Annotated in this window: 103 protein-coding genes and 4 pseudogenes; 28 read left to right on the forward strand and 79 right to left on the reverse strand. The window is 43.5% G+C overall.

The window, feature by feature from the left end:
* Nucleotides 1–237: 237 nt before the first annotated feature.
* Nucleotides 238–1,320: a hypothetical protein gene (locus DSM107010_RS02610; RefSeq protein WP_127022278.1), complete on the forward strand. Its 1,083-nt coding sequence runs from the start codon at nt 238–240 to the stop codon at nt 1,318–1,320.
* A 111-nt stretch (nt 1,321–1,431) separates the two neighbouring features.
* On the opposite strand, the gene DSM107010_RS02615 is transcribed toward DSM107010_RS02610, so the two are convergent.
* Nucleotides 1,432–1,731 (reverse strand): HNH endonuclease, encoded by a 300-nt coding sequence (locus DSM107010_RS02615; protein WP_106166269.1) that lies wholly within the window; start codon nt 1,729–1,731, stop codon nt 1,432–1,434.
* 61 nt (nt 1,732–1,792) lie between these two features.
* A complete protein-coding gene (locus DSM107010_RS02620) occupies nt 1,793–3,370 on the reverse strand; it encodes a vWA domain-containing protein (protein ID WP_106166268.1) in 1,578 nt (525 codons plus the stop codon).
* A gap of 133 nt (nt 3,371–3,503) precedes the next feature.
* Here DSM107010_RS02620 and DSM107010_RS02625 point away from each other — a divergent pair, with 133 nt between their 5' ends.
* The 3 genes from DSM107010_RS02625 to DSM107010_RS02635 are packed head-to-tail and all read left to right on the forward strand — an operon-like array spanning nt 3,504 to nt 4,394.
* Complete coding sequence (locus DSM107010_RS02625; RefSeq protein ID WP_106166267.1) at nt 3,504–3,800, forward strand: type II toxin-antitoxin system RelE/ParE family toxin; 297 nt, start codon at nt 3,504–3,506, stop codon at nt 3,798–3,800.
* Between the two features lie 24 nt (nt 3,801–3,824).
* A complete protein-coding gene (locus tag DSM107010_RS02630) occupies nt 3,825–4,145 on the forward strand; it encodes a HigA family addiction module antitoxin (RefSeq protein WP_106166266.1) in 321 nt (106 codons plus the stop codon).
* 39 nt (nt 4,146–4,184) lie between these two features.
* Nucleotides 4,185–4,394, forward strand: a complete 210-nt coding sequence (locus DSM107010_RS02635; protein ID WP_106166265.1) for a hypothetical protein — start codon at nt 4,185–4,187, stop codon at nt 4,392–4,394.
* A gap of 23 nt (nt 4,395–4,417) precedes the next feature.
* Here DSM107010_RS02635 and DSM107010_RS02640 read toward each other — a convergent pair whose 3' ends face one another.
* Entirely contained in the window at nt 4,418–5,653 is a 1,236-nt protein-coding gene (locus tag DSM107010_RS02640) for an AAA family ATPase (RefSeq protein WP_106166264.1), read from the reverse strand.
* Between the two features lie 295 nt (nt 5,654–5,948).
* On the opposite strand from DSM107010_RS02640, the gene DSM107010_RS02645 reads away from it, so the two are divergent.
* From DSM107010_RS02645 to DSM107010_RS02660, 4 genes are all read left to right on the forward strand, one after another.
* Entirely contained in the window at nt 5,949–7,055 is a 1,107-nt protein-coding gene (locus tag DSM107010_RS02645; RefSeq protein ID WP_106166263.1) for a tyrosine-type recombinase/integrase, read from the forward strand.
* Nucleotides 7,045–8,568, forward strand: coding sequence for a tyrosine-type recombinase/integrase (locus tag DSM107010_RS02650; protein WP_106166262.1), 1,524 nt, complete (start codon nt 7,045–7,047; stop codon nt 8,566–8,568). Before DSM107010_RS02645 ends, DSM107010_RS02650 begins: the two co-directional genes overlap by 11 nt.
* Entirely contained in the window at nt 8,546–9,463 is a 918-nt protein-coding gene (locus DSM107010_RS02655; RefSeq protein WP_106166261.1) for a DUF6262 family protein, read from the forward strand. Before DSM107010_RS02650 ends, DSM107010_RS02655 begins: the two co-directional genes overlap by 23 nt.
* 382 nt (nt 9,464–9,845) lie before the next feature.
* The gene (locus DSM107010_RS02660) at nt 9,846–10,691 is read left to right on the forward strand and encodes a tyrosine-type recombinase/integrase (protein WP_106166260.1); all 846 of its coding nucleotides are present in this window, start codon (nt 9,846–9,848) and stop codon (nt 10,689–10,691) included.
* A gap of 1 nt (nt 10,692) precedes the next feature.
* On the opposite strand, the gene DSM107010_RS02665 is transcribed toward DSM107010_RS02660, so the two are convergent.
* On the reverse strand, nt 10,693–11,238 hold the full coding sequence (locus DSM107010_RS02665) for a tyrosine-type recombinase/integrase (RefSeq protein ID WP_106166259.1): 546 nt from the start codon (nt 11,236–11,238) through the stop codon (nt 10,693–10,695).
* 403 nt (nt 11,239–11,641) lie between these two features.
* Nucleotides 11,642–12,011: pseudogene (locus DSM107010_RS02670) on the reverse strand (PadR family transcriptional regulator).
* Nucleotides 12,012–12,497: 486 nt separating this feature from the next.
* Here DSM107010_RS02670 and DSM107010_RS42805 point away from each other — a divergent pair.
* From DSM107010_RS42805 to DSM107010_RS02685, 3 genes and pseudogenes are all read left to right on the forward strand, one after another.
* Nucleotides 12,498–12,651 (forward strand): annotated as a pseudogene (locus DSM107010_RS42805) (AAA family ATPase); the annotation flags it as partial.
* 266 nt (nt 12,652–12,917) lie between these two features.
* Nucleotides 12,918–14,429 carry a DUF1998 domain-containing protein gene (locus DSM107010_RS02680; protein ID WP_106166258.1) on the forward strand — a complete coding sequence of 504 codons (1,512 nt, stop codon included), beginning with the start codon at nt 12,918–12,920 and terminating at the stop codon, nt 14,427–14,429.
* 554 nt (nt 14,430–14,983) lie between these two features.
* Nucleotides 14,984–16,339 carry an IS110 family RNA-guided transposase gene (locus tag DSM107010_RS02685; RefSeq protein WP_181246284.1) on the forward strand — a complete coding sequence of 452 codons (1,356 nt, stop codon included), beginning with the start codon at nt 14,984–14,986 and terminating at the stop codon, nt 16,337–16,339.
* Nucleotides 16,340–16,413: 74 nt separating this feature from the next.
* On the opposite strand, the gene DSM107010_RS02690 is transcribed toward DSM107010_RS02685, so the two are convergent.
* On the reverse strand, nt 16,414–17,535 hold the full coding sequence (locus DSM107010_RS02690; protein WP_106166255.1) for a site-2 protease family protein: 1,122 nt from the start codon (nt 17,533–17,535) through the stop codon (nt 16,414–16,416).
* A 465-nt stretch (nt 17,536–18,000) separates the two neighbouring features.
* On the reverse strand, nt 18,001–24,573 hold the full coding sequence (locus tag DSM107010_RS02695; protein ID WP_127022281.1) for a strawberry notch C-terminal domain-containing protein: 6,573 nt from the start codon (nt 24,571–24,573) through the stop codon (nt 18,001–18,003).
* 222 nt (nt 24,574–24,795) lie between these two features.
* On the opposite strand from DSM107010_RS02695, the gene DSM107010_RS02700 reads away from it, so the two are divergent.
* Together DSM107010_RS02700 and DSM107010_RS02705 are read left to right on the forward strand one after the other, a co-directional pair.
* Nucleotides 24,796–26,196, forward strand: a complete 1,401-nt coding sequence (locus DSM107010_RS02700; protein ID WP_106167986.1) for a helix-turn-helix domain-containing protein — start codon at nt 24,796–24,798, stop codon at nt 26,194–26,196.
* Nucleotides 26,197–26,232: 36 nt separating this feature from the next.
* Nucleotides 26,233–26,394, forward strand: a complete 162-nt coding sequence (locus tag DSM107010_RS02705; protein ID WP_106167987.1) for a type II toxin-antitoxin system HigB family toxin — start codon at nt 26,233–26,235, stop codon at nt 26,392–26,394.
* Nucleotides 26,395–26,745: 351 nt separating this feature from the next.
* Here the strand turns inward: DSM107010_RS02705 and DSM107010_RS02710 are convergent, their stop codons facing one another.
* The 21 genes and pseudogenes from DSM107010_RS02710 to DSM107010_RS02810 all read right to left on the reverse strand — a co-directional run bounded on the left by DSM107010_RS02710 (nt 26,746) and on the right by DSM107010_RS02810 (nt 37,294).
* Entirely contained in the window at nt 26,746–27,108 is a 363-nt protein-coding gene (locus tag DSM107010_RS02710; RefSeq protein WP_199755369.1) for a type II toxin-antitoxin system PemK/MazF family toxin, read from the reverse strand.
* Entirely contained in the window at nt 27,098–27,325 is a 228-nt protein-coding gene (locus DSM107010_RS02715; RefSeq protein ID WP_106167989.1) for a hypothetical protein, read from the reverse strand. The genes DSM107010_RS02710 and DSM107010_RS02715 overlap by 11 nt, the downstream gene beginning before the upstream one ends.
* A gap of 116 nt (nt 27,326–27,441) precedes the next feature.
* Nucleotides 27,442–28,300 (reverse strand): annotated as a pseudogene (locus DSM107010_RS02720) (ISAs1 family transposase).
* Nucleotides 28,260–28,529 carry a transposase family protein gene (locus DSM107010_RS02730; protein ID WP_158631724.1) on the reverse strand — a complete coding sequence of 90 codons (270 nt, stop codon included), beginning with the start codon at nt 28,527–28,529 and terminating at the stop codon, nt 28,260–28,262. Before DSM107010_RS02730 ends, DSM107010_RS02720 begins: the two are co-directional and overlap by 41 nt.
* Before the next feature lie 126 nt (nt 28,530–28,655).
* A complete protein-coding gene (locus tag DSM107010_RS02735) occupies nt 28,656–29,366 on the reverse strand; it encodes a calcium-binding protein (protein ID WP_106167993.1) in 711 nt (236 codons plus the stop codon).
* An 83-nt stretch (nt 29,367–29,449) separates the two neighbouring features.
* Complete coding sequence (locus tag DSM107010_RS02740) at nt 29,450–29,662, reverse strand: hypothetical protein (protein ID WP_127022287.1); 213 nt, start codon at nt 29,660–29,662, stop codon at nt 29,450–29,452.
* Between the two features lie 349 nt (nt 29,663–30,011).
* Nucleotides 30,012–30,404 (reverse strand): hypothetical protein, encoded by a 393-nt coding sequence (locus tag DSM107010_RS02745; protein ID WP_106167994.1) that lies wholly within the window; start codon nt 30,402–30,404, stop codon nt 30,012–30,014.
* The gene (locus DSM107010_RS02750) at nt 30,401–30,604 is read right to left on the reverse strand and encodes a hypothetical protein (RefSeq protein WP_106167995.1); all 204 of its coding nucleotides are present in this window, start codon (nt 30,602–30,604) and stop codon (nt 30,401–30,403) included. Before DSM107010_RS02750 ends, DSM107010_RS02745 begins: the two co-directional genes overlap by 4 nt.
* A 98-nt stretch (nt 30,605–30,702) precedes the next feature.
* The gene (locus DSM107010_RS02755) at nt 30,703–31,881 is read right to left on the reverse strand and encodes a hypothetical protein (RefSeq protein WP_106167996.1); all 1,179 of its coding nucleotides are present in this window, start codon (nt 31,879–31,881) and stop codon (nt 30,703–30,705) included.
* Between the two features lie 106 nt (nt 31,882–31,987).
* On the reverse strand, nt 31,988–32,203 hold the full coding sequence (locus DSM107010_RS02760) for a hypothetical protein (RefSeq protein ID WP_106167997.1): 216 nt from the start codon (nt 32,201–32,203) through the stop codon (nt 31,988–31,990).
* Nucleotides 32,204–32,457: 254 nt separating this feature from the next.
* Nucleotides 32,458–32,817 carry a hypothetical protein gene (locus DSM107010_RS02765; RefSeq protein WP_127022293.1) on the reverse strand — a complete coding sequence of 120 codons (360 nt, stop codon included), beginning with the start codon at nt 32,815–32,817 and terminating at the stop codon, nt 32,458–32,460.
* 34 nt (nt 32,818–32,851) lie between these two features.
* Nucleotides 32,852–33,592, reverse strand: coding sequence for a DUF6262 family protein (locus DSM107010_RS02770; protein WP_106167999.1), 741 nt, complete (start codon nt 33,590–33,592; stop codon nt 32,852–32,854).
* A gap of 126 nt (nt 33,593–33,718) precedes the next feature.
* Nucleotides 33,719–34,210, reverse strand: coding sequence for a Rad52/Rad22 family DNA repair protein (locus DSM107010_RS02775; protein ID WP_127022296.1), 492 nt, complete (start codon nt 34,208–34,210; stop codon nt 33,719–33,721).
* Between the two features lie 56 nt (nt 34,211–34,266).
* Entirely contained in the window at nt 34,267–34,770 is a 504-nt protein-coding gene (locus DSM107010_RS02780) for a BLUF domain-containing protein (protein ID WP_106168406.1), read from the reverse strand.
* A gap of 138 nt (nt 34,771–34,908) precedes the next feature.
* Entirely contained in the window at nt 34,909–35,166 is a 258-nt protein-coding gene (locus tag DSM107010_RS02785; RefSeq protein ID WP_106168405.1) for a hypothetical protein, read from the reverse strand.
* 80 nt (nt 35,167–35,246) lie between these two features.
* The gene (locus DSM107010_RS02790; RefSeq protein WP_127022299.1) at nt 35,247–35,552 is read right to left on the reverse strand and encodes a hypothetical protein; all 306 of its coding nucleotides are present in this window, start codon (nt 35,550–35,552) and stop codon (nt 35,247–35,249) included.
* 11 nt (nt 35,553–35,563) lie between these two features.
* Entirely contained in the window at nt 35,564–35,782 is a 219-nt protein-coding gene (locus DSM107010_RS42810; RefSeq protein WP_199755371.1) for a type II toxin-antitoxin system HicA family toxin, read from the reverse strand.
* Nucleotides 35,769–36,281, reverse strand: a complete 513-nt coding sequence (locus DSM107010_RS02800; protein ID WP_106168403.1) for a hypothetical protein — start codon at nt 36,279–36,281, stop codon at nt 35,769–35,771. Before DSM107010_RS02800 ends, DSM107010_RS42810 begins: the two co-directional genes overlap by 14 nt.
* On the reverse strand, nt 36,278–36,493 hold the full coding sequence (locus DSM107010_RS02805) for a hypothetical protein (RefSeq protein WP_106168402.1): 216 nt from the start codon (nt 36,491–36,493) through the stop codon (nt 36,278–36,280). The genes DSM107010_RS02800 and DSM107010_RS02805 overlap by 4 nt, the downstream gene beginning before the upstream one ends.
* A gap of 234 nt (nt 36,494–36,727) precedes the next feature.
* Entirely contained in the window at nt 36,728–36,853 is a 126-nt protein-coding gene (locus tag DSM107010_RS41960; RefSeq protein WP_258183923.1) for a hypothetical protein, read from the reverse strand.
* A gap of 189 nt (nt 36,854–37,042) precedes the next feature.
* A complete protein-coding gene (locus DSM107010_RS02810) occupies nt 37,043–37,294 on the reverse strand; it encodes a hypothetical protein (RefSeq protein WP_106168401.1) in 252 nt (83 codons plus the stop codon).
* 227 nt (nt 37,295–37,521) lie between these two features.
* Here DSM107010_RS02810 and DSM107010_RS02815 point away from each other — a divergent pair, with 227 nt between their 5' ends.
* The 5 genes from DSM107010_RS02815 (at nt 37,522) to DSM107010_RS02830 (ending at nt 39,154) form a co-directional block, all read left to right on the forward strand.
* Nucleotides 37,522–37,797 (forward strand): hypothetical protein, encoded by a 276-nt coding sequence (locus DSM107010_RS02815; RefSeq protein ID WP_106168400.1) that lies wholly within the window; start codon nt 37,522–37,524, stop codon nt 37,795–37,797.
* 41 nt (nt 37,798–37,838) lie between these two features.
* Nucleotides 37,839–38,147: a GIY-YIG nuclease family protein gene (locus tag DSM107010_RS02820; protein ID WP_106168399.1), complete on the forward strand. Its 309-nt coding sequence runs from the start codon at nt 37,839–37,841 to the stop codon at nt 38,145–38,147.
* A gap of 19 nt (nt 38,148–38,166) precedes the next feature.
* On the forward strand, nt 38,167–38,289 hold the full coding sequence (locus DSM107010_RS41965) for a hypothetical protein (RefSeq protein WP_258183922.1): 123 nt from the start codon (nt 38,167–38,169) through the stop codon (nt 38,287–38,289).
* A gap of 50 nt (nt 38,290–38,339) precedes the next feature.
* On the forward strand, nt 38,340–38,564 hold the full coding sequence (locus tag DSM107010_RS02825) for a hypothetical protein (protein ID WP_127022303.1): 225 nt from the start codon (nt 38,340–38,342) through the stop codon (nt 38,562–38,564).
* Between the two features lie 146 nt (nt 38,565–38,710).
* Entirely contained in the window at nt 38,711–39,154 is a 444-nt protein-coding gene (locus tag DSM107010_RS02830; protein ID WP_106168397.1) for a hypothetical protein, read from the forward strand.
* 262 nt (nt 39,155–39,416) lie between these two features.
* Here DSM107010_RS02830 and DSM107010_RS02835 read toward each other — a convergent pair whose 3' ends face one another.
* The 4 genes from DSM107010_RS02835 to DSM107010_RS02850 form a co-directional block, all read right to left on the reverse strand.
* Complete coding sequence (locus DSM107010_RS02835; protein ID WP_106168396.1) at nt 39,417–39,887, reverse strand: hypothetical protein; 471 nt, start codon at nt 39,885–39,887, stop codon at nt 39,417–39,419.
* A 4-nt stretch (nt 39,888–39,891) separates the two neighbouring features.
* Entirely contained in the window at nt 39,892–40,683 is a 792-nt protein-coding gene (locus DSM107010_RS02840; protein ID WP_106168395.1) for a hypothetical protein, read from the reverse strand.
* A 194-nt stretch (nt 40,684–40,877) separates the two neighbouring features.
* Nucleotides 40,878–41,300 (reverse strand): hypothetical protein, encoded by a 423-nt coding sequence (locus DSM107010_RS02845; RefSeq protein ID WP_106168394.1) that lies wholly within the window; start codon nt 41,298–41,300, stop codon nt 40,878–40,880.
* A gap of 12 nt (nt 41,301–41,312) precedes the next feature.
* Complete coding sequence (locus DSM107010_RS02850) at nt 41,313–42,431, reverse strand: ParM/StbA family protein (protein WP_106168393.1); 1,119 nt, start codon at nt 42,429–42,431, stop codon at nt 41,313–41,315.
* A gap of 451 nt (nt 42,432–42,882) precedes the next feature.
* Here DSM107010_RS02850 and DSM107010_RS02855 point away from each other — a divergent pair, with 451 nt between their 5' ends.
* A complete protein-coding gene (locus DSM107010_RS02855) occupies nt 42,883–43,437 on the forward strand; it encodes a hypothetical protein (protein ID WP_106168392.1) in 555 nt (184 codons plus the stop codon).
* A gap of 21 nt (nt 43,438–43,458) precedes the next feature.
* Here DSM107010_RS02855 and DSM107010_RS02860 read toward each other — a convergent pair whose 3' ends face one another.
* Nucleotides 43,459–43,668, reverse strand: coding sequence for a hypothetical protein (locus DSM107010_RS02860; RefSeq protein WP_127022306.1), 210 nt, complete (start codon nt 43,666–43,668; stop codon nt 43,459–43,461).
* Between DSM107010_RS02860 and mobF the strand changes: the two genes are divergently transcribed.
* Both mobF and DSM107010_RS02875 read left to right on the forward strand, forming a co-directional pair.
* Nucleotides 43,658–48,760, forward strand: coding sequence for a MobF family relaxase (gene mobF, locus DSM107010_RS02865; RefSeq protein ID WP_127022309.1), 5,103 nt, complete (start codon nt 43,658–43,660; stop codon nt 48,758–48,760). The genes DSM107010_RS02860 and mobF overlap by 11 nt on opposite strands.
* Nucleotides 48,761–49,514: 754 nt before the next feature.
* On the forward strand, nt 49,515–50,051 hold the full coding sequence (locus DSM107010_RS02875) for a hypothetical protein (RefSeq protein ID WP_127022312.1): 537 nt from the start codon (nt 49,515–49,517) through the stop codon (nt 50,049–50,051).
* A gap of 422 nt (nt 50,052–50,473) precedes the next feature.
* Here the strand turns inward: DSM107010_RS02875 and DSM107010_RS02880 are convergent, their stop codons facing one another.
* From DSM107010_RS02880 to DSM107010_RS02965, 18 genes are all read right to left on the reverse strand, one after another.
* Nucleotides 50,474–52,048, reverse strand: coding sequence for a DEAD/DEAH box helicase (locus tag DSM107010_RS02880; protein ID WP_106165794.1), 1,575 nt, complete (start codon nt 52,046–52,048; stop codon nt 50,474–50,476).
* A gap of 6 nt (nt 52,049–52,054) precedes the next feature.
* Nucleotides 52,055–52,360: a hypothetical protein gene (locus DSM107010_RS02885; protein WP_106165795.1), complete on the reverse strand. Its 306-nt coding sequence runs from the start codon at nt 52,358–52,360 to the stop codon at nt 52,055–52,057.
* Nucleotides 52,361–52,433: 73 nt separating this feature from the next.
* On the reverse strand, nt 52,434–53,078 hold the full coding sequence (locus DSM107010_RS02890) for a pentapeptide repeat-containing protein (protein WP_106165796.1): 645 nt from the start codon (nt 53,076–53,078) through the stop codon (nt 52,434–52,436).
* 102 nt (nt 53,079–53,180) lie between these two features.
* Nucleotides 53,181–54,587, reverse strand: a complete 1,407-nt coding sequence (locus tag DSM107010_RS02895) for a hypothetical protein (protein WP_106165797.1) — start codon at nt 54,585–54,587, stop codon at nt 53,181–53,183.
* A gap of 236 nt (nt 54,588–54,823) precedes the next feature.
* Nucleotides 54,824–55,255 carry a hypothetical protein gene (locus DSM107010_RS02900; RefSeq protein WP_106165798.1) on the reverse strand — a complete coding sequence of 144 codons (432 nt, stop codon included), beginning with the start codon at nt 55,253–55,255 and terminating at the stop codon, nt 54,824–54,826.
* Nucleotides 55,256–55,307: 52 nt separating this feature from the next.
* The gene (locus tag DSM107010_RS02905; protein ID WP_106165799.1) at nt 55,308–55,889 is read right to left on the reverse strand and encodes a hypothetical protein; all 582 of its coding nucleotides are present in this window, start codon (nt 55,887–55,889) and stop codon (nt 55,308–55,310) included.
* Between the two features lie 30 nt (nt 55,890–55,919).
* Complete coding sequence (locus tag DSM107010_RS02910; protein ID WP_106165800.1) at nt 55,920–57,758, reverse strand: type IV secretory system conjugative DNA transfer family protein; 1,839 nt, start codon at nt 57,756–57,758, stop codon at nt 55,920–55,922.
* 20 nt (nt 57,759–57,778) lie between these two features.
* On the reverse strand, nt 57,779–58,318 hold the full coding sequence (locus DSM107010_RS02915) for a hypothetical protein (protein ID WP_106165801.1): 540 nt from the start codon (nt 58,316–58,318) through the stop codon (nt 57,779–57,781).
* Nucleotides 58,319–58,323: 5 nt separating this feature from the next.
* Nucleotides 58,324–60,231 (reverse strand): hypothetical protein, encoded by a 1,908-nt coding sequence (locus DSM107010_RS02920; protein WP_106165802.1) that lies wholly within the window; start codon nt 60,229–60,231, stop codon nt 58,324–58,326.
* 40 nt (nt 60,232–60,271) lie between these two features.
* Nucleotides 60,272–60,790, reverse strand: coding sequence for a hypothetical protein (locus DSM107010_RS02925; RefSeq protein WP_106165803.1), 519 nt, complete (start codon nt 60,788–60,790; stop codon nt 60,272–60,274).
* Nucleotides 60,787–62,244, reverse strand: coding sequence for a TrbI/VirB10 family protein (locus tag DSM107010_RS02930; RefSeq protein ID WP_106165804.1), 1,458 nt, complete (start codon nt 62,242–62,244; stop codon nt 60,787–60,789). Before DSM107010_RS02930 ends, DSM107010_RS02925 begins: the two co-directional genes overlap by 4 nt.
* A 159-nt stretch (nt 62,245–62,403) precedes the next feature.
* Complete coding sequence (locus tag DSM107010_RS02935) at nt 62,404–63,138, reverse strand: hypothetical protein (protein WP_106165805.1); 735 nt, start codon at nt 63,136–63,138, stop codon at nt 62,404–62,406.
* A gap of 7 nt (nt 63,139–63,145) precedes the next feature.
* Nucleotides 63,146–64,351 (reverse strand): hypothetical protein, encoded by a 1,206-nt coding sequence (locus DSM107010_RS02940; protein WP_127022315.1) that lies wholly within the window; start codon nt 64,349–64,351, stop codon nt 63,146–63,148.
* 5 nt (nt 64,352–64,356) lie between these two features.
* Nucleotides 64,357–65,199 carry a hypothetical protein gene (locus DSM107010_RS02945; protein WP_106165807.1) on the reverse strand — a complete coding sequence of 281 codons (843 nt, stop codon included), beginning with the start codon at nt 65,197–65,199 and terminating at the stop codon, nt 64,357–64,359.
* A 9-nt stretch (nt 65,200–65,208) separates the two neighbouring features.
* The gene (locus DSM107010_RS02950; RefSeq protein WP_106165808.1) at nt 65,209–68,328 is read right to left on the reverse strand and encodes a hypothetical protein; all 3,120 of its coding nucleotides are present in this window, start codon (nt 68,326–68,328) and stop codon (nt 65,209–65,211) included.
* Entirely contained in the window at nt 68,328–68,906 is a 579-nt protein-coding gene (locus DSM107010_RS02955) for a hypothetical protein (RefSeq protein WP_106165809.1), read from the reverse strand. The genes DSM107010_RS02950 and DSM107010_RS02955 overlap by 1 nt, the downstream gene beginning before the upstream one ends.
* 107 nt (nt 68,907–69,013) lie before the next feature.
* Nucleotides 69,014–69,382, reverse strand: coding sequence for a helix-turn-helix domain-containing protein (locus tag DSM107010_RS02960; protein ID WP_106165810.1), 369 nt, complete (start codon nt 69,380–69,382; stop codon nt 69,014–69,016).
* 643 nt (nt 69,383–70,025) lie between these two features.
* Entirely contained in the window at nt 70,026–71,015 is a 990-nt protein-coding gene (locus DSM107010_RS02965; protein WP_158631725.1) for a DUF3102 domain-containing protein, read from the reverse strand.
* Between the two features lie 469 nt (nt 71,016–71,484).
* Between DSM107010_RS02965 and DSM107010_RS02970 the strand changes: the two genes are divergently transcribed.
* The 4 genes from DSM107010_RS02970 (at nt 71,485) to DSM107010_RS02985 (ending at nt 76,121) form a co-directional block, all read left to right on the forward strand.
* Entirely contained in the window at nt 71,485–71,679 is a 195-nt protein-coding gene (locus tag DSM107010_RS02970; RefSeq protein ID WP_106165812.1) for a hypothetical protein, read from the forward strand.
* A 214-nt stretch (nt 71,680–71,893) separates the two neighbouring features.
* Nucleotides 71,894–73,333, forward strand: coding sequence for a helix-turn-helix domain-containing protein (locus DSM107010_RS02975; protein ID WP_106165813.1), 1,440 nt, complete (start codon nt 71,894–71,896; stop codon nt 73,331–73,333).
* Nucleotides 73,330–75,075, forward strand: coding sequence for a serine/threonine-protein kinase (locus DSM107010_RS02980; protein WP_106165814.1), 1,746 nt, complete (start codon nt 73,330–73,332; stop codon nt 75,073–75,075). Before DSM107010_RS02975 ends, DSM107010_RS02980 begins: the two co-directional genes overlap by 4 nt.
* 38 nt (nt 75,076–75,113) lie before the next feature.
* Nucleotides 75,114–76,121 carry a tetratricopeptide repeat protein gene (locus DSM107010_RS02985; protein WP_106165815.1) on the forward strand — a complete coding sequence of 336 codons (1,008 nt, stop codon included), beginning with the start codon at nt 75,114–75,116 and terminating at the stop codon, nt 76,119–76,121.
* Here the strand turns inward: DSM107010_RS02985 and DSM107010_RS02990 are convergent.
* The 16 genes and pseudogenes from DSM107010_RS02990 to DSM107010_RS03060 all read right to left on the reverse strand — a co-directional run bounded on the left by DSM107010_RS02990 (nt 76,082) and on the right by DSM107010_RS03060 (nt 98,773).
* Nucleotides 76,082–78,643, reverse strand: coding sequence for a CHAT domain-containing protein (locus DSM107010_RS02990; protein WP_106165816.1), 2,562 nt, complete (start codon nt 78,641–78,643; stop codon nt 76,082–76,084). The two genes, DSM107010_RS02985 and DSM107010_RS02990, sit on opposite strands and share 40 nt — an antisense overlap.
* A complete protein-coding gene (locus DSM107010_RS02995; protein ID WP_199755372.1) occupies nt 78,595–80,274 on the reverse strand; it encodes a ShlB/FhaC/HecB family hemolysin secretion/activation protein in 1,680 nt (559 codons plus the stop codon). Before DSM107010_RS02995 ends, DSM107010_RS02990 begins: the two co-directional genes overlap by 49 nt.
* A gap of 71 nt (nt 80,275–80,345) precedes the next feature.
* A complete protein-coding gene (locus DSM107010_RS03000; RefSeq protein WP_106171101.1) occupies nt 80,346–82,859 on the reverse strand; it encodes a two-partner secretion domain-containing protein in 2,514 nt (837 codons plus the stop codon).
* Between the two features lie 27 nt (nt 82,860–82,886).
* Nucleotides 82,887–84,689 carry a GH3 auxin-responsive promoter family protein gene (locus DSM107010_RS03005; protein WP_127022318.1) on the reverse strand — a complete coding sequence of 601 codons (1,803 nt, stop codon included), beginning with the start codon at nt 84,687–84,689 and terminating at the stop codon, nt 82,887–82,889.
* A 22-nt stretch (nt 84,690–84,711) separates the two neighbouring features.
* Complete coding sequence (locus DSM107010_RS03010; protein WP_106166041.1) at nt 84,712–84,969, reverse strand: two-partner secretion domain-containing protein; 258 nt, start codon at nt 84,967–84,969, stop codon at nt 84,712–84,714.
* Nucleotides 84,970–85,022: 53 nt separating this feature from the next.
* Nucleotides 85,023–85,736 (reverse strand): glutathione S-transferase family protein, encoded by a 714-nt coding sequence (locus DSM107010_RS03015; protein WP_106166040.1) that lies wholly within the window; start codon nt 85,734–85,736, stop codon nt 85,023–85,025.
* A gap of 261 nt (nt 85,737–85,997) precedes the next feature.
* Nucleotides 85,998–86,424: pseudogene (locus tag DSM107010_RS42815) on the reverse strand (hypothetical protein); the annotation flags it as partial.
* 1,115 nt (nt 86,425–87,539) lie between these two features.
* On the reverse strand, nt 87,540–88,508 hold the full coding sequence (locus DSM107010_RS03025; protein WP_106166037.1) for a lysylphosphatidylglycerol synthase transmembrane domain-containing protein: 969 nt from the start codon (nt 88,506–88,508) through the stop codon (nt 87,540–87,542).
* On the reverse strand, nt 88,508–91,759 hold the full coding sequence (locus tag DSM107010_RS03030; protein ID WP_106166036.1) for an ArnT family glycosyltransferase: 3,252 nt from the start codon (nt 91,757–91,759) through the stop codon (nt 88,508–88,510). The genes DSM107010_RS03025 and DSM107010_RS03030 overlap by 1 nt, the downstream gene beginning before the upstream one ends.
* A gap of 53 nt (nt 91,760–91,812) precedes the next feature.
* Nucleotides 91,813–92,334 carry a hypothetical protein gene (locus DSM107010_RS03035; protein WP_106166035.1) on the reverse strand — a complete coding sequence of 174 codons (522 nt, stop codon included), beginning with the start codon at nt 92,332–92,334 and terminating at the stop codon, nt 91,813–91,815.
* A gap of 61 nt (nt 92,335–92,395) precedes the next feature.
* Nucleotides 92,396–93,775, reverse strand: a complete 1,380-nt coding sequence (locus tag DSM107010_RS03040) for a tetratricopeptide repeat protein (RefSeq protein ID WP_106166034.1) — start codon at nt 93,773–93,775, stop codon at nt 92,396–92,398.
* Nucleotides 93,776–94,044: 269 nt separating this feature from the next.
* Nucleotides 94,045–94,545 carry a hypothetical protein gene (locus DSM107010_RS37975; RefSeq protein WP_146138607.1) on the reverse strand — a complete coding sequence of 167 codons (501 nt, stop codon included), beginning with the start codon at nt 94,543–94,545 and terminating at the stop codon, nt 94,045–94,047.
* Nucleotides 94,467–94,895: an STAS domain-containing protein gene (locus DSM107010_RS42820; RefSeq protein ID WP_106166032.1), complete on the reverse strand. Its 429-nt coding sequence runs from the start codon at nt 94,893–94,895 to the stop codon at nt 94,467–94,469. The genes DSM107010_RS37975 and DSM107010_RS42820 overlap by 79 nt, the downstream gene beginning before the upstream one ends.
* A gap of 19 nt (nt 94,896–94,914) precedes the next feature.
* Nucleotides 94,915–96,249 carry an efflux RND transporter periplasmic adaptor subunit gene (locus DSM107010_RS03050; protein ID WP_106166031.1) on the reverse strand — a complete coding sequence of 445 codons (1,335 nt, stop codon included), beginning with the start codon at nt 96,247–96,249 and terminating at the stop codon, nt 94,915–94,917.
* A gap of 300 nt (nt 96,250–96,549) precedes the next feature.
* Nucleotides 96,550–97,224: a nuclear transport factor 2 family protein gene (locus tag DSM107010_RS03055; protein WP_106166044.1), complete on the reverse strand. Its 675-nt coding sequence runs from the start codon at nt 97,222–97,224 to the stop codon at nt 96,550–96,552.
* A 196-nt stretch (nt 97,225–97,420) separates the two neighbouring features.
* Entirely contained in the window at nt 97,421–98,773 is a 1,353-nt protein-coding gene (locus tag DSM107010_RS03060; protein ID WP_106166030.1) for a tetratricopeptide repeat protein, read from the reverse strand.
* A 72-nt stretch (nt 98,774–98,845) separates the two neighbouring features.
* Between DSM107010_RS03060 and DSM107010_RS03065 the strand changes: the two genes are divergently transcribed.
* Nucleotides 98,846–99,610, forward strand: a complete 765-nt coding sequence (locus DSM107010_RS03065) for a hypothetical protein (RefSeq protein WP_106166029.1) — start codon at nt 98,846–98,848, stop codon at nt 99,608–99,610.
* A 26-nt stretch (nt 99,611–99,636) separates the two neighbouring features.
* Here the strand turns inward: DSM107010_RS03065 and DSM107010_RS03070 are convergent, their stop codons facing one another.
* From DSM107010_RS03070 to DSM107010_RS03085, 4 genes are all read right to left on the reverse strand, one after another.
* Nucleotides 99,637–100,464: an MHYT domain-containing protein gene (locus DSM107010_RS03070; protein ID WP_106166028.1), complete on the reverse strand. Its 828-nt coding sequence runs from the start codon at nt 100,462–100,464 to the stop codon at nt 99,637–99,639.
* A gap of 68 nt (nt 100,465–100,532) precedes the next feature.
* The gene (locus DSM107010_RS03075; protein WP_106166027.1) at nt 100,533–101,717 is read right to left on the reverse strand and encodes a glycosyltransferase family 4 protein; all 1,185 of its coding nucleotides are present in this window, start codon (nt 101,715–101,717) and stop codon (nt 100,533–100,535) included.
* 51 nt (nt 101,718–101,768) lie between these two features.
* Nucleotides 101,769–102,611: a glycosyltransferase family 2 protein gene (locus DSM107010_RS03080; protein WP_106166026.1), complete on the reverse strand. Its 843-nt coding sequence runs from the start codon at nt 102,609–102,611 to the stop codon at nt 101,769–101,771.
* Between the two features lie 193 nt (nt 102,612–102,804).
* Nucleotides 102,805–103,062 (reverse strand): hypothetical protein, encoded by a 258-nt coding sequence (locus DSM107010_RS03085; protein ID WP_127022324.1) that lies wholly within the window; start codon nt 103,060–103,062, stop codon nt 102,805–102,807.
* A 266-nt stretch (nt 103,063–103,328) separates the two neighbouring features.
* On the opposite strand from DSM107010_RS03085, the gene DSM107010_RS03090 reads away from it, so the two are divergent.
* Complete coding sequence (locus DSM107010_RS03090) at nt 103,329–104,390, forward strand: IS4 family transposase (RefSeq protein WP_106166024.1); 1,062 nt, start codon at nt 103,329–103,331, stop codon at nt 104,388–104,390.
* Nucleotides 104,391–104,410: 20 nt separating this feature from the next.
* Here the strand turns inward: DSM107010_RS03090 and DSM107010_RS03095 are convergent, their stop codons facing one another.
* The 4 genes from DSM107010_RS03095 to DSM107010_RS03110 form a co-directional block, all read right to left on the reverse strand.
* On the reverse strand, nt 104,411–105,160 hold the full coding sequence (locus DSM107010_RS03095; RefSeq protein ID WP_127022326.1) for an RNA ligase family protein: 750 nt from the start codon (nt 105,158–105,160) through the stop codon (nt 104,411–104,413).
* 125 nt (nt 105,161–105,285) lie between these two features.
* Nucleotides 105,286–106,086: a 2OG-Fe dioxygenase family protein gene (locus tag DSM107010_RS03100; RefSeq protein ID WP_106166022.1), complete on the reverse strand. Its 801-nt coding sequence runs from the start codon at nt 106,084–106,086 to the stop codon at nt 105,286–105,288.
* A 374-nt stretch (nt 106,087–106,460) separates the two neighbouring features.
* A complete protein-coding gene (locus DSM107010_RS03105) occupies nt 106,461–107,159 on the reverse strand; it encodes a hypothetical protein (RefSeq protein ID WP_106166021.1) in 699 nt (232 codons plus the stop codon).
* A gap of 132 nt (nt 107,160–107,291) precedes the next feature.
* On the reverse strand, nt 107,292–107,903 hold the full coding sequence (locus DSM107010_RS03110) for a cysteine dioxygenase (RefSeq protein ID WP_106166020.1): 612 nt from the start codon (nt 107,901–107,903) through the stop codon (nt 107,292–107,294).
* 390 nt (nt 107,904–108,293) lie between these two features.
* On the opposite strand from DSM107010_RS03110, the gene DSM107010_RS03115 reads away from it, so the two are divergent.
* Nucleotides 108,294–109,046 (forward strand): TSUP family transporter, encoded by a 753-nt coding sequence (locus DSM107010_RS03115; protein ID WP_106166043.1) that lies wholly within the window; start codon nt 108,294–108,296, stop codon nt 109,044–109,046.
* Here the strand turns inward: DSM107010_RS03115 and DSM107010_RS03120 are convergent.
* From DSM107010_RS03120 to DSM107010_RS03135, 4 genes are all read right to left on the reverse strand, one after another.
* Entirely contained in the window at nt 109,023–109,925 is a 903-nt protein-coding gene (locus DSM107010_RS03120) for a hypothetical protein (RefSeq protein WP_106166019.1), read from the reverse strand. The genes DSM107010_RS03115 and DSM107010_RS03120 overlap by 24 nt on opposite strands.
* A gap of 81 nt (nt 109,926–110,006) precedes the next feature.
* The gene (locus tag DSM107010_RS03125; protein WP_106166018.1) at nt 110,007–113,483 is read right to left on the reverse strand and encodes a DUF3987 domain-containing protein; all 3,477 of its coding nucleotides are present in this window, start codon (nt 113,481–113,483) and stop codon (nt 110,007–110,009) included.
* A 172-nt stretch (nt 113,484–113,655) separates the two neighbouring features.
* A complete protein-coding gene (locus tag DSM107010_RS03130; RefSeq protein WP_127022330.1) occupies nt 113,656–113,943 on the reverse strand; it encodes a hypothetical protein in 288 nt (95 codons plus the stop codon).
* Between the two features lie 190 nt (nt 113,944–114,133).
* Nucleotides 114,134–115,216: a DUF3102 domain-containing protein gene (locus DSM107010_RS03135; RefSeq protein WP_106166016.1), complete on the reverse strand. Its 1,083-nt coding sequence runs from the start codon at nt 115,214–115,216 to the stop codon at nt 114,134–114,136.
* Nucleotides 115,217–115,343: the final 127 nt, after the last annotated feature.

Genomic DNA, 115,343 nt, shown 5'->3' on the forward strand with positions numbered 1-115,343 from the left:
TGACTGAAAACGAATTACATCTTCTGCGATGGAAAAATTGACTAACTAGCCCGTTGATACATTTGTTTCCTTTGTCGGTCACAGTTGTGACCGATTGCTAAAATCGTACCCTTGTTCCCTCAATGACGAAAATTGATAGCTCGTTCCATTAACTTTTTTTGGACGAAAGTGAAAGTGTGAAATCGGCAGTTATGGTAGATGTTAGAAGCAATTTTCTGGTGTTGAGCCGATTTTTGAATGGACGAGTCACAACAATTAAAGCAGTTAGTCAGCGCAGAATTGCCTAGCTTAAGCAAATATTACCGAGAAATGGCCCAGTCGCAAGGAGCGGGAGTACTGGTAGTCAACTACTACCCAACTGGTGAAGTCGCACAGATGGAGGCAAGATTTCTCAAATCGAGTCAAATTCCTCGACTGTCTAGACAAATGGGACTGCCCAGTCTCCAAACCGAATTTGAGCAGCACGATCGCGAAAAAGAAATGACGCTCGCGATTGTCACAGCCGAGACTAAAGGCGCGTTTGCCCTTGAGTTACAACTCCCCACTCAAGTATCCGAGACAAAAACGCCATCATCAAATAATCGCTCTGCATCGAAGCCAAAGAGTAAATCTTCTGCCACTACAACGCAGAAACGCGCGTCTTCTGCAAAGACAACAACACAGCGCCAAGCCAAGAACAAGCCAAGTGCAGCTGCAACATCAAAACCCAAAGCCGCGCCGAAACAGACTAATCCACCATCTACCGAGCCAAGCACTCAGACTCAACCAACTCCACAGCTAACAGTAGAACCAGAAACTACTACCAACAAATCTGCATCAATTGGTAAGACGACCGCCAAATCTACTGCCAAATTCAACTCAAACGCTAAGACAACCGCCAAATCTTCAAAGCCAGCCACTCGCGGTAAAACTGCGACTAGAGGAAAGACAAAACAGAAGCCGCAGCCTGAAGTATCATCCCAAACAGCCTTTGCGCCGACCGCAGAACCAGAAGCTGCTCCACAGCCGACAGTAGAGACACAAACCACACCCAAATCTACCTCAGCAAAATCCACTTCCAAGACTTCAACCTCAGCCAACCAGCACAAAACTTCTCCCAAATCAACCACAAAACAAAAGTCGCAGCCCAAAGCATCACCCCAAACTCCCTCACCCACACCCGAAGAGCGCTCCGACGAACCAGAGCCAGAAACTACTGCCCAACCACCAGCCAAACGTAAATCTTCTACCACTGCTTCTGCGAGACGCAAATCCTCTTCTGGTGGCGCAACTAGACGCAGTCCGACATCACGGGGAGCCAGAGGGAAAAAGCAGAGTTAACTGTCAGGTTTGGAGCTAGATTAAAAGCTAGAACGAGAGTAAGAGTTTTACGCTCTAGAGAGTATAAGATTTTGAATACTCAGCAATCCGTGTACCAATTGTCTTTGAACATTACCATAGTGACAGTTGCCCAGGTGAAACATTTTTACGTCTGGCTGTTGCATGCAGTGCCAGATGGCACGGAGTACATAGCGGAATCAAGTTTTCCGGTTGGTTATCTTCTGGAGTGAAATTGGCATGGTGGACTGAGAGAGTGATAAGCGTCCACTCAGAACGGGCGAGTGAATCAGGTTTTTCTCCAGGGCGCAAACATATTTGCTGGCAATGCTGACAACGCCAACCAGCTGCTTGTTTGACACTCAGGGCAATTTGGTTCCAGTTTTGGGGGTAGCGTTGTCGATCGAGAGGCATAAGCTGAAGATTGGTTGGACTTGAGTGGGGAACATTACATATAGTACATGTCGAACCTGGACTACAGTAAGAATAACTCCTCGATCGCTACCTCATCGCTGATGAAATCTCTAACAACCCAGATGCGATCGCAAAACTGCTTCATCTGCCGCTCGCCCGCACCACCGATTAAGACTCCATAAATATTAAATTCTCGCTGTTGCTTCCTGATTTTTAACTGCTCTATAAATTCCCGTTTCACCTCACACTTGCCATCTGTAACCATGACAATATCTGCCCGATCGAACTGTTGTTCCTGCTCAATACATTCGGTAGCAGATAATAAAGCTGGTTCCCAGGCAGTACCGCCACCATTGTAAAAAGCCAGCATCGACTCCAGCAGTCGAGAAAAATCATGGTGGTGGGGTGGAAAGTCATCAACTCGACAAACTCTAGTTGCAAAGTGGATGATTCGCAAGTGCCGTCCCTCTCGCTGGGCAATTTGTCCTAACACTGCCGTCACTGCTTTCGCCCAAGTGTCGGGCAATCCATCCATCGAACCAGAAGAATCCAAGCACACCACCAACGGTCCTTTGCACTGCTTCTCCTTCCCCCTGGTCTTGTATTGCAATAGGGAGCGATCGTAATATCCCAATGCAAATAGAGGAAAGAGATCGGGAGTGGAGAGTTTCTGTAGTTCGGTAGGCAACAACCGCGACAAGTTATCTCCTAACTCGACCGTTGTTATCTCCCCAAAGGCATCTAGAGCTTGGCTACGGCGCTTGCGCTCGGCAATCTGTTGCAAACGTCCGGCAACAACAGCGATCTGCTTGAGCTTGGCATGAAGAGCGATCTTCTGAGCTAGCGCCATTTTTTCGGCGCTGGAGACGCTCCGTTCTCCACCCATTTCATTTCCCCAACTCAAGCCCAGTATCTCCAACCACCCAGATGCCTCACTCAATTTTTCATGGGCGGCGTTCAGGGCAACCCTGAGCATTTGCCTAACTTGCGTTTCATCGAGACTTTCGGCATATTGTTGAGCTTGCCATACAGCTTGTTTTCCTTCTTGTTGTAGGAGTTGGATTAATTCAAGAGAGCGATCGCTACTATCTTCTATCAGTTGCCTCAACCACAGAGATCGTTCCCGTTGCTGTCTGGTTGTGGGTAGCGGTAAACCAGTTGGGGAAGTTGTTTGAGGAGAAGTTAATATCTGTTCAAACACTTGAGATGGTGGAACAGATGGCTGATGCTTCAGTTGCCGAATCAGCTGCCGATACTGTTGTGGATTGGCAAATCGAGGCATGGGTGGCGGTAGTCGATCGTACACTAGACAACAATACTCTACCGTTGCCAGTCCCGCTGCCAATTGGTTGCCTTGACACTGCTGCACCAGCTCGTCAAAGCCGATGAGTTGTTGAAACTCCCGATGCAATAAGAGCGCCCAAGCACTTTCAGGTGATAGCGGGTCTAGTTCCTCTGGTTCGCTCTCGTAGTAAAGCCGATGAAAAACTTCCAAGGTAAAACTGGGAAAGGCAAACAGCTTGCTAGTTCCTACTTTCACCATCGTCCGAGCATCTTCAAAATAGTTTATATACTCCTGCCAGAACAGTTTAGAGATGCTCGCAACTCGATACACTAGCGGTTCAAAGTCAAACAGCATGAGATTCGGAATCAATTGATGAGTTCAAGTCAAAATTGCCCAAACTGCCAAAAAGCACTCGCGAGATTGGTAATCTTTAGCTCGAGATAGCATAATATCCGTGTTATTATGTTAGCACTAAGCGCTCGCGCTCATGATTGTTTCATTCAAAGATCGAGGAACGGAAGATATTTTTGATGGTAATGACTCAAAAGCAGCACGAAAAACTTGTCCGATTAACCTGTGGGCTGTAGCACGTAGAAAGTTGGATCAACTCAATGCCGCTGTATCTTTAAACGACTTGAGAGTTCCACCAGGTAACAAGTTAGAAGCCCTGCAAGGCGAGCGAGCAGGTCAACACAGCATTCGCATCAACGACCGATATCGAATTTGTTTTGTCTGGTTGGAACAGGGAGCGGATTCGGTTGAGATTGTCGATTATCATTATTGACGTTTGTACGTGAGGTAACAATAGATGAAAATCCCTAAATATCGCCCTCCCACACACCCAGGAGAAATCTTGCTGCTAGATTTTTTAGAACCACTAGGACTGACTCAGCAGGATTTAGCTAACAACATCCACGTTCCTTACCAGCGAGTCAACGAGTTGGTGAATGGCAAGCGTGGCGTCACACCAAGTACGGCATTGCGGCTGTCAAAATTCTTTGGCAACAGTCCAGAGTTTTGGTTGAATTTGCAACAAAATTGGCAGCTATACCAAACACTGAAAGAAGAAAAAGAGGAGATAAATGCGATCGTCACTTTTGCCCTGCGTGAAGAAGAAAGAAGTGCTTGAAGTATCAGCCTGAAAAAATTTCTAGTAACTCGATTCGGGATGAATAGTACTGAAAAAATTGAAGTCCGCGCTCCAAAGTTCGAGCTATATCAGTCAGTGACTCTCTACTGGAATGGTGAAGAGTGCCTAACTCAGATTGTGCGACGTTGGTTTGATATGGACGATGGAAATTCAGGTTACTGGTGGTACAAAGTGACAAATGACGAGCAACTCTACCCCGAACAAGCAATTGAGCCACATAACGAATAGAAGCTACTAACCAACTATTCCAACTATTGATAAACTTTATTTTTATAGCCACCAACTTCTACTAGCAAATCTTCGCGAATATCGGTCAGTATTCTCTGCGCTCGTCGGGCATTGCGACTCTTGTTCTCTGCTATTAACTTTTCAATCTTGCGAGCAATATTCTCCAAGCGACTTGCAGCATTATCGGCTGCTTCGATCAATTTTTGTTCGGTTGTATTGTTCGGACGCAAATCGTATTCTCTGGCTACCCTGACTACAGTGCCGACCTCTTCCTTTGCCGCATCGTACCAAGATACGGCTTGTTGGTTGAGATCGGGGACGCAAGCATTCAAAATTTGACCGATCTTCTGTCGCTCCTTGGGATCTCTTTGCCACAGGCAATCTGGCAGCAATTCGTGAAAAGATTCTGGGTAGACTTGCTCATCGCCCTGCACCAGTGCGTGAGCTTGCAGCAGTTTGACTAGCTGTTGCAACTTGCGATCGCTAAAGAAAAATCCTTCCTGATCCAACGCCAGTTGACATTTAATTAACTCTTCTGCCAATTCGTCGGAAAAATGTACGATTGCTGCTTGTTGCTGCAAAGCTTTAATTTCCTCCAGCGTTAGGCGCACCACTACCTCTGGTTTGATGTTAGATCTGGCGCGGTGAATTAATTCCCGCTTGGAACTTAGCTTGCGGACGTATTGCAACCAAGGACGGTAGACGAAGCGATCGACAAACGCATCCAAGTCTCCATCAGTGGGAACGTTATTGGCAGCACCACATAAAAATAGTAGCGGTACTGGCTGCGGTTCTGGGTTCTCGAATACCCGTTCGTTCATCAACCGCAACAGAGCATTGAGACTGGTAGAGTTGCCGCGAAACACTTCATCCAAAAAGGCAATGTGTGCTTGGGGCAGTCGCCGCTTAGTATTGCGGATTAACTCGTCTTGCTGCTGTAATGCTCGCAGAGACAGTTGCCCTAGTAACTCGTCAGGAGTAATGGTCGGCTGCAATAGGCGATCGAAGAATACGGCTTCAGAGATCGCTCGGCACAACTGTTGCAACATCCAGCTTTTAGCACAACCAGGCGGACCAAATAAAACTACATTTCCACCACTGAGCAGTACGGCTAGCACTCCATCGATCGCACTAGAACGCTCCAAGAAAATCTGATTCAACTCTCGCCGTAACTGCTGTAACCGCTCTGGAGCAGAGCCAGTTGGGGCATTGTTGGAGACTTGAGCAGCTAACTTTTTGTTGTTTTTAGCGATTGCCATGATTTAATCATGATGATTTAATTTTGTTTTCTAACTATTAACAACATCGCTGATTCAGATCTAAACAAAATAAACAACAACAACAAAACTCTGTACTAGGCTATTTTGTAGAAACTTATTACTTAGCTTTTCTACACAATAAACAACGTCAATAAAATATAAGGTTGACAAGCTTGTGCTAGTTTCCACTCACCGAATATTTGCGTCGGTGAGTGCGATCTAATTGAAAACTGTAGTGTTTTGTAGTATAAATAATACACAAAGCGACAAATACTAATTTTGGGTGTACTTGGCGATGAAGGTTCAGAGGCTTCGCATTCCTAATAGCAACCGCGTGACATGGTTAGTACTGGATGATAATTACCAGCCAGTTGAACCAATCAGTAGATATTTGCGCTATCTAGAGAATCTCGAACGCTCTCCCAATACAATTCATGCCTATGCCAGTCATTTAAAGCTATTTTGGGAATTCCTACAGAATTTTCATTTTGACTGGTTGGAAGTGACACTAGAGAATCTAGCGTCTTTCATTCATTGGCTGCGGGTTCCAGCAGATCCACGAGTTACGCCAAGAAAGCCAGTTGAGGCGAAGCGAACTGAAAAAACAATCAATGCAATTCTAGCAGCGGTAGTAGGCTTCTACGAGTTTCAGTTGCGTCTAGGGACAATTAAGGGAATTGATGTTTACCGCACTTGTTTCCAACACAATAGAAAGTACAAATCATTTCTACATCACCTGAATAGAAGCAATGATGCCAAGACGCGGCTACTCAAACTTAAAGAGCCAAAAACCTTGACTAAAACTTTAAACCAGTCACAAATCGAGCAGTTAATTCATGCTTGTAGACGTATAAGAGACAAGTTTCTGCTCTGCTTACTTTATGAAAGTGGAATGCGAATTGGAGAGGTTTTAGGACTGCGCCATGAAGATATTCATCCTAACGGAAAAAATCAAATCCAAGTTCAAAGGAGAAATGACAATATCAACGATACGAGAGCTAAGTCTCATCGTTCGCGTATCATACATATTTCTAAAGAACTGATGACTCTTTACTCAAACTACTTGATAGAAGAATATCCTCTAGATATCGATTCTGACTATGTCTTTGTAAACATTTGGTCAGGTCAAGTAGGTAGTCCAATGACTTATTCTGCCATCACCAGCTTGTTTAGGCAATTGGAAAAGAAAACCGGAATTGATGTGCGTCCTCATCTATTTCGCCACACTCATGCTACAGATCTAATTCGTGATGGATGGGACGTGGCACACGTTCAAAAGCGCCTGGGTCATGCCAGCGTTCAAACTACCATTAATACCTACACTCATCTGACAGATGAAGACCTAGAAGAAGAGTACCGTTTGTTTTTACAACGCTCTCCAGTGAAATTAAATGCCACCTAAAAAAATCTACTCGCCCCCGAACAACTGGGCGGTTGAATCAGAATTTGAGCAAGATGTTTGGCAGTTAAAATTTTTAGTAACATCAACTCATCTTCATGAGAACCGTCGGTTAAATTTCTTAAAAATCTCCCCAATTTGGCTCAGAACAGCTTTGAAAGCCTGGTTGAGATTTTGCTTAAGTCGAGAAACAGTCAACACTATTCTCGGTAAATTTTATTGTTTAAAAGATTTTTCCCAGTTTATTGAATCTCATGCTCCAGGACTTCTACCTAGAGATATTAATCGCCAGTTAGTTCTCGATTATCTTAGCCATTTAAGTAGACATCATTCTTCGGCAGATGGTAAAGCTCATTACATTGTTCGCTTCAAAGATTTTCTCGAAAATTGTGTGAGGTTTGGTTGGTTAGACATAACTCAAGAACCACTAATCTTTCCCGAAGATTTTCCGAAAGTTCCTAAAAACCTACCTCGATATATACCGGATGACATCTTGTCACAAGTCAATCAAAAACTTGAATTACTACCTGAGCCTATGGCGCGGATGCTCTTAGTAATTCAGGAATGCGGTCTGCGAGTATCTGAACTGATTAATCTCAAGCTTGATTGCTTGCGCCAGAATACTGTAGGAACTTGGTGGCTCAGCTATTATCAGTTCAAAATGAAGAAAGAGCATATCATTCCGATTTCTAATGAATTAGCAACTGTTATCCAAAAGCAGCAGCAATATATCAAAGAAAACTTGTCGCCCGATTTTTCCTATCTTTTTTGTACTTTTTCTAAATACAGTTACTTTGGTCACTGGTCAAAAAAAGGCTCGATTGGAAAATCTATTCAAGAACGATGTCAGAAATTACTATTGTGCCAAAGTTTTACTCCTAGACTACAACCAATGCGAGACCGAGACTTTTCGGGCTATCTTCATGTGTTAGCTATTGTCATGGAAATCAGGGATATTTCTGGCAATATTTTCCCTTTGGGAAAAACTCACGCTTTTCGTCACACAGTTGGAACTTCTATGGCTAACAGAGGCGTTCCCCAGCATATCATTCAGCGCTTTTTAGGACATAGTAGTCCAGAAATGACTTCTGTTTACTGCCACATTCATGATGAAACTCTCCAGCGAGAAATCGAGAGATTTCAAAACAATAGTAAGGTAGTTAATATTGCTGGGCAAGTCGTTGAATCAAATCACCCAGAATTAGATCGTAGCGAACTGCAATGGTTCAAACGCAGCGTGTTAGCACAAGCACTTTCCAATGGGTCTTGCGCCCGTCCAATTCTTCAAGGTCCATGTCCACACGCTAATGCCTGCTTGACTTGTGGAGACTTCCGCACAACTATTGAGTTTATCAACCAGCATCAGCAGCAATTGGCGCAGACCGAGCAGCTAATTGAGAAAGCGAAAGCTTCTAGCTGGATTCGTCAAGTTGAGATGAACGAGCAGGTCAAGACAAACTTGAAAAACATCATCGCCACCTTGGAGTCTGACAATGAATTGGAAGGGCAATCCTGACGGTTTACGAAGTGCTGCCCAGCAGAAGAGAAATGAAGCTCTGCAGCGAACCGAAAAAGCCATTTCTCTAATGGTTAAACAAGGTAAGAAAATTAACTTTCAAACTGTAGCCGAGGCAGCAGGCGTATCTGTCGCCTACCTCTACAAATACGATGCGATTAAACAACGCATTGACCAGCTTCGGAAGCAGCAATCATCTATCAAAGCATTGCCACAAAAGCAGCGAGCATCCGACGATTCCAACAAAGCTATTATGACAGCTTTGAAGAAAAGGATAAGCGATCTGCAAGCTGAGGTCAGGGGATTACGAGACCATATTGAGGTGGTAGAAGGCAGAGCCTTTGAAGTAATAGACCTAAAACAACAGGTGGAAGGACTCAGAACCGAAAACTCAAAGCTGAGGGAACAACTGAGTCATTGTATGACTTCAAAATCAGCTTGCCCAAGCCCAAGAGTGGAGTCAAAGAGCAAGGTCACACCTCTAGGCTTGAAGAAAGCTGTTTGTCCAATCATCAGCAACCAGCTTCAATCTGAGTTAGACAAGCTGGGAATTCGGGTAAATTCCACTTTAGAAAAGTTGATCGAGGCAGAGCCAGAAGAAGTAGTGCTTATGGCTATCAATGCACTTAAAGAAGCAAAAGCTAGTTATGAGGTGCTTAATCCTTCTGGTTTCCTGGTTGAAGCCATTAAAAAAACCTGGATGCCCAATGAAGGATACGAGCGAAAAGTAGAACTAGATTGCTTCAATGAATGGTATGAGCTAGCACGGCAGCGCGGATTAGTTCTTGCTAGTCAGGCAGGGAAAAATGGAATTCTAGTTTATACCAAAGATGAAAAATGGGTGCCATTCCAAAAACTACTAATTCAGTATCCTTTAGCAAGTTTCAACTCCTAATAATTGTGCTATAACTCAAGCTGAAGTCGTGATTGCTAGGTGCAGATGGAGGATTATTAGTTGAGAGATTTTTCTCCAGCTTTTAGAAAAGCATAGGATTAGCAAAGTTAATTTTTAGGAGAGTTCTTCTCATCAATTGTAGAAACTCTAAACAGCAATAAAGTGTTGACTAGGAAGGAGTTATAGCGATTTTGGTACGTATAACATTTAGAATATCAATTTTATTTTCTAATTAGAATCTAAAAAAATTGAAAGATTAAACTCTCAAGGCTTAATCGAGCAAGGCTCAATCGAGTGAGTTGGGGCGATCTTCTTCATGGTTCCAAGTCTTATGGCATAATCGACAGCGGACTTTACCGAAAAATTTAAATCTATCCGTTCCATGCCCAGGACACTGCCGCCGCTCAAAACTGTGTTTCAACAACGCCGCGAGCGGGAATTTCTTTACCTGCACGAAGTCGATGCCGTCATCGCCGCGATGGAAAAAACGCGCTACCCCACAAGGAACAAGGCGATCGCCTTATTGCTGTTCTGCCAATGCTTACAGCCATCCGAACTATGTTGGCTGCGTTGGTCTGACTTAGACTTGACCAGAAAAACGCTCTACATCATCCGCAACCGCGAACTCAAAAGTGGCACTCGCCTGCACAAACAAGTCAATCTTCAACCTCTGTGTGCTCCTGAAATAGAATTGCTACAACACCTAGCACAAGAGCGTCGATGCGATTGGTTATTCGCCACAGAACGGCGATCGCGCCTGAATCAGCGCTCGCTACACTATTTAATTGCCCAAGCAGGCGAGAGTGCCAATCTTCCCTTCCCAATTCATCCCTATATGCTGAGGCGCTCTGGGCTATATTATCGCGCCGCATTGCTACTGCAACCGCTTCATCTATCGCTACAGCAGTGCTGCTTGCTGTGGAATTGGCACGGTACGAAAGTCGAGTTCTCCAGGCAGCAAGAACGAGAGATGATGGCGATAGGAGTGGCAAAGTCTGAAGCATTTTTAGCAGCACTTAAACAACTGCAATCTTTCACCCGTATCCAGAGCTATGACAATCTGATCGATTACCTCCTGGGCGCGTTCTTGCTATTTCCCCACCTAGATAGCCCGATCGACGACTACTGGCTTGCTCCAGTCGATCGGCAGCCCCAACTTTACCGAAAAGATCTAGTCATAACACCCGCCTCGTCTACTTCTGCTTTTGCTTCAAGTGCTGGTGGGTAAACTAAACCAACAAAGAGATCGCCGATTCTACCTGGTCTGGCTTCACCTCTAGATAGCGCTGGAGAGCAGTCAGCGATTTATGCCCCGATATTTCCTGAATCACGCGGATCGGCACGTTGGCATTAGACATATTCGTGAGTGCCGTGCGGCGAAAAGAGTGAGTCGAAGCACCTCTAATCCTTGCTCTTCTACAAGCAGCTCTGAGGATCAGATCGGCAGCTGCTCTAGTCAGTGGTTTGTCTTTGCTCCGTCCTGGAAATAACAGACCAGACGGTGGATCGTAAGCTGCTAAATATGCCTGTAGCTTCGGGTGCTCTGGCAGAGTGCGCGTGGCAATCTTGCCTTTAGTGGTACATTTACGCAGCGTCACTACACTACCCGCTAAATCTTCAGCCGTCAGCGCCAGCACTTCACTAACGCGACAGGCGCAGTAATACGCGATCGCGAATAACAGCTTGTCTCTAGGGGTGAGGAAGCCGCGAGTAAATAAGCGTTCCAGTTCGGCTTGAGTTAGTATCTTAGCGCGTCCGTTGCCTTTGATCTTCACTGCTAAATTTTGAGTTTAGATTTACTTCACAATTACTATCCTACGTCGAGTTGGGACTTGATGTTTTGAGCATTTCGTCAAGTTAGAAAAAATCGCTCAAACTTAAGCCCCCAAGCAGCTTTACTCCTCCTTTCGCATTTCGTTGCAATAAGGCTTTTTGGATTTGTTGAGAGAAGTTCTCAATTGTTTCGGATCGTCTCGAATCACATACAGTTTGGAGATCGCGTCGATCAGTTGCCAACGGGTGACCGGTGACTGAGAGTTGTGCGAGCGGGGATTGGGTGGTGAAATGTCTTTCAAATCAATTGCCTCCTAATAAGTAGTCAGTGGCTGCTTTGGTTTTGGCGTTGGTGCTAAGGTGCGTCTAGTTGAGAAACGATCGCGACTTGGATGCGATTGCGCTTCAAACGGCAACAGATGAAGCTACTTGTGGCTGTTTTGTAACGAATCCTCGCCATAAAGCGGCGAGTTTTTGTGCCACGCCCAAGCCATTGGGGGCTGACCGAATACATCCGCCTGGGACGACCGCGCCCTTCGACTTTCTGAAGGCGAGAAGCGACCGCTTGCTCGGATTCCAAAAATGATAGCGCCGCGTACAACACTGTATCGGAGAGACGGTAGTGAGGGTATTCAAACTCTAGCTTTTCAATCAACCCAGTACCGTAAGATTCGCTCTCAAGCAAAACTGACAGCACGTAGCAAACAGCTTGCTCCTGCGTCAGATAAACTGGTGGTTGGACCACAAAAAACTGATAAATCTCCTCAAGTTTCATAAATTAATTTTTTGAAGGCGAGCGCGTGCTTCATTTCAGTCTCACTTTAATTGTTCCCTCAACTTCCTCAACTTTTTACACTTCACTAATTTTTGATTAGCTCGATTTTTTCCAAATGAGTATCGATTTGGTTAAATACTTGTTTTAGCTCTAGACTTAAATAAAATAAATCGTGTTGCCACAGGATTATTAGTAAGAGACGAACTGCTTGAAGCTCGAATCCGTGCTAGCTTAGTCGAAGCAGTAGAAATCCCTTGCTGTTGCCGGAAGTCGCTCGATTAAGCTTGAATAATTACCTCCGATCTCGTTGACATAAAGTCGATGGCGATAACTGACAAGAGGGTAACTGATACTCAAAGGTTTGAGAGACTCTTTTAGCATTAGTTAATATTTTTTTAGCTAGTAAATTTGGCAAACAAACAAAGATTTTGTCAACAAGCCGCCTAGGGAAGCATAAAAGGGAGAATTTCGGTACGTATCTACACTCACTTCGATACCATCAGTGCCTTCACCTGCGAGCGTGCGCGGCTGGGACTTAGATGCAGCATTATCTTAGCTGGCGCGCATGGTCTACGCTGGGTCAGACCCGCGTTTCATCCTACGGCGATTGTCGATTCTGGCGAGCAAAGATGTAGGGGTAAAGGTAGCGAAGCTGCAACGAAGTGCCACGTAACGGCTAGAAATTGAGTCACGCAGGAGTTTCAGAAGAATTGGCGCGAGCTGGCTACAACATCCTAAGAAGAGCCTTTTCTGGGCAAGTTTTTGAGAAAGAAGGGCATGAAATACTGATTCTGCCGTGACTTTCATGGACAATCCAGCTATCATTTCCGGGCATGCGGTAATTTTGGGGATTTTTTAGCTGAACGCCTTGCTGCTTAGACGCTTTAGCGGTCGGATGGCACTTAGATGCAGCTTCGCTATCTTTGGGCCTTATTAGTCGGATTAACCGAAAGCAAAAGCAATAGCGAGTTTGAATTTTATCCCTACCGCTACTTTGCTGCTGAGGGATTTCTACCAGGATTTAACTTTCCCCGCCTACCAGTTAGAGCATACATTCCCACCAAAGATGGCGGTGAATTCATTTCCCGTCCCCGCACCGTTGCTTTACGAGAATTCGCGCCCAGCAACATTGTTTACTACGAGGGGAGTAAATTTATGGTGGCAAAGACCAAAGTTCCCGTTAGCGGTATTGACAGCCAGTATAAACGGGTAAGCATTTGCTTTAATTGCGGTTATTTCCACGAAGGTGATTTTCGCGACACTTGCGAAAATTGCGGTGCAAGAATTAAAGACGATCGCTACCAGAATATCGCTAAATTGACTCGCGTACTGCCAATGGAGACTGCAATCGCTCGCCGACGAGAACGCATTACCTGCGACGAAGAAGAACGGCTCAAGTACGGTTACAACGTTACCACTCACTTCCGCTACGCTAGCCGAAAACAAGAATCGGCAACCGTCCAAACTGCTGAAGGCACGCCACTGTTACGCTTAACCTGTGGAGCTACAGCGAAAATCTGGCGGATTAATCGCGGACTGAAGAAGAATATCGACGAGCGGGGATTTAAACTCGATACCAAAACAGGGTTCTGGGGCGATCCCAGAAACGAACAGGCGACTGACAGCTTGCATACGGAAGTTAATTTAATGGTAGACGACACTTGCAATATTCTAGTGGTCGAACCTTTAAGCGTTCCGGCTGAGAATAGAGAAGCTTTTATTGCTACGCTGCAATACACTTTAGAAACAGCCATCCAAGCAGTATACAAATTGGAAGCCGACGAACTCGACTCCGAGCGCCTGGGGGAAGATAAGTATTTGCTATTCTGGGAAGCAGCAGAAGGGGGAGCGGGAGTTCTTTCGCAACTGTTGGAAAAACCAGAGGCATTTCAAAAAATCGCCGCTGCTGCTCTAGACATTTGCCATTTCAAGCAACCCAAAGAAAGCTGCGTCCAAGCTTGCTATGAATGCTTGCTTTCCTACCGCAATCAATTCGACCATGCATTGATCGATCGCCATTTAATTAAACCCTTACTCGACCAACTGCCAGTAAGTACTGTTGTTGGTAATTTTGAAGGAAAGTCCTGCGAGGAGCGATATCAGCAACTACTACAACAAACAGACCCTAATTCTAATTTCGAGCGAGTCGTTTTACAAGAGATTTATCAACGGGGGTATAAGCTACCGGACGCGGCACAAGAATTAATTTCCGAAGCCAACTGCAAGCCAGATTTCCTCTATAAAACCGATGCGGCGATCGCTATTTTCTGTGATGGTTCAGTTCATGACAGTCCAGACAAGCGCAGACAAGACCAAATCGAACGGGATAATCTCAGGTACAACGCGGGTTACACTGTTCTAACATTGCGGCATGATGAGGATTGGGGAGCGAAGCTGAGTATTTTAGCCAGTTTGTGAGTGAAGTTGGAGTGCGATCGCATTTCTTCTGACTCTAAAATCCTTTATTTGTTTTGTTTTCCCATTGTGGCAAATATTCCTGATTTTTGGTTAATAATGCTGGTTGATTACTACTGGCTTGAATTTCCTGAATCTAGAACGCTGATGTTGAATGTTTCTCACGATTGTAATCTTGAGTGAGGATCTCACGCCCTTACCTATGAACGAACAGCATCAGCCAGCCTATTTCCAGTTCTTGTATGTGTTTCTTGAGAGCCTCCAACTAGCAGCTTTGCAACCAGCAAAATATGAAAGAAACACAAGTATTCAGAGTTTGTGAGCGATAAATCTTATACTCAATATGTACTCTGACAGTTAAGACCGTCTTAACAGTGGTGCAAATTACGCCCGTTTGAGAGCCTGGTTCTGGGTAATATTGGCAAAAATATTGGTGAAGTAGCATTGTCTACTATCCCGTTTAGGAGATTAGATTGATTCGCCATCCCCAGGCAGGGTACACAAGGCTGGAAATTAACAACCACAAGGGTGATATGAGCCAAGAAAAACCTTCTCCCATGCCAGAAGATAAAAACTTTTCAGCCATCAATTTGAATGCCGCAGGCATTGACATTGGCGCTGACAGGCATTGGGTGAGCGTGCCTGTAGGACGGGATAATGAGAGTGTACGCAGCTTTGGTTGCTTCACAGCTAACCTATACGCGATGGCAGATTGGCTCAAGATTTGTGGAGTTAAAACGGTAGCAATGGAATCAACAGGAGTTTATTGGATACCTGTATTCCAAGTTTTAGAAAGTTGTGGATTGGAAGTGAGGTTGGTGAATGCCCATTACGTTAAAACCGTCCCTGGGCGCAAAACAGATGTATTAGATTGTCAGTGGTTGCAACAATTGCATACCTACGGTTTATTATCAGGGTCATTTCGTCCGCAAGAGCAAATATGTGTTTTACGTAGTTATATCCGCCAACGAGATAACTTAATCAAAAGTGCTTGTGTCCATATACAGAGGATGCAAAAAGTCCTGACTCAGATGAACCTACAGTTGCATCGGGTCATTAGCGACATCACCGGCACTACTGGCATGGCGATTATTCGTGCCATTGTTACAGGTGAGCGTAACCCAGATGTGTTGGCATCACACAAGGATGGACGTGTCAAAGCCAGTTGTGCCGAGATTGCTGCTGCCTTAACTGGGGACTATCGACTAGAAATGGTATTTATCTTGCAACAGGAATTACAACTTTACGATTTTTTTCAAATACAGCTCTCTGCCTGTGATGCCCAAATTGAGCAATGCTTGGCATCTTTTGGATCTAAAGTTGATGTGAATGCTTCACCCTTAGCTAAACCAAAACGTCGTGGAAAAAAGCAACCCGGCAATGCACCCCAGTTTGACTTGCGTTCTGAACTGTATCGCATGAGTGGTGTGGACTTTACTCAAATTGATGGTTTAGGGGCTGTGAGCGTACTTACCCTGATCTCAGAGTTAGGGTTAGACGCAACACGCTTTCCCACTGTCAAGCACTTTACGTCGTGGCTCGGTTTATGCCCTGGTAGTCGCATTACTGGCGGCAAAGTTAAAAGTTCTAAATCTCGTCGAGTTGTCAACCGCGTTGCCGCCACTTTACGCACCGCCGCACAATCTCTTTGTCGCTCTCACTCTGCTTTGGGTGGCTTTTATCGCCGTCTAGCTGCTCGCTTAGGCGCACCTAAAGCGATTACTGCCACTGCACATAAGTTAGCCCGTATTTTCTATCGTCTTTGGACAACAGGTAATCTCTATACTGACCCTGGTCTTGATGCCTATGAGCAACAATACCGAGACCGCACCCTCAAAAACCTGAAGAAAAAAGCTCAAGCTTTTGGCTTAGAACTCATCCCTATTTCTGACCCTACGGAATGTGTTTCTTAGGAGTCTCAACTAAAAAAACTCTCCCAGATACGAGTTTTAAAGTCTGAGGGAGATTTGAGAAATGACAGAATTTGTTAAGCAGGTGCTTGTACTCGTTTCTGCAACAAGCGCAGCACCGCAGCTTTCTCTAAAAGTCCAACTAGTACGCCATTTTCCCCAATCACAGGTAGGGTCGATCGCTGCTGTTGTTCTAGTATTTTTACTGCTTCTAGTAGAGATTGCTCGGATTGAATTATCGCCGATGCTTCGATGGGTTGCATCAATTCTCGAACTTGGGTTTGTGCCCAACGCGAACTAGGAACCATTCTTAAAGCATCTAAAGTAATCGTACCAACTAGTTGCCCTTCAAGATCGGTGACTAAAAACCTCTCCCACTTACCATGACCAAGAATCGATTCATCAGCAAATTCTCGTAAAGAAAGATCGGCTGATACTATTGGGCTGTCAAAATTTACTACGTCTGCTACCTTAATCTTCTTTAGTGTTGACTGCAATGTAGCAGATTGGGCAGTCCTGGTAGCATTTTGAAGTAAAAACCAACCTAATATGAGGTTCCAGAAGTTACCAAAACTACCAAACAATACTAGGGGGATTAAGCCAGATGCGATCGCCAACCAGCCAATGAATTGCCCTGCTCTACTGGCAAAGACAACACCTTTTTCAGAATTACCCGTAATTTTCCAAACTAGTGCTTTGAGGATGTTACCTCCATCCAAAGGTAAGCCAGGAATTAAGTTGAACAGCGCCAACGCCAAATTCACGTAAGCCAACGTTCCTACAACTGCGGCGAAAGGTGCTAGTAACGGCACGCTGGCGTTAATTGCTGTCAATAGCCCGAACAACAATAAACTAATGACAGGACCAGCGATCGCTACCCAAAATGCTTCACTTGGAGTTCTCGATTCTTTCTCCAGGCTAGCAAGACCGCCAAACAGAAATAAAGCGATCGATTTAACTTCAATTCCCTGCCTGATGGCAACGAAACTGTGTCCTAGTTCGTGCGCTAAGACTGAAGCAAATAGCAATAGAGCGGTAGTTAATCCCAACAACAAGGGTAGCAAACTGCCCCAAGCAGGGAATTGCGTTGCTAACCCACTGGTATAACTCCAAGTCACCAAGCCCAAAACCAAAAACCAGGACGGGGCGACATAGAAGGGAATTCCAAATAGATTACCAACGCGAATAGTGCCGTTCATATAAAGCACCTCTAAACTTTAACTTTGAGAATTTGAGCAGTTTGGAATCGGCGCGACACGGCTTGTCGTCAGACCTTTCCTCTCTTTCTCCATCTAGCGTAACGAATTGTAAAGAAGCTTTAAACTATTTAACTATCGTAGTATCCGTCCGCTCAAGTGCGGTTATTAACCTGGCAATAAAAGAGACGGCAAGCCTTCGGGTCAAATCGAAGTGTAGTAATATCTTGTCGCGTAATCTTTAAAAGGCTTGCCGTCTCTTTCCCTGTCGCCTTAACAACAAGCATCGTCAGGAAAACGCTCGCGCCTTCGAGATAGCAGAGGACGAATTGACCCAACATATTCTCATTCTTGTTGTTTGAGGGCGATCGCTGCGGTTGCATCGAGGCTAGAGCGTGTTTGCTAACTTAAGTTATGCTGTGGTTATGAGTTGCAGTCGTTGCAATAGGTGCAACATTTCAGTTTAAGCTATTGCTCAACCCAGTCACAATAAGGAATAAGGCGATCGCGCTCTTTTACTTGAAGCTGTTTTTGTCCGGTTGACTGCGTTCTACTTAAGCTATCAACAATTAATTCAATATATTTTCTTGCTAAACTCTCTTCACGATTATGTAGTTTTTTCACCTCTGGATCGTGTTGTAATATTTCAACAATTGACTCGCAGCTCAAGTGATTTTGTAATGCTTTGAGCGCAACAGTTTTACTCAACTCAATTGGAATACGTGCTTCTACTCCTCGACTGTAATCTTCCCAAAGTTGTTGTGGCGAACGGTTATCTTCTACTTTTTCGCGCTCGTTGGAAACGGGTTGCGTCAATGTCGGAGTGCTAACAGCAGTTTCTCTAGCGGTGGAAGAAGAATTTGTAGAAAGATCGAATAAGCTTAACTGCACTCCTACCGATTCGAGTATTTGTTTAGATCTTCTAGTCCGTGGCGTTCTAGCTGTAGGTTGTATGGTAGTGCGCGTCGGTGGAGGAGAAGTTTGAGAATTTTGTAGTACGGATGGCGATGGAGCTGGCTCGAAGACAACAACTGTATGCCCCATTTCCTCCAAACGAGATTTGTAGCGATCCAGGGCATGGTGGGGGAAACCAGTCATGGGAATGCGACCGAGTTCAGCGGAACCTGAGTTTTTACTAGTTAGCACTAGCTGCAAATCCTTCGCTACGACCGTAGCATCTTGAAAGAAAGCCTCGTAGAAATCACCGACTCGTTGAAGTACTAACGCTTGTGGAGATCGATCCTTTAAAGCTAGATATTCTTGTAGTAGTGGAGATAGCTGGCGACGCTCCTCGATCGTCAGGCTATGAGAATTTGTATCGGGATGATTTACTTCTGTAGTGCGATGCCGAAGGCGGAACTTGGCTTTGTCGCGACCATCGCCCAATGATTGCTCGGTTGGCTTGTCAACCAGTTTAGGCGAGGATTCTTGTGGTACGGCTTGTTGGGCAATCGCGCTCGATCGCGCAGCAGTAGCAAATCCTTGTTCCAGAAGGTTTTCGCTAAAAGTTTTGGCAAAGCCTCGGTCTTGGCGACGCTCCTCGCCACCAGTTAGAGGGTTTTGCACGGCAGTTTGAGTCAAAGCCAGTTGTCCGCCCCAAGAGATTCTAAATACCATTTCGGAGTTGATCGTCAAGTCGCCGCTGCTATCTGCCAAAAAGTGTGTTAGATATAGTTCCCGTCCGTGCCGCTCGATCGACAAACTCATGTACGGTTCGTTCTCTACTTTGAAATGAAAGTCTTCCCCCTGTAAGATCTCTGCTGCCAACCCAGCCTGGTGCAGGAGTTTGGCAACATTTTTTTCTGCCGCTCCAGCTTGGCAGCGAAAGTCAGCAATCTGCAAGGCTACCTCACCAAGCATTATTTGCCGTTCGAGTCGAGCAGTCGGTTTTATCTTCTCGTCTGGGGTAGGGCGACTGTCGTTGCTCAAACCGCCTGGGGTATCGCCGGACGATGGTTCGTCGATCGCATCTGCCTCGACCTGCCGCTCGCCGCTTCCAACGCTTGGTGTATGAGTTTCGGGATCACTCGATATGGGTGTGGGTGCAGCCTTAGCTGGTTGAGGTAAGCGATCCTGACTAACACTAAGATCGCTTACCTCAACCGATTCCGATTGAACTGGCTGGAGTTCGGGCAGGGTAATACCGAGAAAATTGCGAGCAATATCTTGCTTCTCAAAAGCAGCCAACCTCAAACCTTTAGCTTCCATGAATTCCAATACAGACGCAATTCTGTCTGGAGAAACAACTGCCTCCATGCGATCGCCTATAGAATGAAACTCACCTCCAATTATCCCAAGCAAGCTTGGGTCTAAATAATATGCTCCACCGTCATTCCTAGATTTGGCAGTTTGTACGATAAAGCCGTCTCCATAGCGGCTGCGTTGGGGTTTGATCGTTAAAGTTTCGTCGAGTGTTTTGACTTGTCCGGCGCGATCTGTAACTTCCGTGAGAAAGGTAACGATCTGTCGAGCAGTGGGAATAATTACGGGCTGCTTTTCTAAAACCTCCTCGATGTCAAATCCTTGCGGGGCGAGCAAACCTTGGCGCGTTCTGCCGCGATCGTCCGTGTAATTGACGATTTTACCTTGAAACTTTTCGTAAGCCCGCAATAAGTTGCCTGTAAAAATCTGCCTTGATTCGCGGTTTTTGGTCTGTTTGAGATCGAAAGCTTGATAAATTTCCACTCCATCCCAATTGAGAGACTCAGGAGCGAGCGTGACACAATTGGCTGAAAGGGTGTTGACTTGAGAAAAAGGTAAGGTTAAATACCGTGCTGGATCTGCTAGCACGATTTGCATCTTCCACCTGTTAGGCGTGACTGGGCTTTCATTTTCTTCCCGATTGCTGCTCCAAATTTTTCCTACGACACCGTAGAAGATATTGCCAGTCTCAGTCACGACTCTCACGCTTTCGCCAAGGGGGAAAGTTTCTAAAGTATTGCTGACGTGTTGTAGCTGTACGTTGAGGCGATTGTCGATTTTTTCAATGGATGAGGCATATGTTTTGCCCTCAATCGCTGCCGTTCGGTAAGACTGGGTAGCTTGGAGCAACTGCTGCCGCGTAGCTTCGGCTTGCTGTTTGGCGTGGTTGCTAACAGTGTCGAAGTCGTGAGCTTCTACCGCTTCTACGAGTTCCAGTTGGAGATTTTCGCGGACTAAATTAATTGCTTCTAGAGTCGTGACGGGCTTGCGGGGTGTTTTGGCATCTACCACTTCTACATTGACGGGACTGGTAAAGGGAGAATTACTGTCGAGATCGCCAGCGATGACTTCCATCCGCGCCACCGTTTTTGCGTCGAGGTCGAGAAAGCGTGCTTCTAATACCGATTCTCCCATCGTTTCCTGGCGTTCGACGTACTCCGCATACTCTCGTTCGAGCAGGGCGTACACGCGCTCCTGTTCGGCGAGCGGCAGCAGGGGCAAGCGTCCGGTTACTTTATTTATCAAACCCGCATTATCCGCGCTTTGAGCGCTTTCTATCCCGCCGAGCGGATCTGCTAGCTGGCGGTTTAAGCCAGGATCGTTCAGTAATAACTCAGCCGCCACCCGATCGCCGTACTCGTTCATAAAATCGACAACCGACTCCAACGAAATTCCACTCGACCGTGCGGCTGTCGTATTGGCATTAAGGGATGCCATTTTCTTAGCCAGCACCGCCGCAGGTCTTTTCTCGGCTGGAATATCGGCGTTGAGCAGGGTGAAGCTGGGCAGCACGACTTGCCCCGTGCGGTGGATGCGCCCTAACATTTGCATGAACGAATTGATTTCTTTTTCCGGTTGCACGACGATCATGTGGCGAGGTCGGCGGTCGGCAAATTGAGCGGAAGCGTGCAGCGAAATCCCCGTCGAACCGGAGCGGTTGAGAATAATTACATCTAACTGCCCGTTGTTAAAAGCTCTGACGTTGGCGATTGCGGCGGCTTTGCTAGTTTCTTGACTCAGACGTTGCTGGTAAGTGGTAGTCCCATCAGCAGAGTAATCGATAACGTCTTTTCGCCCCGTGACTTCGTTGACGCTGTAACCTGACTGAGACAGCCTCGACTTGATGTAGTCGATCGGAGAAATCGGAATCGCGCTTAGGTCGATCTGCTCGATCCGGTTGAGAATGCGCTCGTAAGCTGCAACTCCTTTCGACCCTAACTCCTCATCGGTGAGACGGTGGCGTTCTTTGTCTCCGTAAGGATTCCCGATGAGTACGTCCCGACTGCGCTCCAAGTAGCGCACGAGCAAGTCGCCAAAATCTAGATTAATTTCGTCTCCTGGCGACAGTTGGTTTAATTTGGCATAGTCGTTGATGAATGACCCCATCGTATTCGATAGAGCAATCAGGGGTTTTTCAGGATGAGGTTGTCGCAGCAGCGTCAAACATTTTTGTACCGTCTGCTCGGCTTTCATCGCCAGCAAGGACTGATCGATCAAATTGTGCATGATCGACGTGAAGTTAGTGCTTTTTGCCCCTGCCATCCCTGTAGAGCTATCCCCCAAAATTGCCTTAGCTTCGGCTTTAGCTGTAGCATCCAGTTCTTTGACCGCCTCCTGCTTGTGACGGTCGAACTCCAAAATGTCAGCTAATATCTCAGAAATTGCTTCTGCCACCGGACGATCGACGGGGACGATCTCTAAGTTAAAATTTACTCCTTCGTAAGAACGTTCGCGGCGGACGTACTGACCTGCTTGTGTCAGTTGGGCGGCGAGGGCTTGTTGCATCGGCACGCCACCCCGCTCGACAATGGAAACCAGCGTATTCATATCATGCACCGCCAGCCGCATATCCGTTTTTGCGTACAAGTCCATGACATCGGGGCGCTTGGCGTAGGTAGCGGAAGAGTAGAATACGCCTGCAGATAGCTCGATCAGTTCGCGGGCGAAGGCAGCGCGGTTTGTTGCAACTCCTGAAGGTTGCCGCTCTGACTTCGTGCCTCCCGCTTCGTGGCTTTCATCTAGAATCAGAATGGCATTGGCAGCAAAAGCCCTGAGAAACTCTCGCCTGAGCGTTTCCTTCCCTTTTACCGATTGCATCTGGCTGTAGGTAGTGAAAATTCCATCGTATCTCCCCAAATTTCCCGTCCTCAGAAAATTCTCCATTTCGGTTTGATGCGATCGCGACGTAGTTTTGAGACTGCGGTAATCGTCCAAGGGAATATTTAAGTCAGAATCGGTGGGGAACGGTCTGAAGTTGGGCATTCCGATATCTTTCAAATCGCGCAGCATATCTGCATAAAGCGATTTATTTTGCGTCACGAAAATAGGAGTCTTACCCGTAATCCGAGCGTAGCGGATGATGGAAGCAACCACGCGCCCCTTGCCCACCCCAGTTTGGTCGCCGATGACGAAACCACTACCCTTTTCTAAGTTGCTCAGTGCCAAAGCGCAAGCATCTACTTGCTCGGCGCTCAAACGTCGATGCAACTCCTCTTGCGTACCGTATCCCAAGCGATCGGCTGCATATTCGTCCAGCGCTCCAACTCTCTGCTCCAGAGCGTCCAACGCCCTAGCGGTACTGGCTTGCATGTTAGCGGGAATCAAAGTACCGACAGGCGTTGCTTCGCTTTTGGGAATGTATGGTAGTTGTTTGGCAGGTTGTTGGGTGGTTCGATCGTCTGCTGGGCTAAGCTCGTCTTGCATCGCTTCTGGACCTCGTGTTTCTCGATTTAATTTGCTGTCAGTTCCTCCAGCCATTCCTCCAGCCTCGTATTCTCTATTCGAGCGAGGGCGGCTTGGATCTGCTGCGGGTTCGTCAGAACTTCGACCGGAAATTCCTCGCTCAGGTACAAACCCATCTTGTCGTACAGAATAGAGTTGTACAGTATGACCGCTTCCGCCCACTGGCGGGGAGAGTCCCGTCTGCTGGGAAGAAATTGATACATTCCCCCCCGCACCATTGCTTGCTCGATCGGTTGGTAAGGTGACTCCAGGTGTGGCGACTCTTCCTGAGTGCGGCAAATCTCCCACTCCAACCGTTGGCATAGCAGTTCTAGAAATTCCTCTCGCGTCGCGATCGCCCGTTGTGGAGATGGAACCAATACTGCCATCCATGCTAGGCGTGGGTCTTGGGGCATCCAGACATTGGAATCGCTCAGATATAGCGACATCGAGTACTTCCTTTAATTCGTCAAACGTCCTGTAGATTTGCGGAACAACGGCAGCAGGTAGAGATAGCGACGACTTGCCCTTGCCTGCAATTGCAATCAGATCGATAGGAAAACCAGCCCCCTGCCTGCGGTAGAGGTCGCCCCAAATCGAAAAGTGATGGATGACATTGTACTCTTGATACAGGGTAAAGTAAAAAGCTCGGCTTTCTCGCGAGTTATAACGGCTGGAACGCTCCGCGTCTCCACCTAATTTTCCCCCCAAAATCAGAACTGCTCGTCCCTTTGGTTTCATAACTTTGAGAGCGTTGAGGGCGATCGCGTGGTCGATTTGAGTCGTGCTGTAGCGCCTCAAGTTAAATAACTTGACTCTGCCGCGCTCGTCCATCACCGAGTTAAAAGGAGGATTAGCGATGACGACATCGTGCTGTTTGACGGGAAGGTAAGTCACGGCATCTTCTTGTGTCACCGTATATCCCTGTCGCCGCAGGTCAGCCGCTCGCGACGGGTTGAGTTCGTTGACTGAAGCACGAGTCGGATTGGCTGTGAGCAAAAGTGCGCCGTTGCCAGCTGTCGGCTCGTAGACAGTCTTTTCTAGAGTCATTTGGGCTAGCATTGCCGCTAAATACGCGATCGGTACGGGAGTGCTGTACGCTTGTTGAGCGATACTGGTACTAGAGCGCGTGCCGAGCGTTGGCTGACGTTGGTATAAGTCTACCAATTGAGTATAAGCGCGGGCGGAATCTAGCTCGGAAGTAGCAATAATTTTGGCAGCGCGGACTAAGCCTTGCTCCACCGACTCATCAACTAACTTGGCGATCGCCGTCCCAGGTAAAACTGGAGTACCTAATATCTTTGATGCTCGTTCGCGGGCTGAGACAATTGTGGCAAAGCTCCCGCCTTGGATGAAGCGATCGGCGAAAGCCGAAACTAGCTCGTATTCTCGATCCATGTGGTTGAAAAATTTGGCTTATACTTAAGCGGAGTCTGAAGTTGGGTATTTGTCTTTCAATCGACAGACAAATTTTTCCTCTTCCCAAGCCTTATCGACAAATACTCAGCAATCAATTTGCCGCTCGGCTGATTTGCTTTTGTACTTTAGTAATTGCAATATACTTTATCATGCAAAGAAGTTGGAATTTCGCTCATCAAATATTAAGTTAAGTGAAGTACGTTGCGAACGATCAACTCTCAAGAAGCCATTAAAGCAATAGACGAGTTAGTGTTTGCCAAAGCAGGCAGACGCTTGAACCAGGATGAAAAGCTAGTGATAGAAGCGGCTTGGGAGGACAAAGAGTATAAGGAAATCGCTGCAACTTTCGCTTACAGCATCGATCGCTTGCAGCGAGATGTCGGGCGGAAACTATGGATTTTGCTGACGGGAGTTTTGGGAAACGGCGAAAAAGTTACTAAGAAACGGCTGCGGAGCATCTTGGAACGAAGGATGGCAACAGGCTCCCTTTTGTCATCGGCTCCCAGTCAGTCCAATCCTGTTAACACCTCCGCCATACCTATTATTGGGGGACAGCCTCCTAACGTGCAAACTTTTTTCGGGCGCGAGGTAGAACTGATTGGGCTTAGGGACGCGATCGCCAATTGCCGCTGCCTAGTTATCTATGGAGCGCCAGGTTTTGGTAAAAGTGCTATGTCCGCAACACTAATAGAAGAAATAAGTACAAAGCGTCAACCAGAGTTCGATTGTTTAATTTGGAAATCGGTTCACTATGGTCCGACACTTAAAGGCTTACTCGCCAATTTGCTTGACGATCTAGCTCTACCAGCAATCCCAGAGCAACAGCTGCCTCAAAGCACGCAAGAGCTAGCTACTCTCCTAATAAAAGCGATCTCTATGCGTCGTTGTCTATTAGTACTAGATAGCGCCGAAGCTTGGTTGCGAAAAGATAGAAATAGTAGCTTCAATTCCTACTCTGAGCAATACTCAGAATATGGCGTTTTCTTCCGTCGAATTATAGAAGCAAAGCATTCTAGCTGCATTATTTTGACGAGTAGAGAACCTTTCAGAGACTTAATGAAATTACAACGTTCGGGACGAGCAATTTTTTCATTTAAACTAGAAGGATTGGATGTGAAAGCAGCTGGGGAGATTTTGCAAACTAGAGGATTAGCTGACGAGCATAAATGGGAACAGTTGCTCGAACCCTACTTAGGCAATCCCGCAGCAATCGAATTAGTTGCCAGTCGTATTGAAAAATTCTTTAGCGGCAGTGTAGCTAAATTCCTTCACTATCAAACTGAATTAACATCTGAAATATTTAGGGAAACTTTAGCCGAGCAATATCAACCTGAAAGATTGAGTGTTTTAGATCGGCAAATTTTAAGCTATTTAGCCCAAAGAGCAGACGACGTAAATGATTTTGTGAGCTTTTTACAGATAATTGAAGAACTACCCGTTCGACTGCCAAGCAGTTTATCTATTTCAGAACTGATGAGGTCTATAGAAAACTTAAACGATCTTTGCTTGATTGTAAAAAGTAAAAATAGAGAGACAAAAGAGCTTTTTTTAAAACTTCCACCTCTATTAAAAAAACATATTCTTCAAGAGAAGCAAGTATAACTATTACATATAGCCCGCGCTTTGTCAGCATCAAATATGCATATTATTGCCCGCAATACCCTACGTCGCTTCTGGGAGGAACATCCAGATGCAGAAGAACTGCTCAAGTCTTGGTATGCGGAAGTTTCTCAAGCAGAATGGTCGAGTCCAGCAGATATCAAAGCACTGTATCGCAGTACGCACCATACGTTCGAGTAGTACTGCACGCGATAGATTTGACTATCATCGTCGCCACTCGTATCAATTAATCGATACCGCAAGTGTATTTGACAATTTGTGCGCCAATGGCGCACAAAAAAGATCGGATACAAATGGCGCATGGATTTTCTCAAGCAGCGATCGCAGATCGCTGACCAGCTTTGTTTGTACAACACTTACGCTATCAATTGCTCTTGCAAGCAAAGTATGCATACAGCAGCGATAGTAACGTTTCGTGCTTCGCAGCTTTTAGTGGTATCCAATTGCTATTGCTGTATGCAAAAGTGTCAAGCGCGATTCTAAACAGGGATGGACTGCTGTAATTGGTGATGATTCAGACTGATTTTAGGGTTACTGATATTCAATTACTGCTGCAATCGCGAGCGTAATTTCTTCCATCGCATTGTGGGATAACTGTCCTAACTGCTGGATAAACCTTTGGGTATCCACTCCCCTTAGTTGCAAAGCATCAACAGCAGAAGTCTTCGTCAAGCCGTTCGTACTGTCGGGGGCTATCCTAACGTGCCAAATGTTGTTAGCAAAATAGGGTTTCCATTCGGTGAGCGGTGCGACCAATTTGAGCGGTAGCCTGCCAACTGCATCGGAACTGACGACGACAGCACGGCGAACTTTTTTGATTTCAGCTCCTATAGTTGGGTCAAAATTCACCAACCAAACTTCACCGCGTTTGGGAGTTGGATGACTAGTAGTCACAGAAATCGCCTGTTTCTAGCTGCCGCCATTGTTCGTCCTGTTGGTAGTGTTGTTGCATTGCTTGGGCTTGTTGCGCCAGAAGTTGACGGCGCTCCTCTAACGACAGTTTCATAAAAGCACGGCGTTGATGAATCGAAAGTGTGGAGTTCGTTGCTTTCATCAACTTTGCTTGCTCTAAGTCGAAATCGGATTGGCTAGCGTGATGTTGGGGGTTCATTTGTCTGAAACTCATCTACTAGAACACTTCAAGTTTAGCCATAGAAAGCACCCTTGGTGTAAACTTAGTTGTTTGCAAGCTTCCCTTTCAGCCCCGCTCATGCACGCAGGGTTGTTTCATTGTAGGAGAGGAAAAATTATGCCCAACTGATTTGCCAACTGGCGCTTTGCCCTAGCAATAGATGTGAAGCCTAAACAACGGGCAATGGTGATAAAGAAATTGCGTACTATCGACCAGTTGGCAGCGGCAAATTTCCCCCTTTGGGGTGCATGGTCTTCATTGAAGGTGACATCTTTGACCCAGTGTAGTTGGTTCTCTATAGTCCAATGCCCGCGAATTATCGCCCCAAACTCGGTTGCTGTCGTTGCCACGCTACTAATGTAGTACTGGCGTTCGGCAAACGCCTGACCGTCTCGCATCCCTTGACGTTCTATGCTAATGCATCGTTGCAGTCCTACCCATTGTTGAGCAAATTCTCCCAAGTCGTCAAACACACAAATGCGACGAGAGACGATTCGTCCATGACTTTGTTCCAGGTCTTGGCAGATACTACACGGCACACTGGTGAGCCACAGTTGTTCAATCCATTCATACAATCGTCTTTGATTGGTTTTGACACACACTAGGTAATCATTGTGCTGCCCGATAATCTGTTCAAGTGTTTTTTTGAGTGTGCAATGCATCTAGTGTTATCCCCACACCTCTAGGTTCCACTGCTGCCAATAACAGACGTACCACTTCTTGTTCGCTTTGGAGTTTGTTCTCCATTGGCATCACTGCTTGTACTACGCCGCGTTGATGAGAAAACAGCGACACCAGACTGACAAAGTTCTGCTCAGCTTGGCTGTAGTCGGTGACACTACTTTTAATACTTTTACCATCCATTGCCAGCCATTCCCCAGGCTCTAACTCACTGTAGGTTTGTGCCCAGTCATTAAAGGCGGTGGCTAAAGCTTGAAAATCTAGTTGCTGCATAACTTCGTCGAAACGTCGAATAGGACGGTAGCTTGGTATCCTGTGGCAGATTTAACTTGCGGCGCAACTGTTCACCATAGGTCTCGACAAATTCGGCTAAGGGTCGATACCCCCAGTAACCCATCATTGCTCCCAGAATAATTAGCAGCAGCACTAGCCACAGTGCATGTCGTTGACCACGGGCTGCACGAAACTCTGGTACTTGTTTCAAGTGTTCAATCAGGTTCATGGCTGATGCTCTGCCAACTCTAGATTTGAGTTTAATTTTTTTACTCTGACAATAAAACAGCCCTGCGCTCATGCACGGGGAGAAGCTGACATAGTTCTCTGTCCATGCGAGATCGCATCTGCCGATCTAAATATATTGGAAATAGCCCGCGTTCAGGCTAAGACTTTCAGGAGTAACGTTGATAACAGCGGCGATCGGTTCTGGCAATCCACCTTTGCTGCTAGCATATATCCCCGTTCCTGCTGGAAAATCTTCGGGCAGCGCACCTAAAGTATATTCTACTTCAGTTGTAGGAGTGATAGGAGAACTGTTAAAGCGGCTCAAAACAATTTTGTCCTCGGTCGGGTTGAAATCGAGAAGAATCGCAATGTTTCGCTCCCCATCACTACTGTAAAAGGGTCCTACACCATCGCGTCCCGACCCGCCGCTCAAGACAAATTTATCTGCTCCGGTTCCTCCATACAAAATATCAATTTCGCCATCACCTCTGCTGACACTACCGAACAGATCGAGTACGCGACCGCCAGCTCCGATCATGGTATCGTCTCCACTACCGCCGCTCAAGAAGTCGTTCCCGTATTCGCCAATCAGGATATCGTTCCCAGCTCCACCAAATAAGCGATCGCGATCCGAGCTATCGTTGATGCTATTGCCGTTCCCCGCCAGCAGATCGTTGCCTTCGCCGCCGCGTAGTTCGTCGGCTCCATCTCCACCGTAGAGCTTATCGTTATCTGCAAGACCGAACAGCAAGTCATCGCCCGATAGCCCGTAAAGACTGTTCTGATTTTCCGTTCCAGTTAAAGTATCGTTTGCATCCGTGCCGTAAAGATTAGTCATAGATCGATTCCTGAGTTGTGATAAGTTGCGCGAGAGTATTGTCTCGAATGGATTTGGCATAACCGCTCGTTACTTTTGTGCCGTCAAATTCCCCATAGTCCTAGCGGTTTTCTTACTGGATGTGCCATTTTCATAGACGAGGGCGATAACTCTACAGTACATACTGGAAAATGTTCGTAATTCCAGCGTCTAGAAACAATATATTTTCCTAGCGTCCAGCCAATAACGGCATTGTCTCTAGTTAGTGGTAGATTATTCTTCATAACTGCATCCGCTCGAAACAAAAACTTTTCCATAGGTGTTTTATTCGGTTCGTGATTCTGTGTCAAATGAATGGTCTGTAGGCTTGAGTTCGGTGCGAGCACGCTATATAATTACACGAGATTCTTTAGTAGTAAGCTCTTAAAACTGGTGCTTTGTATGTTGAAAGGAAGTCTCATGCGTAAGCTTTTTATCATACTAATCGTTATGCTTCTATCTACGTAAGAAACTAACTCAATGTCTTCCCTGTAGCAGCTTCGCTCCACTTTGATTGACTTGTTTGCTCAGTCCGATCGCCTCTTTAGCAGCTCAATCGCAGTAAACAGCGCAGGTGCAGGCAACTCTCGCGCTCTACCGAAGACATTGCACATCTGTGATTTATCATTACCACAGTGATAGTTGCTTGCTTGTAACTTCGCTTTCGTGTTCCCGTATCAGAGCGTCGTATGCAAGAGTAAAGTCAACTATTGCATCATTCCACCAAATCGGAGGAATCGCAATACCATTCATTTTTTCTACATAAGCGTTGATACAGTCACAGCCAGCCAGAAAATTAGTACAACAATCGAAAGCAAGAATATTTAGTTGCTGCTTGACTCGTCTTTTTATACTTGGACGTGCTGTTTTCCAAAAAATACTATTCTTGAGGACGTGATATGATTGTGCTAGATTTAAAGCAAGACTCAAGTATTCTTTACTTTCAGCAATCAAAGAATGATCTATTTCAAGCTTATCATATCCGACTTTTAACGCGCAATAAGTAGCCTGCACGATCATCGCTCGTAGAAAGATTGTATGAATTTGATTTGCTGTTGAGTCCAGCGTCCATCACTTAAATTCATTTCAAACCAATTAATTAAAGTATCTCGAACGTCAGAGTGAGAGCGAATATAACCCATCTCTTCAAGAGTAAAATTTCGCGGATACTGGTCGCAAGCTTGATAAATCTCGTCTTCTATCGCTGATGTATTGCTCATAAATCGATCCCGCTTGAAAAAATTAGTTATTCATTAATAGCTACAGCTGCTTTCTCTCGCTCGCCGTATCTTGAAGCGGTCGAGTTTTTAAACGGCGACTAAACTTGCAAGTTCTTACTATTCTCAAGTAAAGATTTGACCCACGCAAGCGGTTCTTCACCTACAGCGATTATTTCGCTGCAAGCTGAATTCTGCCGATACCACATCTCCATTTCCTCTTGAGCGATTAACTCTAGTATCTGCCAGTCGTAATCGCCGTAAAGTTCTATTCCTGGAAATTCGTAAAAGATCGGCGTGCGGAAGATCGACGGTAAATCTTCCCAACAGGAATATTGAACGCGCTCAATAACTGGTTTGTGAACGTCTAGTATTAGTTTGACTTGGCAGCAAGCACAAGCTCGATAGGAGTATCCATCTTGCTTTACAGACTTGAAACCTGTAACATAACCATCCTCATCTAAACTATCGCGATCGCTCCACAAGTATTCGTAGTCGAATTGAGTCTCGCCGTCTTCACAAACATACGCACCTTTACACCAAGTCCACTTGTACAGAGTGGCGATCGCTCCCTCCTGCCATTGCCATTCTTGAGATTTAGCTTCTCTAAGTTCGGCTGCGATTTGCTGTCTGATTCGAGCGTCTTCCATTTTGATAGCAATTGCTTGCTCCTCCCACTGCTGCTGTAGCTCGGCTTGCTCCCGCTCGTTTTTCAGTCTAAGTACCTCATGTTCTTCTTCCTCTTGCTGCCGTTTTTTAGCTAGTTCCTCTAACCTACGAGATTCTTCTTGACGTTTTTGGGTATTTTCTTTCACCAACTGCTGCCAGCCGTGGAGGAATAGAAGTAGCACTTCGCTTGCAGATTTAGCTTTGACTCGCGAACAATACGCTGAATCTATGTGCAGAAACTCTTGACTTTCTCGGCGTTTGTGGCATTCGCTCCAGACTAGATATGAATAGCGAATTCGCCACCAAGAATTAACTTGATGAATTGCGATCGCATGGATTTCTTCTAGTTCGTCGGTCAGGAGAAATTCTGCGTAAGCCACAACGTTATTTATTTGGAAAATAGTAGTTACGCGCTCGGTTTTCAACTCAATTCCCAATTCAGACTGAATTTCTGCATCAAAATCAGCAGTAAATTTTTCGCTAAATTCTGTCAAAACTTTTTGACTTAGGATTGCTAATTCCTGCTGCTGGCGCAGAGCTTTCTCTTCCATAGCGCGATCGCGCTGTTGTTTGAGCGATTGAATGCGTGTTTGTAACTTTGCGGGAATCATGACATCTCCTAATGCAATTCTGACATTATGTAAGTTTTAATTCCACTACTGCTAAGTGAAAAGCTGTTTGAGCTTGTAAGTCCTGAAAGCGATTTAGTTGCAAGTGTTAAAGGTACTTGAAATTGAATTGTTGAGTGTACCAATTACTATCTCTCTCATCGGATAAATATTTTACTCGTTCTGTTACTGCTCTTAAATCGGTTGTAGAACTGTAAATAGGTAGTTGAGGCGGTAGAATGTCGATAAAAAACTCTAATGCCAAAATTGTAATGTAGGAAAGAGTAATTACATCAATTGCAAAAGATAGTAAATCTTGAATCATAGGAGAATCTCAACTCAAATGGCATAGAACGAGCGCCATAAAATAGTTGAAAAAGCTGTTGCAAGAAGGAGGAAGTCTTTAGCTTCTGTAAACTTACTATTCTTTATTATAGTATAAGACATGGGGGTTGAAAAAACAAGCTAATTCTCTTTTTTTGCTGAGTGTAACTATATTCTCTATTAAACATTTTTCGCTAAAGTGAAATAGAAAACTAAAGATATATTCCAACTAAAAAAAATCACATTAGAAAAAAGCTAGTTGCTAGAGGTAAATGCGATATTGATTAAGTTTATACTCATTTTGTAAGCACAATTGCGGCAAAACATCAGATATCCCTGACTGGAGTTACCAATACAGATAATTGCCTTTCGTCCGCAAAATCCTGTCACATATCCGTGACACAAATCGTCTTCTTCTGGCTGCCACAAACTAGTACTCTGTTCTCGCTCTTTAATTATGAATTGATTCTTGGCAACATAGTCAATAGATATGCCTGCTTTTTCAGCCAATTTTTTTATTTCTTGTAAAGATAGAGATTGACTAAAACTATAAATTTCACCGATACTTGCAGAATTGAAGAAAACGTTCTTATTAGACTGAGTTAGTTTATGCATAAATTGGTTTCCAATATAATTGTTATTCAAAGTTCTAAACCTTTTTAGCATCAGCAATAATTGACAAAACTTGAATTACTGCTTCTCGCAATAAGGGTAGAGATTGACTTATACTCGATCGCCAATTAATAGAAGAGTCTAAAAGTATTTTGCGATGACATATCTTTTGCACGAACATGGAAATATTACTACTACCATCTTTATGTTTGCATCCCATCTGACAAGCAATACTTTCTATCGATTCTTTGTGAGCAATAGTAATTTTATATACAACCCCCTCTTTTCGCCAGCTTTTTACTTCTTTATTCTCCCAGTTGAGTCGAGCTAAAGTATTTTTTAATGTCTGCTCTAAATCCAGTATAGTAGCAAGTAACTCTTGCTGTCGCACTTCTAGTTGTAAAATTGGGAACTCTCGATTAGCAATCTTTTCTAGTAATTTTGGTACGCTCGGTTTGTCTCCCCAACGGCATTCTTTTTCTAAGGCAATCCGTTCTAGCACTTCTTTTTCTTGTTGCGAGAGATAGAGCGATAAAGCAAAAGATTCTGGCGATCGCGTGGTTTTTTGACGCTCTATGTATAATTGCTTAAGTTCTTGAATACGTTGTTTTAATTCCGGCTGCTTGGAAATATAACTAACAGAAACCCCAGCAGCTTTGGCAACGCTGTTAACGTCGATTTTTGCTCCTATCTTTTCTAAACGCCCGATTGCTAGTAATACTCTTTGTCTGGCAGACTGGGAGCGTATTTTTTGAGAACTTGGATTGACATTATTCATAATGTTTCGTACCTCTTGAGCAATTGTTGCTTTGTAGGGGAAAACAAGACAGCAGAAAATACCGCTGCTGTTGAAGCAAACAGTGTGAATTAGTAAGTAAAAACCAGTTAGGTTTATCGAATTGAATCAATCTTTTTGATAGAGATACAAGCCAAGTCCAAACTTACTTGCAGCGCGACGTAGTGCCATTGACTCGGTTTTTGACGCGACATCCCCGTATGCCCACTCGCGAATTTGCTTGCTCTGGGTAGTTTTATCAAAATACTCTTCTTTGAGGGTTTCCGTTCCCGTTGCTTCACGAGCGAAACTGCCTTCTTCTGCATAAATAGTAATCCTGGCAGTTAAGATGAGGCGATCGCAAGTCGTGTGAATTTGAGTAATTTGGTAGTCCCAATGACCGCCAGTACATCTATCGAGCAGAGCCACGCAGCGGAACCAAGGTAAATAAGTCAGTTGCGTTCCTCCCTGTTTCCGCTGCGCTAAATATTTGTTCGGGATTGGCTTGCTGAGGTCGGCGATAATTTCAGCAATCGGGCGGCGGGGCTGCTTGTACCATTCAGGCTGAGTCGGATCGACTTTGCTACCTACAACTTGGAGGTTTGACTGGGAGTTAACCATTGTTCCTGGTTGAAAATTTGAAAAAGTATGTCGCACTCGCCAAATCTAAGAACGTACTACTTTGTCAGCCGTTCGAGTTGATACGTTTTACCGTTGTAACAAAGTTCTTTCGATTGCTGTTTGGCGGAAGTTAAGTGCAAGCAAGGAAGATGATTTTTTATTTGACTAGCTTGAATTGTAGGTAGGGCATTTTCAACCTGAAAATCGTTGAGGTAGCCATTCAGTACTTGTACGAAGCGGTCGTTTTGCGTGACGTAACCGTAGAACAAACAACCCGATACTCCACAACTGGGGTTATTATCTCCTGGCAAGCGAGTGTTGACTAGATATAAGACTTGTGAATTGGATTTACTAATCTTCGACACTTGCATTTGCCCCACATTCATAGGGGTATCTGGCGCAATATCGTGAGTGTAGTCGCGCTCGACTTGCTCTAGTAAAGCTGAATTAGTACTTTGCAACTGTTCCCATTTGGGGGCAACGCTTGCAACTCCCGCAGGAGCGTGGCAGGACATCCAAACCGCACTAGAAGCAATTATTTGGAGAAAGCGAATTTTCATATGACATCCTTCCTTGTATGTTTGTTTTGTTGACAAACTTCGATAAACGATTAGTTTCAGTTTTCACTCTACTTTGAGTAAGTGCGATCGCCTTTCTTTCGATTGTGCCGCGAGTCGCACTTCGCAGATCGGGGCAAACTAAATTGGGGGAATTATATTCTCAATAGATTCTTCAATGATGCAAAATGCTCCCGCTTCGTTCATCTCCTCGTCAGCAATCGGAATCAGTTGAGTCCCATCCTCAAAAACAATCACAGGTGCAGATGTCGTCCATCCTAGTTCGTCTTTTTGTTCGGGATATTGGTATGTAACGTGAGAAATAGTTTTGCCTTGCAAGGCTTGGGTAGCTGTTTTTGCCCAAGTCTGTGAGAGTTTATCGGTTTGTTGGTTTGGCATAGGTGATGTTAGGTAAGTAATTTTATCAAGGGTTTACGGCGCTAGAGTGTTGCGATCTTGCGGTCGCAGCCTTCACTTTCTTACAAAGGAGGTAGCTGCACTGAGGTGGAAGTTTTTTTCGCGATCGTGCAAATAGAGTAATTAACCTTCACGTTAGGATGTGTCAGATAGAGTAATTGCTGCACGAATGAAGCTACGGTTTTAGCTAGTTGACTGCACCGTTCGCAGTTGAGCGAACCAAAAATTTCAAATTCTAAAGCAATCGCGTGTTTTTGCGGCTGGTTAATTGCAGTTTGCTCGAAGTCCATGTATGCTCCTAAATTTGACTTGAATAAATGTACGTTGTCGGGTGAAATGGAAAGTGAGAGCGATTGGGGCGATCGCATTGCTGCGTAACTTAATTAAGCTGCCGCCGCTTACTTTTGCTCGAAGTAAAAAGCCTTGCTTGCTTGCATATTTGGTGTAGAGTTCCTATGGCAACATCGTTGCTATAACCTGGAACCGTTATTTTACCCAGCTTTAGAGAATGCTCGAACTGATGATGGCTTCCTTTAGTTTTCACCAGACACCATCCATCCCTTTTCAGAGATCGAATTAGGTTTTTAGCTTTCATCATCCGTACTCCATCGTAGAGTGAACGTCTCTACTGTTTGCCCATCGACTAGGCGGCGCTGGTAGCTGAGGTAGTTTCCTCGCTTGTGGCGAATTGGTCTTCTTTTGGGATATCCTACCCAAGCATTATTATCTAAATGAGGCATTAGTCGTCCTGTAAGACTTAACAGCAACCAAATAGGTAGATGTATTTGGTTATTGGAGATCGCCGAAGCTAGTAATAGGAACAATAATTTGTATAGCTGTCGAAGCTGAGTATCGATAATTTCCACTCCTTTCACGCTCCTTACTAAGCCTCGAAAGTCAAGATACAGTCGTGAAAATGGATAGCTAATTATCTCATACTCAAAGTGACCACCAGGACTGCTGATGATGTCTCCTGGGCTCAGACAATCCTCTGGGCAGGGTTCTGTGAATCCCCAGTTATCGCTTCGTGTAGTATCAGCGACAGTCGGACAAGAGCAAGCAATCGGGCATGGTATTGTTTGGCGAACGGTTGTCATTTGTCGCTCCTTTGTATAATTAATTTTTTGAAGTCGCGCAACTCCTCACAAGATATGCTGAAAGGATCGATTTCAAAATCCTCTTCTATCAACGGGTGTGCAGGCTCTAACACTCCACCATTGAGTTGAAATTCTACCCATTCAAGTATTTTTTCTTCGCTAACGTTTTTAGTTGATGAAATTTCGATTTCAAACTCTACTTTTAATCTCATGCTGATTCTCCGGTTGAAAAGAGGAAGAGAAGGAACTGAAGGCTTGAATTCTTCAGATACCTTGCATTAGAAGCAGCTACAATCTTCTGGAACCCAGTAGGACGCGATTTGGTACTTCTCCAGGTATCCTTTCATGGACAGCAATAGGGCGATCGCTTCTTCAGTTGGTTGGGCAACGCAGAGATCGACTACTTCAGTATATTTAGGAACGGGAACCTCCTGCGAGTCGAGTTCTTATTCGAGCGACACTAGCTCCACCAGGTAACGGTAGGCAGAAGAGGGATCGGTAAGAGTTTCTGGAGCGGATAAAAGTGTAATCATGATGGGTGTAAATTCTTTAATGGCGCTTGCGGTTCGCATCCGCCTTTTTTTGCAAGCTCGTTTCGTTGCTTTACTCTTGATATCTCTATATTACACATTGCTTTATAGATTGTCAAGTGCTTTTTCTATAAAACAATGTATTTTTTGAAAAGTGCCGTAATACCTGCCACTGCCTAAGCAATAAGAAGCCCTCTCATTTCTGAGAGGGCTGTTGATATCAGACATAAGCTAAGGAGTGATGTCTTTAGAAGATCTAGGAGATAAAATTTCCTGCCCGCGACCAATCTTTTCCAAATATTCAGAAATACTACTGTACCCAGCTGCTTTTATCGCCGCCACTGCACCTTTCCAACCTGTTTCAGTCACCGTCAGCGTTCGCTGCACTTTAGGTTCCCCATAAACTTGTTTGCTGCTCGGTCTACCTTCGTGGATCAGATTCTTAAGTGAGTTAGGGTTTTTTTGCTGTTTTGCTCTAGGCACATTCACTCCCAATTCTTATTTTTTTCTTTCCTTCTACTACTAATATAAGCCTTTTTCTAAAAAACACTGTGTTTTGACAATATCAGTCTTGACAATCTATAAAACAATGTGTAATATAGATATTGTAAATAGGTCGAGCAAGCGAAGAGATTCAGTACTCGTGCAGGTATAAGCGACACGTAGCTCGTCTTTCTTGACTTTGTAATTTCTTATATCTCGTGCAGACTATGAACGTCACTACTATTGCATTCACAAGCTCCACATCCGAAGCGCCACAATACGTTTTTGGCGATCGCGTTGCCGTAAAAGATATGTGCGAACCGCAATATTGGGCAACTGGTCGAGTTGTAGGTTTACGCATTGACGAAGTATATCAACCTGGTTGGTGGTATACAGTTCAATTGGATTTACCGAATGGGTTTGCCGAAGAGTACGTACAAATAGATTTAATACCAGAAGCTCAAATTCCCACCCTGCAAGAGCAATGGCGGCTAAAAGCCTAATTCACAGCTAACGTCACTTGAGTATTTGAGTGAAGAACACTATGGAATACATATATTTGATTTGCTTTAGCGCACCCATTGGGAATTCAGCCTCAACTTTCGGTTCGGCACGTCATTACCTCGGATATACTTCAACCAGCCTCAAGCAACGATTAGAGCAGCATAGAAGCGGTCGTGGCGCTAAAATTTGTCGCGCTGCCGCAATCGAGTATGGTAGGGAACTCAATCTCGTCCGGTATTGGCGCAACGGTACTAGAGCTTTAGAGCGAGAACTCAAACGCCGACACAATCCGAAGTACTACTGCCCTATTTGTAGCCCTCGCTCGACAAGTAGAAAAAGCATTTTATAACTCTCCGTTACTTCAAGCTATGGCAACGCAAACTCTACCGGAATGGCTCGACTGTGCGGGATGGAAATCTCCAAGGTGGAAGCGAGCGATCGCTCAAATACTAAACGAAATACAAGAGATTTTCTTACCTTGTCACTACTAAGCTTTCTGTAGATGAAGGTTATTAACCAAGTTCTTTGGAGACTATTACGTATGTCAAATCAGACTAAAACTAAAATCTACTGTGTTGAAATCGTTGCCACAATTAGTGCTAGTGCTACGTTTGAAGTTAAAGCTTTCTCAGAAATTGAAGCAATCGCGACTGCCGAGCAATTATTTGAAGAATACTTAACTTGTACAAATAAATGGACGGACGGAAACGGTATTGATTGTCATGTTGTTGAGACGGATTCAACTGCTACCCAGGAAGAGGAATAAACACATGGAGAGGCAATATAGTCAATCGCCTTTTGGATAGTTGGGAGTTTTAGAAGAGGCATGAGCTAACTCAATGTAGCATCGTGCTGCAAAAAATAAGATTAGAAAGAGCGATCGCTTTCTATTTAATTTGGGAGTAACATCAGATGGCTGTATTTGACTATCACGGTTTGTTGGCTCACGTCAGTCACTCTTTCGAGTGCATTGTATATGGTGACAATCAAAACGTTGCTCTGGCGTGCAATGATTGTCATGAAGTAATTATTGACTTCGATCGTCCAGATTTTGACAACGCCTCATCAATAGAAGAAATTGCTAAAAGTTTAACTGAAAATGAAAAGGCAATTCTCAGAGGAAGTCGCGATAATGAATTCGCAAATGCCGTCGAAGATTTTAGCTTTCCTTGGGTATTTGCAGTAGTTGAAGCTTCTGGTTTATCACCTCAAGTTGGTAGAGGTACAATCTCTAGTCTCGTTCAAAAAGGAATTGTAGCAATTTCCGACTATGAAGCTAAAGGAAAAGCAGAAGACATGATATTTGCATTGACTGAGCTAGGAAAGGCAGTATACTCAATCGTTTTTTTGAGGTAAAGACCAGAGTGCGAAACCTAAAAAAAATCACAACTTTGGTGGCAGCAGAGCGACATTCGTATTGTGGGCGGTTGCGCGAGCGCGACATCTCCGATTGCCAAATCAATATATCGATGATTTTGCGATCGCTACAGGTATCGAACCCGACAGATATTTTTTACTGTTTTAGGATAAAAACAGAATAACTTCACAAGTGTATATTCTGTCGAGCAAATTGTAAAACTATGTAAAGCAAAGCGGTAATTTTTACCGTTTTGCAAGTTTAAATCTCCAAGTCGCGATCGCGAGATCTTTTAGGCTGTTGCCGTTGCACCTTCTGTTTGGGTTGAAGTTGCAACTGGGCTTTGACTTCATCTGCTAGCTCCCTCACGGTTTTTGGTATTTGCGCTGAGGGAGTCTGGGCGTAATGCCCAAGGAGTTGAGTTTTCTGCTCCAGCGTCATGCGCTCGATCAACGCCCGTGCCATCTCGTTATGAGCTGGATAGAGCAAGAGGTTGTCCTGAAAGCGCATTGCTTCGTCCAAATTTTCTTTGGTCACGGCAACAATCGGGTACGGCTTGCCCTGTAGGATGTCTGCACCTTGGGTTAGACGCACCCCATTTATGTAAAGGGGGCTAGCCTTGCCCGTAGCAGCTAGCAACTCCTCTTCAGCGTTTTTGACATACTGCGCCAAAGAAACTAAGCTCCGAACCGAAAACTTAGATTGCACTCTAGGGATTTCCACTTTCTTCATAGCTCTACTGGAAAGGATCGGCACGGGCAGCTAAATCAGCACTAGAAATTCCACCCACATAATTCAATAACAACGAGTCTTGCGTGAGTAGCGCGATCTCCTTAGTACTATTTGTATGAGTTGTTACTGGTGGAATTAAAGTTTCAATTTGGGAAAGCGTATCCACTTTAATTGGAACTGGCAACGATGATGAATCCGCTATCGACACATCCAGCGAAATAGTTGACAAACAAGTTCTTTGGAGTAGTCGAATTTGAGCTTGGATTTCTCTAATTGCAGCTGTTGCTACTCGTTCGACTTGTAACTGAGTTTTTCCTAGCTCGAAGGTAGCTAGAGGTAAATAAAAAGCTCTAATCGCCGTCCTAATTAGTTCGTTAGTACTACCCCGTTGGTGCTGGCAATAATCAAGTACCAATGCATCGTCGCTATCTTCATCTGCAATTAAAGTTAAAAAAACTTCTTTAGACGCTACTAGATGCATTTGAGCGTTGTAGGAAGATAGCTCTAGCTTTGACCCACCTCCTTGAATATTAGGCAGGCAGTCTGTCTCAATCGAACGAACTTGAGCGAGTAACTCGTAAATTGCTGCCGTTGCTACTCGTTCGACCTGTAAGTGAGATGAACCTTGTTTTAAATAAGCTAAAGGTAAGTAGAAAGCATTGATAGCTCTTTGAAGCATTTGATTGGCAGTACCAATTGGATGATGGCGACAGTAGCAGATCGCTATGGCTTCAGGAGTTTCAGGATTAACGCGCAGTTTTAGAATTACTTGGCTTGAGCTTACCTTTTTTAGCATAACTACTTACTCTAACGCACTACATTTGTATTTAGACTGAACTGGTCAAAATGGTAAGATTTATTGTTTTGACCGAAATGCGAATTTTACTCTCTCTTAGAGCAGTTACTGACTCTCGCTCGCTTGCGATCGCTGCTACGAACATAGTCTACACAAACGACGTGGCACGATACTTTCAGTATCGTGCCAACAGATTAACAACACGACCAGTCTTGTTCGCTCATCATAGTTTCCAGACTGAATTTTGCACGAGCTACTGAGGTTGAAACACTAGACTCAACTTCAGAGCGAATGAGGGATTTGGAAGTGTTGGATCTATTACAGTCTGTTGGTGAAGACAAGTTTAAAGTTTCAGGCAAACAACTACTCTGGATCAGGCGGATTTGTGCTTGTAATTCGTGGATAGCAGCGAGTGCCAGATGTCTGACTTCTAGAGAAGGTTTTCTTACCTCAAGGCAGGCTTGAGGTAAATAAAAAGCATTAATGGCTCTTTGAAGCATTTGATTGGCGCTGCTAATTGTCCGATCGCGACAATAGTTAACTACCATTGCTTCGGGAGTATTCGGGTTAAGCCGTAGTAATAAAGTAATTGTTTTTGGGCTTGTTTTCCCTAGCACAACTGTTTTCTCCTATGCTGACATTTGCGTTACTGCTTTAGAGCGAATGAAGTGGCGAAAGGCTCCAAACGCATCTAACAACCGTGCTGCCTGTACTTGCTCCAAGCTAAATTCGCTCTCCATCTCAGAAATCGTCTCTGACAACCAACTAACTCTACTAGCCAATTTCAGAGTGGAGAGGAATTGCTCTAGCTCTGGCTGAATTTCGTAAGCAGAACCACCCGCAATCAGCAAGCGATAGCTAGATGCGCTGGGCAGCTCGGCTTGCAGAAACTTTCTTACTTCATTGAAGTAGTACTCGTGAGCGAACGATCTTAAATTTTCTAGATCGTAACTTTCTTGATGACCCTTGAGCCGAAATGTTTTTTCCCCCTGGCGAAAAGCTTCAAATAATGCAGGATCGTCAGGGTTAATTCCAGGGATGAGTTGTTCCAAGCATTTGACGTAACCAGGTCCGCTTCCTTTGGAGTTATTGCGCTGTGGCGGCGCACCGTAGGCAAACGTCAATATGCTGGCATTGCGATAGCCGAACATGGCGATGGAGACGATATCGGCTGACACTTCTTGTCCTTGTTGGAGCCACTTATAGTTTTCGTCGATAAATATCCCCCCACCCTCCGGCAATATTCTCAGCCGCGTCAGCGTTGCAGACATTGCCGTGCCGCGAAAGGTAAATCCCATCAGCGACGAGGGAATTTCTGTCTTCAACTGTTGTTGATGTTCGTCATTCCAGTACTCGATTAAAGGTAACAAGAAACAAAGCTCCAGATTGAAATGCTGCCTTTGCCCTTGTTTGAGTAACTTCTGGGCGATCGCCCCCACGACTGCCAAAATTTTCACCTTGGCAGTCTCTTTTTTGGCAAGCCGCAAGCCGGAGTCCCCCTCCAAAACCCGTCCTAATGCCCCTACAGCATAGACGGAAGCACCAACTTGGACGTAAGCAGAATTTTCGGGAGTAGTGACTGTCGTACCGCCCATGTCCAGTCTTTTGATATCGGACGGGTTCATCAATGCTACCTGGGGCTTCATCCAAAGCAGCTCAGGTCTGCGCGACCAGGGGTTCCAGTATACCGCCTTAGTGTCACTAGCTCCCAAATCGACTGTTACCACAATCGTCAAATCCGAGTACATACTTATCTCCCAATAATTAAGAAACTACTAACTTATCGCTCTTTCATCGTCATGTAATCGTTATCCGAAATCTTGGCTCAGAGCGCTACCTCATCGCGAACCGTGCGCTAACTGATTATTCTGCGACCGTCATCTGGGTGTTTTCTCAGCGATTTCTGAAACAGCGACCGTTAACTCCTCGCCATCCAATCTCCATACGACTGCTATCTGGGCGTTTTCTGAAAACTGCGCTCGCTAACTCATCGCTGAGTCAGTACAGACTCATCGCTATGCGACCGCGTTCTGAAAAATTGAGGGAGCGACCTCTCATCAACATCTCACCAACAACCGCTCGCGATGTGGAAGTCATTCTATCCCGCCATTCGAGATATGTCATCCAATTTGCTACAACTAGAAGTTAAGGATTATTAAGCGATCCTGAACCAGCCAAAACTTGAGGCGTTGAAAAGGAATGCAAGACGATCTAGAAGACAATCGGGAAGACATTCACGAATATCTCAAAAGTCTAGATGCGCTAACCGAACTAGAAAAAGCTAGGACTCAAACGCTATCTAGTTATACTGACGAATTAATTGCCTTAATGCGACCGCTTGAAGGCGACATTGACAGCCTCAACCTAACTGTTGCCAGTCTCGTCCAGGCGTTTGAAACGATTGACGAAGATCTAAAACAGCTAGACCGCGATGCAGAGGATGTACTCAAAGACCAGGCAAAGAAAGTTGGGCTGCTTATGGTAAAGACGACCCAACTCGAAACTTGTCTAAAAGCTTATACAGAGCGAATTACCGCCTTAGAGAACGCGCCTAAACCGTTTCGCCTCACGCGCCTCAAAGCGGCGATCGCCCTGTTGGTATTAGTCTTAGTTACTCGTCCAGATCTGACCGTTATCCTGTGGAAATCTACAACCAAACTCTTGCACCCCTCTACGCATAAAGTTTCTCCGCAGAAGAAACCTACCACCAAGGGCAAGGCGATTGTGGAAGGTTCCCTTCCACACCATCCTTGAGTACTACGCCCCTTTTCGGGGCTACGGAGCGCTCCCGATGGTCGCAGCACCTGTCGCTCCAAGTGGAGCTAAAAAACACAGCTCAAAGCCTTGCCATGATTTGCTTTTGGGGATATAGTTAAAGGTAATTTCAGCTTCTACTAAGTCGTGGTAGATAGACTTACTTGGCTGGCTTGACGGCGATCGCGATACCTGTGCCGTTCCAGAAAGAACTCCAACCATGCTCACCATAGATACGATTAATCCTCAGCAGGGGGAACAGTATTATCAGCAGGAGAACTACTATGCCAAAGCAAAAGCATTGGAGAATTCCCAGTGGTGGGGTCGTGGTGCAGCAGCTTTGGGATTGAGCGGTCAGATCGGCAACTCTTCTGCTTACAAAAACCTACTCAACGGTGTCAGTCCAGATGGAAAGCAGAAACTCAGGGGCAAGCCGAAGCAAGTTAAGGATAAGAATAAAAAGCAGCCTAAAGAACGAGCTGGGGTAGACCTGTGTTTTGCTGCCCCTAAGAGCGTATCGATTGCTTGCTTGGTAGGTGGTGACTCTCGGTTAGAAGCCGCCCACCGAGCTGCGGTTGGGCGGACACTGGAATTTATCGAGCAATTGCTTGCCGAAACGCGGATCAAGGGGAAAAGAGTAAAGACAAACAATCTCACCGTGGCAATTTGGCATCACGACACCAGCCGCGAACTAGACCCCCACTTGCACAGCCATTGCATCGCGATGAACGTTACCCAACTCGGTAACGGTAAGTGGCAAAGTCGTGCTGACGAGATTCTTTACCAAAACAAAATGCTCTTGGGGCAGATCTACCGCAACGAGCTGGCGTTGTCATGTCGAAAGCTGGGATACGAGATCGAACCGCACCCGAAAGAGCTATTTGAAATCAAAGGCTACACACGCGAACAAATTGAAGCCTTTTCCAAACGCCACCAGCAGATCGTGGAGAAGTTGGTAGAAGCTGGTCTTGATGCCACTACCGAAAACAAGATTTGGGCATGGCGCAAAACCCGCGTCAAGAAAAAGCAAGACATCGATCGCGAACAAATGCACTCCTTATGGCAGGATGAGGCACAGTTATACGGGATCGCTCATCCTGTTTACCAAGCAGATCCGCAAGTTTCATCCCCCTCACAAATCCAAGCCCAACTGCAAAAAGTAGTAGCAGACGGGATCGAGCATTGTGCCGAGCGAAAAGTTGCATTCAAAGCAGAGGAAATTGTTAAGTTCGTCACCGCACAGCCGCAACAGTTCGGCATTGAGGAATTACAGAAGGAGATCGCCTCCCACCCCGAATTAATTCAAATCGGGGACGAGCAACGGCGAGTCACGACACAGGCAGCTTTTTTGCAGGAACTTGCCACTATCAAACTGATGCAGCAGGGGAAAGGGCAGGTAGAAGAAATCGCACCGAGCGAAGCTGTAGAGAAATACTTAGAAGGGACGACGCTGAATGCGGGGCAGCAGCAAGCAGTTATCTTGGCGGCAACTACAAAAGACCGCTTCATTGCATGGCAAGGGGTAGCGGGTGCGGGGAAGACATTCGCCCTGGAGCAGCTTAAAGGGGCGATCGAGACTATACAATCGCTTGCTCGAAGTTATGTCATTAAGGGTTTTGCCCCCAGTGCTGAAGCGGCGAACGTGCTGGGGCAAGAGATGGGCATCGAAGCAAACACGGTGGCAAGATTGCTCGTCTCACAACCAACTGACCCACCAGAACCAAACCAAATTTGGATCGTGGACGAAGCGGGACTGATGGGTGCAAAAGATGGCTACGAGTTGTTGAAACGGGCAACAGCCGAGGGAGCTAGGGTGATTCTGGTAGGCGACACGCGCCAACTATCATCTGTAGCGGCAGGCAGTCCGTTCAAAAGTCTGCAACAGGCTGGCATTGGTACGGCTTATCTAAACGAATCGGTACGACAGCGTAACAGCCCTCCAGATTTGAAACAAGCGGTGCGCCTCGCCGCAGATGGAGATTCAGCCGCCGCCATTTCATCTCTGGCAACTGCTGGGCGAGTTAAAGAAATTTCCGATCCCCAGTCACGGGCAAGTCGGATCGCCGCTGACTACATCAATCTCCAACCGTCAGAGCGCTCCGAAACGATTATTCTGGCAGGGACGAGAAAAGAATGCGCCGCCGTGACTGAGAAGATTCGCTCGTTGCTCAAGCAAGAAGGGAGCTTGGGAGATAGTGCAGTTGCAACCCAACTGCTCTCCAAAGATTTAACTCAAGTCCAGATGCGATACACCCACTACTACAACGTAGGGGATGTCGTCATCCCGGTGCGCGAGTACAAGCGGACTGGCTTGCGAAAGTTTCAACCTTACACCGTTGTAGGGATTGATGCAGATAAGTTGACGCTCGCGGATGCGAGTGGAAATACCCTCTTGGTCGAGCCGATGAAATTCCGCAAAGCAGTCTACACCAAGCAGGAGATTGAAATTGCCGTAGGCGAGATCCTGCGCTGGAAAAAGAACCAGCATCAACTGGGTCGGCGTAACGGACAGGAGTTTAAGGTGTTGGCAATCGCAGGCGATACGGCGACAATCCAGTACAAAGACGAAGTGACCGAAACCATCGACTTACGCAATTCTTTGCACGTCGAATACGCATACTTGCTCACCACTTATGCCTCTCAGGGCAAGACGGCAGCACGGACGATCGCCTCGGCAACAAAAGACCGGACGACGACTAAAGAAAGCGCGTATGTGGCAATGAGCCGCGCTAAGAACCAGTTAACAATCTACGCCGAATCTAAGCAGCATCTACTTGAAGCATCTAAATGCACTGGTGGACAAGAAAACCCGATTGAAGTTCTGCAACAAAGCTGGGGACGAGTACCAGTTGAACTGTTAGCTATCACTCTGTCTGCTGCCGACGAGCAACAAACGCCAGAGATGTTGACTGTGTTACAGCAACAGCCAATAGAGCAGAAATCCGAGTCAAATCTAACTCAATCAGATTTTATCCAAATGGAGACACACCATGAACGACCGAATTCTCAACAGCGCCAACTCAACGATCTCTCAACTGTTGGAGAGCGCGTTGCTCGAAGGCTTGAGTCCGATAGTCACGCGGCTAGACCGAATCGAAGCTTATCTGAGCAACCAACAGCCCATGACGCACGGTCAGCACCAACAGCTCGACAGCCTGGAGCAGGAAATAATCGACCAACGGCAGAGCATGAACGCACTCATCGACTGCATCACCACCTTGTCGAATGCAACCAACAACTTGAGCAAACTAACCAGCAACTCGAACTACAACTTGACACTCAAGTTAAGTCAACTCCAACAGCAAGTAGAACAATGCCACCAACAACAGAACCAGCAGTTGTGCGAGATCGAGTCTCGGATTGGCAGCTTAGTCAACACGTTGATGCCCTTACCGCAGGAAACGCACCGCGTCAGGGAACAACTTCACCAACGCCTGGACGACCACCAACTCCAGTTAGAGAACCTGGGCAGCAATCTCAACAGCCTAGCGTCATATACCAAAACCTTGAGCAGCGTCAGCGCCAAGCAGATTCAACAGCAGACCGAGCTATCACTTCTAGTCGAACAACTCTCGCAAGTGCTGAAGAATATAACTCTATTGCTAGAGAGCGACAAAGACAGCGAGAGTTGTTAACCCAAGAAATACTCGCATTGTCTCTAGAAGATGTAGCCACCCAATTAGGCTTGTCACCCAAAAAGGGCGAGAAAGGCAAGTGGTGCGACGAGCAGTTAAGAAACGTTTCGATTACTGATGGCAAGGGCTGGTACGATTGGAACGCACAAGCGGGTGGCAGAAACGCCACGGGTCTAGTCATGCACGTATTAGGGTTGGAGCGAAAAGCGGCAAGGAATTGGCTGACATCTGAATTTGGCTTAACCCGTGAGAGCAGTTATATTTCTTGGGAGCGATCGCCGCGATCGCGTTCCTACAAACCACAACCCACCGCCAAAGAACGCCAGCCTTTTGTAGCACCCGTTCCCGACGAGCGCAAGTGGGTTGAGGTGAAACAATATTTAGTCGAACAACGCTGTTTGCCCGCCAGCCTAGTAGATCGCTTGCACCAGTCAGGAAAGCTCTACGCTAGTGGTGTTTCTCCCAGCGTACTAGAGCAGTTGCACCAACTAGGGCGCAATGGTGAGAAGCTAACCAATGCCGTATTTATCAGACATTCCTTGCATGGAGAAATGAAAGGAGCATCGCTGCGGGGCATTGGGAGCAAGTTTAAAGGTTTAGCTCCAGGCTCTATAAAAGATGAAGCTTGGTTTAGCTTTACCCAAGGTAAAGGAGAAGTGAGGCGGATTGTCTTAACTGAATCAGCAATTGATGCTATGTCAGCCGCAGCTTTAGCTAAGGACAAAAGTACCGCAACGACATTCCTTGCTACTGACGGTACGGGTTCTGTTCCTATCGAATTACTGCGCTCGGTACTCGTTCGCGGCGGACAGGTTGTCCTAGCTCAAGATGCGGATCGCGCAGGGCAACAGCAAGCTTGGAAAATTGTCAAGGAGTTAGGGACTGGAAATATCGTTCGAGCTACACCCGTTCGCGGTAAAGATTGGAACGAATTCTTGCAAGCAACTGCAATGCAGACGAAAGCAAAGGAGTGGAGTAAGGTTTCGGACTGGGAGAAAGTCGCGATTGCAATCGGGAGATCGAGTCAATACGTCGAGAGAGTCAAAGCTATAGCTGCCGTAGTAGAAGACGGTCAACCCCTCCCAGAAAAAGGTAAAGTCTATATGGAGCAGGACTTTGATACCTGGAAGCAGCAAGAAGTATCTCTGTGGCAGTGGTGGAGTGCGGCTCAGGAGTTAAATAAACCACGAGAGTATTTAGAGCGAATTGCTGACATTGCGCTCGCTTTCAATCATGAAACAACTCTCTCACCTATATCTCAACCAGCGATTGCAGCAATGCAACAAGATCTTCATCTCCACGAGCGATTGAAGTTGAATAGTCAACTTCGCGAACAAAACCAAGAGAAATCGAGTTGGCTTAATCTTTCCCTCAACTCTACGAAAATTCCTACTCAGCTCGACGAAACCCCTCAAGCACTTTGGCAGCATTACAGCCAGCAAGTTAAAGCGGAGCATCCCGTTCAGGTTGCAGGTTTAATTGCGATTGCAGCAATGAAAGATGGTTTAGAACCACAAATAATTCAAAGAATCTTATCGCAAGACCCCCAAGTAGAGAAAATCCGACAGCAAGGGGGAGAGGAAATGGCGCACAAGTATATCAAAACTATTATGCAGGGAGCGATTGCCAGGATGCCAAAGCGCCCTCACCAACAGCAACAGGAACGAGAGTCAGAGTTGGAACTTTAACAGAGCGCGATGCTATTGGTTTCACCATTTTGTGTACCATTGGTACACAAAATGGTGAAACCAGTTGCGTGTAGATTTTTTGAACCAGCAAACGTCAGGTTATACCACTGACTCAATTAGAACTAGTCCAACAAGTCTTGAGGATATTTTTTCTGGTTTTCTATCGTGTCAGGCATGGCGACAGTTGAACCGTCTATTACTTTCACATGACAACCACACCATAAATTGTCTTCTGTCACTTTATTTTCTAGATTTTGTGCTGAGTTATTAAACAGTTTTTCTAAACGTTGTAGCCTTTATTTCACAACACTTAGAGCTTTTCTTAGTGCCATTTGGTGCTGAGTACTCATTGACAAACGAGCAGCGTCAGCAAGCATTACAAATCATTGAGTATGTAAAGTAGGAACCCCAAGTAGATCTACTTGACATTACAGAAAGATTTTTACTTGTGCTTGAATTGGAAACGTTTGCCTGCACAGTTTAAAAGGTTTTTCTGCCGAATTGACTTTCTTACTAAACTGTTATCATAATAACAACTAACTAGCGCAAAAGGATATAAAAGAAGTTTGTTTTGATTAACTATCAACACATTCCAGAATACTCATAGGAGTTTTTGCAAAGAAACTTGAAAAAATAGAAAGTAGATTTCAATTTAGACAATAAAACTACGGTAGCCTACGAAGATACAAACGACATTATAAAGTTTACTAAAATAGAAAAAAAATTAGCGAAAATTTGGGGGAATGCTCTGGGCTTGTCGGAAGAGCAGTATGAAGCTTTAACGAAGAAGTCGGAGTGGAGAAAGCTGGCTGGTTGGTGTATGACGATTCCATTTACTTTATTGGAAAACCAGATTAAGCGTGATTTTGGAATCCTGCTCGATTGTTCGATTGAGAATTGCTCAACGCTCAGCGAACAAGCTGCTTGGATTGATTTCAGAATTGAACATAATAAGGCGATCGATTTTCTGAGCGATTGGATTACAATAGCCTATGACAGTCGTACCGATGCAACGGTTAAGAAAAAAAAGATTAATCTACTTCCAGCCAAAGCTCGCACAACACTCTGGGGTGTAATCTTGCAGTCCAAGTATCATCTAGTTACGATTGAAGACATTCAACTCTCTCAACTTCAAGTGTCACATTTAGTCAGCGCAACAATAAAAGTAACAGGATACTTACCTTCAAATTCATCGCTGGCAATAACGGAAACATTTGAATTAGGATTTGTTCTTGAAATGACCGATCGTCAAAGACCAAAAATTGTATCTTTTCAGTCTCCAGAATCTTAGAGATATCGAGAGTTAGGTTATCAATGAAGCAAACTGAAGTGCAACTGATAGAGACACCCACAAACTGCGTGAAAGCTATCGCTAGTCTTGCCAGTGAAGATTAGAATATATAAAAATTATTTTCTTGCAAGCCTTTTAGCTGTCAATCTATCAAGTTCCGCATCAAATTAGACAAGGTTATTATTAGATCGTAACCAAGCTAAAACTTTCGAGCGCAGATTCGATGTCAATTTACCTCCTTGGAGCGTCTGCAAATCTTGTTGAGTTAGAATTTTTGTGATAATACCAATTCTACACAAGCACTCGTCGCGGTTGTAGTTGCCACTGTTGTACCGTCTAAAATAAGTACGAATTTGAGCGATTTGAGCAAAATCATTCATAAAATTTCTATTTAATCTTGAGACACCTTGCTAGGGTCATGCTCAAACAAGATCGCCAAAGCCAAACTCTAGCGTCATGTAACGCTGAATCCACGAGTCCGGTTTTTCCTTACGCCGAGCGATCGCCTGAAGATGGCTGTGATAGGAATTGCTGTGCGCCTCAGAAGATTGAGTTCCAAAAATAGCTCCTTTTGCCCATGAATCCGGCGACCAATGACCGTACTTATCGTGAAATACATGAGCAGCCCAGCCAGGATCGAAATTATTTTCATAGGCTTCTTTCAACTTTCGACGATAAAATTCGTAGCGCTCTGCGTCTTCTGGGCGAATTACTTCTCCTATTTCTGGAACGAGATAAATTTTCTTGGGCTGCTCGAATACGTATCCGCAATGAGGACATTTCATTTGGAAGGCATAAAGCAAGGCTCCACAGCCCCCATTGTTATGAGGACATAGCTTTTTTGGAGTTTCCAATACTTGTTTTTTATTTGCTGGTTCTAAGCTAATTTCTTTAATATCTTCAACAAAACCGTGACGTGCTACGTTGCCAGCTTGATCGATAATGACTGAATCAACTTTTCCTGTTTCGGGGCTGAGACGGAGCGCACGACCGAGCATTTGAAAGTATAAAGAAGGTGAATGAGTAGGGCGGCACATCAACTCTGCACTAACGCTTGGAATGTCTAATCCCTCTACTAACTTCATACAGCTTGCTAAAACTTGAATCTCTAATGCCGCTAACTGTTTGTAAATTTGGTTAGCTTGTTTTGGTCGTGTAGAACCAGAAACGTAAGCAGCTGGAATTCCTTTTGCTAAGAATGCGTCGCACAGGTGTCGGGCGTGAGAGACGTTAACGGTGTAGCAAAGCGTTCTCCTTCCTTTCGCCAGTCGAAACCAATCTCGTACTGCTTGCTCGATTAATTCAGGTCGATCGCACGCTAGAGCTAGTTGTGCTTCATCAAAATCACCGCTAACAGTCGTTCCCACGCTTTGCAAATCTGCTTCAGTCACGCGAAAATAGCTAGGTTTAACTAGATATCCAGAGTCAATCAACTGGTAAGGCATTGGACCGCAGACCAAACCCTCAAAAATATCTCTCAAGCTCTCGCGCCGATTCGTTCGCCAAGGAGTTGCAGTCAATCCTAAATAAATAGCCTGTGGATACACGTTAAACATCATTTGGCGGACAACAGAAGTGTACGCAGTCAGATGGGCTTCGTCCAAAATGACGATATCTGCTGGGTACTGCCGCCACCAATCACGTTTTGCCATCGTCTGCACTGATGCTACTTGTACTTGAGATCGACGGTCTTCTTTCCAGCCAGATTTAATAAATCCAGGGATAATCCCAAAAGCTGCAAGTTTTTGAGCAGTTTGCTCTACCAAAATATCTCTATGTACGACAAAGATAATAAATCGCCCTTTATCAACTGCGTGCCGAGCGATTTGAGCGCCAAGCCAAGTTTTACCACCACCAGTAGGAGCAAATAGTAGTATTCGCTTTTTTCCCAAACGAATTAGCGAATAAGTATCTGCAATACCTTGTTTTTGATAGGGTCTGAGGGTTGGCGTTGCTCCATTATTATAAATAAGTAAGGGTTCTTCTAGAAGTGACACGAAGAATTAAACTATTTTTGGCAAATGTAAAAATTTGTTAGGAGTATGGCAGATAGGACAGTAGCTTCTACGAAAAAGTAGCGCCAAAATAGCGATCGCACAACTAATTTTAAATAGCAAGGGAAATAGAACGACCGATAAAACTGCAATGCCTGCACTTGGAGCAGCAACTCGCCAAGTACTTTTATTGAATGAGTTGTTAGCAACTAAAAAGGGGAAACCACTAAAAGCAAGAATTATAGCTGCTGTAGTAGGTCTAGTTACTACTGCTACATTTTGCTGGTAGTGGGGACAGTACTTGAGTTTAGCCATTTTCTTAGTTATAAATAGCCTTAGCAAAAATTAAGTAATCGCTCATCCGCTCATACCGATTTTAATCCCAATATTAGGGGACAAATCCTGACTCTAATCCCTTGATATCTGTTAAATCCGCGCTACTCAAATTAGCGCAGTAGGGCGCTACCTGTATAGAACTTGGACAAAGCTCGGCATTAGTGAGATCTACACCTCGCATTTTGGTATTAGTAAAAGTAGCTTGCTCTAACTTACCAAAAGTTAAATTTGCATAACTCAAATCCGAGCGATCGAAACTAGTACCGTTGAAATCGGCTTTGCTCAGATTAGCACGAACAAATTTAGAGTAATTTGCTCTCATTCTATTCAAGTCAGAATTTGATAGATCTGCTTGAGAGAGATTGCTATAGCTAAAGGATACATTCACAAGTTCGGATTCTTTCAAGTTAGCTTTAATGAAATTAGCATAGTTTGCCATCATCCCAGATAAGTTAGCTTTAGTGAGGTTAGCATTTTTTAAGTTGACGCGATCTAAAACTGCACCTGTTAAGTTAGCATTTTCCAAGTCAGCGTTACTTAAATCTACATTGCTAAGTTTGACTTGCCTGAGATCGCACCCAATGCACTTTTTTGTTTTTAGTAATTGTTGTAGTTGAGCGGGATTTTCTGCCAGAACTGGAGGCGATATCAGTGAAAAAAGTAACGTCAAACTAGAGAAAGTAAAAATTAGTTTCATACTTTTGTGGTAGTGATAGATCGAAAAGCTAGCAACCAAGTCGTATAAATGATAGAGAAATACTAGAATTGATAACAACTTCTCAGTATTTCTCTTAACAAACTAAACTTCCTTTTCGGTTTGAACCTGACGAGTTGGTTGCTGCTGAGACTGCTGCCGCTCGGCAGCTTGTAAGGAGCGACTTGCCCTAGCAAAAGCAAGTTCGCCATACTGCTTGGCAGCTGTCACTCCACGCTCGTTTTGAATTCTCTCCTGTTCGGGATCGACAGAAAGCATCTGCAATACGTTCTGGCGAGGCTCTCCAGCGCGAATCGCATTTTGTGCAGTCGCAAGAGTAAGTTCGCTAGGAACCTTAGCCTCTACCCCTTGACTGTACTTATCCCACATAGACTGCGGCTCAATTGCTGCACGTTCGCTAACGGTAACGCGATCGCCCGTGACTTGATAGGATCGATTGTTGGTAGGAGATTGAAATGTCATAGAACCATCGGTAGATTTCTCGCCAACATTGTTTACTACTGTCCTAACAGCAGCTCCCATAACTTTGAGAGCTGTGTCACCAACTTGTTGCTTGACGTTGCTTTGAGTGACTTCAATTCTGGTAGACACGCGCTCGCGCACGACACCAACTTGGCGAGTCGTCCTGTCTCGAAAATTTCTAAAAAACTCTTGTATTTTGTTTCCAAGCGTTTTTTTGTTGCGATTCAATTCTTGAGACGCTTGTTTAACTGCCGCTTGCCCCGATTCTTTTATCTTGGCATGGATTTGGTTAGCCCAATCGCTTACCGAGCTAGCATTCACTAGTGCCGAAAAGATGGGAGAATTGGTAAACTTGTCGAGTCGCGAAGTTAGCGATTCTATCTGTTTCTGCTGTTGCTCGACAAGAGCTTGAAGTCGCTCAATTTGGTCTTTCAAGCCAATTTCTTCAGTGGGTGTAGCTTGAGCCTGTTGCGTTTTGAGATCGGCTTGCTTTTGAGATTTAGTTGACTGAGTATTTTTACTAAACTTCTCTACTGCTCGATCGCGGGCGCGATCGGAAATCAAAGCGAGCTTGTCAAACACGATTCCTTTATTACTATCGACGTGGAAAACTTTTTCCTTTCCAACAAAAATGCGGATCGAGCCTTTTAGCCCTTGCGGGTCTTCAATAGCTTTCTGAATTAGAGCCAGTTGCTTAGGCGTGATGTTATTAATTTCTGGTTCTCGACCTAGAACGGCTTTGAAGACAGTATTACGCCATCCTTCTCTAATAGTAATAGGCAAAGCACCTTGAAACTTTCCTGCTTCTACTGCTTGGTAAATTCGAGAGACAATACCCTTTGGAATCGCCGTTGGCTCGACCTTTTGCTTGGATTGTTTCTCGCTTGCAGTCTCTTCAAGGTCGGTACGTTCGGTTTCGCTAAAAGGGCTAGAAGTTGGAGCGGGTGGACTGGATTGTTGAGCTACGCCTGACGCGGGATCGGTTTGCTCTGACTGCGACGATTGCAATGGAGACTGTTCTGGAGGCACGATCTTTCCTCAAGATAAATTGTTAAATTGGAGAGAAGCGGTCTGTTAGAACCGCATAATTTACTTACTACTGGGAGCGGGGTATGGTTAACATCGATTAATTTCTCGAAACCTCTTCTAAGAGCTGTCTTACAAGAAATAACATTTGGACAAAAGTGTTCACCATACTGCACTCTCATTAGTAAATTGAAATCTTTTTGCGGATCTTCAATTGCTACTAGAAACGAAGAATGTTTTTAAGCTATGGTAAGAAAGCTGGGAAGGTTAAATCGTAACCAAAGCGATGCTTCTGAAATTGAAATTTTTGGCAGTACGACTTCTTCCATACGATTGAGAAGAACCAGATCCTTTATCCGAACGTATGCTGGCTCCTCTTCGTCGAGTGAAATTCCCAGCGTACCGTCAGCGACATCAAACACTTGGAAGTCGAAATAGACAATTTCTCCTTCTTCAATAACTACGTGAGGAGAAGAAAAATCATCGTCTTCAGTATAATTTAATTCGATAATTTTTGGTTTATAGCCTTTCGGATAGACTGGTAGATCCCAACTAGTGGCAGCAGCAGCGACTGAGAGCGGATATGCATCCTTTAAGTCGGCAAAATTAGCTGGCAACTTAGCCTGAATTGCTTCTAGTTCGTACTGTTGTAGTTGATAGTAAGAAGCCATTTTTGATCTCCTGCTAGATAAGATAACATATATTTCAATGCATTGTTATTACTCACAAACCGCGTTCGATTTGACTATTTTTACTGCGTTGTTGCTGCTTTAGTTTTTGAGGTTGACCGCTTGTCGCTACTAGCTCTTTACGTTGAGCTGCTTCAACGGCAAGATTTGCGTAACGCTCTGCCGTGTCAAGATTTTGTTGTTGAAGTTTTTGAAATTCTGGATCGTGAGATAGGATTTTAACCGTGTTTTCTGGAGAATGACCCTCGCGTATAGCTTGTTGGGCAACAGCCAGCGTTTTTTGTGCTGGTACTTTAGCTTTCACACGTTCACCATACATGCTCCATAAGGCTGCATGTATGGTCTCAGTTTCTACTACGATGTTGGGAGACGTTTCTATTGAGGTTTGAATTTTCAAAATCTCAGACTTTGCTCTCCGATCGAATTTCTCCTCTAAAGCTGCATGAGTTGTATTTTTATCGATCGCTATCCTGACTTTAGGAGGAGCTTTTTTTCTCAGCGATAAACGCTTGTAAATCCGCGCTGCTCCCTCAACAGTATTTTGAACGGTTCTAACTTGTTCGCGAACTATATGCTGTTGAGACGAATCGACGTGAGAGAAATCTCTATCTAGCATGGCTTATCGTTCTCCTTGTAATAGTAAGAGTTAGTCTTCTCCTGCTGCACTCGCTACAGCTTCCGCCTCCTCCGGTGGTGGTAGCTGCCAATCCGCGATCGCCCCTCTCTGCAAAAGCTCTATTCGTAACTGGAAGTCCTCTAGATGGAGCTGCGTTTTCTTAGCCCTCTCTACCAAGCGATCGCGGACTTTTGTATCCCATAGCTTTGTGCTTTGCTCTTGCGCTAGCAAGTCATCTTCCGGTAAAACAAACTTTTTGACGTGCCAGGGAACGGAGCCAGCGCCACCACCTTCATAACCAGGACTGATAAATAAGCCTTCGCGTTCCCGCATTTTGTTGATTTCATCTGCTGTCATCAGATCGATCTGGTGGTATTGCTCGGACTGGCTGGTGCTGTGTTGCTTGCCGTGGGTTTTAGAACGGGGCTTGATCACCACCTCTTTCTTACCTACATACTTACTCCAAGATGCAGCTGTAGGTTCGTGGTTGGGGTTGAAGACAAACTTAGTCGCGCAAGCAGCTACTATGGAGTCTGCATCGTCCTGCCCGTAAGTTTTTTTCAGTTGGGATTGAAACTGATAGCCTAAAACCGTCACTAAACCATACGATCGAAAGCGGTTGATCCAATTTACTAAGTCTGGGACCCATAAACTGGGAAATTCATCCATAAACAGCGCCATAGGAGTCTGGCGAGGCGTTTGATTGTTCATATTGTGCTTGACGATCATGTGCAGTAACGAAGCAACTAGGGGGGCAGTTGCTGCTTCCCGCTTTTCGTCGATCTGAAAGAAAATTATTTGCTTGCCATCGAGCCTTAGTGGAATCGTCGTTTTACCGATCAAACTAGGCAGAAAATCGCGCTTGACAAACCGAGAAAACGTAATTGTTGCCGTCCCCACAATACCGCTCACCGTGCGTTCCGCATCCGCAACAGAAAGCAGCGATGTGGCGCTCACTTCTGCCCATAGATCTAAATTATGTTCCCCGCTCGCCAACTGTAGCCGTTTGGCTAGTTTCGGCAAGGATAAAATTTTCCAAGCTGTCAGCATATCTGGATAGGGGCTAGCCTTCGCCAGCATGAGTACCGTTTCTAGCAACTGATCTCCCTGCGGTCCGAAGAAGTCATCCTGCCCTTTGCTAGAAGCTAGTTTAGAATTGCGGTTGATAATAGTTGCAATTTCGTTGGCACTAGCCGAGTCTCCCCCATCTTGTAGAAAATCTAAAGGATTGATCGTGCCACTGTAGGGAAAACCTGGTGCGAAAATGTAAACTTCATAACCAGCCTCAATAGCATAAGCTACGTGCCGCCGCATGTGGTCGCCTTTGACATCGTAGATCAGCATCGACATGGATTCATCGATCGCGCTGCGAATCATCGGATCGATCGCGCTACCAGTCTTTCCCGTACCAGGGCTGCCAAGAACTACGATTCCCCTCTGCGCGTCGGGAACGAGGTAAGAGCAAGTAAAGCCAGACAAAGTAAAAATTCTGGCACGAGCGACTAACGCCCAGGTCGCCAGTTGTCGAACCCAACGCTCCTTTCGGGTCGCATCCGTAGGAATGGGAGCAAATTTAATTCGGTATTTAGGCGTACCGATATAGAGTGTGACCCGATCTTTTTGGCGCTCTCGCAACTGCACGATCGCCCTGTCGAGCGCCGCTCGCTTTTCGTTCGCACCCGCCCAGCGACCCGTCGTTAGTTTTCCTTTCCGGCTGCTAAACTGATTGCTCAGGGCAAGAAATAGCATAATGCCGCCAATCAACATCCACCGCCAACCCATATCGGGATGCATCAAAGGAGCAAATGCATTGCTGTAAGGGTTGTATTCTGCGGTCGTTGCCGATACTGTCCGAACGTGTTGGGGCATAAAATCTATTTCATTGAGCGTTACTTAGATAATTCAACTGGTTGATACGTCTCGCCGTTGTAACAAAGTTGAGTGACGAAAGGCTGAGGGAAGTTATTTTCGTAAGAAGTCAAGCGCAAGCAAGGTAGGCGATGCTCTAGGCGATCGCTAACTTGTACGATCGGGGAAGCGTTTTGCGGTTGAAAATCGTTAACGTAGCCGTTGAATACCTGTACGAAGCTATTGTTTTGCTCTATGTAACCGTAAAACAAACATCCCGATGCCCCACAACTGGGATTGGCATCTGGATTTTTTCCTGGTAAGCGAGTATTAATTAAGTAGAGAGTCTCCGCGTTGGGCTTGCTGATTTTCGACACTCGCATCTGTCCTACATCAACGGGAGGATCTGGTGCGATATCTTTGGTGTAGTCGCGGCTCACTTGCTCGATTAAAGCTGGAGCAGCAACCTGTAACCGTTCCCACTTCAAGATCTCGGTAGCATTTCCTACTAGAGCATGGCAGGAAATCCAAATAATACTAGACATAAAAACCAGTTGAAGAAAAGTAGAACGAGTTTTCATGTTATTTATCCTTGCTGCGATCGGTATTGAGAAGTATTATCTTTTGTAGCGGATGTGGCGCAGTTTTTGTTAGATTTCGCCAACGCTTGATGGTAACTCCTCACCAATCTCTGACCGTATTCTCTAATAGTGGGACCGCCCGTGTAGTCGCGCCCGCTTGAATTGCTACAAGTCCCCGAATACCACATCTGCCCCAGACAAGCTACCAGTTCGTCGCCCGATTTTCCGCGCCGTAGCAGGCGGTTGATATTTTGTGTTTGAGCGGTGACAAATAACCGATCTTGCGCTTGAGGAGAAAAATATCGATTGAGTTCGGCAGTGGATGGGTTGTACCCTGCTTGAAGGCGAGTGTAGAAATCGCTTCCTCCTGGTTGGCTTGTAATTGCTGATCGAACGTCACTACGGTAAGTCATTAACTGGTAACGTCCCAACCCACGCCCGCAATTTCCCGCACCATCACATCCCCACTGCCCGACGCTGTTGTAGTTGCCTTCAATGCTACTGGTCGCATCTGCCAGCGCTGGAAAATCGATACCCCCTGGTCCCTGTCCGCAAAGAGAGGTGCTGCTAATTACTTCTGAAGTATTGGTTGTCCGCTGCGGTTCGTACTGTTGCCTAGTTTTATTAATTCGCGCTTGGTACTTTGCTGGGATCTTTACATTAGGTTGAGAAGTTGAAGCTACAACTATAAGTCCTTTTTCGCGAGTTGAAAACCAAGGGATAGGACCGATAAAATAGGAAGCGCAAGATTTCCCTATGAATGGAAAATTGGCACAAAAATTAAAGTACAATGCAAATTTAGCAGTTCCCTTTGTCTCGTCAACACCCATCAGCACGACTTTGAAGGGAACGCCTGGGTAAACCTTAATTCCCGTGGGTTCCCAACCCCCGTTTATTTTTGCTAAGAGACCAAAACCTCCTTTGACTTTTTGAGACAGACCCGAAACCCATCGCTTTCCATGCAAAGAACCATCGTTGGAAAAAGGGTCGGTGATTTCGATATAGCTGCAAGGTTTCCCAGGATCGCAAGGCACGGGGACAGTTTTTCCTTTGCGATCGATGCTGCCACTAATGTATAAATCGGGAGGAGAGGTAGAGTCACCAAACTCGGCATCAGAAAAGGTAACGTCCGTCCTACCAAAAGAAATGCTATCGCTTAAGAAAGGTACGGGAAACTGTCCAAAGGGAACGAGGTTTAAACCAGGAATGTCAGAGATAAAAGATTGCTGCCAGCCCGCAAACTTACCGATAAATGCTTGCGACAGACCGGGAATAGATTGCAAATTGTACTGAGATAGGTCTAACTTACCCAAAGACAAGCTGCCAAAAACTGGATTTTGTTGCAATACTTGAGAGATCGTGCCGTTGCCCAGCCCTTTTGATAGCTTTAACAAATCTTTCAAAGGTGCAACGCTATCGATGGATAAGTTTGCCAGTTGTGGAACTGCTCGAACTAAAGATAGAGGAGTTTGTAGCTCTGCTATCCCAAAATCGTTTAGCTTTACATTTTTTAGCGCTAACCCCGTCAGATCGGAAATGTCTTTTAGGCTGAATGCTTCGAGATGGAAACGATCTTTAAGATCGCCTAGCTGTACGAGCGCATCAACTGACGTGCCAGCTTGCCAAACACGCGAGGGATCGTATTTGAGAGCATTTACTAAGTCTTGAGGGAGATCGATCCATCCCGATTGTTCGATAGTTGGAAACGAAGAAAACGAAACTTTAGACCAATCCGGTGTTTCTACTTGCTTTTGCCCGTCAGTGTATGTAATAGTTGGCAGTTTAGTACTTGTATCGACTTGTATGTTTTGCGAGTACGCAAATTCAGTTTCTATACAAGCAAAGATTAGTAAGAAACTTGCAGTCCAAATAATAAAATATAGTAATAATCTACTAATTTTGGAGTAACGCATAAAAGCTTACACCTGTGCAAAAAAATAGTTATTTTTACTTCTATTTGCTTTTTAATAATAACGGTTGAGGCTTTGAACTGTCAGGATTGATAATTAAAGACGAATAACTAGAAGTAGTTTTAACTCCCACTGATACGGGAATGAGTTTAAAAATATATTCTTTTATTCCTCGATCGCTTTCCGTATAGATTTTTAACTGAGTGCTACCATCTGCACTATGCGACTGATTGGGAAATTCAAGCGGCGGGTATATCTGTTTGATGAAAACAACTTTTGTTCCCGTGCTGGTACAACTTTCTCGGACGGTCAGCGGGCAAAGAACTCCGTCTACTCCACCATAAGTAAAACGAGAAGGATCGCCAGCCATGACTTGCTTTACAGTCTCGCCAGTTCTAGAAAAATTGATCGTAAAAGGATCGCCAGGATAAATCTCTAACTCAATTATAGAGCCGTCGATCCCTTGCGCTCGACCGGAGAAAACTTCGCGAGTTGGAAAAGCTGTAGCAGGATTGCAATATATTCCTAGTAGAGTAAGAGGGAGAAGAATTAAACGTTTCATCGTTCAAAAGGAAATGATTGGTTGACAAAAATTTGGACGGAAGTTCCTTGCTTCAACTGATAAACTGGAGCCTGCGATTGAGTATCTTGCGACAATCGTTGATTGCGGTTTTGGATTTGAGAGACTAAAGACTGCGATGCTCCTTGACCGAATCCAGCTAGATAATCTCGCCGATCGCGTCTAATTGTAGAATTATAAAAATCTCCCGAACTATATACAGATTCGGAAGTAGGAGAATTTATCAATCCTGCTACGTTGGAAGCACCCGCTAGTACGGGCATGAGTATGTCTCTACCTAAGTCTCTTCGTCTGCGAGCTTTAGCTTGCAATGGTTGACCGTCTTCGCTAAAAATCAAAATAGCTCCAGGGGGCAAAGGCTGCTCGACAACGCGACCGTTAACTTGCAATAACTGAGAAATAGCAGAAAGCTGTAACAAACCATTACCAGTTGCGCTATCGATTCTTGCAACTAGTTTCGTTGCTTGCGGAACCGCAATCGAACCATCGTTGGCTTGCAGTGGTTCCTTGAGTTGAATCAGGAATCGTTGGTCGGCATTTTGCAACTCACCCGTCCAAGCGATCGCCGTCTCTAGCTCTCCCGCAGCGTGCGTACCGACGATCAAACTGGGAGAGGTATTCGAGTAATTACCGCTCGACAAGTCACTCGATTGTGGTGATTGCGCTTGTGGAGTGAGTTGAGATGGAGGTTCACCTATCCCTCCACTCGGTTGGGATGCTGAGATATTCGCTTCGCCTTCCAAATTCAACTCGTCAGAATTGTCAATCTTTGAAGCTTGCATTTGACTAGTACTTTCAGAAGTATCTGTTGCCGACGTACTACCAATTCTGCCTAAAGTAGCAGCTTGGCTCCAAGCTTGGTACGGATCGGGGGAAGGAGTAGCATCTGGAACGGGCGTAGCGGGCTGAGGTCTTGCAGGTTGAGAATGAGTAATTACTGGTTTGGGGGCTGGAACGTACATTACTTGGCGTACAGGTGAAGCTGTAATGGGGCGAGTGGAGGCAATTCGAGAGAGACGAGGAGAGGGAGGCGTAACGATAGGTTTAGGCTTGGCAAGCTGCGCTCTCAAATTGGCGAGTTGCTGCTTTTGAGAAGCAAGAGCTAACTGCCTTTTTAATTTGGCATTTTCAGCTGCAAGGTCTGATTCTTGTTGGGGAGGGGTATTTGTTGTAGCTGGTTGTTGTTGGGAAGTACCACCACTGTTAGTATCGCCCTTAATAAAGCCCACCACTACTAGCATTGCCAGAAAGCTACCCGTACCGATCAAAATCAGGCGGGGAAGAGGTTTGTTACCAAAAGAACGCTGGCGTTTGACCTGAGCTGGCTTGATGCGATCGCCAGCATCTAAGAGGGGAACTTCATCCATAGATGCCGTGGCTACAGCTTGTTCGTCGTGCTGATAGCCTAATTCTTCATCAATTTTGCTCTTATCCATTTTATTCAACTACAGAATTCTTAACGCGATCGCAATTATTTGCCAGCTAAAGAACTCCGCATCTCCGTTGAAGTTTACAATCTAGTTTTGTTAGGTTTGCTCGATAGAATAACAAGAGCTTAACTTTATTTGTAGACATAAGTTCCACATCTGCCGCCTTCAAGCAGCATTAGGTATATCCTCAATGAGAATAATTTCTAATCCTGCTTCTCTCAAGTGATATGCAGCTTGTTGAAGGGGAGATAATCCTTTTTCAAGCGGATAGCGAGGTGGGGGAATTGCTTTAAGACGAATCCTTTTATTGATCGGCATCGGGTCTCCTATCGGCTGACTCAAGTTGAAAGCGAGCAAATGCCCGATCGAGTCTATCGACCACTGACCTCGATCAATCTGTTTGGGTGGCAATAGTCGATCGATTTGCAGTACGGTTTGTAGTTGGCAAACACCTCGGTCGGGACATTCAAAAATCTCTGCAGGGGTAATATCGGCAATTCCTTGTAGAAACTCCCGCCGAAAATCCTCGCTCAGGAGAAAAGCAGCATCCCAGGTTGCAGTAGTAACTTTTTTACCTTCACCGATATTGATACCTGGATCGGTTTTGCCGTTGGGGAGCTTTCCCGACCAGTTGTAAGTGAGCGTTTCCCACTCCTGTGCTACGCGAGATACAACACCTAGAGTTCTATAATCAGATAGAGCAGGGGCAACTTGAATTACCTGCCCGTCAACCAACTGTACTAATGAAGGAGGAGGCTTACGTGCCAAAGCGCTCAACTGCGTTCCCATGTAGAAAATCATTAACAAAAGTAAGAGCGCGATCGCCAACACAGCAAGCTGAGTCAGTGGGATAAAGTTACTAGAGTGAAAACGGGGTCTATCAAAGGGAAGACGGTGCATATTGACACTAGATTAGGATAGTTGCTATGGAAATTACAGAATTTGCTACGCTCGTTACCATCCCTATTTGCTCGGCATAGGACTGATTTGCTGCCTTTATCGCCACAAATGCTCCCCCAGTTGCCAGACCAAGAGCGATCGCCGGAGCGCCATAGCCGAGCATATAAGCATACTGCAAAGTATTCATGGCTTGAGATTTAGAGTAAACTAAGATATAGGCTGTCAGACCTATAACTATGTCGTAATAGAGAAGCGCTAGGGCAAAAGAGCCATAGATCGCAAACCAATCGAAAACTAACATTCTCTTTTCCGGCATCAACGACAACGCCAGAACTATTGGGAAAATCAATCCCGATAATAACTGTCCTCCTTCCATTGAATTCGTAAACATCCATGACTTGGCATAGAGTGAAGCTTCCATTCCCGATTGAGCAGCATAGCCTCCGGCAGCATTAGCAACATCTTTTAGCGCGCTCAGAACAGTTCCAACTACAGTACTATCCGGTGAAAGTACTCCTATAGGATTAGCTTTATTGGTTGGTTTAAAAGCTCCTTTGCTCAAAACATCAGTTATTGTATTGGCAAAAGTTTTAAAAAATCTTACTGCTCCTGGACAAAAGCCTCCGCAATACTGTTGCTCGTAAGTATTTTGTAATTCTTCGGCACGTTCTTTCAAATTATTGATGCACTCCGTTTGAGTGAGTTGCGGCGAACCGTATTCAATTGCAGGGGCGACCATCGGGCGGGCGCTACATTGATTGAGTTCTTGAATCAATGCATCCCTAGCACTAGCTGTCGCGATCGGATCGTAGATGACTTGCTTAATTTTGACTCCATTGACTTCCTGAGCTAAAAAACCAGAAATGCCGCGTTCAAAGATTCTATGCAAGCCGAAAGCTACTTGAGCAGAATGATCGCCATTGGGAATCAGTAAAATCAGCACCATCATAGGGCGAATCAAAAACATGAATTGCTCAATATCAAAGGTCTGCTTCAAATGCTGTATTGCTTTATAAAATGAGTAGAGAAAGCAACACGCACCAATGACTCGTGCTGCATAAGCTAGTTGCTGAAAAATTAAATTGTTTTTGGGTAATATAAGAATTTGCCAATTAAGATTCCAAGCTTGTGTAATAGCTTCTTGATTAGTTTTAGTATTATTCATCAAGTCACTAAAAGTATCTAGTGCCAAATAGTAAGACTGAAACATCATTTTTATCACTCATCGTTACTGTATCTATCCAGTCCAGGAATCCACAAATTTTGAGAAGCAGCAATTTTGGAGTTAAGCGTCTGCTGCCGTTCTAGTTCACCAATGACCGACACTTGATCGAGCGTGGTACTGATATCGTCCAGCATTAAATTAGAAGCTGCCGTATGAGTTTGAATTGCTGTGAGCTGAGCGGATGATTGTCCGGCTATTGCTGCTAGTGTTGTCTGCTGTACGGCAATATCTTTCAAAACATCCTGAGTAACGTTTCGCTTTAAAGCATGGCGAGCGGCAGTGTTGGACTGATCTATAGAATTGAGAACCGTTTTTTGCTGATCTGCAATTATTTCTTGTCCGCGCTTGCTTAAAACTCCTGAGATGACTCCCTCTACGACTTGCCGATCTATAGCGTTAGCTCCAGCTTTTGCCGTGATAACCTGGTTAGGCATCGACGCTTGCTGCATAATAGTAGAGCGGACTGCTAATGGGTTAGGAATACCCAAAATTCCCGTGATTCTATCTACATCAGAGATAATTCCATTTAGATCGAAACCGATAATATCGCGATAAAAACCGGAAATTTCATCCCAATACTGCTCGATTTCATCAAGAAAATCATCCGCATGACTAAGAAACTTACTAATTTGATCGATTACCGATGATGTATCAGGTCCACCAATCTTTTTAACTATTGGACTGATGCGATCTATTCTGCGATCTATTCCTCTAATTATGTTATCAGCATCCCTCGTAATCCCCGCACAAGCAACACCAGCAGAAACAAAAAGCGCGGCTATACTCGCACCAATTAAACACCATTTTTTATATCGTCGATCTATCTTTACTACCATTACATCCTCCTAATTCGCAACTTTTGCCAACAGCTGAGGTGCTGGTTGAATCGTATCCATTGGCAATCCCGCAACTAGAGCGCGTTCGTAAAGATTGGCAAAAGCAAGTAGTCCCTCTAGGGGATCTTCATAAGCTGCCATGACCCGCGAGCGCGCCGCCGACTCGTCAAGATTATTCGCCATCAGAGCTAGCATCAGTCTGTTAGAGCGATACAGGCACTCGATATGAGTCGTGCCGTCCAAATTAATCAGCCAGTTGGAAGTTAAGCTAATGGCAGAAGGTTTAGCCGAACTAGATGCATAAGGTGCTACCAGCGATCGCTCGAATCCTAAAACATCTGACATCGATTGAATCGCAGTCCCTTTGATATGTCCGCACATGGCAGCCGTCAAGTTGTCAAATATTTGGGAAGCAACTGCCGTTTGTGCCAGAGAATTTGGTTCTTGCCCCGACACAATGACGGAACATCCCCACTTACCACCATTGGCACAGAACTGTCCGACGATCCGCATAATAGACGGAAAACCTGCTAATATTGAAAGTTCGTCGAGAACGCAGACGCTAATAGGACTCTCCAAGGCTCGACGCAAAAGGGCAGAGTAGGCTGCTAGCATCAAGATCTTAGCTTCTCGGTTGCTTGACAGGTTACGGAAGGCGAATACTAGTCCCATAACGTCGGAGCGAAAAGATGTGGGACGACCGATCGCTCTCCCTAACGAACTCTTGAGTATCCCCCTCAGCCGTGCCAAAATTCGTCCGGCTGCTTCTCGTTGGATATCAGTAATTGTTGGGTCGTTTGCTGCTATGTATTCGGGCATCCACCATTCGGCAAACTCTAGGTAATCGCACAACGTAGGTGTATTTTCATGTTCTGGCGTGCCGTACCCTGCTACATTTGCTGCCTTGTACCGCCGTACTATTTCTGGCTGAAGGTAAAAATCGTGGAGGGACGGCACTACTAAGTCTCTGATATCCTGTTCGTCATCTGCATCTGTAGTTACTAAAGTTACAATTGCGTCTACATGAAAATCGCGAATCTCTTGAGTCCGTTCTTCAGCTTTAGGAAGTCCACTATAATCGGGAAACTCAAGTAGATTGTTAGAAGATACAAAAGTATCGACGTAAAAGCACTTTTCACCGCTTTGTGCCAGTAAGTTAATTGGATCGGAGAAAGTGGACGTGCCGTCTGGTCGGGGAAAATCTAGAGCAATGAAAGGAATGTTGAGAATTAAGCACAGAATTAGAATTTCACCTAAAAATACGGACTTACCACCTCTACTCGTAGCAAAAATAGCTAATCTTAAAACCTTATATAGATTGAAGTAAATTGGCGTACCGCCCTCTTTTGCTAATAGCTCGATACCCCGATGATGGATCTGTTGCGTGTTTAATAGTGGTAAGAGAGTAATCGCTTCATAACTTGAATAAAGGTACTTGTTACTGTAGAAATCGCTAGAAGGGCAGCTACAAGTAAAAGGCAAAGATTGCAACCACCGCAGGTAAGCGAGTTCCGTTTCACAAATGGTTGTAGACTTAAAATAAGTAGCTAACTTATGCAGATCTTGTTCTAGAGTTTGAGGATTGGAACGATAGAGAAATACACCAGCCGATACGCCTATCATGTTCTCACCACGCTCAATTGCCTGCCGTGCCGCGATCGACCAAGCCGCCCGTTCTTCAGCATTGACATCCACGGTTTTACTCTTAAGGGCTTTGATCGACAGCTCTTTAGCGTTACGGGTTTGTCGTTCGAGTTGAAATTTTCGTAGGTGTACGTCGTCTACCCAAAAAGTAGCGGCGAATCTATAATCTCGTGTCTTGGTCTGCGGCAACCACATATGGCGGAGCTGATCTACGGCATTCGTGTATTCTCCAAATTTGCCTAGTTCCAAATATCCTACGTATTTGTCTTTTACATATACCCACTCGCGTCCGGTGTAGGGCGTGGCATCGCGCCCTCGCTCCCCGCTTAACAACACGGAAGCACACAGCAGCGCGTTGTTTTGCTCCACAGATATACCTTTTTCGTTGAGGACGAGTAGTTGAGGAATAGCTGGAGCATCGCCGTAATGTAAAAAGTTCCAGTCCCGTTCCCAAAGTCCTTTTGCAGTGTCAATCCTACCGTTGAGTTTCATTAATTCGTTAACGATCCCGTCCCACTGCAAATAGCCCTTCGTATATGCATGAGTCAGTGTCTGTTGCAAAAGCTGGCGATCAAGTACCTCTTTCTGTCCTTTAAAAGTCTTGAAAAATTCTTTTAGAGATGTTAGCGCTCTACCAACTATATCCGTCACATCGGCATCTTTTTCTAATGGAGTGTACGTACAAGTAATTCTAATATCTTTGGGGTTTCGCAGCCCTTTCCGCTTTTGCTCTCCTGCTTTTTGTTGCTGGGCGCGAATCAGAGCGTAGAGTAGATTGGATTTTTTACTGGCATATTCTTCTAGTTCGACTTGACGGATATCGTCACTAGAGAATGACTCGCACTCCACGGTCATTCGCTCTCCAAAAGGCAAGCCATTCAGTCCGCTTTCCCAATTATTCAAAGTAGTTTGAGCGTTTTCCTCAGTCAGCGTCGGATGTTCGCCGTCAATTAAGAAGTCAAAGGTGAATTTGAACCGATTCTTTCCTGCTTTCAACAACCGCAACCCTACTTGCCGTCCTTGTAAGTCAACTTGCACGTAGCACAGGATGTCAAATGCATCTTCAGCCACGCAATACGATTCAGATGGCAGTCCAGGAGTAATAATTTTTCGCCCTCCAAAACCAAAGGGGAGATTCATGGTGGAAGTTGTCTTAACTGGCAAAGGAACGTTCGACTGCCATTGGCAAGAAATGTTTTTGCGCCTCAGTTTTGGGTTGGGATGAAATTGAGAGAGGAATTTATTGGGGTAGCCACCTGATAGTAACCAAAAACTACCGCACATCCAAGCAACAATACCGATCGTCCACAACCAGTCCCAGTGGAGGTAAAACTTGCCTAGAAATCCAACTATTCCGAAACAAATGAAGAAGGGTAACTGCTCTGATGGTAGCCCTGCTATTGTAGGGTTTTTGCCAATTACAGGATTTGCGGTAATTGGGTATCTAGAGTGCCGCTCTGGTTTGTTAGCTTTATTACTTACCATCAGAAACCCGTATTACCACCAGTGAATAACAATATGATTAACGGACAACCAGCAGCAAACGTCAAACACCACAAAAACGGACCCATTGCCGTGCCAAACTCAGATCCATCACGCATTCGAGTGATACCTTGAAAAAATGTAAATATAGCAATGCAAGCTAAAGCAGCCCCAATTACTGCAAATATTTTGGTAATCGTACCACCACCAGTAGCACCAGCTGCATTGCTAAAGATTTGAGGTAAATTTCCGAAAATACCTCCGCCTCCGCTTCCTTGGTTCTGTCTAGGTGTATTTTGAGCTAGAACTGTGGATGACGGTATTAGCAAAGCCGTACCCAAACTCAGAACTGCAATGTAGTAATGCTGCATTTTCTGTTTTGGGACTCGATTGCAGATAATTGCCATTCCGATCGCGAGTACGGTCAGTAGGGTAAACGGTACGCTATTGAATAAAAAGTCTGTTGCTACAACGTACAAAGTTAGTAGGAAAGAAGTTTTGTAAGACTTTGATTTGAGTTGAGCCAAACGGCTGCGTATTTCTTCTCCGACACAACTTTTGTTTATTCTTTGAACTAACATAAGTACTTCCTATTTGTAGTAGTTATTCGGATTCCAGTTTCAGTTCGGACAAGGTTGTAACTTGCATTACTTCTGAGGGGCTTTTCGCACTCTAACTACTTGCAATGCTATACAGATTGCTCTGATATACGCAGGTATTTATAGGGAGATAACAATTTGATGATATCGAACGCCACCTTCACATCTTCTTTCTCAAAGCTACCGTTGTCATTAAGTTCTCGCTCTACGCGATTGATAGATTGCCCGAACAAATTTTCCATGCTCAATGCTTCAATCCGCAGCTCTTGTCGGCGCGATTCTAACGCTATAGCAAAGCTAGACTTATCTTTGCACCAGCTATCCAAGGTTTCTCGACCGATACCGAGTTCTGCTGCTATTACCTCTTGAGAAAATCCAAGTAACAGCCAGTCAACTGCTTGTTGTTGCCAAGTTAGCAATTTGCATTCAGAACCCGTGCTGGTATTGCTTTTATCCATAATTCATGCCATAGTAATTGTACGCAATCCCAATTAAGCGATCGCGGTATTGTTTGCTAGTGCAAATTAATAGACGGCAAAGAAAGCAAGTGAGGATGGCAATTGCTTCTTAACCTGAGTTGTCTTTTTCCTGAAATTACAAGGTGATACTACTGGGAGTTATATAGTTAACCTCCATCAAAATCCGCGCACGCCCTCTTTCGAGCTAACTGGCAAGAAATGACATTTGGGCAACAGTGATAACTCCTTGGGGCAACGCATACGCGCCTACTGCACTCTCATCAGTAAGTCTTGATTTGGTTAGCTGAAGTTACTACCAACTCAAGTCATAATTCAAACTCACTTTGAGCATTTTGGAGACAGCAAAAAGCCCTATGCCTGATGTACATATAAAGCTTATATCATTCAAAAGTAGAGTCAATAGTAAAAGACTACCAGCAAATGAAGAAATGTTAACGTTAGTTTTAAGCTCAGTGGCGCAAAAATATCTACCTTTACCCCTATTGCTTGCTTCGAGTAGCAGGGTCAGCAAAAAATAGCGCAACTTTGTGAAGAAGTCGTTGTAGAGCAAATTCAATCGGACAGCAGTTATTTTGTCATCTAAGACTAAAACGACAGACTGTTAGTTTAGAGAGAGCTGAAGTCACTCTTGAAAATGCATTTGCTCTAACAAGCGCTTTGCATTTTCAGTTAAGAGTTGAGATCGCTCGACGATCGACATTAAGATATCTTTGTCCGCTGAGTTAGCTGAATTAAAAGTTGTTAGTTTCGTACATTGCACGATCGCTGTTAAAGTATCGGCAATTTGCCTGTAGGACATACTTTCTATACTGGTAACGAGAGAATTGCCTGTAGCGCCCACATCGGCTAAACCAAGCATAGTAATTGGTGCTGTTACTTCTATATCAAACGTTTCTCTCGTCTCGCTCTCGACAGCTAAATTGTCGCACAAATTTCCAAGCGATTGAGCAGAACTAGGATCTCCATTTAAAAATCCCGATATTATCTGTTCGCTACTGTTGTCCGTGGCAGCCGAGTCATTCAACTGAAGATTTGCTAATAGTTCAATAGATTCCAATTCAGGCTCTCTTACAACTTTGGCATCGACATCTACTGTCTGACTGTTGTTGTCTATATCTACAGTCATTCGCTCCGTACTTGACATGAATTGCTTGTGTCGGTTGATGATTTCCTTAGCTATCTTGCTTTCAATAACTTCACCTTGACGAGCGCGAGCGATTGCCTCGTTACGTGCTCGATCGGGGACGGAATTACGAGCTAGAGCAAGGATAGCACTAGTGGTAATATTCAAATCGGTAATTTTTACCGATTTGAACTGTCGCGCTACCTGCATGAATTTTCTAGCCGCTGACTCGCTCCAATTAAATTCCGAATCGATCCATTTACAAAAATAGCCGTGAGGGAGCGATTGTTTAACATCTATCAAGCTCTGCCCGATTTGAAACATATTGTCGGCACTTCGACGCAACAGAGATTTTATTTCGCGAGCGTGTTCTTGGGCTAGCAAGCGAGTTCCACTGTCCAAGGCTGCATAGTCAAATTTGTGACAAGCATACAAACGATTCGAGAATTCGGAGCTTAAACATTCACAAGATACTTCGCGTGCAATCATACTACTCCCCAAATCCATAAAGAAGTAAACAATTTGCGTTGATAAATTTTTTGTAGATTATGTTTAAATGATTGTTATCTACAAAGTTTCTTTTAAAATTAAACAGTAGCATACTGCATAAGTCAATACAAAAGGCATGGTATAATAAGAGACTAACGTGACGATAGCCAGTACAATTGTCATTAAGCTTTCTTCGGTCGGCTATTTGTCTTGATCTGCAATTTGTAGCACTTGCCTCCTTCATCGTTCTAGTTATTCACTATTCACCAGTAAGGCTTAGTCGAGTCGTTCTTATGGAGCAGAAGCGAAGATCGCTTGCAGAGTGCAAGCGGCTTTAGCTCTCCTGTTTTCTAGTTAAATAGTTTAGCGCGTATCCGCGCATTCGCGTAAATGCGTTTACGTAAATACGCATAAACGAAGAAAGTCGAATGAGCTATGGGATGATTAAGCTCGAATTATATTTTGAGCTATGGCTGATAAAGAGGAAATTAGAGGCTACATACCAGCAGATTTAAGACGGGTAATGAGAGCTGTAATCGCTTTACGAATGGATAAAGATTTGTCAATTGGTGATGTACTTGAAGAAGCAATCGCTGATTGGCTCGACAAGCCGGAAAATAAAGACCTGATCGAGAGACATCGGCTCAGAGACACGTCCGATTAAGGAATTGTATGTGACTTTGTAGATAACATTTTGTATATTGTACATAACAATAATAGTAATCAAACTAAGGTAGCAAGACGATTGGCTGCAAAAGTCGTGCTATATATTGAGGAGCTATATCTATCTTTCAACTGTTCGTTCCAGTAGACCGTAAAATTTGCTATCAGCGATCGCTGCTACTATCTCGCGTTTAAATATAGCTAGTAAAGAAAAAATGGATTTTGATATAGTTATAAAGTCGATAGATCGACAAGTAAAACTTAAAATAGGCAGAAGCTTAACTAGAAAAGAAAAAGACTTTTTAGCTGCTGCTTGGGATGGGAGAAGCTACGAGCAGATAGCAGAAATTTTGCCGCATAGCTCTATTTATTTGAGAGCAGTAGTAGCTCCCCAAGTATGGAATTTGTTAACACTCGCGATAACGGATGGGGTAAGGGTTACGAAGCGGAATTTCAGATTGCTTTTGGAACAAAAGTTAGAAACACTTGCAGATCGGCAACCAGAAGCGTTAGGGAAGAATTCATTAAATTCAGCTATTAAGATAGCCGGACGACCCCCGTGCGTAACTGGTTTTCAAGGACGCAGCCGAGAGTTGACAGAATTAGCAGAATTAACAAGTAAGAACCGATGTGTAGTTCTTTATGGAGAAGCGGGTATTGGTAAAAGTGCCTTAATAGCTAAATTAATCGAGAATTTTGCCAACGGATCTATAATTTGTCAGTTCAAATTTGTAATATGGAAGACAGTACAGCACCAACCAAAGCTAAAGGATTTAGTAAACGAACTACTCGATCTCACTTCCACGCAGTTTTCCAAAAATACGAGCGAACGAGACGAACAAGCAAAGATTTCTTGTTTAATAAAAGCTTTACGAGAAAATAGCTACTTTATTGTCTTGGACGAATTAGATGGATTATTGGAGGATGGTTCTAACGCTGCAAACGATCGAGAAGAAATTAATGTGGAGTACAATAGTTTCTTCAGAAGAATTATAGAAGAAGAGCATTCTAGCTGTATTATTTTAACAAATAGCAAGCCTTTAAAAAGCATGTTAAAACTACAGCGGTCGGGAAGACCGTGTTACTCTTTGAAGCTGGGGGGATTAGATTTAGAGGCAGCAAAAGGAATACTTCAGGCTGCGAAATTAACTGACGAACATAAGTGGGAGCAAATGCTCGAACCTTATTTGGGTAATCCTAGTATTATTAAGTTAGTTACGGAAAAAATTATTAATTATTTTGATGGCAGCGTTACAAAATTTCTCAGTTACAAGTCAGAATTAATTTTTGAAATTTACAAAGAAGTTTTAGGGCAGCAGTATCGACCCGACCGATTACCTCCCTTAGAAAAAGAGATAATTCTGTATTTGACAGAACAAGTAATAATAGATAATTCTCTAGTCGGATTCGATCAGCTGTTTATGGAATTAAAAATCAGGTGTAAAAATAATATTTCACTTTCAAATTTTATAGTAGCTGTAGAAAATTTAGACAGCTGTTCGCTAATTATAATTAGTAAAGATAGAACGACGAAAGAATTGTTTTTTACGCTACCACCTCTATTTAAAAGCTACTTACTTAAAAAAGACAAGCTGCAATCGTTAAATCGACTGGGATCTAAGCCCAACCTCGACTGGAGCGGTTCTGTCGTGTGAAATATTGTATTAATCCTTGGTGTCGTCAGCGACCAAACTCTGATGAAGCTCAATCGTGTCAGACTTGTGGCACTCAGTTACTTATTAACGGGCGATTCCGCTTGCTAGAACCACTGCGATCGCTAGATGAGTGCGATCGCGTAGAAATATTTGAAGTCGTAGACGAAAAAGGAACTTGGTTAGACCCGCCAGGAACACATAAAGTTATGAAGGTACTTAACTCTAGTAACTCTAAGCTGATTGAGTTAATAGAGCGAGAGGCTAATGTATTACAACTGATCGATAATCCTGGTATTCCTAAAGTTGATATAGATGACTTTTTTGAGTTTCAACCAAATGGAAATGCTCCATTATTACGTTGCCTTGTTATGGAGAAAATTCCTGGGCTTAATTTAGCTGATTGGATAGAGCTAAATGGTAGAATTTCTCAAGTTCAAGCTATAAATTGGCTTGCTCAAATAGCAAAAACTTTAGAACAGTTGCACGGACAAGGTTTTTTTCATCGGGATATTAAACCATCAAACATCATTTTTACTCCCGAAAATAAACTAGTTTTAATTGACTTCGGCGCGGTACGCGATACAACTAATACTTATTTGGCAAAAATAAGTAGAGATATAGAGCATATTGCTGGAGGTAGTAAGTTTTATGATGTAACGGTTATTCGCACTGCTGGCTACACGCCTGTAGAGCAAATAAACGGAAAAGCCGTACCGCAATCGGATTTTTTTGCGCTTGGAAAGACTTTCGTTCATTTACTAACAGGTATTTCCGTACTCGATCTACCTCAAAACTCTAAAACGGGTCAATTAATCTGGAGAAATAAAGCACCGCAAATTGACCGACCTCTAGCAAATTTAATTGACGATTTGATGGCTCATCTCCCAGGCAATCGTCCGCAAAATGCAGGGATTGTCCTACAAAGGATTGAAAAAATACCTTTTGAATCAAAACTGGCACAACTAACCCAATTGAAAGTATTATTGCCTATCGTTGCTAGTTTAATTGGAATAGGATTTTTGCCTTTGTATCAAGCAGTTAACTGGGCAGTTTCTAATTATTACTTCAATCAAGCTTATCGCCATCAAAACTATCCTGTTGCTGCAAAAAACTTCTACCAGTTAGCAATAAAATTTAATTCAAAAGATATAGATGCTCGTAACAATTTAGCATTAGTTTGCCAACAGTTACAAGATAAAAATTGCGTACTAAGTAATTACCAAAAAACTTTTGAACTCGATCCCAATAATTGGGAAGGGCGTTTCGGGCTGGGGAGTTATTATGACGAGCTAGGAGAATATGCTTTAGCAGAAAAGCAGTATAGACTCGCTATTACAAACAGTAACGGTCGCGCCAAACAAGCTATCAATAATTTATCGAGATTAAAAATTCTTCAAAAACACTATGACGAAGCTATAGATTTAGTCCGAATGGGACTAAATGATAGTAACGGCAACGAAATTCAAGCCACTTTGTATAAAAATATTGGCTGGGCTAAACTCGAACGAAAACAGTACGCAGTGGCTGAGCAATACTTGCAAAAATCGCTAGAACTCAACTCGCAAAGAGCAGATGCCTACTGTCTGCTAGCACGGTTGGCAGAAGCAACTGCCCGAGATCCCCGTGCAAATTGGGAAGCCTGTCTTTTGCTGAATTCGAGTTTGCCGGAGGTACAGGTATGGCGACAGCAAATCCTTGACAGAATTTGGCAAAATAAGCCTTTACTGAGAAAATATAGATAACTAATGCATTGTCGATTTTAATTGCAGTATATACATAAGTGAAAACCAAACTTGTTGAAATAGCTTTGCTATTCGCTTTTACGGACGGAGTAGCTTGGGCTACTTCCCCTTCAGTACCAGCGAGGAACAGTCTCGCTCAAGCGAAGTGTAACCCGATTGGTAGAATCATGAACGATGGCGATCGCTACTGGAAAACTGGCAGCTTGCTCTGCAAAGGAGATCGGCTCGAACCAGTCAAAGGGAAATCCGTGCAAGTACTGTGCTATCTTACTAGGCAAGTTTTGTACTTAAAAGTAGGTGTGGCTTCGGAGTTGGAGCAGAAATGCGCGTTACCAGCCACAACACCTATGCCTTGTTCTATTGAAAACCATAGCAACTGCCTGCAACCCAAAGGTCCGATAGCCGCTAGTGGAGTTCCTAGCGTAATTAGCCCTTATGGAAGCGAGATCGCCACTGTTCGTCCCCTATTAGCTTGGCATTCTGTTGCTGGAGCAACTAGTTATACAGTGAGAGTAGAAGGTAGGGGCGTAGCTTGGGAAAAGAGCATCGATGCAGCTACCCTGAGACTGACTTATCCTACGGATAAACCACAACTTATATTTGGTAATGCCTATAAGATTACCGCGATCGCCAACAAAGGTAAAGCTCCCTTCAAAGCTGATTCTTCAGTTGTGAATGTTCTGCCTGAAAACACGATTAAACGGGTGTTTGATGTAGTTAGAAAAATTGAAAGTTTAAACTTACCTTCAGACGAAGCCGCACTGTTGGACTTAGACGCAATTTATATGTCGGAAAACCTACTCGACGAGAGTATTAAAGCATTAGAGAAGGTAAGCAAGACGACTTCTAATCCTTCAGTAAAACGTATGTTGGGCGATCGCTACTTAGAGGCAGGTTTAATACGAGAAGCAATTTATAGCTATGAAGCTACTCTCAAACTAGCTAATAAAAAAAAGGATCGAGAGGAATTATCTAAAGCTAAAAAAGGAATTGAAACAGCTATTTTTTACAGCCAACTTCCTAAAAGTAGGAATCCCGACCAATAAAAAGGATGACGATAGTTAGGATCTTGCATTAAACTCAGTTGTGCTTGTTGTAGAGCTTCGGCTTTTGGCTTTCCCAGTTTTAAATTTCTATAAAACTCTCCCATCAGTCGAGCGGTAGATTTTGCATCTACAAACCATAAAGTAGCTAGAGTGCTACGCGCTCCCGATTGAACTGATACTCCAGCTAGACCTAATACAGAGCGCCGATCGCCCTTTGCTGTTTGGCAAGCACTAAGGACTAGCAATTCTAGAGCGTCCAACTGATTTTGCAAGCGGCTTTGTACTATTTTGCCTACTTCCTGGAGATCGATCGCTCGATCCCAAGCCAATAATAGCGTTCGATCCGGATCTGAGCTGAACTGCCCGTGAGTAGTTAAGTGGACGATAGGAAAATTTGAAGTACCGACTTTTTGTTGCAACCGCTCGGTAGTAAACTGTTGATTGAGTAGCTCTACTACTTGTACGCTTGCTTTTATCTTATTGATTTCACTAATTACTTCTGGTAACGAAGACAAATTTTCTATAGTATCTAACTCTCGATAACTCGGACTCTTTTCCGAGACACCTGCTACGATTGCTTTCAAGTTATTTGTAGCTATCATTTGCGGTTTTTGCAACTGCAATCCCAACGTATTTGATATACTGTACTTCTCAATTAAATATTTTTTCCCATCGTAAAGTAGCGCCATTGGTACGTTTTGGAAAGGACTATCCAAAGCAAATACTAGAGTTTTGGCTTGAGACAAATATTTCTCAATAGGGGATATTAATAATTGATATAGCTCTTGAGAATAGAGAGTGACGCTCTTTTCATTTATATAAGGTTTTGTATAGGGTGTTTTATTTCGTTGAAGATTTAATATTAAATTATCTACGTTAGCCTTCACAGACTTTGGATCGATAGTATAAGCGTGAAAAGTTCGCTCTGGGGTATTGACGATCGCTTCCACTCGTTCGTCTAAATCGATAATATAAATATATGCTGTTGAGGAGCGAGTAGAATTTTCGTCAACTGCACCGCGCTCTATTTTTGCACATTGCAGAAAATTTTCTATCTCTACTGTTTGTTTTTTACTATTAATCTGAATTATTTCTTGAAAATCTGGACTTGGAGAAGATAGTAATAGCTTAATATAAGTTTTATAAATGGGTTCAATTTTTTCTCTAAATAAAAATTGATTATCTAAGCTATTTAAAGTTGAATTGCTTCTCAATCGATCTAAACTAGCGATTGCGGCTTTGTAGTATTTTATAGCATTGGGTAAATCTCCTACACGATTGTAAAACATCCCTAACTGTTGTTGGATTTGGTAAGCAATATCCCACGCTTGTACAGACTGAGCCGAGCGCAGAGCCGCTACTAAATGGGTTCTCGATCTCCCTGGTTTATCTAAAATTTCTGTTATTTCTCCTAATGCTTTTAAAGCATAAGATTTAGCTCTAATGTTATTAATATTTTTCGCTATTTGCAATGCGATTTTGGCGAGTGTCTCGGCTTGAAGTCGCAAGTCTATTTTTTCTTTTAAGGCTGCTTTATTTAAATTTGCTATTTGATAAGCCTCAATCAGGCTGTTAACAAGATTTAATCTTGCATAAACTGAATCAATAACTGGCAGATAATCAAATGAAGTTGCTAATAGTTGTCCGATTGATGGGAGGATGAACGGCTGAGTTTCCTGCTGTAGCTTTTGCAAGGTTGAAGCATTTATATTTGGCGTATTTAGAGCATAGTATCGATTGATGTCGAGCAGTAAACTCAAGTAGTTTAACCTAGCTTGTAAAACGAGATTTACAGTGGCGGACTCGTGAGCTATTTTTTGATAGTTTGCTAATGCTTGCCTGAGCTTTAAATCTGCTGTTTGTAAAGCTAGTCCTTTAGCTACAGGTTCTTCTACAAGCTGGTATTTGTTGAGCGCTTGTACGTAAAGGGCGCGTTCTGTATTTGCTAGGCTTAACAATACATCACCGTTCTCTTTTTGGCGGGTAGAAGAATTCTTATGCGCTTGGTGCAAAACAATCTCCGATTCGCGTAGTTTGCCCATACTTCTAAGAACGTTGCCTATGCTGCATAAGCCAATATTATTTAAAGGGGATGAGGGCTGTTTTTGTACGAGTTGGATCAGTCTTTCTTCCTGCTGCCGATCTAAAGACACGCTACTTTGACATACCCAAGTTTCCAAGTTCAAAGTTTCCACGAGAATATTGCAAGCGCGAGGATAAAGCCCCAATGCCTGAAGAGCTAGGATTTGATTGATAGAGCTGCCGAATACACCTTCTTCGTTTTTCGCTTGTATGTATAGCTTGCGAGCAGCTTGCCAAGATTGAAGCGCGGCGGTAGCTTCCCCGCGCCCTAGTTGAACGTGTCCTGCTTGGGTGAGAGCTTGAGCTTGAGCATTTGCGTTAGTTTCACTAGCAACGCGCTCGCCAGATAAATAAACTACAATTGTTATGCCAATGCCGAGAATAACATATTTTAGAAAGGACGGTAGCGCACGGAGAAGTACAAGCCATTGTCTTGCCATGAATTCGATTCCGATCCTATTTCTATGCCAACAAGAGGTATGCCCCAGTCGAGTCGAAAGTCTAAGCGATCGCCTACTTGATATTGCAAACCCAGCCCTACAGAAGCCAAGGTTCCTAGATCTGGATTTACTAGATTATCCCTCCGATCGCGGTTCCAAGCCGAACCAATGTCAAAAAAAGGAACGATTTGTAATTGATTGGTTTCGTTTTGCCATATTGCCCAACGCAATTCAACTGAGAGCAGCACTCCGTTATCGCTAATTAATGTATCCTGCCTATAGCCTCGCACGGTCGTAGCTCCCCCCAAACCAAATTGCTCTAATGAAACTAAAGGTCGATCTGCCAGCTGTAAGTCCCCTTTTAATACTAAAGTTAAATCTTCAGTAAGCTTTCGCAACCACAAGGCTTGTCCTCGCCAAGCAAAGAAGCGACCGTCTGGCGGAGAGCCATTGATAGTGGCGTTGAGAGCGTCGATACCTAAACTAAACTGCGATCTGGCAAGGAAAACGTTTCTGTTGCTACGACTCGACCACTCTTGAAACAGCCTGATAGCCGATATGCGCGTCCGTCCTCGTTCGTCCGCCCCGCTGGAAATCGGAAACGGAGTATCTAGCAGTGAGGTTTGAGCTTCTTGTTGCGAGACTGCAATACCTAAAGCTAATTCTCTCGTCGCTTCAGCAGTAGCTTGGCGCAGCAATGGTTGGCGAAAAGACATTTCGTAAGATTGTGCGTCAGAAATAATGTCTAGCTCGGTAAAAGGGCGCTCGATAATCTTGCTGGAAACGTCCGTGTAGGAAAACTGTAGAGTTCCATTTTGCGAATTTAGCGGTAGAGCGTAGCTAGTTTCAATCGCGTTGCTGCCATCAGTGTTTCTGTAATTTACACTCAACTCGTCGCCCAAGCCTAGCAAATTAGCGTGTCCGAGCCGGATTTGGCGCTGAAAGCTACCAACGGCTGGAGATCGCTCGTTGTTAAGGATGGTTTCTATCTGAAATGGCTGATTTTCTTTAACTGTTACGTCTAAAGTTGCCAAATCGATCTGCGATCCCGCATTTAGCTGAGCTGAAATCCCATCTAAGAGCGGATCTGCTTGTAAGAGCCTCAAAGCTTCGACCAATCGATTGACGTTGAGAACGGGAGAAGTTGCACGTTTCAGGCGCGAAAGTACGTACTTTCGCAGGCGATTGCTACCCCGAACGTTGATCGCCTCCATTTTTCCTTCGATAACCTGAATAGTGACTATTCCTCGATTAGTTTGGACTGCTTGATTGTCTGATACTGGAATGAATGCTCCAGAGTTTATATATCCAGATCGAGTATACAGTTCGGTGATTGCAGAACGGGCTTGTAGTAGCTCGGAGAAAGCAAGTTTGCGCCCCAAGTAGCTAGAGAGCTTAGCTTCCAACTGTCGAGAACTAAAAACTGTATTTCCCTTGAAAATAAATTTCTCTACTCTAATTGTACCAGTACTAGTACTATCTGTTTCTGGAGATTGGAAAAAAGGAGAAACGTCAACAGGTGGTTCGTTGCTTGGAGGTTTTGGTAGGTCTTGAGGAAAAGGAGTAGAAGGTGCAGTGGGAATATTGCGGTTTGGGATTTTAGTTTGCGCTCGAAGCGACTGATTGGACAAGCACAAAAGTGTTAGAGAAAGAACTATTATTTTTAAGTCGAAAGGATATCTCACTGAAATAAAGCTTTGATTCAACGACTTTGAGTACGAATGCAAGCAGGAGAAGATAAAGAGCCATAGGGTACTATATCATCTGTTTCAGTAGTAAAGCTTACCGTTCCGTTGTCATTATGTTTCCATCCTTGAGCTTCTACTATAGAAGTAGGTTTAGAGCTGGCTAATTGTTCTACTTCTTGGGAATATGAATTGAGATCGTGCCAGCCCGAACTGCTATCTAAAGGATTGCTCGGACTAGCTGGCGTACCACCAGTCCCTGTATCTATTAGTTCGCCAGATGCTACACCTGCTTGTCCCTGACAAACAACCGCTACTTGTGGATTTTGCGGTCGTTGTTCTGGCTGTGATACTTTTGTAAAATCGAGTTCGGGAATATTGATTCGCACCAAGCCATCGACTCCTAACACAGAGCTAGCGGAGATTTGACTATCAGGCGTGGTGAATAGTCCTTGAGCAGTGATCTCAATATTGCCACCGCGACCTGTAAAGGCGTTGGCAGTGATGCTGCCATTTAAGACAGCTAGAGTATCGGTGTCGATGGTGATGTTACCGCCGTTGCCTCCCCCGCCTGCTAATCCAGCAGTAGCAGAGATACTGCTGCCGTTTCGGAGTTGGAGGTTTTGCGAATTCAAGAAAATGTTACCACCTTCTCCTGATGCTGTAGTTGCTGTAATGCTACCGCCGTTGCTTAGAGCGATAAAATCAGCATCAATATTAAGTATTCCACTGTTACCTGACCCATCATTACTAACGTTGACTTGCGCTCCGTCTTGAATTTTTAGTGTAGGAGTATTTATAGTTAGCGACCCTGAAATTCCGCTAAGTTCTACAGGTAGCTCTAAAAATTGCTGTATTTGAGGGGCAGGTAACACAGCAGAAGAACTTATATTTCCTTCTCTAAGCTCTACAAAATCGGAGGCATTAATCTGCAAGGAGCCAGCATTTCCCGAACCAAAGGTAGAAGCTGTAACAGCTCCCCCATCTTGAATCAATAGCTTGGATGTATTAAGAATTAAATTTCCAGCAGCACCGCGACCAAGGGTAGTAGAAGCTAAAGTACTAGTTGTGGGAAAACCTTCGCCTCCAACAATCCTGATGGAATCAGAGATATTAAATGTTACATTACCTCCCTTGCCTGTACCTTTAAGAACATTTGTACCAATTAATCCTCTGTCCTCAACAACTAGCTGGGGAGTTGATAAGTAAACATCTCCTCCATTACCACTTCCCCTAACGTTACTAACAATAGCGCTAAAGGCATCTGGGGAAATTGGGGAAGTTTTTCTTACTTGAATAGTTTCAGAAGCATTAACATCTATATTTCCTCCTTTACCTGTAACAGATGTAGAACTTCCTATCAATCCTCCATCAGTTATTGTTATTTTTTGAGCTGCTAGATTGATATCTCCTCCAGAAGCAGAGCTATAATTACTTGTACTTATAGATGCATCTTTAATTATTAACTTAGGTGTAGATACAATTATATCGGCTCCTCGCCCATTTCCAATTGTTTCGCTATATATACCGCTGCGTGTTAAAAGATCAGCAGCAACTCCTTTGATTTCTAAAGATTCAGCAGCCTTAACTTTTAAGCTCCCACTTGATTGAGAACCTTGATTTTGAATCAAGAGTAATGAACCATCAGCTAAACTTACATTAGCGCCTTGAATTTGAATAGAACCGTCATCAAAGCCGCTAGCATCAACCAAAGCTTTAGAATTTAAATCAATATTTCTAAAACTGGAAACTTCTTGATAACTGAAATTCCACCCAGATAAGCTGGGGGTAAAATTAACTAAACCTCGATCGATACTGAATAATTCAATTTGTCCCCCTTCTGCTGTCAAAATTCCACCTGATAGAATTAAATCTCCTCCAATCAAAGCAAGTGTTCGACCAGGCTGAACTCGGAAACTATTTGAGGGATCGCGTCCTCTGAAGAAGGAAAAAGGTGAATCTACTACGCTGTGTCCTGTTCCTTGCAATTCGATTGAACTAGGCTTACTTCCAAAACCCAATCCGATAGGTACACTTACTGTCAGCAAAGGTGTAGGTTGAGGATTTAAAGCGTTAAACTCAAACCCGTCTGTAAAATGGATAAAATTAGCAGTGCTGCCAACAAAAGAACCACCGATATCCAAACGAGCGCTGGAACCAAAAACTATTCCATTCGGATTAATAAAAAATAAGTTGGCAGTGCCGTTAGCACGAATTAAACCATCTATATTGGAAATAGAACTACCCGTGACTCGACTAAATATATTGTGAATGTCTAGGGCGTTGTTGAAGTAGGCTGTATTTCCAGTTGGAACAGAAAACTGTTCAAAACTGTGGAACAGATTACCTCCTGCTTGTGTTCCACCAGTAATAGTACTAGTATTTCCATCAGTTGTAGTGCTAGAGTTGTTAGGTAGAGTAACATCTGGTATTACTTGTGCTACGACTGAATTACTTGTAAGAAATAAGAAAGACGTTAACCAATATAACTTTCTAAAAAGTTTAGGTCTTGTAATTTTTTTGGCACTCATTTTTGGCAATCATTTTGTAAAAGTTTGCTAATTTATTGTGATCTCATTCAGAAAATTAATTAATTCTAAGCTTGTTAATAGACGTGGCATTTTAAACTGTGAATCAGAACCATTTTGACATATTATTCTATCTTTTAACTTCTTAAAACCTGAATCGTCTACTATATTAATTTTGATTTTTTCAATTAAATTTGCCTCCCTTAAAGTCTTATATAAATCGTTAAACTTAGTAAGATTTTCTTCTACCCTATCACTATATGAATCTAATTCACTTAAAACCTCCATTGAATTTGTTAATTCGATATATACAACGTACCTTCTCGAAGTAAAATCAATTTTCACGCAAGTAGTATAATCAATGATTTTACATCCAATCATAATTTTTTCAGTTGCCTCACTTAACGCCATCCAAATAACATTTTCAGATACTTTTTCACCAGCTAAATTGAGAAGAGAATTACGTCTATATAAAAATTCTACAACTGGACTTTGATTGTAATAATCAACACATTTAATAACATCTCCTAACCTATACCTGTAAAGCCCTGCTACTGTAGTTACTACAACTTCATATTTTTCACCAATTATTAATTCTGCCAAAGTAACAGTAGAAGGCGTTTCTGCATCTATTTCTATTTCAGGTATAAATTCAAAAAATGCGGAATGTGGAGTTATCACATAAGCGCAAGGCTCTCTCTGTGGGTTAATATTAATTCCAATCCAAGCTTCTGAAGCACCATAAGTTCCAGAATAAAAAGGAATTTCACCAGCATAAAAACTTAAATTTTCTTTGTACAAACTCATCGAACCAGTTGTAATGCATTGTATATAAGATAATCGAGTCCATATTCTTGGTAAAATTTTATTGAATCCTTGTTCAAATTCATTTTGTAGTTCTTTTGCACGGCTAGGATTGGCTTTTAGGAGGCTTTGTAATTCACTTCGTATATTTTTCTCAAGTTTAAGTTCTTCAGAAATGTAACCTAGCTGAACATCTTTAATTAACTGTTGCCACTTTTTTTCTAATATTTGTATGGCTTCCCATACATTTGCTGCAAAATTTGCGGCAATAAAAGTGAGGTCTTTATCTAACAAACCAAATAATAAATGGCAATAGTACGCACTTTCGTAGTCATCTATTAAAAATATAGAGGGAGGACTACTAAACTTGAAACTCAAAATCTTTTTAATTAATTGATATTTTTCTAAATATTGTCTTAATCCTACACTTGTTCCTGTCCCTTGTGGTATGCCAGTAGGACTTTTTTTTACTGGCAATGTATTAACTAATGCTAGTCCACGATAGTTTTTAAAAATACTATTTGGTTTTAGAAAATAAAAATCTGCAAAACTTTCTGATGCTTGAGAGACCTTTAAAAAGCTTTGAGATAAAGAGCTAGTTCTAGGAATTAACTTTATTGCCCCAGTAGTTCCAGAAGTTTCTTGGAATAAAGTTATTGGTTCTGTTAACAATTGAGTGTAGTCACCTGTTTCGTAGATATTATTTATAAGCAATTGATAATCTTTATAAGTTGTGATAGGATGCCTTGAACGAAATTCTTCAATAGTTTGTATATTCTTGAAATGATATTTTTTTCCGTATTCAGTATACTGTTGTGAAGCTAGAATACTTTGTAAAAGTGTTTGTTGTACTTCACTACATTTTAAAGTATCATTTCGGATATCTTCTAAATTCTTTTCACCCAAGCTGTTTAACAAAAATAAAATTAAATTTTTTCCTAACTCTCCAGTAGCCTCAAAGCAGAATGAGATAGAATTATCTCCAAGAGCCATTATCGTTTCTAAAATATTTTTTTGAATAAATTCCATTATGCTTTTCCTTAGTACTATACTAGCAAATCAATGCAGTGTTATTGAACCGAGCAGTATCGCCAGTGGGAACAGAAAACTGCTCAAAACTATGAAATAGATTAGTACCTGCTTGCGTTCCCCCAGTAATCGTGCTAATTCTATCTTGCCGGCTCACTTCAGAATTATTATCTAAAAAGCCATCGGGGACAATTTGTGCTAGCGCTGGTAAACTAAACAGCACATTTAGAATAATGCCATTAGCTCCAAAGCATAATTGGTAAATTTTAAGCTTATTCATTCGTCAAACGAGTGTGTATAAGATTCAAGCCTCGTCAGAAAGAACTTGAGCTGTTATTCCGCTATTCCAACTTTCTTGAAGTAATCTTTACCTAAAAACAAAGAATACAACTCTTTAATTTGTTCCGGCTCAGACTTAGTTTTAATAAAGCTGTTTCTGCCAAACATAGAATCTATCCATTTTTCTAGATATGGCAAGTTTCTATTTTTAAGCTCAAAGTTTTTCCAGGCAGACAATGCTACTATTTGGCGCTCGAAAAAAGGAAGATAAGTTAGGTCTACTAAAGAGACTTTCTCTCCCAAAAAGTATGTTCCGCCAGCTTTACTAATAGTTTTATCCAAAAAGCTCAGTTCTTCAATCAACTGCATTTGTAATTGGTCGTCTTTCGCCGGATCATCTTGTCGTTTATGAGAAAGATAGCTGTATGCCAGTTTAACAAACTTTGCATCGCAACGAAGAATAAGAGTTCTTATTCTAGCACGCGCCGCACTTTCATCTGGCATGAGTGCAGCCTCACGACTATCAAATACTTCACACAAGTATTCGTTGACTACTGAAGATTCGTAGACAATTGTTTCTCCATGCTTGATAGTCGGCACTGTACCATTAGGATTTATTGATAAGTACCACTCAGTTTTATTGTCCTTACCCAATGCAATTTCAACTGGCTCAAAATCAATTCCTAGCTCCAGCAATGTCATCCAGCTTCGCTGAGCATAAGGACAGTTGCGATTGAAGTAAAAATGTAAAGTTGAAGTTTGTGGCATTACAAAAATATGTAAAACTTCTCAAGGTTATTGTAAAGCGCGATTGCCTCTCCAATAATCTTAACCTTGGCGGATGCTTATTTTATGAGTAGCGTTGCTCCAAATTCCATCACTTTAGATATCTTGCATTTCTCCTTTTAGGGTAGTATGAATGCCTACAAATAGCAACACCAGCGTCAGTAAAACATTTCACGGCAATTCTTTATAATTATTTATTAAGTCGTGCTAACTGCACTCTTCCGAGTCTCTTCACGCTTATCATGATTGTTGCCGCAATGAAGATTTATCTTGCTTTGATGCTTTAAGAAATCGTGGGGCAGTTTCCTGTGGCAAAGCTAGCTGCTCCACAAAACCGAAAACATTGTGCTGGGGCAAGAATTTCGCTTTAAGCGTGACAAATGCTGGATGTCCTTGGTCTGCTTCGGCTTTTGGATTGAATCTAAACGGTCTGCATGGTGCATCTTTCCACAGTAGAAGAAACTTTATTTCCTTGACGCTTCTCGGCTTGCTTAATATAATCCAGCTTCTCGGACAAAAAATTGCGGAAGATAGTGATACTGGGAGTGAGGTAGACGGGAATAAACTGTCACAAGAAGCGAAAACTTAAATTCTAGATCGGTAAGCTTGCCTGACATACCTTTTGTTGCAAATCCTTATTGAAACCAACGAGTTGAAATGTAATTTCGTGCGATCGCTGTGAGGGTGTGGACTGTGATAATAGTTGGCAATCTTACGGGCGATCGCACTCCACTTAGAATCACCTGTTACCGCCCCCCAATAAGCAAAGCCACGCAGCACAATTCTTGAAGATACATCTTTAGTCCTACCTGCGCGGGATTTTTCTTCTCCTCCAGTGCGAGTATTACCTCGACTGCTGATCTCCCCAGCGTTTGAAATTCTTGCTTGCTCCCAGGCTAAAGCTTTATTTATCATCGCCTTGACTTTTGGCGTGAGTAGATCGTCTGGGAAGTAAGTCACCCATCTCTGAGCATATACTACACCCACCATTTGGTAACTCGTGTCGTAGCCTCCCTTTTCTGGATTGCCTCCATCGAGGCTTTGAAGCGATAAGCCGTCCTTAATAGACTGACGAGCGCGATCGATTAGCTGGCGATCGCCCGTAAGCTTGCCCGTGAGTCCCAAAGCTGCTGCAACTAGATAGCGACGATGGGCATAAGGCTCGTTGCGCTCGATTCCTTTTTTCCAGACTGAAGGTAAAATCATCCAACGAGCAGCGCGGCGCACCAATGGTTTATATCGCGCTATTCGGTAGGCGTACTTGCTAGCTTGAGGAGATTGCTGAAGCACTAACAGGGTGCGAGCAACTGCTTGGACGAAGAAAGAAGTACTGTGAAAGGGGTCGCCCGTTCCTTTAAAACTACCATCTGAGGACTGACGAGCAAATCCCCAGTCGAACATTTTAAAACCTGACTGTATGGCTTGGGAGTCGTTTTTGAGCAGTCCGGCGATGATTCTTTCTTCAGCATATCGCTGTTCTTCAATAAACCAGCGATCGGCTTTACATTGCTCCCATTTAATATTGGCGTTACTAGCACCATCTGGAGACACTGGATTATATAAACTAGAAGGATAACGATATAGAACATTGACTATTAGAGGAGTTGATTCGTAATTTAAGTCTGTTTTCTGAGCTTTCTTATCTTTAGCAATACGCTCTACTTCTACAGTAGTCCCAGGAGTAATCGTTCTGGCGATCGCCGTACATGAGAGTAATATTGCAAAGCTTATGGCAAGCAGTACTTTAATATTTTTAGTAGCATACATTAGATTCATATCGATATTTTAATTAGGTTGTTTAGCTGTAGCTGTAGACGACCTATAAAAATCTAAAAATAAAAATACAGCCCCAAAGGAGCTTAACAGCCATCCTAGTACTGTAGTTGATAGCGATAGGAGTAAAGCTTTCTCTACTGAAACCCCAATGTGATTGAGAAGATATATCCATAACCCTTCTTTTACTCCAATTCCCCCTAAAGATATTGGTAACAAACTTATTACAGCAACTATTGGTACGAAAACCAATAAATCTAAATAAGAAATATAAATTCTCAATTGATAGGCAATAAGATAATGATAATAAACTATAGCTACTTGAAGGAGAAATGATAAACCTACTGAAATAACTAAAGCTTGACGGTGTTGAGAGAATTGACGTAGGAGAAGTTGAATTTTAGTAAAACGAGCTAATATTTTACCAAGCCTAAATTTAACTAGCAAGGGTTCAAACCACATTAATAGTTTTGGGCTAGTAATTAGTAAAACTGCTCCGACTAAAGAACCCGCACAAGTTGCTAGTAAAAGAATAATATCCCACTGCCCAATCGACTTAAAAGCAGGGGGCAAGCCAATAAGAGCAAGTGCGGACAACGCAGCTAGTCCGGTAAATCTTTCTAAAAAAACAGAAACTAGTGCTACCTCTGAATCTTGAGTTAATTTTGCCACTCGATAAACTCGATAAACATCTCCGCCTAGCGCACCTGGTAGAAAAATATTGAGAAACATTCCAGCAAAATAACTGCTAAGCAAGCTACATGTAGGTATAGAGTGTCCGCTAGACTGCAAAATAATTCGCCAGCGCCAGCAGCTCAACCATTGACAGCTCGTATAGTAAATTAGAGCAAAGATAATAAAAGCTATAGATAAATGCTGAATCTCTAATTGAATTTGATGTAGATCGATCCGCGTCGCTACTAAAGTTATTAACCCAATACTGATAGCCGCTTTGATAAAAGTTATTCTGTCAAGTTTCATCAATAACTCCCTAAGTCTCTACCTTTATTTGGAACGCGAGGAAAAACTCCATCTTCTTTTCGCCACAAGCGCAAACGAGCGCCAAACGTTTCGATTTCTGGCTTGCCTAAAACTTGCAGATACTGTAAAAACTCACTATCGAACTTTCTTTCCGCATGATCGTCCATATGAATCCACACTCTGTTAGCTTTTTCTAAAACTTGGATTAATCGATCTAAATTAGTTATCATTACGCCACCAGCCCAGCGATCGATAACTCGCCCTTCATGCTCGTAAGGTACGTCAAAGGCAACCGTTCCTGGTAAAAAGTAGTCCAATCCACCTAAATAGATTGCCGCTCCAGGAGGAGAAGGAGAAAGTACGACATCCCCTAGTTGCCTGCGATCGCGAATATGTTGAAAGATTCGATCGTTGCGTCTAGTAATAGAATCTTGATAAGCAGCAAATACTCTCTCTGGTTCGATACTAATGACGAAAAGTAAAATAATGCAAGCAAGCGCAACACTTCTTAGAGGTAACAAACTTTTCAGAATTTTCTCGTAATTCTTTCCTAGATGCTCTACTATACTTATGCCACTGTAAATAGATAAAATAATAAATAGCGGATATACTTGATAGGCATATCGAGTAGCAATTTGATAGACGAGAAGCGTTAAAACTATTAAGTTTATTAAAACGCTGCTAAACAAGAAGGTAAGTTTTTCATTTTGTCGTTTAGCAAAGTATATAAAGCCTATGAAAAAGAAGAAAGTATAAATTATATTCAAGCGACTATTATTGATAAAAAAATTATTAGTAAGCCCCGTTATATTAAACGAATGCAATCTTAAATACGAGTCTGTACTGTTAGAAATCGCTACTACAGGAGTCAAGCACTTAATAGAAAAGAAGATAATATTGAAAGATATAATACACAAGCATAGGAGACTGCTTATTACAATTCGCCAGTCGTCAGACCATCGAAAAGGGCGGTAAAAGCAAAGAAATCCAACTAAAAAACAAGGTATTAGAGTTATAGTAACTTCTTGACTTAGTATGGTGAGAGTTAAAGCAATAAAAAACCCGTACTGATAGCTCCTTCCCTCTCGGTCGATAAACCCTTTCAAAAAGAACCAGAAAGTCAAAAGACTTGTAAACTGCACCATTTGGTAAAATCGTAAAAAACGAGAAAAATAGATCTCAAAAGGGTCAATTGCTAAAATAGCTGTTACTAATAAAGCAACCCAAGCTTTCCCAGTAACTTTACGAGTAAAATAAAAGACTAATACTAAAGTTGCCGTCCCCCAAACAGCTGAAAAGAAGCGAGCGTGGACGACTGAATCGCCTACTAACCACAGCCAAAGAGCGACTGCATAATGGTACGCAGGCGATCGCGTATACCAGATACCGGAGGTTGCTTGGGGCGCACCTGTACGAAGAATACCTCTAATTGCATCTAAAGAAGTATTTTCGTCAGCTTCACAGTCCCAAAAACCGAGGTTGTAAATTCGTAAAATGAATCCTACTAAAACAATCGCGGCTAACAGCAACCATTGATGTTGAAAAACTGTTTCAACTATTTTTTGATGATTTAGTTTGGGAAGTGGAGCTTGCAATAGTAAAAATAAGATGGAGAAACCTATAGCCGCAACTGGCAACCAAAATGAAGCAATCGGGACTAGTACGGTAACGCTAACCGCACTGAAACCCGCTACTAGCAATCGTATTAGTAGGTTTTGGCGGCGATCGCTACTTTTTTTGTGACTCCACAGTAGCGTTGAAGTTACGATCCCTATAAATCCCAGCCAGATAAGAGAATTGCTTTGAGATTGAACGAATACTAACCCCCGCTCGGATTCGGCAAATCGATGCTTTAGCAAACCAATTGCAATTAAATATAATATGCCTGGTAGCAACAATCCCGTCCCTGCTCTCAAATTATCCCACCAATTACGATAAGACCCCTGCTGACACGAACCCAATAACCACACACCAAACAGTGCAAGTCCGATGCCTCCGCCACACCATAGACCTATACGCCAAAGGTAGTCTGGGTAGTTCAACCAATAAGCGTTACCTTCAAACTTGCGACGAAATTCAGACGGGGCTGGAGGACGGATGGCGATCGCTGCTTTCCGTCCTAAATTCGCTGCCATAGCTCTATCTAAGGTATACCATCGCTCGTTAGTGGCAAATGATGCTACTGCATTACTTCTAGCCTCCATCCATCCATCTAAGAAAAAGCTTAAAGGACTACCATCATCCGATCGAGTCAGGGGACGAGCCAGACGCACGGTGACAATATTTCGTCCGGGGTGCAGGAAATTCGTGACTTCGTACATGTGCAACTGGCGATCTGCAAATCGCTTGACGAGTAGCCCATCGATCGACAGTGAATACTCGCTATTCCCCGCAAATCGCACGAAGGCACGTCCGCGATCGCGCCCGATCTCCCACTCACCCTGAAGCCACACTTCTCCTTTGGCAGTTTCATCGCCAGTAACCCACATTCCCTGCAACAGGCGATCGAATAGCCTTGGCGACACCCTGCTGTAAGTCTTTTCGCGCACCGACCCGACTGCTACGGCATTAATCCAGCCCTGAGATGGAAAGTTTGGATCGAACCAAGAAAGGGCTTGATGAGTTTCGTACAAAGTCGAGATTTGCCAGGGGACTGCTCCTGTCGTTAAATTTATTGGCACGCTCGGTACGGAATAGACGTACCCTTCGATCGCCAAGCGGGGAGTTTGGCGACCTTTTTGAATTTCCACGGCAATCGTGTTTTTGCCCGATCTCAAGTAAGGAGCGAGATCTATGTAAGTTGGGATTTTCCAGTCTTTCGCATTGGCAAGGTGAAGCCAATCGTAGCCGTAAGTTCGGTAAGAAATGCCCTCTAATCTCTGAAATTTCTCGCTCAGTCGGCTGCTCAATCCCCAAGCATTGTACAAAATATCCTTTTCCTTGGCGATCGCCCGTCCGTTAACGTAGAGAATAAAATCGTTGTCAGCACTCACTCGCAGCCATGCCGTTTGTACGGGAGCGGCAAGATAAAAATCGCGACGTGCATAGAATCTATATGTCGGTTGCGGTGCGGCAACCCACCTCGTCTCGGCAGACCAATCGACGCGCTCTAGAGGTGAAGGTATTTTATCCCATGTAGCAAAAGCGAGCGTTCCTAACGAAAGTCCTAAAATAAGGACGAGCGATAAAGAAAGCCAACAGATAAATTTAGTAAAGTAGAGTTGATTTGAGAAAGTCTTTTTACCAAGCATCTATTTTTTCCACTTAAATAGTAAATTTTTGCTACTTATAAGTAGTTAGATACTTAATCAGAAAACTTTGAAAACTTCCATAAAATCTTTTCTACTAAATAAAATATTAGAATGCTAAAAAATGCGACACAACTTACAAAAAAAAGAACCGAAGTAATATATACTAGCAGTCTTATCAGCGTTTGAATAAAAGCAGAAAAACTGACGTAAAAAATTATATAAATTAGCGCATCAATAATAATCCCGATTATTAAAGTATTTAAAAAAATATATAAAATAAACCTAAAACTAATTAAAAATAACTTAAAAGCATCTACAAAAATATCCGTGTCCAAACTAAACAATATTTTATTTTGATACAAAGTTATTCGACTGAGTTTAATTTGTTGAGCTGTTTTTATATCTACCTTTTCTACCTTTTCTACTAAAAGCAAACTATTTAATAACTTTATTAAAGAATCTATGTTATCGCAGTTTGACTCTATTTCTATTACTATTCGTTTGTAATATTTAGTTTTAAACAGCTTTGCTAGCTTTCTCGCAGTTGTTTTAGTACTACAAATGTGTATAGCCATTGTTACTAATTCTAGTTGTTAGTTTATGAGCCTGCCGTAACTTTACTCCATGCTTTCTTTTTCACTCTGCCGCTTCGCTTGTACTGCTATCTTGTTCGTTCCATATTTCGCGATCGATAGATCGACGATAGAGATCCCAAGCTTCTACTGCATCATCATTCCAAAAGTTTGCCCAGCTCATGTGCAAATATGCTTGAGCAATTAAAGCGAGGCTGGGAAGCTGAGAATACCTTTGAGAATTTATTAACTGTTGTGCTATTAAAACTGAATCTTCAAATTTACCGTTAGCCACTTTTGCTAGTAATAAATTGTAAAGCGCTTCGACGTGATATGGAAAGATTTGTAATGCCTTCTCAAAGTAATCTTCTGCTACTTCTGACTTTTTGTCATTAAAATACTCAGTTCCTTGATTGATATACGTTGTCGCTAAGTATCCTCTAGCTAAGAAAAGTTTTGGTTCTAGGCTTAAAGACCGCTGAAAATAATCTTCTGCTTCAAACCAATTACTTAAACTATACTGCTCTAATCCTCTAGCGAAACAAGCGACATCTGTTTCTGAGTCGGCAATATGAAGTTCTGTTCGCGCCATGCGGCTGAGAAATCGACTATCACCTCTTAAGGGCGGATACCACCAACTTAAAGTTTTGCTCGTAGCTAAAACTTTAGTATATTCCCCTTTAGCAAATAGACTATCGAGCTGAAAGCTAATAATACTGGGTGCGACTAGAGAGATGACTAAAAGCATGAATACTAATCCTATCAAAGGGAGAACGCTACCCAAGTCTTGAGTCAAAATATTCAAACTTTTGCTACTCGATCTCAAATATAGTGCTAACAAGCAGAGGATAAGACCGCTAATGGTAAATCCCCAACCACGATTGATGAAAGCAAAAAAATTATTACTATATCCCAACCCCCTAGTCAAAAATCGATCCCAAAAAGGCATTTGAAAAAAACGAACGTCTCCTATTGAAAAATCGGCAACTGATGAGATCGGGACGGACTGACTGAGTAAAATGTTCTGCTTCCATTGAGCTTGAATGTTAGAAAAATTTTTTTCTATATGCCTAGTAACCCTTGAGGATTGTTTGTAATAAGAAGTAGCTAGATAGTTAATGGTTGGAGACCAAGTGACAGTCGCGTAAGGAAAGAGTAAGACAGCTATCAGGCAAATCCAAAACAACAAGCGAAGAAGGGTATCAGAAAGGTGATAACGAGTGATGCCTCTGGCTGTTCTCTTTGAGAGCGCCACAGCAGCTACTAAAGCTAACACTAAGACTAAGCCTCTACATATTTGTGGTAGTACGAGTCTGATTTCAAATGTTTTTAAAGCTTCTACTGGTAAAGAGTACCAAGGGCAAAAGGCTCCCAAAGCTAACGCTGATACTGCTACTAGAGAAACAATTCTTTCTCGATCTAAGCTTTTTATTAACCTGTACATTATTAAATCTAGATTTTGTTAAGAAATTTGATTCATTTAATGAAAAATTGTTGTTGCATAAATTTCTATCTTATTAATGCAAGTTTTTTTAAATCAAAAATTTTGTATTTAGCATACGCTTAATGAACTATTGTTAATAATATTCCTACGTAACACAAGAAGATCGAACCAATACAACCAAGCAAATATAAAATAAAGACACTGTTATAATTATTTTTTTTGATGCTAAATAAGTAATTAATAGAGTTATTAATAATAAAATAGGTATGTCAGTTAAAAATAGTAATAAAAAGAAGCTGTAAAAAAAATTTACTTACAGCAATAATAATAACACCAAGATAATAAAATATTGCAAGTGCAATGTTATTTATATTAAGAGATGAAGTAGAGGAAATAGGCTGTAAAAAAATTGTAATGTGCTGCTGAAGTAACTCGAACGAAGATAGAATTAATTTCCAAGATAATGTTATAAAAATAGTGAAAGTTAAAATTCTAAGAATAGTTTTAAGCCAACTTAAAGCAAATACTTCATAGTTTGAGCTTTCTATGCGAGTTAAAGTAGGAGCCGGATTACTATTTCTGAGTGCGGACTGACTATCTAAAATTGCCACATTTATAGCTAGACTAGAAATACCTATTTCCTCAGCAATTGATATTAGTTGCGAATAAGATACGTAATCTTCAGGTAAATTCAGAGAAAGTCGAGAAGCACGTTGGAAAATTGCTTCGACTTCTTGAGGAGAAAAGTAGCGCTCTTTATTTTTGTACATTGTTTTAACACATCTTCTAGGCTATCAAATATTTCAAATACTCGATCGAGCTGAGTAATTTCTAGCATAAGTTTGATTGAAGGCTGCAAACAACAAAAAACTAAGCGACATTTTTGTTGTTTGGCATTTTTATACACGGCGATCGCCTGGAATAATGCAGAGCTATCTGCAAAATATACTTTCGATAAATCTATAATGCATAAAGTTGGGGAGAATGACAAAACTTCCGTAAAAGTTTGTTGTAGATTTAAGGCATTATTGTAATTTAAGCAGTTTACAGGGTGAATTATAAAAATACGATCGAGTTGTGTAGTTGCATGTTTGACTGTTGTAGTAGCTATAAAATGCATAGTAATCGCAAAACTAAACTTATTTTTCTTCAGGCAACGCTCTTAACAGGTCTCCAGATTTTAGTGCCTTGGGATTGATAATAACTCGTTCCCCTACTTTCAGCCCTCCTATTATTTCGCGTTTGTTATCGCGTATTCTGCCTAATTTCACTCTTCTGATAGCCGCTCGGTTCGAGCGGGCGATAACCACTATACCTTCGCCAGCAGATAAATGCGTGACTGCGCTTTCTGGAACGGTCGCGACCGTTCGACTGGGGGTAAACTCGACGTAACCTTGTAAGCCTGGTGGCATTGTTAAATCATCGAGCTTTACCCATACGGAGTAAGTATACTGGTGGTCGGCTCCAACTTTAGCAAAACTACTCTGTTGCGACCGAACCGTGGGATTGAGGCGTATCACTTTACCTTGGTAGCTACGACCTGGGTATGCTAATAGGCGCACTCTAGCGCGATCGCCGATTTTAACAGCACCGATCCGTGCCTGATCGACGTAGCCTTCAAATACTGTATTTGCACTCAATGTAACGACTGGTTTTGTCAGATCTGCAATTTCTCCACTTGTAACGGCAACTTGGCTGACTAAACCAGATTCGCTAGCGCGAACTGTAGCATAGTTGAGATTTTTCAAAGTAGTTTGTAACTCTATTCGATTTATCTGCATCTGGAGGCGGGCAGTTACCATCTGCTTGCGTAAGTTGCTTTGAGTGACTATTAATGCTTGCTGAGCAGCAATCAGATCGTTTTGTCGCTCTGCATACAATGCCCGTTGGTTGTAGAGCTGCATCTTGCTAATCGCCCCGTCTCTGGCTAAGGTATCGAGTAACTTAGCCTCGCTTTGAGAAATTGCCAACCTTCTACGGGCGGCTTTGATGTTGCCTTCCAATACTGTTACTCGTGCTGGTACAGTCTCTTTTTCCGTATGAAAGTTAATAGAAGCAATGGCTAGATTCTTACGTGCGGCATCAACGGCTAGCTGAAAAGGAAGTTGCTGGATCTGAACCAGCGGTTGCCCTTTCCTAACTTGTTGTCCTTCTACAACCAAGGTGTTTTCTACAGTTCCAGATACCAAAGGGCGTACTTCTACCTGCTGTAGGGCAACGGATTCCCCTGGAGCTGCGGTCGCTTCCTGCAAATTGCCCAACGTCACTGGCGCTGTCTGGACGGCGATCGGTTTGCCATTCAATCGTTGTAGTGCTGGATAGCCTATTTTAGAAGAGTAGAATTTGGATTCGGGATTCCTCAGAGCAGGTAAAAGCACGGTTACGGCAAGAATTCCCATAACACCCAGAGGAACGACAATTAGCGTACTGAGAAAGATCCGAAAAAGAGGAGTTGGGCTACGATTTTGATACATACAAAGCGGTTCTGCTTTTGAACGATCGCCCGCGATTTTTACTGAGAAGAAAACAGGAAATCGACTTCTATTGGAATTGTCGAGGTAGCACTTAAAGATCGAGCGGTACGATCTCAGTTAAATTAATAACTCACGGCGATCGCTCTGGACTTGCAACAGCAGTCTCGATTGTTTGTAGATGACCTGACAAGAGGAGAGCTAACCTAATACTCTATTCGGTCTAGAAAAAGTTTTCGCTCGAAGCTGGTATAAATGCCTGACTCCAAAAATGAAGTCAGGTTTAGCATAGAGCGATGGAAATTACTGCGTTGCTCCGCCGTTATTGTGAAACGGACATCCAGCTGTTAGTCCTTGCAAAAACTTGGAATTATCGAAGTAATGTTCCAATCTCTCAATCTGTAAGCGATCGTTGACATGAGCAACCGAAACTCCTACAATCTCAATCGTCTCGCCCGTAGCAGCACGACCTTTAAACGATCCTGTAAACTCGCCCCAATGTCGCCACTTAAATGTAACAGCAGGAGGACCCGAATATACTTCCACTAACTCCCATAAAAAACCTTCTGGAAAAGCAGTGTGGAATACTTCTGCCGATGATTCAAAATCTTCTCCATCTGGGTCGTAATGTTCGCTCTTGAGTAAAAACGTATTGTAAGTTCCCACTTTCGCGATTTCTTGAGCGGTGTAGGCGCGTCCGTTATTCGTCTGCATGACAAACTTACTTTGGACGACCGAAAGCCATTCAGCTGAATTTTCCTTAAACGAGGCTTCCATCTCGAACACTCTTACTAAGTTTTGCGCGATCGCTGCTAGCGACCCCTCAGTATGGTTATATTGGCTGCGTTGAGCCAACCGCTCTTCACTTTTCGTATAGTCTGGTTTTTCACCGTAACGCCAAGACCGAGATTCGTTATCTAAATTGAGGACTGCGGCACGATTATGAACGCCTAGCGAGATATATTCTTTATCTGTCATTGTTTTCTCCAATTTTTTGCTAGCAAACACAAACTAACCGAGAAATTTTTGTCGATGCAATTACAACCGTTATTCAGTAGTCAAATTTCTTACATCGACTGCCTGAGTCAGACAAGTTTTCAGTGTCGAGCGATTGGCACATGAAGATCAAGATATCATAAAAAATCTACAATGCAAGAAAAACTATCAACTAATACTAATTTGATAGGCTATTTAACAATTGCGAAATTTTTGGCTTTGCTGCTGGCGAAGCGTATCGCATCGCTTTTGTCGCCAGCTCTTTCGCTTCTGCTTTATTGGTAGATGCTAGTAGTATAGCTTTTTCTTGTAAAGCGTCTACGTTGTTGCCGTCACGATTCAATATGCTATCGTAAATTTTTTGGGCTTCTTTTGGTTGTTGCGTGACTGCATAAAGCCGAGCCAGATTCATCTGCCATTCTATCTCTTGAGGCTGTATTTTTACTAGCCGTTGCATCAGTTCTATAGCGCCACTATATTCTGCTTGTTGGATCAGTAGATTAGCTAAATTTATGAGAGCGTCGGTGTTTTCTGGTTGAGCGCGGAGGATTCCCCTATACTGCTCGATAGAACGAGCGGTCAGGGTATCTGGAGAATTTGCTACCTGGCGTTCGTACCAAGTAATTCCGAACCAGGATGCTAGAGAGACGAACGCCAAAAGTCCGACTAAAGCAAAAATTTTAGAATTTATTAGCTTTGCCTTTAACATAGTGTTAGAGGCAGCGTAAGTTCTCAACGACGGAAAAGACAAAGAGTGTAACTGCGAAGCAAGTCGCCTAGTTTCGCCTCGTTGACTGATGTTGAGTAATTCCTGCGTCAACCAATACACCGCTGCTCCTGCGCCGCCTCTAGAAACAACTCTACTGTGTTCGTCTTGCTTGACAATTTGCACGGCAGAGTAAAACGTTTTGTATATTACTCCTGTAGTATCGAGCGGGTCGGTAATAGCGCCTAAATGTTGCTCCAAACGCAAAATATTTGTAGGAGGAGTTCCCAATAGGTCGCACTTTGTAAAAACTAAAGAAATCGGATAGAAGATACCATTTTTAGCTGTCAGAGAAGCAATGGCTAGTAGCTGCTTCATAATCGAGCGGACGCGATCGGTATAATTAGACTCAGTTACGAGAGCGAGAGCGTCGAAAAAAGCACAGCAGCCGTGAGAATTCAACACCAACTCCTGAAAGTGTTCGTTATCTGGTTCGCAAATCTCTCCTGGTACGTCGCTCCAAGAAAAATTATACAAAACTTTTTTACGCTGATTGACTGACATTTTCAGAGCAAAATTGAAGTTGCTAATTTTAACGGAGGGCGGAGGATAGTCTCCCGTCTCTCTAATATGCCCTAGCAATTTTAAGACATTTTGTTCCGTTACTGAATCGAGGCTATCTACTTTGATTTCTTCTACGGAGTCTCGTAGATCTAAATAAGCTCCTGCCAAAAATACTGTTTTGCCAACTCCCCGTTGACCTAAACTTAGTATTCGGTAGCAATTAGTTTTTTTTGTGGGAGTAGTAAGGAGGTGAGAAGCCATGACTTTATGTTGTTGGATAAAGCTATTCTATTAGTTTGCTAAAATGAAAGTGCCGTTTAATCATTGAATTTTATGCTATCAAACGTCGAACAACTTATATATACTTCTTTTGACGATGTAGGTTTTACTTCAGCGTATAGCAAAGGCTTTCCTCTAAGTTTAGAAAGGACTATTAAAAACGAAATAATCGATCGCTACTGGGACGCTTATCAACCTCCGCCAGAAGGATTTACAGCAGTATATCTTCACCAAATTAATAGACATGAAACGCTTTTTGGCTGGTTGTACAATGAATGCAACGACGATCAGGGCAGAAAACACGTTCCATACTTTCTAATCTACTACGTAAACGATCTTCTAGAACAGCCCCTTCTTGAAGAAATAATAACACTTTTAGAAAAAGGACCGCTACAAAAGGTAGTTAGAAGCGTGAAACCAGAAAGTTTAAATAGCATTTTATTAGACGCTTCATTTATTTCCGTTTCTACAAGCAATGGAGTTGACATTCCTCAAGATATTCGTAACGTTTGCTACACTAACCTAAAGTCCGAGCAACTTTTACATTTTTTTACACCGCAATCGCCTACTAAAATAGCTTTCAATCTCGACTGTCATAAATATACGTCTATTAAAGATATTTATTCCGACAAAATCTTTAACAATCCTTTAGAAGTGCAGAATATTTATTCTGTTATAGGATCGATAGTTTGCAAAGAGAACTTTACAGTCATTTTACCAATCGTAGTATTTATTGCCTTACTATATGGACTGCTTTTTTTACCTTTTTTATCCGTACCTAAATCTGAAAGTACGCCTTCAGCTCAAATGCGGCATTGAATCAATTTTATCCTCTCAGAACAGTTTTAATCTAAATATCTCGAACTTGACGAGAGTTTACCGTTTGCATCGTTTTTAACCGAGTTAATGTTGGGCTTCGTTTTATAATCTTCAATAGAAGTAAATAAAAGAAGTAATCCCGTACCCATAAAAAAAATAGCAATGCTAAATGCTATAAGACTTAGTAGCGTGTCGCTTAAGAAAACTGCTGGAAAGTGTTGTGAAGATTTTTCAGTTATAAAATTAGTTGCACTCATACCTGTAAAGTGCATAAAACCAACTCCTATTGTCAGAACGATAGCACTAATAAAATTAGCTATTCTTTGCGATGAGGAGGGAACTCTTTGCAACCATAACAGTAGTAAAATTGCTAAATGCGATACAGCAATTCCCACAATAATAGAAACTAAGAACAAAAACCAGTTATAGTGAATTGTTGCTCCTGTCTGCATAGCCGCCATACCTACATAGTGCATCGTAGCGATTCCAAGTCCAACTAAAACCGAACATAGAGAAGTTTTAATTACGCTAGCTTTCGTCGGATCTTCTGCTTCTACAACTAAGAAAAAGGCTTGTCCCGAAGCAAAAATTGCTGGACCAATCGACATAATTGTAAATAACGCATTGTACTTAGTCCGAACTGGAAGAGAAAAAGCAATCATTGAAATAAAGTGTAGCGTCCAAATTCCCAAACCCAAGCTGATTGAACTAAGAATTAACCATAGCTTGCGTTGTCGATCTCGATTTTGAATTGATAAAGGTAATAAGCTAAATGCAGTATATGAAGCAAATACTCCTGCAACAAGCGCGATTAAAATTAGGTGAAGGTCGTATGTCCCTTGAATGTTGTTCATAGTTTTTTAGTTAAGCTTGAGGGGAAAGACTAAACTTTTTAGTTTTCAGTCGAGTAGCGATCGCCGTTTCAATTGGTCAAAGCGGAGCTAAATACCTCTTGCCACAGAGGAACGATCCGCGACCAGCCAAACCGGACTTGAACATCTTGTAAGCCCTGCTGTCCTAATTGTTGAGCTAGATTGCGATCGCTCAGCACTTTTAAGATGGCTGCTGCTAGCGTTTCCGGATCTTTTTGGGGTACTAATAGACCCGTAACTCCAGAACGGATGACATCGCCAATGCCACCAACTGCACTGGCAATTACAGGCTTTTCATGTGCTAAGGCTTCGATCGTGACAATCCCTAGTCCTTCAGTATCGCCTTTGCTGTCTACAATGGCAGGCAAAACAAAGACATCGCAGGAAGCATATGCATCTGCTAATTCTGCTTTACTGACAAAACCGAGGAATTCTACCACTTTATCTAAGCCCATATCTTGACACTGAGATTTAATCTCTGTCTCTAGGATTCCCTTACCAATCACTCTTAAGCACACAGGCTGCTGTTTTAAAATCAGCGTCAAAGCTTCCAATAGATATCGCAATCCTTTCCGTTCGTCCAGTCTGCCAACAAAAAGTAATTGAGGAATTGCCCCTTCTGGACGTTGTTTGGGTGGTTTTGCTTCAATCGTCAAACCGTAAGGAATTACAGTAACTGCGCCAGAATAAATTTTCCGTACCAATCCTAATGTGAAAGAAGAATTGGCAGTGACGCTGTTTGCATGAGGCGTAAGCCAGCGCAGAATTAACGAGACAAAGCGGAATTTATTTGCCAGTAAAAGTTCGGCTCCGTGAAAACTGAACACCATTGGAATGCCAAGAATCTTACTAGCTGGGAATGCCATCAATCCGTGCGGAAAAACCCAATTGACGTGGAGTAAATCAGGTTTCTCTTTACAGCAGGCTCGAAATAATTGAATTGTTCCTAGAAAAATGTAAACAGCCGCGACTAGTAAATAAAGCGGCTGTTTTTGCAACTTAGTCGGCGCTCCATCGCGGACGAGATTTTCAAACCGCTTGAAACAATAACGAAAGCGATAAACTTTTATGCCATCTAGCACGTAGCTTTGACTACCTTCATAGGCTGGAGCAAAAACTAAGAATGTCGTTTCCGCAGATTGACAGCGTAAAATTACTTCTCGCACAAAGGCTCCGTGATTACTTTCTGCATTTTGAGGATAGACAGAACTAATAACGATAATGCGTTTATTCATTAGGAACTGGAAACAAGGATCGACAGAGAGTCAAAACCACTCGCTATTCGGTCAATAATTTGCTAGACGATCGCGCTGAACTTGCAACTCAAAAGCCTCTCTACCTGCACGGAACCCAACGCAAATCGCTTTGAAAGCAGCTGAAATATACAAGTGAGGTTGGTAAAGCTGCCGCTCGACATGAAACCAGCACAAAGCTCTCAGAAAACTTATTGCCGATGTCATCAGTCGTCCGCGACCAAATTTGCTTTTGCCAGAAAATCTGGGATGCCAAGGCGTAAGAACTTCTGTAATATTATATCCCCAACCTGCCAAAATTGCCAAGAGGTAACGATGAGTAACGATATTGAAGGGTATTTCAGCGAGAATATCGCGACGCACGAGCTTGATCCAGTTCATATCGTGAATTTTCAAACCAAAAAACATTCGACAGGCAAGATTGGCAAATTTGGAAGCCATGACTTTACCATCACCCCGCTGCTGTCGCCATCCAGCAACGCCGTCAACGCCTGACGTACAAGCTTCTAGTAATAAAGGTACGTCAGTTTGAAAATCAGACTCTAGATCGGCTTGTCCCCAGAATATCCATTCTGTATTGACGTGGGCGATCGCGGTTTTCCAAACTCTCGTTACTCCTTGTTTGTGAGGATGGCGGATCGTTTTTAAGTAGGGGTATTGAGCGCATAAACGCGACAGGACTTGAGGGGTATTATCCGTACTACCATCATCGATTAATAGTACTGGCAAGGTAAATTCGAGATTTTGGAAAGTTTGGTGGAGTGTTTGAAAAAGCTTTTCCAAATTGCCTTCCTCGTTCAAGCAAGGAATGACAATTGTGACCGAGTGACTCAAAAATGGAGATACAGGTGTTGGTAGACTTTTTATAGATTTCATGAATCTGCTCCTCTGTCGTTTACTCGATGGCAAAGATGAAAGAATTCCGTACTGAAGTTCCTCAACCCACTCTTTGTATCTCGCCCAATGCATTGTTCAATCGAGATTAGAGGAGCTTCAATATTTCTCTTGAGTAGGACGAGTGTAATTTCTTGCTACAAAGCGACAATCTGCATACTTCTCAGCCTTTGTTTCAACCTTCAAAAGTTGCGGTATAAGCGATTCCTACCAATATCGAACCAAAAAGCCCTGTTACAGTCGCCAGCACTGCTAAAAACACGGGTAGAGTGGGTATCATCAGTAAGTCAATCATTACTGACGTTTGTAGTTGTTCGTGCGATACGTGTAATAACTGACAAATCACTTTGAACGTTCCAGATCGAACTATTGCCATTCCTACCGTACCTAAAGCAAAGCCAAATATTGCTCCAATTTTTACTTTCGCAAACATCGAAGTTCTTGAATTAAAAGAAAATTGATGAATGTATTGATGAATATATGCGAAAACAATCATTACAAATGTTGCTAATAGCATTCGCTCTAGTATTAAAGCTATTTCGTCAATAGATAGATACAAAAAAGAGAGTATCGACGATATTAACGAAAGAGTAACCACTATATTTTGTATTTGAGTCCTCAGTACAGGACAAAAGCTTGCAAATGGTTAAGAGGAAAGGGTTTCATGAGAATTACCACATTCTTTAACCATGAAACCTAATGAATCAGGTTACTCTACTTCGAGAAGCTTTGCGACCACACTTAGCTTGGCATGGAGCAAGACTGAGCTTTGTCGCTGCATTTTTAATTGCACTGCTGCGGGTCAAAACAGTCAACTTTACGGAGTTGGCAACAGGCTTTAGTGGCAAGGCGCAAACGGATTCTCATTACAAACGGTTACAGCGATTTTTTCGTCACTACGAAATGGATTATGCCGAGATTGCTCAAGCGGTGATTAGTTTGATAGCAATTCCCGAGCCGTGGGTGCTTTCAATTGACCGTACCGAATGGCAGTTTGGAGATTGTGTCTTCAATATCCTGATGCTGGGAGTCGTGCATGAAGGTGTGGCTTTTCCTGTAGTATGGTGTTTACTTGACAAGCGAGGCAATTCCAATAGCACTGAACGCATGAAACTGTTTAACCAGTTTCTAGAGCGCTTTGGGGAGCGTGAAATTGCATGCCTCACCGCAGATAGAGAATTCGTTGGCAAAGATTGGTTTGGCTACCTACTTAGCGATCCGCTCACCCCGTTTCGCATTCGCCTTCGTGAAAATCATAGACTTAGGCACGGTCGTCAGAGTCTCAAAGTCAGTGTCCTATTTCAGGATTTACAGGTAGGACAGCATAAAGTTCTACGCCATAAAAGACAACTCTGGGGACATTGGGTATACATTGCAGCGTTACGATTAGAGGATGATTCCTTACTAGTCATTGCTACTCAAACCGCACCCAAATCTGCCATCTTTGATTACGCTAAACGATGGGGAATTGAAACACTTTTCGGCATTTTTAAAACTCGTGGTTTTTGTTTGGAATCTACCCATCTCACCGACTCCGAGCGTTTGAGTAAGCTTCTGGCACTGCTCTCGTTAGCCTTATGTTGGGTCATTCTGACCGGTGAATGGTTACACCAACTCAAACCACTCACTATTAAAAAGCATGGACGTAGAGCTAAGAGCATTTTTCGCTATGGCTTTGACCATTTACGAAACATTGTTCTCAATCTGGAGCAGAAAATGGATGAGTTCTTGGATATTTTACAATTTTTGTCCTGTACTTAGATTTGAGTCATAGAAAAAATTTATAGAGAAGATAAGTTACATGTGTTCCAAATGGGAGGTTGTTGACTAATAAAAGGTAGATAGTATCCATCAATTTTTCCAGCTCTGACGTACTTGACTACAAAATTGACAACCCACTGACGTTTTCCTTTTATTCCTGTTTCTTTGTTTCGCTCGACTCGCCAGACTGCCCCTTCTATCGGGTCGATCGCTCCGTGGAAGCCATAAACGTTTAGTAGTTCCATTGCCCTCTGAATGCTTAAAGCTTCGCCTTCATGAATAACTTTAGGAGTTACAAATGCTCCTGGCTTCAATCGCTGCAAAAATTCTGCATGAGGAGTTCGGGTATTACCATCCATCAGGTCGAAAGCAACAAATGGTTCGTGCTGAAGGTAGTAGCGAGTTCCATGCGCCTGGAGCAACCATTCACCGCAAATTCGTTCTCCCTCTTTCAAAACAGCCATAAATCTATCTTGCTGACTGTATACCCACTCGCTGAAACGCCAGTGCTGCTCTAATGTCGATTCGCTGGCAAGATAACCGGAGCGCGTGAGTGGGTAAAGTATACCATCTATTAGCGCGACTCCTACATTCCCTCCATCTAGTTTCTCTTGAACGATTACGCGGTCGTGCTTATCTCGGATCTTGACAGTCGCAATTTTGGCTTGTCCGCTATCGCACTTATGATCGCCCTTACCCATTCTGCTACCTGGTAAGTGACCGATAGAACCGTAGTTTCTAATGCCAAGTAGTTGTTTTTTAGAAGACATTGCAAATTTATTCTCCTTAATTCACTAACTAGTAGAAAGCAAATATACAACTAATAAGCCACTATCGAACATTAGCAAAACTCAAATTTCTAAAGAAATTAATGCAAACGTTAATTTGCTTACTATCAATACATTTTTGTTGGTGAATTGTTACTTAAAAGATTGAAATTAATTGTAAAAATATCTCGCGTGCCACGACTGCTACCGCTAGCAAATAAGGGAGACACGCAGTGCTTCACTCGTTCATCATTGATGATGAGCGTATCTAGCGGATACCCAAAGGTTTTTGCAAATAATAGACTGCGTTCATCTTCAGACCAAATTTGGCTTTCAGCACTGTCTTCCACTACATTTTCTTTACGAACAAAAACTTGAACGGTAAAGAGATGACCGTCTCTATGAATCCCCTCTGGCGTTGGGTAGCCTACCATGTTTGGAGCGGCTAAAATCCGAAAGGGATGCACGTATACCAACCAGCTTTGCTCGTGCCACTCATCTGGTACGGGTAATAGGGTATAATATAGTCGGATCAGGTTGTGCAGGAACAGGTTATTAGCAAAAGACTCTTCAAGCGGACCAGACCTGCGTTTCACGCCGCCGTTCGTGGTATTGATGGAAGTAGCCTGGTAGTAAATACCTTCTACATCTTGCTTTTCCAAGCAATCGCGCCAAGGAAAGAAATGATATTTTCCCATCCTTCGTTCGCGATAGCTGCCGCCATCGCTGAGATAGCGATCGCTAACGAGCCTATCCCAAGCGCTTCCCATTTCGCACCAGCTGTCTTGCATGATATCGGTCAGGCAATATTGCTTGCCCGATATCCAAGAAAAACCATCACTAGTTAACTGTTCGTTTATCAAGTTCTTCCCAGACAAAGACACGCCAGAGTGAGTGAAGTAATCCGATCTTAAAAACTGAGTTCGCATGAATAGATACCTCTTTTAGCTGTAGTCTGAATTTCTCCTTTGCTGCATCGAGTAATTGTTTAAAATTTGCATTGCAGCGACTATCGTTCGCATTGAATCGTTTTTGGTCGAAAAACTGGTAAATCCTGAAATCTTGCCTGTTGTAGAAAATCTCAATTGTGATATCGACCGAAATCCGCACGGTTGAATTGAGTTTTTCAATTAAGTAACTAGTATTTTCTGAGTGTAGTATTTTTGTTGTTTGGCAGTAGTCGGATTGTCCGAACTATCAGCACTAACATCGTAGTAGCAACTGCTAGCAGCTCCAGCTAAAAAGAATACTAATACTGTAAAGGTCGAGTAGCGCCAGAAAGTTTTTTTAGCGACATGGTTTTTTAATTTAGTTGCTTAAGTTGCTTAATAAAATTCTCAATTTCAAAATTTACTGCTTGAGGTGAAGCAGTTTTTTGTTGCCGCAGTTCTATAATTAAGCGATAGCGTTCGGCTTGCAATCCATTAAGATTGGCAACTAAGCGATTATTTTTTACCTTTTGAGATTGATTCCAGCGACTAGTTTGTTGCGGAAGAGATGCAACATAAATATCATAACTGCGCTCGGCTGCGTCTATTTGCGTTTGTAGTGCTTCGATCTGGGCTTTCATTCGTCGTATTTCCTCGCGCTTAAGATTGTTTAAAATGAAAGTTTTTTTTAAGTCTGAATTTTTCTGTTGCAATTGTTCCAGATTGTTATCTGGATCGATATCTCGGCTTATAGCTAGGTAAAATGTATGGCTGATATCCCACAGTATGGGTGCTAGGCAAAGAAACAATAACAGTCCTGAAGTTGTAGCATGAATACCCTTCAACCAAGGGACTTGAGGTTTTGCAGTTTTTTGGCAATCGTCTTGTGAAATCTGCCTCGATTGTGTTTCTCGAACTGCTCGCTCTACACATTCTGGCGAAATACCAGCTTCTGCTGCAATTTGCTGTAACTCAGATAAAGAGTAGCCGCGATTGTTTTCCTCATGCAAACGAGCGGCAAGAGCAAAAATTTCTAGTGCTGTTTCTTCAGGAATACTATCTGAATCATTCATTCATTTAATATAAGAAGGTGTTAGGGTGTAGTCCCGTCACTTTAACCGCTTTTCGCAGTGGAATAAGACTCACATATTTATACGATCGTATGTGAACGAACGTTAGTGTATTGAATACTGTTATTTTACCTTTCATTTTAAGAAAGGGTAAGGATCGCTATATTGAAAGTCTGGAGAAGTAATAATCTCAAATTCTTTTAGCAATTTCTCTTTATCCCACCAAGCTCCACAATCGTCGCTCACTACACCTCCTCTCAACTCAATGAGATCGTAAACTTTCATCTGCGAGATCGGCGGAGCGTAAAAATGAAGTGAAATTAGCGGTTCGGCAAATAAGTTTAGGTTTTGCATGGCGTGGATTTCGCCTTGAGGAGCGAAGAAAATACTACCTGGTTGTTGAACGAAAGTTTTGGCACAAACAGGCACACCATTCTTGTTAGGCTGATAAAGCATATTCAGCGAATATCCACTAACAATTTTTACCCAACCAAAAGATTTACCGTGATCGTGAGGAGCGCTAGGTTGGTTGTGCGCCCAGTTCATTACCAAAACTTCCAATGCTTCTGACTTGTATAACAATTTTCTCCCATAAGGACGCTCTTCTGGATTTTCCAGATATGGTATCAACTCCTCTATTTCAACATCGAACGTATCTACAGCTTTTTTCAGTTGCCCAATTGAAGGTTCGCTTAGACAACCAAAGCATTCCTCCAGCTTTTCAGACAAAGACAGGGTTTTATTCATATTTATCCTGAAAGTAAATGCACCGTCAAGCCCAGTTAAGAGCTAGCTTAACTTCTAGCTCGGCAAGAAAAATTAGAGCAATTCGATAAAGTTATAAGTAACCGTGTTAAAGATACTTTACTTATAACTAGAAATTTGAATGCAGATGCTATCTATATATGTGTGAATCAAACTTTATTCAAGAGATAGCACTAAACAGTAACTTGGTATAGAGTATCAACTTTGAATCTAAAAAACAAGTCCGTTCGGGATGTAGTATGTAAATTAATTTAAATAACCTTGAGCAGTTTCGAGAAATTTTTAGTAACTCAAAAAAGTTAACAATTTCAATGTATTAGTATACGAGCATTGATGTTACAACGTAATGGGATGGCAATTGCCAAAAGTTTTATGGAAATTTCTAATTTCACCTTGGCTGGCTTGGTGGCTACTAGTTTTGCGGCGGGAATTATCGATACGATCGCGGGTGGTGGAGGAATGCTCACCCTTCCCGCGCTTTTATCAGTAGGTGTCAGCCCTGCTAACGCGTTAGCTACTAACAAGCTCCAGAGCATTTTCGGCACGGCTTCAAGTTCGTTCCACTTTTTTCGCCAAGAGCGAGTTGACATCACCAAATCCTGGCTCGTCGTAGCTTGTACTTTTGTCGGTGCTGCCCTCGGTGCAGTGGTAGTACAGCTGATAAACCCCACTTTTCTATCGCGGGTAGTTCCTTTTTTGTTAATTGCCGCAGCTATTTATATATTATTTTCTCCTTCACTCAGCGATAGCGATGCCCGTCAGCGTGTCAGCCAGCTTGCATTTGCACTTACTGCTGGCATAGGAATCGGTTTTTACGACGGTTTCTTCGGACCAGGTACTGGTTCGTTCTTCGCGATCGCATTCGTTACCCTTCTGGGTTACAACGCGACCAAAGCTACCGCTAATACCAAAGTCATGAATTTGGCAAGCAATTGCGCTTCTGTTTTATTTTTTATCTTGGGCGGCAAGACGATCTGGATTTTGGGGTTGCTTATGGGCATGGGACAAGTCTTAGGCGGATACGTGGGAGCCAGGTTGGTGATCGCTAAAGGAGCAAAGTTAGTACGCCCCTGCCTTGTTGCAACATCTTTAGCAATTACCCTAAAACTCTTGGTTTTTAGATAGTCGCTCGCTCACGTAATGCTCCTCCAAGCAGATCAGTAATTTTTCTCCAACTTCTGTTAGGTTAGATTGCTTAGCTATTCCCTCCAAAACGTAATTTGCTTCTCGATCGAGCGAACCAATCTGTTGCAATCGCGTGATGCGCTTGTAAGTTTCTGCGATCTTTGTTTGAGTTGGTTGCAAATCAATTGGTTTCATATTTTCCTGTTTCACTTCCAAAGTTCCATTGTATACTGCTGCTTTTACAGTGAAGCGGTTTTCTACCTCAATGGCGATCGCCCAGCAGCCATTATATTTTTTTTCGTCTCCCACCAGTCGTTGTAAGAAAAAAACTTCGCCTTCAAAACAGTAGTCAGAAGCTAAATGGACAGACTTGTGTTTAATTTGTTCTACTACACTTCTAACAATGCGACCCGTGGGAACTTTACCTTCAGCTTGTGTTACAGCTTGTTGCCATACTTGCCGTTGTTGTTCTGGTTCCAAGTTAACCAAATCCCGTATCTGGCGCTCGCTAGTCGGTAAAACTTGTCTTTCCACGATCGGTGCGCGATCTTGTGTACCAATGGTACACAGATCGTTAGTTTCACTATTTTGTGTACCATTGGTACACAAATTTTCAAAGACGATTGCCGCTTCAATCAGCTGGTAGGGGCGGCGGCGAGTATATCCAAAGCGGGCATAGCAATATTCCTCAAAAGTCCGATGAGTACTTCTATATAGCCTTTGTTCTCTCAGTTCCCTCAGAGCTACTCCCGCTTCAAAAAATGCTCTTTCTACACGCAATTCCAGTCTATGACGTTCCCGCTCCTCGTCTAGAGTCAATTGCTCAAAAATTTCAACCGCTGCTGCTTGGGGTTGTGTAAAACTTTCTATTTTTGGCACGGCTGGTAATTCCTTTGAAAACGAAAGGCTGAATTCGGACTACACCTTGATTCCTAGCAACGTGGAAGCAGCTTGCTAAGTTTATGACTCTCTACAGTAAGAGATCGCTTCTACTGCATTGGGATCGGCATAAATATGAGTCCCATCCGGCGCAAGAAACAGCCAAGCTTCTCCTGACATTTCAATTTGACCGATTCTCTCCAGCCTACAGCCAGAAATACTCTCCCAATCGAAATCTAAAACATTCCCTGCCGCGCTTGCTATGCGACGGATGGTAAATTGCAATCGCTCTAATGTCCGTTGCCTTAACTTTTGGGGAACCCAGAGCAGTTGAGTTAGGTGAATGGGAGACTGGCACAAATGCTCGCTTAATAGTCTTGTTAGCCCTTGGCGTTGAGTAGCGGTCATTTCCTTAGCAGCTGCTACTAATGTATTAGTATTTTCTTGAGCTAGGCGTGCAATCTGAGTCCAAGTAGAACACAACAGTATTTGTCCTGACAAATCCCGTGCTGTTGGTGGCTGTTGCTGCGTGTTTTCAATTGGTGCAATTGGGGATGAATTGGTGATGTCACCAACTGAGTCTGAGGCAGTCGCAGTAATAGTTTCAACTACCGAATTGGTGAATTGGTGAGCGAGAGTGGTCTTGGGGGTTTCCCCCATGAGCATCTCGCGGTGAGGACAGTACTGTGCGGAAGTGTCCTCTGTTGAGGTGGCTTTCCGGTGGTTTGGAGGTGGAGCGAGCGCTTCAGTTGACGGCTGAGAAAAAGTAGCCTCTGTTGTTGTGCCACCAATTTCACCAATTGAAGCTTGTAAGTTCCTATTGCTGGAGGTTTGGGCTATTGGTGATATTGCCAATTCTTCACCAATACTCACCAATTCTCCTGACAGATTGTTTGTTGGTAAATTGGGAATGTAGACCATTTCGCTTCCCTCACCTTCGATTCGTCCGTGACCTGCGGCTGCTAAAGCTTTAAAGATGCAAGTGCGAATTTTTTCTACTGCCCAGCCTTTAAGCGCATTAATCCGGCTTTTGAGAAACGAAGCACTCGCACCCTTGCCACTCTTTTGATGAATCTTCTCAGCTTGGGCTTGGACTTTCAGAAAAATGCCTTCTGGTTGGCGGTTGGGTGCATTGTGAGCGTGGATTAACTTATGCTGGTCGAGATAGAACAAAGCAATTTCGATTGCGTGTTGCATTGTTCCACCGTCGATAATTTGTGAAGGCGACTCTCCACGCAGTACCGCATTGACAATGTGCAACCACAAGGCGATTCGAGCTGTGTAGGACTCGATTTTAGCGTAGACTAGCGATAGCCCAAAATGCTTTTCTTCTATTTCGGCATGGACTAAGGTATGATTCCAGCCCTGAAACAGGACTCTTGCTTCATGGGAAAGAAAGTAATCGGTTTCAGGAAGTCGTTCTAACTGGGTATACAACCAAGACAACTTTTCCTCTAACCGGACGGCAGCGGGATTTGGAGTTGATAAAAGATTGAGAAATCGGGCTGGAGCATCCGCGATCGAGCAGTAGAGGAATCGGGACGAGTAACCGCTAGCAATAAAGTTAACTTCGTCAGTTGCCATCAACCGTGCCAAAGTGTCCCATTGGTAAGTTCCCGTCTTGCTCAAAGCAACGCGCTTCAAGAACAGTCGCGCATCGTGACGGTCGAAATTTCCGCCAGAGCCGTTCCAAAACGATAATTCTAGTTGCAGGTCGTCGCCTTTACCGCTCTTGTACTGATTTAAGCGTTGGTAGTCAGCTACCAATTCATCAATGTATTCCAGTAAGCCACGTGGATTTTCATCATGAATCCGAATTTTGGTGGAAGTGGTGACGTTATTCAACAAGCGCCGCTGTCGCACTGGTGGCTTGCCTTTAGCATCTTTATCATTCTCGTAGTCTTCCATCTGAATGTCGTGGCTCTCTTTAGCTGCTGCTTCCATTTGCTCTAGCGGCTTGAGGATTGCTTGCTGAGGTGGAGTCTTGGCTTGACCGCTATGGGCGATGTTAGCCGTCCAAAAAATACAAGGTTGGCTGTAGCCGCCTTGGGGGTTGATAATCACTCTTGCTGCCGTACCGATACGCGAGGCGCTAGCAGGAAGTACCGTATTAAATAGATACTCTGGAGCGGTAGGCATAGCTGCTGCTTTTGCCATCAGCGGGTCCGACAACGGGCGCTCTATGTAGGAGAGGATATTCAGTCTCCTGCGGCTACTCTTAAGCAGGGGACGAAAAGATTCCACTGCTTCGATTACCTCTGCCGCCAGTTCTCCCTCAGTGCGAATAATTTTAGTGAGTTGGTTAATTTCGTTGTAAGTCCGACCAGTGGCGCTAGCTAGCTCTATTAAACGGCTAGCTATTTCAGATTCGCGATCTTCTCGGGTGAGGATTTCACGAATGCGATCGCATAGAGAGACTGTAGCGATAGGTGGTTTGCGATCGCTTTTGCCATTGTTGCTGTAGCCGAAGCCGCGACCAGCAGCATAGTTGTTATTCCTAAAAGATTCTTGCTGTGGCTTGACGTGATGTTTCCAGTACCACGCTCTGATACAAGTGTTTACTCCTTCTAGAGTACAGCTAGGAGTGGGGTTATCTTTTTCGGCTGACTTCCAGACTGTTTCTACTTCCCTTGATGGCAGCGGCGGAGAACAACGATTGGCATAATCTTCTAGTAGTAGCCTGGGGTTACCGTCGAAACTTTGACCGATCGAGCGCAGGTAGTTAGCAGTGCCGATCAGGTCGCGGGCGAGTTTGGCTCCTCGATCGTTACGCCTGCCTTCTGCTACTCCCGCTTCCAGCAAGGCACGAGATTCTTTAGCGAGGCAAACTTCTAGAGGGACTGTAGCGGGAATGGGGATGGAAATATCGTCGTAACGCTTGCCTCCCTCTGAAGTGAAGGAGCGCGATCGTGGCGGAACGGGAGTTATTTCCAACAGCGGTTGGGGTACTGGAATGGCAGCGCGTAGCTCCTGATAGCCATAGCGCTTGTCGCCGCTATGAATGATGTCGCAACGCAAGGGGTCGTACCCAGGTTTAATGTGGTACGCTCCCGCCAACCTCATCACCCGACTGGGATTTTTCAATGCTGGGTCGGAAGCAGTATAGGTGAGGAGAGCCGTTTGTAGTTCTCGCCATTGCTCTACAGCAATCGGTTCGTCAAACACCCAATACGTGTGGACTGACTTGCGGGTAGCAATTTGCATCGAAGGCTCTGGTAGCCCCAAGTCTTGCCAAAAATTAATTTGGTCTTCGATGGGTCTATCGTCAAATTCACAAAAAATGGCACGGCAGGACTTTACGTCTTCGTCTTTATGTCCCCCACCATTCACAACGATGTAAATACCATAACCTTGTGCTTGCCACCGCTCTACCTGTTCCCAATTGAGGCGATTGGCTTTCCGTCCCGTGTTGGGCGCGTAGCGAGGATCTTCTTTTGGTAGGAATGCTCTAACATATACTGCATCTCCCTGCTTGTAGCCGAGAGTCTCTAGGTGCGCTACAGCTTGTTGGCGATCGAGCGTCAGTGCGGTTAAGTGTGAATTTTTATGTCGTTCCATCTCGGTTTTTCTCCTGTGTCCGAGACGGGCGAGAAGGTTCTGGCAACTGCTCTAATTTTTTGCTATACTCAGCAGTTAGTAAAAGCTCGACGAAAAGCTTTTGGGGATGGTGCCTTCTCGCCCGTCCCAACTTTTTTTGCTTTCAATACAATCCGGTCGTTTCTGCCAGTTCCTAATTTGAGTAATAAGTTGTGGTCAGAAGGCTATTTCTAGGCTCGTTCCGCTCCAAAACGGTAATAATTACCGTTTTGAGTTTTGCCTGCTTCCTATAGTAGTAGAAATTGGCAACGATCGCACCGAAAAAGCTGGCGATCGCTCCAGCAGGTATTTTTCTACTACCCCAACCAGTGAAAGCCAGTGCCTTACGGTCACTAGCAGGTCGCTCCCAACTTTGATAAAAAACTTTTGATTTTTGTTTGACAATTGGCACGTAAAAGCGGCACAATACTATAACAAGCATCGCGTTCTGACCTCCTGGGTAAGGAACATGGGTCGGAGCCTTCGGTGGGTGAAATCAGTCTGTTTGCACCAGACCTTCCCCTCCAAGCCGAAGCTTCTATTCAATTGAAGATATTATAGAGGCATTTAGGCAAATAAGAAAAGCCCAAATCCGCTCGAAAAGCGATCGGACGTGGCTTTTCCAAATAAAACTAACTAATTCGTTCTACTTTCAAGCGTCCTGCCTTCCAGTAGTCGATGACTTTTTTACAATTCTTCTCGTTCGGGTCGGCAAGGAAGCCCCGCCGATCCAGCCGATTTACGACGGAGATAATTTCTGGTATTGGGAGAAAACAAACAACTGCCGCATCGTTTAAGTTGGAGTGAAACAAAAGATTCGACTCTAAATTCTCATCGAATTGATCGATATTTCTGCCGTGAGGTAAATAGTCTTCCACAACGATCTGCGTCTTGGCTTTGATGGCAGGTAGCCAGGTCGGAGTTGGTGCAAAAGCAAACAGTAGCTGAGGTTTTTCCGGTACTCGTGCTAAAAATTCGCGAGAATTGGGGTCGCCGCAGTAAAGTAAGTGTCTTCCTAGTTGCCACCAGATTCCAGTTTCTTCCGACTGCTCGACTAAAATGTTAGGTTGTGGAGCGGCAATCGCCACAGTTTGAGGTTGAGCAGGACTAGCATCTACAGAAAATTCTGTTTGGTTTTTAGGGAGAAGGCGAACGATTTCCTGCTTCAGACTTGGTTGTGGTAGCAAAGCTGGTGAAGGTGAAGGCGATCGCTCGTTTGCGTCGCTATCCCTTTTAGTTTCTACATTTTCTTTGCGATCGTCCTTCGGATGAGGCTTGGTTGAAGCTGGAGCATGTTTCTGCTTGATTGCTTTCGCTGTAGTAAAGCTAATGTTTTCGCCTGCCTCGGCACGGCTTAAGGCTTCGGCACGGGCAGCTTCAGGAATAGAAGGAGCTGATAATATGTATAAAGCAGAAGGCGCAAATTGCAAATCCGAAAAATTTTCGTTTTTAAATTGTCTGGCTACGTTCATGAACTGTTGGGCAGTTCTCTCCGTCCAAGCAAATTCAGCGTATAACCACTCTCCAAATTGCCCGTGTTTTAATCTTGATTTAACGCTAATGAGTTTTTGCCCTACTTCAAAGATGTCTTGGGCAGCACGCTTCATCAACACCTTGATATCGCCAGTCTGCTGCCGCACGAAATCAGAAGTAGCAGTATCAAGACTACTGTAATCAAAACCATTACGAACGGACGGGCTAACAGAGGCAGGCATAGGGTTTGAGGCACTAACAAGAGCTATCGCCTTCCATTCTAGCCCCCAAGTCGGTTTTTTTAATCGCAGCAGCCTGAAATAGTTGCCGTTTGCACCAAACTTCAAACTTCTACGCTTTCAGTGGAAG

Origin of the sequence: Chroococcidiopsis cubana SAG 39.79, assembly GCF_003991895.1 — a bacterium.
In the GTDB taxonomy this organism is placed as follows: domain Bacteria; phylum Cyanobacteriota; class Cyanobacteriia; order Cyanobacteriales; family Chroococcidiopsidaceae; genus Chroococcidiopsis; species Chroococcidiopsis thermalis.

What these genes read in the sequence shown, in the direction of transcription:
- DSM107010_RS02690 (WP_106166255.1), bottom strand. Translation starts at nt 17,535, where the DNA reads ATGAACGGCACTATTCGCGTTGGTAATCTATTTGGAATTCCCTTCTAT.
- DSM107010_RS02835 (WP_106168396.1), bottom strand. Translation starts at nt 39,887, where the DNA reads ATGAAGAAAGTGGAAATCCCTAGAGTGCAATCTAAGTTTTCGGTTCGG.
- DSM107010_RS02945 (WP_106165807.1), bottom strand. Translation starts at nt 65,199, where the DNA reads ATGGTAGTAAAGATAGATCGACGATATAAAAAATGGTGTTTAATTGGT.
- DSM107010_RS03105 (WP_106166021.1), bottom strand. Translation starts at nt 107,159, where the DNA reads ATGAATGATTCAGATAGTATTCCTGAAGAAACAGCACTAGAAATTTTT.
- DSM107010_RS02840 (WP_106168395.1), bottom strand. Translation starts at nt 40,683, where the DNA reads ATGCTAAAAAAGGTAAGCTCAAGCCAAGTAATTCTAAAACTGCGCGTT.
- DSM107010_RS03060 (WP_106166030.1), bottom strand. Translation starts at nt 98,773, where the DNA reads ATGGCTTCTCACCTCCTTACTACTCCCACAAAAAAAACTAATTGCTAC.
- DSM107010_RS02745 (WP_106167994.1), bottom strand. Translation starts at nt 30,404, where the DNA reads ATGATCGTGCAGGCTACTTATTGCGCGTTAAAAGTCGGATATGATAAG.
- DSM107010_RS03070 (WP_106166028.1), bottom strand. Translation starts at nt 100,464, where the DNA reads ATGAACAACATTCAAGGGACATACGACCTTCACCTAATTTTAATCGCG.
- DSM107010_RS02860 (WP_127022306.1), bottom strand. Translation starts at nt 43,668, where the DNA reads ATGGTGAGCATGGTTGGAGTTCTTTCTGGAACGGCACAGGTATCGCGA.
- DSM107010_RS03135 (WP_106166016.1), bottom strand. Translation starts at nt 115,216, where the DNA reads ATGCCTGCCTCTGTTAGCCCGTCCGTTCGTAATGGTTTTGATTACAGT.
- mobF (WP_127022309.1), top strand. Translation starts at nt 43,658, where the DNA reads ATGCTCACCATAGATACGATTAATCCTCAGCAGGGGGAACAGTATTAT.
- DSM107010_RS02640 (WP_106166264.1), bottom strand. Translation starts at nt 5,653, where the DNA reads ATGGCAATCGCTAAAAACAACAAAAAGTTAGCTGCTCAAGTCTCCAAC.
- DSM107010_RS02775 (WP_127022296.1), bottom strand. Translation starts at nt 34,210, where the DNA reads ATGGTTAACTCCCAGTCAAACCTCCAAGTTGTAGGTAGCAAAGTCGAT.
- DSM107010_RS42810 (WP_199755371.1), bottom strand. Translation starts at nt 35,782, where the DNA reads ATGATGAAAGCTAAAAACCTAATTCGATCTCTGAAAAGGGATGGATGG.
- DSM107010_RS03015 (WP_106166040.1), bottom strand. Translation starts at nt 85,736, where the DNA reads ATGCCACAAACTTCAACTTTACATTTTTACTTCAATCGCAACTGTCCT.
- DSM107010_RS02970 (WP_106165812.1), top strand. Translation starts at nt 71,485, where the DNA reads ATGGCTGATAAAGAGGAAATTAGAGGCTACATACCAGCAGATTTAAGA.
- DSM107010_RS02695 (WP_127022281.1), bottom strand. Translation starts at nt 24,573, where the DNA reads ATGGATCGAGAATACGAGCTAGTTTCGGCTTTCGCCGATCGCTTCATC.
- DSM107010_RS02785 (WP_106168405.1), bottom strand. Translation starts at nt 35,166, where the DNA reads ATGCCAAACCAACAAACCGATAAACTCTCACAGACTTGGGCAAAAACA.
- DSM107010_RS03080 (WP_106166026.1), bottom strand. Translation starts at nt 102,611, where the DNA reads ATGAAATCTATAAAAAGTCTACCAACACCTGTATCTCCATTTTTGAGT.
- DSM107010_RS02780 (WP_106168406.1), bottom strand. Translation starts at nt 34,770, where the DNA reads ATGAAAATTCGCTTTCTCCAAATAATTGCTTCTAGTGCGGTTTGGATG.
- DSM107010_RS42820 (WP_106166032.1), bottom strand. Translation starts at nt 94,895, where the DNA reads ATGCATTTTATAGCTACTACAACAGTCAAACATGCAACTACACAACTC.
- DSM107010_RS02800 (WP_106168403.1), bottom strand. Translation starts at nt 36,281, where the DNA reads ATGACAACCGTTCGCCAAACAATACCATGCCCGATTGCTTGCTCTTGT.
- DSM107010_RS03000 (WP_106171101.1), bottom strand. Translation starts at nt 82,859, where the DNA reads ATGAGTGCCAAAAAAATTACAAGACCTAAACTTTTTAGAAAGTTATAT.
- DSM107010_RS02955 (WP_106165809.1), bottom strand. Translation starts at nt 68,906, where the DNA reads ATGTTAGTTCAAAGAATAAACAAAAGTTGTGTCGGAGAAGAAATACGC.
- DSM107010_RS02705 (WP_106167987.1), top strand. Translation starts at nt 26,233, where the DNA reads ATGCATATTATTGCCCGCAATACCCTACGTCGCTTCTGGGAGGAACAT.
- DSM107010_RS03005 (WP_127022318.1), bottom strand. Translation starts at nt 84,689, where the DNA reads ATGGAATTTATTCAAAAAAATATTTTAGAAACGATAATGGCTCTTGGA.
- DSM107010_RS03055 (WP_106166044.1), bottom strand. Translation starts at nt 97,224, where the DNA reads ATGACAGATAAAGAATATATCTCGCTAGGCGTTCATAATCGTGCCGCA.
- DSM107010_RS02915 (WP_106165801.1), bottom strand. Translation starts at nt 58,318, where the DNA reads ATGAAAACTCGTTCTACTTTTCTTCAACTGGTTTTTATGTCTAGTATT.
- DSM107010_RS02925 (WP_106165803.1), bottom strand. Translation starts at nt 60,790, where the DNA reads ATGAAACGTTTAATTCTTCTCCCTCTTACTCTACTAGGAATATATTGC.
- DSM107010_RS03050 (WP_106166031.1), bottom strand. Translation starts at nt 96,249, where the DNA reads ATGTATCAAAATCGTAGCCCAACTCCTCTTTTTCGGATCTTTCTCAGT.
- DSM107010_RS02615 (WP_106166269.1), bottom strand. Translation starts at nt 1,731, where the DNA reads ATGCCTCTCGATCGACAACGCTACCCCCAAAACTGGAACCAAATTGCC.
- DSM107010_RS03065 (WP_106166029.1), top strand. Translation starts at nt 98,846, where the DNA reads ATGCTATCAAACGTCGAACAACTTATATATACTTCTTTTGACGATGTA.
- DSM107010_RS03035 (WP_106166035.1), bottom strand. Translation starts at nt 92,334, where the DNA reads ATGGCTATACACATTTGTAGTACTAAAACAACTGCGAGAAAGCTAGCA.
- DSM107010_RS02760 (WP_106167997.1), bottom strand. Translation starts at nt 32,203, where the DNA reads ATGATTCAAGATTTACTATCTTTTGCAATTGATGTAATTACTCTTTCC.
- DSM107010_RS02650 (WP_106166262.1), top strand. Translation starts at nt 7,045, where the DNA reads ATGCCACCTAAAAAAATCTACTCGCCCCCGAACAACTGGGCGGTTGAA.
- DSM107010_RS02630 (WP_106166266.1), top strand. Translation starts at nt 3,825, where the DNA reads ATGAAAATCCCTAAATATCGCCCTCCCACACACCCAGGAGAAATCTTG.
- DSM107010_RS02885 (WP_106165795.1), bottom strand. Translation starts at nt 52,360, where the DNA reads ATGGCTAAACTCAAGTACTGTCCCCACTACCAGCAAAATGTAGCAGTA.
- DSM107010_RS02930 (WP_106165804.1), bottom strand. Translation starts at nt 62,244, where the DNA reads ATGGATAAGAGCAAAATTGATGAAGAATTAGGCTATCAGCACGACGAA.
- DSM107010_RS02680 (WP_106166258.1), top strand. Translation starts at nt 12,918, where the DNA reads ATGCAGCTTCGCTATCTTTGGGCCTTATTAGTCGGATTAACCGAAAGC.
- DSM107010_RS02770 (WP_106167999.1), bottom strand. Translation starts at nt 33,592, where the DNA reads ATGAATAATGTCAATCCAAGTTCTCAAAAAATACGCTCCCAGTCTGCC.
- DSM107010_RS02890 (WP_106165796.1), bottom strand. Translation starts at nt 53,078, where the DNA reads ATGAAACTAATTTTTACTTTCTCTAGTTTGACGTTACTTTTTTCACTG.
- DSM107010_RS02750 (WP_106167995.1), bottom strand. Translation starts at nt 30,604, where the DNA reads ATGAGCAATACATCAGCGATAGAAGACGAGATTTATCAAGCTTGCGAC.
- DSM107010_RS02905 (WP_106165799.1), bottom strand. Translation starts at nt 55,889, where the DNA reads ATGCTAGATAGAGATTTCTCTCACGTCGATTCGTCTCAACAGCATATA.
- DSM107010_RS02765 (WP_127022293.1), bottom strand. Translation starts at nt 32,817, where the DNA reads ATGCATAAACTAACTCAGTCTAATAAGAACGTTTTCTTCAATTCTGCA.
- DSM107010_RS02625 (WP_106166267.1), top strand. Translation starts at nt 3,504, where the DNA reads ATGATTGTTTCATTCAAAGATCGAGGAACGGAAGATATTTTTGATGGT.
- DSM107010_RS02910 (WP_106165800.1), bottom strand. Translation starts at nt 57,758, where the DNA reads ATGCCCCAACACGTTCGGACAGTATCGGCAACGACCGCAGAATACAAC.
- DSM107010_RS02635 (WP_106166265.1), top strand. Translation starts at nt 4,185, where the DNA reads ATGAATAGTACTGAAAAAATTGAAGTCCGCGCTCCAAAGTTCGAGCTA.
- DSM107010_RS02940 (WP_127022315.1), bottom strand. Translation starts at nt 64,351, where the DNA reads ATGATGTTTCAGTCTTACTATTTGGCACTAGATACTTTTAGTGACTTG.
- DSM107010_RS03090 (WP_106166024.1), top strand. Translation starts at nt 103,329, where the DNA reads ATGAATCAGGTTACTCTACTTCGAGAAGCTTTGCGACCACACTTAGCT.
- DSM107010_RS02755 (WP_106167996.1), bottom strand. Translation starts at nt 31,881, where the DNA reads ATGATTCCCGCAAAGTTACAAACACGCATTCAATCGCTCAAACAACAG.
- DSM107010_RS02610 (WP_127022278.1), top strand. Translation starts at nt 238, where the DNA reads ATGGACGAGTCACAACAATTAAAGCAGTTAGTCAGCGCAGAATTGCCT.
- DSM107010_RS02960 (WP_106165810.1), bottom strand. Translation starts at nt 69,382, where the DNA reads ATGGATAAAAGCAATACCAGCACGGGTTCTGAATGCAAATTGCTAACT.
- DSM107010_RS03040 (WP_106166034.1), bottom strand. Translation starts at nt 93,775, where the DNA reads ATGTACAGGTTAATAAAAAGCTTAGATCGAGAAAGAATTGTTTCTCTA.
- DSM107010_RS03010 (WP_106166041.1), bottom strand. Translation starts at nt 84,969, where the DNA reads ATGAATAAGCTTAAAATTTACCAATTATGCTTTGGAGCTAATGGCATT.
- DSM107010_RS02965 (WP_158631725.1), bottom strand. Translation starts at nt 71,015, where the DNA reads ATGATTGCACGCGAAGTATCTTGTGAATGTTTAAGCTCCGAATTCTCG.
- DSM107010_RS02850 (WP_106168393.1), bottom strand. Translation starts at nt 42,431, where the DNA reads ATGTACTCGGATTTGACGATTGTGGTAACAGTCGATTTGGGAGCTAGT.
- DSM107010_RS02715 (WP_106167989.1), bottom strand. Translation starts at nt 27,325, where the DNA reads ATGAACCCCCAACATCACGCTAGCCAATCCGATTTCGACTTAGAGCAA.
- DSM107010_RS02950 (WP_106165808.1), bottom strand. Translation starts at nt 68,328, where the DNA reads ATGGTAAGTAATAAAGCTAACAAACCAGAGCGGCACTCTAGATACCCA.
- DSM107010_RS41965 (WP_258183922.1), top strand. Translation starts at nt 38,167, where the DNA reads ATGGCAACGCAAACTCTACCGGAATGGCTCGACTGTGCGGGATGGAAA.
- DSM107010_RS02975 (WP_106165813.1), top strand. Translation starts at nt 71,894, where the DNA reads ATGGATTTTGATATAGTTATAAAGTCGATAGATCGACAAGTAAAACTT.
- DSM107010_RS03085 (WP_127022324.1), bottom strand. Translation starts at nt 103,062, where the DNA reads ATGTTTGCGAAAGTAAAAATTGGAGCAATATTTGGCTTTGCTTTAGGT.
- DSM107010_RS02790 (WP_127022299.1), bottom strand. Translation starts at nt 35,552, where the DNA reads ATGCGATCGCCCCAATCGCTCTCACTTTCCATTTCACCCGACAACGTA.
- DSM107010_RS03115 (WP_106166043.1), top strand. Translation starts at nt 108,294, where the DNA reads ATGGAAATTTCTAATTTCACCTTGGCTGGCTTGGTGGCTACTAGTTTT.
- DSM107010_RS02620 (WP_106166268.1), bottom strand. Translation starts at nt 3,370, where the DNA reads ATGCTGTTTGACTTTGAACCGCTAGTGTATCGAGTTGCGAGCATCTCT.
- DSM107010_RS02815 (WP_106168400.1), top strand. Translation starts at nt 37,522, where the DNA reads ATGAACGTCACTACTATTGCATTCACAAGCTCCACATCCGAAGCGCCA.
- DSM107010_RS37975 (WP_146138607.1), bottom strand. Translation starts at nt 94,545, where the DNA reads ATGTACAAAAATAAAGAGCGCTACTTTTCTCCTCAAGAAGTCGAAGCA.
- DSM107010_RS03125 (WP_106166018.1), bottom strand. Translation starts at nt 113,483, where the DNA reads ATGGAACGACATAAAAATTCACACTTAACCGCACTGACGCTCGATCGC.
- DSM107010_RS02660 (WP_106166260.1), top strand. Translation starts at nt 9,846, where the DNA reads ATGCCCAGGACACTGCCGCCGCTCAAAACTGTGTTTCAACAACGCCGC.
- DSM107010_RS02735 (WP_106167993.1), bottom strand. Translation starts at nt 29,366, where the DNA reads ATGACTAATCTTTACGGCACGGATGCAAACGATACTTTAACTGGAACG.
- DSM107010_RS03030 (WP_106166036.1), bottom strand. Translation starts at nt 91,759, where the DNA reads ATGCTTGGTAAAAAGACTTTCTCAAATCAACTCTACTTTACTAAATTT.
- DSM107010_RS03075 (WP_106166027.1), bottom strand. Translation starts at nt 101,717, where the DNA reads ATGAATAAACGCATTATCGTTATTAGTTCTGTCTATCCTCAAAATGCA.
- DSM107010_RS02685 (WP_181246284.1), top strand. Translation starts at nt 14,984, where the DNA reads ATGCCAGAAGATAAAAACTTTTCAGCCATCAATTTGAATGCCGCAGGC.
- DSM107010_RS03110 (WP_106166020.1), bottom strand. Translation starts at nt 107,903, where the DNA reads ATGAATAAAACCCTGTCTTTGTCTGAAAAGCTGGAGGAATGCTTTGGT.
- DSM107010_RS03095 (WP_127022326.1), bottom strand. Translation starts at nt 105,160, where the DNA reads ATGTCTTCTAAAAAACAACTACTTGGCATTAGAAACTACGGTTCTATC.
- DSM107010_RS02990 (WP_106165816.1), bottom strand. Translation starts at nt 78,643, where the DNA reads ATGGCAAGACAATGGCTTGTACTTCTCCGTGCGCTACCGTCCTTTCTA.
- DSM107010_RS02740 (WP_127022287.1), bottom strand. Translation starts at nt 29,662, where the DNA reads ATGGAAAAGTTTTTGTTTCGAGCGGATGCAGTTATGAAGAATAATCTA.
- DSM107010_RS02825 (WP_127022303.1), top strand. Translation starts at nt 38,340, where the DNA reads ATGTCAAATCAGACTAAAACTAAAATCTACTGTGTTGAAATCGTTGCC.
- DSM107010_RS02655 (WP_106166261.1), top strand. Translation starts at nt 8,546, where the DNA reads ATGAATTGGAAGGGCAATCCTGACGGTTTACGAAGTGCTGCCCAGCAG.
- DSM107010_RS03100 (WP_106166022.1), bottom strand. Translation starts at nt 106,086, where the DNA reads ATGCGAACTCAGTTTTTAAGATCGGATTACTTCACTCACTCTGGCGTG.
- DSM107010_RS02820 (WP_106168399.1), top strand. Translation starts at nt 37,839, where the DNA reads ATGGAATACATATATTTGATTTGCTTTAGCGCACCCATTGGGAATTCA.
- DSM107010_RS03130 (WP_127022330.1), bottom strand. Translation starts at nt 113,943, where the DNA reads ATGCTTGTTATAGTATTGTGCCGCTTTTACGTGCCAATTGTCAAACAA.
- DSM107010_RS03025 (WP_106166037.1), bottom strand. Translation starts at nt 88,508, where the DNA reads ATGAAACTTGACAGAATAACTTTTATCAAAGCGGCTATCAGTATTGGG.
- DSM107010_RS02935 (WP_106165805.1), bottom strand. Translation starts at nt 63,138, where the DNA reads ATGCACCGTCTTCCCTTTGATAGACCCCGTTTTCACTCTAGTAACTTT.
- DSM107010_RS02900 (WP_106165798.1), bottom strand. Translation starts at nt 55,255, where the DNA reads ATGGCTTCTTACTATCAACTACAACAGTACGAACTAGAAGCAATTCAG.
- DSM107010_RS02920 (WP_106165802.1), bottom strand. Translation starts at nt 60,231, where the DNA reads ATGCGTTACTCCAAAATTAGTAGATTATTACTATATTTTATTATTTGG.
- DSM107010_RS02805 (WP_106168402.1), bottom strand. Translation starts at nt 36,493, where the DNA reads ATGAGATTAAAAGTAGAGTTTGAAATCGAAATTTCATCAACTAAAAAC.
- DSM107010_RS02730 (WP_158631724.1), bottom strand. Translation starts at nt 28,529, where the DNA reads ATGAACCTGATTGAACACTTGAAACAAGTACCAGAGTTTCGTGCAGCC.
- DSM107010_RS02830 (WP_106168397.1), top strand. Translation starts at nt 38,711, where the DNA reads ATGGCTGTATTTGACTATCACGGTTTGTTGGCTCACGTCAGTCACTCT.
- DSM107010_RS41960 (WP_258183923.1), bottom strand. Translation starts at nt 36,853, where the DNA reads ATGCGAACCGCAAGCGCCATTAAAGAATTTACACCCATCATGATTACA.
- DSM107010_RS02855 (WP_106168392.1), top strand. Translation starts at nt 42,883, where the DNA reads ATGCAAGACGATCTAGAAGACAATCGGGAAGACATTCACGAATATCTC.
- DSM107010_RS02645 (WP_106166263.1), top strand. Translation starts at nt 5,949, where the DNA reads ATGAAGGTTCAGAGGCTTCGCATTCCTAATAGCAACCGCGTGACATGG.